The organism is Halobellus sp. GM3 (assembly GCF_052545375.1).
Map to the genome: position 1 here is coordinate 56732 of NZ_JBQWLT010000003.1, position 111023 is coordinate 167754.

The following is a 111023-nucleotide window of genomic DNA, read 5'->3' on the forward strand; positions in this document are numbered from 1 at the left end:
CTCGGTGCGGTCGAACTCGATCGAGAGCACGCCGCGGTCGTCGAGGTCGACGTTCAGGAACTGGTAGGGCCACTCGCCCGTGTAGTCGTAGAAGCCCCGCCCCGCGTCGACGCCCGTGTGGCCGTCCTCGACGAGTTCGACGAGGTAGTCCGCGGGCGCGTAGCGCGCCGCCCCGGTCTCCTCATAGAGCGTCTCGAGCTTCTCGAGGACGGTGTCGAGCCCGATCGTATCGCCGACGCGGCAGGTGCCGAGCGGGAAGCGGCCGCCGAGGCGGACGCCGAGGTCGATGTCCTCCGGCGTCGCCACGTCGTTGCCGACCAGCTTCGCGGCCTCGTTGATCATTCGGGCCTCGATGCGGAGCGTATCGAAGTCCTCGCCGTCGCCGGGACCGTAGGTCGTCCCCGGACCGTCCTCGTAGGTGTAGTAGCCCGCGCCGCTCTTTCGACCGAGCGTCTCGTCGTCGACGTGTTCGGCGATCGAGGGCGGGACCTCGTACTCGGAGGACTCGAGGAAGTCGGCGGCGATGTCGATGCCGCCGTAGTCGTTGAGCTCGAAGGGCCCCATCGGGTAGCCGCGGTTGAACACCATCCCGGCGTCGGCCGCCTCGACGGTGCACTCCCCGCTGTCGAGCATCCACGCGGCCTCGCCCATGAACGGCACGAGGACGTTGTTCACGACGAACCCGTGAACGTCCTTCTTGACGTCGATGCCGGTCTTCCCGATCGAGTCGACGTAGGCGTGCACGCGTTCGAGCGTCTCCTCGCTGGTCTGTTCGCCGTGGACGACCTCGACGAGGTCCATCCGCACGGGCGGGTTGAAGTAGTGCGTCCCGACGACCTGTTCCGGGCGGTCGGTCGCGCTCGCCATCTCGGTGATCGAGAGCCCGGAGGTGTTGCTCGCGATGATCGCGCCCTCGGGCGCGTGTTCGTCGACCTCCGCGAACGTGTCCTTTTTGATCTCCATCTTCTCGGGGACCGCCTCGACGACGAGGTCGGCGTCCTCGACGGCGGTTCCGAGGTCGGTGTACCCCTCGACGCGGTCGAAGACCTCTTCTGCTGACTCGTCGATCTGACCCTTCTCTGCCAGCTTGTTCAGACTCCACTCGATGTTGTCGAGGCCGTCCTCGACGAACTCCGCTTTGATGTCTCGAACTGAGACCGTGTACCCGGCGATCGCAGCGACCTCGGCGATACCGTGACCCATACTGCCGGCCCCGAGGACTGCGACGTGTTGGATGTTCGGTTCCTGCATCGCTTACCAAAGGGGTAACGCCGCTATTCAATCTTGTGATGATCGAATACACTGTATCAAAAAAATCCGAGTTAGAACAATAGTGGTTATGCGAGAGCGCGTTTAGATATAATTTGTAAGCGTCAGTGGCCATACAATTGTACGTACCCGGCAGGCCGAACGCCACTCGTGGGGTGCGGCTCTTGTGCTAGGCCTGTTTCCATTTATTCGGGAGCATTTGCTATATGCTGCCATAGGACATATGCGCGACGGAACTGCTAACAGCATTTTAAGTGTATCGCGGTTTCGTTTACTATCTATTCGCAAATCAGTGATAATCTTAACGAAAGTATTATAGTGTTCTACTCTAAGTTGTGGAGCGAACCATGAGTTCACCTACCAGACGGTCGGTTCTGAAGAAGGCGGGAGCGGCGTCAGTTATCGCGACAACGGGTCTTGCGGGATGTACCGGCGGCGGGGGCGACGGCGGCGACGGAAGCGGGGACGGCGACTCCGGATCGAACGGCGGATCGACGAGCCAGGACACGGGACTGGACTCTCTGCACGTCGGCGTGTTCAACCCACAGAGCGGTCCGTTCGCACCGTGGGGCTCCTCGCTGCGGACCGGTGCCGAACTCGCTGCGACGGACCTCGAAAACGAGTTCGACATCGACATCGAGATCTCCACGTACGACACCGAGGTCAACCCCAGCGCCGCGTTAGAGCGGATGAAGCGCGCGGTCACGTCCGATGGGATCGACTTTGCCCAGGGCGCGCTCTCCTCGGCGGTCTGTACGAAGATCGGAACGTGGGCCTCCGACAACGGCGTCTCCTACATCGCCGACGGCGCGTCCGACACGCTGACAGGGGAGAACTGTCTCCCCCACATGTTCAGCACGTACTCCTCGAACACGATGCTGGCCCGGTCGATCGGGGCGCAGATGGCAGACATCGCCGACAACTGGTATCTGCTGTACTCCGATTACATCTGGGGACAGAACGCCCAGGAGATCTACACCAACGAGATCGAATCCAACGGGGGAACTGTCGTGAACTCCGAGGCGACCCCGTTCCCGAACGACGACTACACGTCGTTCCTCAACAACATCCAGAACTCCGACGCGGACGGGATCGGCCTCGTGCTGCCGGCGCTGGACAAGCGGCTGGCGATGAAACAGCTCCGTAACAAGGGGATGCACGAGGAGTTCAAACTGATGGGCCACCAGGCCGAGGACATCGCGTTCTGGGGGCTGGGACAGGAGTCGGCGTCGATGATGGACATCGCCTCCGTCGGCTGGACGAACTCCCTCGAGAGCGCGACCGCCTTCAGCGAACGCGTCGCCGAAGAGGGCGAGACGGACCCGTTCGTCCGCCACGCGAACGCCTACATCGCGATGGATCAGCAGGTCCGCGCGGCGCTCCGCGCGGAGTCCACCGCAGCCGAGGCGATCCGCGGCGAACTGGAGGGCCACACCGTCGAGAGCCAGCGCTCCCTCGACATCATGCCCGGCGACCTCGAGTGGCGGGCGTGCGACCACCAGCTCGTCCACCCGACGTGGGCGATCACGGGTCGCTCGATGGAGGACATGCAGGACGAGCCCTACAAGGCGTGGTTCGATATCGCCGGGACGAGCGCCGGCGAGGACGTAATGCGTAGCTGCGAAGAGACCGGCTGCTCGTTGTGAACACGAGTATGAACGAGATTCCGATTCCCGGTACAGACCGCAGCACCACTCCCGCAGCCGCGGTTATCTGGGGCGGCCTGCTGCTTTTGACGGTGCTGAGCGCACTCTCCCGTCCGGGCCTGTTCGTCGATCAGGCGGTCGGCGGGCTCGTCTACGGACTCGTGTTGGTGCTGATCGCGCTGGGGCTGTCCATCGTCCTCGGGTTACTCGGGATCGTGAACTTCGCCCACGGGGCGCTGTTTATGCTCGGGGCGTACTTCACCTTTCAGTTTATGGAGGTGTGGGGGTTTTCCTTCTGGGCGACCCTGTTTCTGGCGCCGCTGGCGGTCGGTCTCGTGGGCGTCGTCATCGAACGGACCGTGCTTCGCTACCTCTACGACAAGAATCCGCTGAACGGGCTGCTGGCGACGTTCGGTGTCGCGATGATGATCGGCGAAGCGACCCGGGCGTCCTGGGGGGGCTCACCCCTGAGCGTGACGACGCCGCAGGTTCTCGAACTCGGATTAAACCTCGGGGTCACGACCGTCTCGCGGATCAGGCTGTTCACCGTCGTCGTCTCGGTCATCGTCATCGCGGCCGTCTACCTGCTCATCGAGCGCACGGACTTCGGCCTGTCCGTCCGCGCCGGGGTGCTCGACCGCGAGATGGCCGAGTTCCTCGGGGTGAACATGAACGTCCGGTTCATCTCGATGTTCGTCCTCGGCGCGGCCATCGCCGGCCTCGGCGGCGTCCTCCGCGGAACGGCCGTCGGGATGGACGTGGGGATGGCGAATCAGTTCATTATCCTCGCGTTCGTCGTCGTCGTCGTCGGCGGCATCGGAAGCCTGTTCGGCAGCGTCGTCGCCGGGCTCCTCATCGGTGAGGCCTCCTACCTGACGCCGCTGTATCTGGAAACGCTCGCGGGCGTGACGAGCATCGAAGCGCTCAACATCTCCGGCATCAGCGGTCTGGTCCCGTATCTGGTGATGATCGTGGTGCTTCTCGCGCGGCCGCGCGGGCTGTTCGGGCAGGAGGGATTCCTCGAATGAGCCACGAATCGGCAAGCGACGGACTCGCCTCGAGTCTCCCGCTGGACACGCTGCGTCGGTATCAGGTACCGATCGGCGCGCTGTTGATGGTCGTGCTCGTCCGCCCGATCATCTCGATGGACATGTTCTTGGGGTACGGCGCGGTCGCGAACACCATCCTCATCTGGATGCTGTTCGCGGCGTCGTTCAACCTGCTCCTCGGGTACACCGGCCTGCTCTCGTTCGGGCACGCGATGTTCCTCGGGATCGGCGCGTACGTCACGGCGATCGGCCTCTCGCGGTTCGATTCCTCGTTCGTGCTGGCCGCCGTCGTCGCCCTCGGGCTCGCGGGGGTCGTCGCCTATCTCATCGCGCGGATCACCGTTCAGAAGGGCGAGATCTACTTCGCGATGCTCACGCTCGCGTTCGGAACGACCGCGCATTTCATCGCCAACTACAACCCGGCGGATCTGACCGGCGGGACGACCGGCATCGCCGGCGGCGCCGTCCCCGCGTGGATCGAGGCCGAGCGCGGCCTCAAGTACGTGAACTTCGGCGGCTTCCAGTTCGACTGGCACTACCTCGTCGCTGCGGCGGTGTTCGTCGGACTGCTGCTTCTGTGGCAACTCGTCCGGTCGCCGTTCGGCCGGACCCTCATCGCCGTCCGCGAGAACGAGGAACTCGCCCGCGCGATGGGTATCAACACCTACCGGTACAAGGTCTGGGCGTTCACGCTGAGCGCGCTGGTCGCGACCTACGCCGGCACCATCCTCGAAGTGAACGAGCAGGGGGCGACCCTCTCGCTTCTGACTGTCGAGACCAGCGGCGACGTCATCCTGATGACCGTGCTGGGCGGGGCGAACTACTTCTTCGGCCCGGTCGCCGGCGCGTTCATCTGGCTGTTCGCCGAGGACTACCTCACAGACTTCGAGATGCTCGTCTTGCCGCTGAGTGAGTTCCCGCTCGTCAGCCTCGAGCTTGCGGGCGTGCTGGCGTACTGGCAGTTCTTCCTCGGACTGCTGTTCGTCATCGCCGTCCTGATCGCCCCGCGCGAAGGGGTCTGGGGGCTCATCAGAAGCGGTGTCGAACGCGCCTACGAACGAATCCAATCCGAGGGATAACCATGTCTGAGACAGATATTTCCACGACAGAATCCGGGGGCGACGGAGTGGACCCACAGAGCGCCGCTCTCGGCGCGACCGGGCTCACGAAGCGGTTCGGCGGCATCGTCGCCGTCGACCACGTCGAACTGGCCGTTCCCGAAGGGGAGCTCAGAGCCATCATCGGTCCGAACGGCGCCGGGAAGACGACGCTCTTCAACGTCCTCACCCACGCGCTGGAGCCGAGCGACGGGACGGTCTATCTCCACGGAGAGGCCATCACCGACATGTCACAGGAGCAGCGCCCACACAACGGGCTCGCTCGGTCGTTCCAGTCGAATCAGCTGTTCAACGAGCTCAGCGTCCTCGAGAACGTTCGAGTCGTGGTACAAACGATGGAGTCGGGGCCGTTCTCGTTCGACCTCCTCGGCGAAGGGCAGGCCCAATACGTCGAACAGGCCACCGACATCCTCGAGTCGGTCGGGTTGGACGACAAACGCGACGTCACCGCGAAGAACCTCTCGCACGGCGACCAGCGCCGGCTCGGAATCGCGATGGCGCTGGCGACGGATCCGTCGGTGCTGCTTCTCGACGAGCCAACGAGCGGCCTCGGATCCAGCGAAACGGGGCTCGCCACGGACCTCATCGAGTCGATTCACGACGATATGGGGCTGACGCTGCTGTTGATCGAACACGACATGGAGATCGTCCTCTCGATCAGCGACCGGATCACGGTGCTCGATCAGGGGCAGGTCCTCGCGACCGGCACCCCCGAGGAGATCCGAAACAACGACGACGTACAGGAGGCGTACCTCGGCGGTATGCGGGAGGAACTATGAGCCTGCTCGAAGTCTCCGACCTCGAGGCGGGCTATGAGACCGGACAGGTCCTGTTCGGCGTCGACCTCGCCGTCGACGAGAACGAGGTCGTCTCGCTTTTGGGCCGCAACGGAGCCGGAAAGACGACAACGATGCACGCGCTCGTGGGTGCGGACGTACCCAACGTCTTCGGCGGGTCGATGGTCTTCGACGGCCACGACCTCCGGGAACGGCGGAACTACCGGATCTCGGAGTTGGGGTTGAGCCTCGTCCCCGAGGGCCGACGGTGCTTCCGCGACCTGACGGTCGAGGAGAACCTGCGGCTGGCGGCCAACCACGCCACCGACCCGCTCCCGGTCGCGGAGATGCTCGAGCAGTTCCCCGAACTCGAGGAGATGCGTAACCGCCCCTCGAAGAATATGAGCGGCGGGGAGCAACAGATGCTCGCGATCGCGCGGAGCCTCGTCACCAACCCGAAGCTCATCCTGTTGGACGAGCCCTGCGAGGGACTGGCACCGTACATCGTTCGCCGGATCGAGTCGATCATCGAGTCGATCAACGAGGAACGCGGCGTCAGCGTGCTTCTCGTCGAGCAGAACGTCGCCGTGGCGATGGCGGTCGCCGAGCGGCACTACGTCCTCGACGAGGGCGAGATCGTCGAGGAGGTCTCGACAGCGGAACTACAGGAGAACGAGGCGCTCCGACAGGAGTACCTCGGAGTCTGACGTCCCCTGTTCGATCCGCCCTACTCCCCCTCGGAATCGAGGTGATCGAACAGGCCCGGCGTCGTGCCGAACTTCAGGACGTTCGTCATCGTCGAACTGCGGACGTTGTTGACGGCTTTGCCGTGTTCTTTGTAGAACTGATGGAGCCACCGGGACTCGGCCTCTTGGCTCGGGAACATCATCACGGCTTTCCACTGGTACTCGCCGTCCGCGAGGAAGTAGAAGATGGAGTACCGACTGTCCCGGATGTGCTCCATCGCCTCCCGCCAGTGCTCTGCGAAGTGCTCGGGGTTGAACTTGAACTCCATCAGCGCGAAGACGAAATACGACTCGTGGGGGATGAGCGCCTCCCGGAAGACCCCCTCTTTCCGCATGTTCCGGATCGCCTTACTCACGGTCACGTGACTCACGTCGATGTCGTACTCCTCGGCCAGAACGTCGGTGAGCTCGCGTGCGGACCGCTGGGGGTCGCGTGCCAGCTCTCGAAGGATAATGACGTCGCGGGGTTTGAAGTCCCAATCCGGGGTTTTCTCGCTCATTAGTTGTTCAGTACTCAACTCGGCCGCCTCCGAGAGTGTTTCGGTCGCAAAGAGCGCCGCAGCGACACTGTCGTCGTCGATGTGGCCCGTAGACGAATCGTCCATTTACCGACGTCCCCGAACGCGGTTCGACTTCCGACGTTCGTCTGCCCCCACATCACCGGCGCCCGAGGGCGCCGTGCTCACGTCGGGCGCCGCGACCCCCCGGTGCGGTCGAGCGACCCGCGCTCCCGCCGCCGGTATGCGGCGACGAATGGGGTGTCGAACGGTGGTACGGAACCATCGGCATAATAGCGAGGGTCGGAAACTCATATACGGTATACTCAGATTGTCTGGTAAATAATTTTCGCAGAACGTTATTTATTGTAAACGCCCGTGGACCACACAGATGCGTTACTACGAGGATTTCGAGGTGGGCGAGTCGCGGACGTTCGGGAGCCACACGGTCACCGAACGCGAGATCGTCGAGTTCGGTGAGCAGTTCGACCCGCAGCCCTATCACACCGATCCCGAGGCCGCCGAAGACAGTATATACGGCGGCTTGATCGCGAGCGGGTGGCACACGACGGCCCTGACGATGCGGATGCTGACCGAGCACTTCACCGCCGGAACCGACTTCGTCGGCGGCTCCGCCGTCGACGACCTCCGGTGGATCGAGCCGGTCCGCCCCGGCGATACGCTCTCTGTGACCGCCGAAATCGTCGAGAAGGACCCGTGGAAGGACCGGTTCGGTCGCGTCCGAACCCGACTCCGCGTGCACACCGATTCGGGATCGACCGTCGTGACGATGGACGCGGCGATGCTGTTCGGCTATCGCGACGCCTGATTCGGTCGACTGTCGTCTCTCCCGCTGCGGGCTCGTTTGAGATCCCTTACCGCTGCGGGTTCGTTCGGGACCGGTTTTCCGCGTCGCCGAAGACGGACTCGATCTCGGCTTCGAGGTCGTCGACCTCCCAGCCGCCGTCGTTGAACGCGACGCGCTCCAGTTCCGGGTTCGACAGCAGGCCGACGCTGTCGCCGGCGGCCCGGACCGTACAGCCGGAGACGCCCGCGGATTTCTCGCTCGCGAGGAACGCCGCGACGGGCGCGACCTTCTCGGGCGGGTACTCCTCGGGGTCGAGAAACGACTCCGTCATCGCCGTGTACGCGATGGGTAACAGCGCGTTGACGCGGACGCCGAACTGATCGAGTTCGGCCGCCGCCGTCCGCGTGAGCCCGAGGACTCCGGCCTTCGCGGTGGCGTAGTTGGCCTGGCCGACGTTTCCGAGCGCGGCCGGACTCGTCACGCAGACGAACGCCCTCTCGCCAGTTCGGTCCTCGGCGTTCCGCTGCCAGTGGGTCGCGGCGCTACGCAGGAGACCGAAGTGGCCGCGGAGGTGGACGTCTGTGACCTGTTGCCACTCGTCCTCGCTCATATCCGTGAGGTAGCCGTCCCGGATCACCCCGGCGTAGTTGACGACGCTGTCGAGCCGCCCGTGCTCGTCGACGACCGAATCGACCAGCGATTCCGCGTACGCGACGTCGGTGACGTCCCCGAGGTTCGTCGCGGCCGTCCCGCCGCCTTCTCGGATCTCACGCGCGAGGGACGCGGCCTCCGAGTCCTTCGCCGGCAGGTCGTTGATCACGACCGTCGCGCCGTTGTCCGCCAGTTCGCGCGCCGTCGCGCCGCCCAGTCCGCCGGTGCCGCCGGTGACGATGTGCACAGTTCCGTCCATGGTGTTGAATCAGCGTCGCTACCCCCAGTGTGAGGGCGGATGTGTCGACAGTCCCCGTGCGCGCCCTTATCTCATTGGATTCGACTGCGCCCCCGACGGTTCGACGAGCGACAGGTGCGCAAGGCGAGTTCCCCGGGGTCCTCAGAGGCGCCCTCACCTGATCACGCTCACGACGCCGACCGTCTCGGCGACGACCCACGAGACGAAGAGCAGATAGCTGACGAGCAAAAACGCCGACTCCGCGGACGTGAGACGCAGGTCAGTGCGGAGCACCGCGAAGAGTAAGACGGTCGCGAGCGTGAGCACGCCGAACATCGGGACCGCGGTGGCGAAATCGATCACGACGCTGCCGACGATGAGGACGCCGATCGGGATCGCCACGAGCAGGTCGAACGTGTTCGATCCGAGGACGTTGCCGAGGCTCGTGACGCTCCGTCCGTCGCGGGCGGCGCGAACGCTCACGAGGAGGTCGGGCAGACTCGTCGCGGCGGCGAGGATAGTCACGCCGGCGAGGAACTCGGGGATCCCGAACGCGCCCGAGAGCGACTCGACGCTCCCGACCAGCTGCTCGACCGCCACCAGAATGACGAGCAGGCTGGCGCCGAGCATCAGCCAGCGGCGACCGATCGGCGTGTCGTCCGCGTCGGCGGCGGCGTCGTGGTCGCTCACGTCCTGCCACTGGATGAAGAGATAGAGGCCGTAGAGAGCGAGCGGGAGCAGCGCGAGCGGCCGGGTGATCACCCCGGACAGCGCCCCCCCGTCGGTGGGGAAGTAAATGACGGCGAGCGCGAACGTGATGACGAGCGCGGAGACCGCGATCATGTAGAACTGGGCTTCCTTGTAGACGACGGCCCGGTTCGTCTCCAGCGTGTCGTCGGCGACGAGCCCCGACAGGGCGGGAATCGCGAGAACGTTGAAGATGGCAGAGCCGACGATGGCTCCGACACCCATATCGAAGACGCCGGCGAGCGCGGCGAAGACCACGCTCGATAGCTCCGGAAAGCTCGATCCCACCGCGACGACGATCGATCCCTGGACGACCGCCGGCAGCCCGTAGTACGACGAGAGCTGTTCGGCGGCCCGTTCGAGCCACCCGCTGCCGAGCCAGATAGCCCCGGTCGCAGCGAGGACGACGCCGACGTCGACGACCGGCGTGTGCGGGAGCAATCCGAATACTGCCATATCGTCGACAACGTTTCGCGGACGGGGACCTGAACGTATCGGTTAACACGGCGGTCAGCCGGTTGGACCGCCTCGATCAGTAGCCCGACTCTCGAGACTCTGTGGACGGACGGATCCGGAAGTCGATCCCGTCGGGGCAGCGACTGCGAGGCCTCGGTCGCGCCCGTCGACCGCGACGCCTGACACCGTCATCCGGTCGCGGCGTTCGTCGACCGCGCCGTCGCCCGGACGAGAAATCCGATCCACGCCAGCTCCCCGTCCCCCCGGTCCAGCGCGGTCCGTATGGGCTCAGAGCCCTCACAGGACGTCGAGCACGACGACCGAGAGGTAGAGCTGTCCGACTCCCGCCGCCACGAGAAGGACGCCGGCGGCCTGCTTCACACGCCCGGCGTACGCGCCCAGTGACCGCCACGTGGTCATCCCCGCATCGGAGAGCAGCGTCACACCGATCAGCGGCACCGCGACGGCTCCAGCGTAGGCACCGAGGACGGCGAGCCCGCGTTCGGGCGGTAGCGCCGACGCCTGCGCAACGACGCCGAGAAACAGCGGGACGACACAGCCCGCGGCCGCGAGGGCGTACACCGCCCCGAAGAGCCCGAATCCGAGAAGCGACTCCGGGCGCCGCGGGAGCGGAAGCGTCGGCGCCGACCACCCCGAGAGCACCAACAGGCCGAAGACCACCAGTGCGCCGCCGACGATCGGCTCGAAGAGGGGCAGTATCGAGGTGAGCCGCTGCCCGACGGCGAACGCCAACACGGCGATCCCGCCGAGGGCGACGAGCGCGCCGAGGGCGGCGACGACCCCGGAGACGAGCCCCGGCGTGTCGTCGTTCTCCTTGATGTAATACCCGACGTAGCCCGGCAGGAGCGGAAACGCACACGGCGCGAAGAACGTCGTGACCCCCGCACCGGCGGCCCATCCGACGGTTCCGAGGAAGGCAGCCGAAATCACGACTCCGCCAACACCCGGTCGAGCTCCGTCCGAAGCGTCTCCGCCTTCGTGAGTCCCGCGTGTTGCCAGCGAATCGCTCCCGACGCGTCCGCGATGGCGTGGTAGGGAATCTCGCTCGCACCGAGCGCGGCCATCACATCGCTCTCGGGGTCGAGGCCGACGGTCCACTCGCCGTGGTGACGACGCCACCACGACCGAATGTCGCCGGCGGTGAGCGTGCCGCCGAGGCGCTCGTTCGTGATCGAGACGAACGCGACGCGGTCGCCGTACGCCTCGTAGACCGTCGAGAGCGCCTCCATCTGCTCTTTACAGGGCGCACACCACGTGGCGAACAGATCGATCAGCGTCGGCGTCTCCGAGCGCGGGACCGCGACCTCGCCCGCGTCCGACCCGCGGGCGTCGATCGTCCGGACGCGGTGCGGGAGCCCGGTCGAATCTCCGACCGACAGCCCCGGGACGTCACCGCGGAGCGCCAGTACGCTTCCCCCGGTGAGACCGACGCCGCCGAGCGCGGTGAGCAGTTGTCGACGGTTCAGTCCGCCGTTTGGCTCTGAAGTCACTGGCCTCTGACAGTCGCGAGGTCGTCGATGAGCCGCTCTGGGTCCGGGGAATCGGTCCGATAGGCCCGTTCTACGTACCCATCGGCGTTCACGAGGTACGTGAGCGCCGAGTGGATGAACATGTACATATCCATGTCTTCGGGGTGGGATCGCTCGAAGGTGACGCCGAACTCCCCTTGGACGACGGCCTTCGCCCGCTCTCTGGACTCGGGCCGGAGGAAGTCCCAGTTGCCGGCGTCGAGCGCGACGTTCATCTCCTCTGCGTACGTCTGCAGGCGCTCCGCGTCGTCGCGCTCGGGGTCGAAGGTCACGGGGAAGAACGCGACGTCGTCGGCGTACCCCTCCTCGATCGAGTGCGTCTGGACGTTCCGCATCGACTGGATCAGGACCGGGCAGACGGTGTTACAGTGGCTGTAAAAGAACGTATATACCGCCGGTTTCCCGACCGAGCGGGTCGATACCTCCCCGCCGTCGATCGCGTTCGGGAGCGTCGCGTCCGGCACCCGCTGTCCCCACGCGGGGTACGGGAGGTCCTCGCTCGCGTGTTCGCGGTCCGGTTCGGCGAGCGCAACGTCGGGGTTCGAATCACCGAATCCGAGACAGCCGGCCGTCGTGAGCGCGCCCGCCGCCGCCGCCCCGCGGAGGTAAGTCCGTCGCTGCATACGAGTACCACAGAATCGGCATCACACGATCATAAGGTGCGCGGTCGGTTCCCGACCGATGAGAAACCATCGTGATGGCCCGAACGTCGGCTGTGCGGGCCCGACCGGCACTGCCCGAGAAGACCCTCAGCGGGTCCTACCGCTGAGCGCGACACCGACGAAGACTGCGAGCCCCCCGAGAAAGAAGAGCAGTCCCGGTTCCGCGAGTAAGAGCACGCCGCGGACGAGGCTTCCGTCCGCGACCCCGAGGCTCGCGGGCTCGAAGAGCGACAGCGACGAGTCGGGACCGCCGAGGAGCCGTTCGGCCCCGGCCTGCACCGCGAGGCTCGTGAGCGCGAGGACTGCCACGCCGCCGGCCCAGTCGCTGAGGGACCGCATAAGGCCCTCGCGTCGGTCGGGTTCCGACGCGCCAACGAACACGATCGGATCGGCCGCCGGGCCGTAGACGGTCATTTCGTTGCCCTTCTCCGAGAGGCGCGTCCCCACCGACTCGACGACGCCGGCGGACTGGAGCTTCGAGAGGTGGTAGTGGACGTTCTGGACGGAGGTGTCGAGCTCCCGAGCCAGCTCGGAGGGCGGGGCAGGCTCCTCGTGCAGCGCGCCGCAGAGCTGTCGCGCGGTCTCGGAACCCAGCGCGTCGACCAGTTCGCCCGCGTCCTCGTCGGCGACCGCAACGACCGCCGGGGTCGAATCGGGCGCTCGCGTCCGGTTCCCGAGTCGAGCGATGGGGGAGGACATCGTTGTCCCACAGTACGTGCACCGGTCCTTTCAATGTGTGCGTAACTTAAACGGCCATTTGATCGGGGCGACGCCCCACCTAACCAGGGCGACGCTCACATCTGACCGGAGCGACGCTCATCGCCGACTAGCGAGCGCGTGCGCGCTGTACCGCGGCGACCACGTCGAGCCGTCCCGACCCGCTCGCGAGGTCGCGACCCGGTCGGCCGACGTCGCCGGCGGACGCCCGCAGGACTTCGGCGACACCCTCGGGGCCGAGCCTCGGGGCCGCATCGAGGACGAGCGCGGCCGCTCCGGCGGTTCGCGCCGCGGCGGCGGAGGTGCCGGGCTCGCCGTCCCCGACCCACGGGGAGGGCGGAGCGACGACGTCGACGCCGACGTCGCCCCGCGGTGTCGGGCCGCGACCGCTGTACGGAGCGACGGCGCCCGGACTGTCCCCGTCGGGCGGGGCAGTGACGCCGACGCCGACGACGCCGGGAACGGTCGCCGGCGCGGCGATACTGCCGAGCGAGCGCGACGGTGAGAGCGCGTGAGTGGGTGTCACCACCTCCACGCGGCGGGTGTCGTCGGCTCCGTTTCGTCCCCCAATCGGACCCTGCCCCGGGGACCCGCGCCCGGCGGGCCTGACGACGAGCGCGTACTCGTCGTCGGCGAGATCCGCCACCAGCCGCTGTCCGACGCGGGAGTCGACCGACTGCGAGAGCGCGACGAGGTTCCAGCGGCTGCCCGAATCGACCGCGCGCAAGAGTGCGAGCGTCAGTTCGGTCTCGATCGCGGGGTCGGCGACCAGCCACGCGACGAGCCGGCCCGCGACTGCGTCCGATCCCGGGAGCGGCCGGACTCGGAGCCGCCGTCGCGTGCCCGGGCTATCACCGACGAGAGCGGCGCGCGGCCCCTCCCAGTGCCCGAGCGCGGCGTTTCCGGTCGGGCTGACGAAGGCGCAGCCTGCCTCGACGGCGCGGCGTACTGACTCGAACACGTCCGATCGAGGCGTCGCGGCGGTCCCGTGCGCCGCGACGGGAGCGAGAATCACGTCGGCGCCCCCGCGTCGAGCCCACTCGATGGCCGCGAGGAACCCGTCGGTCCGCTGGAACGAGGCGAGAGACAGGCGCGCGTCGGGCGCGAGCCGGACCACGGACGCCGCGGCCGCGGTCCCGTGACTGGTCCCGTCGACGACCGCGGCCTCGGGGCCGAACTGTCTGATATCCTCGATAGCGCCGTCGAGCGCGGTGTGGCTCGGGTCGAAACCAGTCGGATCGATGACGGCGGTCCGAACGCCGTCCCCGGTGATTCCGGCCTCGTGGACGCGACTGATCGGCTCTGTCCCGTCTGCAGTCCGGTCGGCGTCTCTGGTCGGGGTCGAACCGCCGATTTTCGGGACCCCGCTCGTAGAAACGACGCTCACGGCCGCCGTACCGCCGATGGCGAGCGCTCGACGCCGGCTGATTCGGAACTCGGCGCGATCACGTCGACCGGGTGTCACGTCTGGCGGGTACTTCGCCGCACCGCTTGAATCCCTCGGAAGCGCGCTTCGGCGGGCGAACGGCCGCGGCGTGACCGTTCGCCGACGCCGCCGGGGAATAGCGTAAATCGCTCTCGAAGCATTCGGGTGTTCTTAGTCGGCCCCGTCCGTTCTCTGACGTGTATGCCCTCCAGATGCAGACGTCGACGCGGGCCGTCGCGAGCGAACGAGCGTACTCGAACCCGAGTGGTAAGCGGTCCCGCTCGGGATCGCTCCCGGGAGGTGACGGATGCGTAGCCGCCTCTCCCGGCTGCTGCTCGCCGCTGCCGTCCTGACGGCGGCGCTGGCGCCGGCGGTTCTCGCGACCCCGGCTGCGGCTGATCAGAGTGTCGATATCGACTACGACGGAGAGCGCGTCACCGTCGCTAACGGATCCTCGCAGGTCGTGCGCGGCACGGCCGACGCACGGGTCGGAACCGAGATCGTCCTTCGCGTGCGCTCGGCGGGCGATACCGAGCCGGTGTTCCTCAAGACGGCGACCGGCGTCGTGACCGAGAACGGGACGTGGGCGGCCTCGTTCGACTTCTCGTCGCAGTCGGCCGGCGACACGTTCACGCTGAGGGCGCGGACGGAGAACGGCTCCGCGGAAGCGAACGCGGAGGGCGAGGTCGTCGCCTGCGGCGGAGACTGCGCCGATGCGACCCCGAGCGGCACGCCGACGCCGATTCCCGAACAGACGCCGACGCCGACGCGGACCGACGAATCGACCGCGCCCGTCGCGTTCGGCGAGAACATCTTCCTCGTCGACCGCGGCGGCGTCGCGGCGATCCCGATCGCCTTCGAGGGCGGCGGAGACGACGACGGCACCGACGCCGCGGTCGTCGTCATCGGCAACGAGAGCACGTCGAACTACGAACTCGAGGCGGTCGTCCGCGACGACGACGGCGACGGCGAGGCGGTGCTCTACGTCGACACCTCGATCGCCGGCCGCGGGGACGACCCGCTCAGTGTCTCCGGCGGCGACAGCGTCCGCGTCGAGGCGGAGACGTCGCTCGACGCGATGCTCGATCCGGCCGACTACGACGTCTCGCTGTACGCCGGCGACGAGCGGAGCGGCGCTCCCGTGGACGTCGGGAGCCTTGTCATTCAGACGGCCAACACCCGGACGGTCACCGAAACCGGAACGGGAACGACACCCGCCGGATCCGGCACTGGAGCGAGCGACGGTGGATTAGGCTCACTCGCGATCGGCGGCGTCGTCAGCGGCGTCTTCCTCGTCGGCGGCGCGGCCTTGGCGGCGCTGTTGCTCAAGGACTGAGTCGCGGCTGGCAGCCGGCATACCGTCTGTCGCGGTCGGTCCCGATGCCCCCGACCACGTTTCGGCCCGCAGTGCCCGCGTCGACGTGCCGGACAACCGCGGCCCGACGCGGGGCAGGTGTTACGTCACACGGGCGCTGGCCCCGTCATCGTATATAAACTCGTGCCGAGATATCCGAGTCGGGGCCGAATCTCGGCTCGGTGGTGGGAGACGGTTCCGGTGCTACTCGTGGGCGTGCGCGTCGGCCGGGAAGTCGCGCTCGCCGGCTTCGATCGGCACGTCGAGCCAGTTCGAGGCCGGAACGAGCGGGCACTCGTACGCCGGATTGTACGCGCAGGTCGGGTTGTACGCCCGGTTGAGATCCAGCAGCCACGCGCCGTCGTCGCGGCGGTCCTCCTCGGGGTCGAGGTCGACGTACCGCCCCGCGCCGTACGTCTCGTCCCCGCTCGTGGCGTCTCGGAAGGGGACCCACAGCCGGTCGCTCCCGTCCGCCGGCTCGAACGCGTCGAGCGACACGTCCGTTTCGCCGACCTCGAATCGGAACCGACCGACGCGCCGGTAGGTCTGTTCGCCGTCGGCGGTCGTCTCTACGGTGACCGTCTCGGGGTCGTCGTACGGTTCGAGTTCGAGCACGAACCGGTAGTCGGGATCGACGTCGTAGTAGTCGAGTCCGGGGAACGACTCCCCGCGCGTCGCGGGCGGAATCGGGGAGCGCTGGTTCTCCCGGAAGTACCGCTCCTTCCGCTTTCGGTTCCGTTCGATCGCCCGCCGCCAGTCTGAGTCGTCGGATTGGGAGGTCATCGGTGAGAGGTGAACTGCAGTCCGGTCATCGTCTCGATACCCGCAGTTGCGGTGTGGCTCGAGATTGTGTACTGCGGCCAATAACACTTGTGCGGTCGGCGCCGTCGAGCGCACGAACGCCGCGGCCGTCTGTTCCGGTGGCCGCGACGAGCGTCCCGCCGCGAACCGGCGGTCGTCTCGATCTGTCGTCATCGGGCACGCGCGTGCGGAACCGGCGGCAATTCCGACAAGCGCTACAATAATACGTTCCTGACCTGTAGGTCGCCTATGGAGTATCGATACGCCGGCGACGCCCACGAACGACTGTTCGCCTCGTATCAGGACGACGAGGAGCCGTTTCCGACCAGCGTGACGGCGTGTTTCCCCGACCGGGAGCACCGCCGCGAGGAGGCCACGCTGCTACAGGAGCTGTTCTTTCCGACCTGTTGGAACGCGCCCGACCTCGTCCGCGACGAACTGGCGGTGCTCGATCGCCTCGACGAGCTCGGCAGCCTGTTCAAAGCCGGGATCTGCCCGTACTCGGAGAGCCGGCCGGACGAGACCGTCGGGGCCGTGATCGACAGCCTCCCCCGGGTACGAGACCTCCTCAAGCGGGACGTCGAGGCCGCGTACAAGGGCGACCCGGCGGCGAAGACGTATATGGAGATCATTCGGTCGTACCCCGGCTTTCTGGCGATCGCGATCCAGCGCGTCGCGCACGTCCTCTACGATATGGGGGCGGGAGAGTACGCCCGGGAGCTGACCGAGTACGCGAAGACGCAGACGGGAATCGACATCCACCCCGGCGCCGAGATCGGCGAGTACTTCTTCATCGACCACGGCACGAGCGTCGTGATCGGGGAGACGGCGACCGTCGGCGAGTGGGTCCGCCTCTATCAGGACGTCACCCTCGGCGCGCTCCACTTCGAGGAGGAGGAGGGCGACGAGCACGCGCTGAAGAAGGGATACAAGCGACACCCGGACATCGGAGACCACGTCGTCATCGGCGCGGGGACGAAAGTGCTCGGCGCGGTCACGGTCGGAGACCACGTCAGTATCGGCGCGAACTCGTGGATCACCGAGGACGTCCCGGACCACACGAAGGTGTACATCAAGAACCACCCGACCCAAGAGCGCAAGCGCTACGATTGACACTGATTGTTCTCGTCTCTTCTCGGTGAGCGCCGTCAACGGGGCGGGCATTCACCGGGAAACAGTGAGAATAAACAGTATGAGCCGTACGACGCCGCACCCGTGTACGACTCTCGACGGCCGCTCGCGTTCGGAGCCTCGCGGTCGCCGCCGCACTCGTCGGCGATATTCCATAAACTTAGGTAATCCCAATCTGAATCTCGGACTATGGACTTCGAGATACCGTCAGCGCAGCAGACGATGCTCAACGAGATACGGAAGTTCGGGGAGAACGAGATCCGTCCCGTCGCGAGCGAGTACGACCGCGAGGAGAAGTACCCCCGAGAGGTGGTCGAACAGTCCGCGGAACTCGGTCTCTTGGGCGCGCAGTTCCCCTTCGAGTACGGCGGCGTCGACGCCTCTCCCGTCGAGCTGTCGTTGATCACCGAGGAGCTGTTCTCGCACGATCCCGGCATCGCGCTGTGTATCACGTCGACGGACTTCGGTAGCGAGGTCCTCCTCGAATTCGGCACCGAGGAGCAGCGGGAGAAATACCTCCCGCCGATCACCGAGGGCGAGACGATTATGGGCGCGGCGATCTCCGAGCCGCAGGCCGGATCCGACGTCTCCTCGGTCGCCACCCGCGCGGAGAAAGACGGCGACGAGTGGGTGATCAACGGCAACAAGATGTGGATCACGAACGGCACCGTCGGCGACTACTTCGTCGTCCTCTGTAAGACCGATCCGGACGCGGAGAGCCGCCACGCGGGGTTCTCACAGATCATCGTCGAGGCGGACCGAGACGGCTTCAAGGCCGACAAGATCACCGGCAAGATGGGTGTGCGAGCCAGCGACACCGCCGAACTCGTCCTCGACGACGTCCGCGTCCCCGAGGAGAACCTCGTTGGGACCCGCGGCGAGGGGTTCTACCAGCAGATGCGGTTCTTCGACGAGACGCGAATCATCGTCGCAAGCCAGGGCGTCGGCATCGCCCGCGGCGCGGCCGAACGCGCGAGGGAGTACGCACTGGAACGCGAGCAGTTCGGCCAGCCGATCAGCGACTTCCAGTCGATCCAGCACAAGTTCGCGGAGATGTTCACGGACATCGAGGCGGCCCGCCAACTCACCCGCAAAGCCGCGTGGGCCGTCGAGAACGACCACGAGGACTCGACGAAACTCGCCTCGATGGCGAAAGAGTACGGCTCCCGCGTCGCCGTGGAGACGACCCAGGAAGCGGTCCAGATACTGGGCGGCTCGGGGTACGTCGACGACTTCGACGTCGAGCGATTCTACCGCGACGCGAAGATCACCCAGATCTACGAGGGGACCACGGAGATCCAGAAGAACATCATCGCCAGAGAGCTGCTTTCCTGAGCCTGCCGGAACCGCGGGCGGGCCCGTCTGCGTATCGGGCGACGACCTCCGCGCCGGGTCGGTGACTCACCGATGACGAAAAGACGAAGCCGCTCGACCGCGTCGGGACGCCTATGACGAACGATCAGACGCGTGTCAGAGACGTAATGTCGACGCCGCTCGTGACGATTTCACCGGATGCGACCCTCGTTTCGGCGGCCAAGCGGATGCGCGAAGAGGACATCAACGCGCTCCTCGTTCCGGCGACCGAGACGGGGATTGTCACGAGCACCGACGTGCTCGACGCGGTCGCCCGCGAGCTCGATCCGGCCGAAACGACGGTGGCGGACGTGATGACCGAGTCCGTCGAGACGGTCCCGCCGGACCTGCGGCTCTCGGAGGCCGCGGCGATGATGGAGAACTTCGGCATCAGCCACCTCCCGGTCGTCGACGACGACTTCGTCGGGATGGTCTCCTCGACCGACATCACCGCACAGCTGTCCTGAAGCGGACGATTAAACTCCCTGCGGCCGTTCGTTCCCGTATGGATCTCGTCGACGCGCTCGAAGCCGACCGGGGGACGACCTGCGTCGTCGGCGCGGGCGGCAAGAAAACGACGCTGGCGGCGCTCGCCTCGCGGCTCGATCGAGCGGTCGTGACCACGACCGTCCGGATCCCCATCTTCGACGAGTGGGTCGGTCGTGTCGTCGTCGCGGACGACCCCGTCGCGGCGGTCGGATCCGCGGGCGACGCCGACTGGCCGCTCGGTGTCGTCCCGGAGCGGGAGCGAGCGGACCGCTACCGCGGATATGACCCCGCGGTCGTCGACCGGCTCTCGGAGCTCGACGCGCCGGTGCTCGTCAAGGCCGACGGGGCGCGGATGCGACGGTTCAAAGCCCCGTCGGACCACGAGCCCCGGCTGCCGCAGACGGCGGACACGGTCGTTTCGATCGCGAGCGTCCACGCCGTCGGTCGGCCACTGTCTGACGATCTCGTCCACCGCGTCGAGGAGGTGTCGGCGCTGACCGGGCTCGCGCCCGGCGAGGAGATTCGCCCCCGGGACGTCGCGGCGGTTCTCGCGAGCGAGCGGGGTGGGAGAAAGGACGTGCCGGCGGCGGCGACGACGATACCGCTCCTCAATATGGTCGACGACGACGACCTCGAATCGACCGCTCGGGAGGTCGCCGCCGAGATCCGCGACCGGGTCGACGTGCCTCGGGTCGTGCTCGCGGAGATGCGCGCGGACGACCCCGTCGTCGACGTCGTGTGAGCGGTCTGAGCGCGTCGACGTCGTGGTTATGACGCGAACGAACGGCTCTTTTCCCTCACTGGGCGCGGAGTCGCTCGTCGGCCGCCTCGAATTCCTCTCGCGTGTTGACGTTCTCGAACGTGTCGAGCGAGGAGACGCGCTCGATCTCCTCGCGATCGACGACGACGGTGTCGAGTTCCGAGAGCGGGACGACGATCCGTCGCTCGCCGGCGTCGAGCGCGCGCCGACAGGCGGCGGCCATCGGTTCGGCCCGGAAGACCGCCTGCGTCGTCTGGTACCACTCCTCGGGGCGCGGAACGGCGGCGTCCCGGCCCGCGGCGCGCTCGAAGAGGTGATCGATGAACCGGGGGTCGACGAACGGCATATCGCAGGCGACCGCGGCGGCGTACTCGGCGGTGACCGCTTCGAGGCCGCGCGCGATACCGGCCATCGGACCCTCGTCGGAGCGGCGGTCGACGGCGAACGTCGGGTCGAACGCGCCCGTGGAGAGCGCCGCGTCGATGTCGTCGACCTGGTCTCCGCGGCAGTTGATCACGAGTTCGTCGACGACCGCCGCGAGCCGGTCCGCGACGCGCCGGATCATCGGCGTCCCGGCGAGTTCGGCGACCGCCTTGTCGCGGTCGCCGAAGCGGGTCGACCGCCCGCCCGCGATGATGAGGCCTGCGCGCATACGCCCGATTGTCGCGAGACGGTGATGAATCTGACGAGCGGCCCGACCGCGGCCGCCGCGACGCAGTCAGTGCTCGGGTGCGGTCAGTTCCCACAGCAGTCAGCGGTCCCCCACACCAGTCAGTAGTCCCCCACACCAGTCAGTAGTCCCCCACACCAGTCAGTATTTATCCCGGCCGGGAGTCCTCACAGACGATGCGGGAGGACGAACTGGCGTCGGCGGTGGTAGAGCACTTCGAGGCGGCGTACGAGCGCCCGGAGGTCCGACTCGAAGAGCCCTACGACCACTACGGAAACCGGGGCGTCGCCGACGTCTACGTCAGAACGAGGCCCCCAGAGCGCGTCGACTATCTCGCGGAACTGAAGGCCGACCCCGCCGTCAGGGTGGCCTCGGGGGCCAACGAGATCCTCCGGCAGTACCGTCGGATGGAGCGGTACTTCTACGAGGACGACGCGCACGCCCTCCGGCCGCGACTCGGCCGCGACGGCCCCGCCCTCCACCTGCTCTTGCTCTTCGCGCCGACGCCGAACTGCGTCGAGCACGTCTTCGAGAACCGGCGGCTCTACGGCTCGATCGACCCGGAACTGTCCGTCGACGGCGTCCCGGCCGTCCGCAAGGTCGCCTTCCTCGTGAACCTCGAAGCGGCGTCGACGGGGACCCTCGGCTTCCTCTCTGTGAACGACGACGTCGAGATCGACTCCGAGGCGTTTCGGCGGGCCGTGCCGCCGGCCTCGCGGCTCGCCGACGCCTTCGAGGCGGCGGACCTCGATCCGTAGCGACGCACTCGGTGGCGACTACGCGCGAGGGCTCACCACGCGCGTTCGAGGATATCGACGATCTCCGCGACGCTCGGATCGACGCCCGCCGGCGCGGCGTCGAGGAGGTCGTCCGCGCGGATCGCCTCGGCGATCGACGGGAAGTGGTCCCGTTCGACGCCGTCGATCTCTCGGAGGCAGCGCGGGAGGCCGAGCTCGTCGCGGACGTCCGCGACGGCGCCGACGACCCCCTCGGCCACCGCGGCCGCGGTCCGCCCGTCGGTCTCGACGCCGAGCGCTTCAGCGAGCAGGTCCCGGCGACCGTCGACTGCGCCGAAGACGTACTCGAGGACGTGGGGGGCGACGACGCCGTGGACCGTTCCTTGGTGGACGTCGTAGCCGTGCGAGAAACCGTGTCCGAACGCGTGGATGATCGACGCCCGGTAGGCGTCCGCGCCGGCGAGGCCGTACTGGACGCAGACGATCCCCGAGAGGACGTCCACGAGCCGCGATTCGTCCATCGGCGACTCGGTCACCGTTCCGAGCCCGGACCGGAGGAGCCGAACCCCCCGCGCGGCCGTGCCGTCGGTGATCGGCGTCGCGTGCGGAGAGTAGAGCATCTCGATTCCCTTGTCGAAGCCGTTCATCGCCGACGCGGCGAGGACCGACGCGGGCGTCGTCCGGTACAGGTCGGGGTCGTAACACAGCGCCTCGGGCATCAGTCGGGGGTCGCCCACGCCGCCGCTCGGGACGTCCGAGGCGTGCCCCGACACGTCGCGCTCCAGCGTGAGCGTCACGCCGGCGATGTCCGACAGGTCCGCGCCGGCGAGCGTCGTGGGCACGCCCACGAGCGGGAGCGGATCGGCGCCGCTCGCGACCGGCAGTTCGCCCGTGTCGACGGCGCGGCGAGCCACCGACTCGCGCTCATCGCCGTGGGCGGCCACGGCACAGAGGACTTTCGCCGTATCGAGGCTGCTCCCGCCGCCGACGGCGACGACGACGTCGACGTCTCGCTCGTCGGCGAGCCGGGCCCCGGCGAGCGCCGCCCCCAGTGTCTTCGCTGACGTCGTCTCCGGGAACTCCGCGACCAGGCGGTCGCCCAGCCCCTCGCGAATCGGATCGACGACCGCCGGCGTCGTGCCGACGGTCCGGCCGGCCACGAGCATCGCTCGGTCGTATCCGCGGCGATCGAGCTCCGCGCCGAGGCCGGCGACACAGCCGGCTCCAACGGTGATCGTTCCGGGGTGGAAGTCGAACCGAAACCCCTCGGTAGCGCTCATTGTCCGCCCGTACGCGCGGCGCGGTGAAAGTACTACCCGTCCTGACGTCCCGCGTCGGCGTCCCGACGTGTCGCATCCTGACTTGTCGGCGTCCTCCTTCTTGGCGTCCCACAGTGGCGTCCTCCTTCTTGGCGTCCCGCGGTGGCGACCTACCTCCCGGCGTCCCGCGGTGGCGTCCTACCTCCCGGCGTCCCGCGTCGCTTCGAGTTCCGCGATCGCGTCGTCGAAGGCCTGCCGCGTCGCTTCGTCCCCCGACTCGCCGGGATGGGCCGCGCGGAGCGCGGAAAGCGCGTCGGGTTCGCCGAGCGCTCCGAGTGTGTCCGCTGCCCACGACGGATAGCCGTTGCCTCGCCCGCGGTCCAGCAGCCCGGTGAGCTCATCGAGCAGCCACTGTCGCGACACCGACCCGGGAGCGGCCGCCTCGGCGTAGCCGACGGCGAACAGGAGGTACCGCGGCGCGTTGCGGTCGCCGTCGAGGACTTGGCGCAGCCGATCCACGCGGGGGACGAAGAGCTCCGGGCGCTCCTGTGCGACCCGTGCGAGCGAGTCGGCGACGTACACGACCGCTCTGAGGTCCGGATCTCCCATCCACTCGATCGGCGCGGGGATGCCCTCGACGCCGTCGGGGTACGCCTCGGCGACCCCGAGCAGGTCGTCGACGAACGGCTCGAAAAGCGCCGGGCGATCGCGGAGGTGCTGTATCGCCTCTGCCGCGGCGACCCGTGTGTCAGCGTCCACGTCTGCGGTGGTCAAGATGTCGACGACCGAGCCCATCTCGTCTCCGGTGATCGCGTCGGGATCGTCCTCGGCCCGTTCGGCGAGCCGTGTCGCGAGCGCCTGCCGGTCGGACGGGTCGCCGACGGTTCGCGGATCTTCGGCCTCCCTCGCGGGGTCGGACGACCCGTCGTTCGTCTCTCCCGTCACGGTCCCGACTCGACACCCCGGTTGCGTAGTCGCGCATTCATGCGTACGCTCACACCGTTCGGTGCTGTGGCCCGCGACTAAAAGTTCACCGCCGACCGCGTTCCGACCCCCGCGCGGCCGCGAGTCGAACCGCGTAAGTCCCGGCGTCGACACCGAGGCGGTATGGAGGTCCTGGCCCGGCTCCTCGGGTTGCTCGCGCTCCTCTTCGTCGGGACCGGGCTGCGGTTCTCGGGCGTGCTCGACGCGCGGCGGACACAGCGCCTCAACGACGTCGCGTACTACGCCGCGCTGCCGGCGCTCATCTTCGTTTCGACGTACGACCGAGCGATCGACGAACTGCTCACGCCAGTGCTCCTGATCGGGCTCCCCTCGGTGGTGTTGGCGACGGCCGGCGTCGCGTGGCTGCTCCACAGGCGCCGGTCGGAGCGCCGCCGCCGGAGCGTCGCCATCATCCAATCGTATCACTCGAACCTCGGCTACCTCGGGCTGCCGCTCGTGGCGGCGACGTTCGACGACCACGTGACCGCGGTCGCGAGCGTCGTCCTCGGCGTCGTCTCGCTGACGCAGGTGCCGCTCACCGTCGTCGTTCTCACCGCGATCAACGAGGCGGACGCCGACGCGCGAACAGAGATCGGTCGACTCGCTCGCAACCCCGTGTTACTGGCGCTCGTGGCCGGCCTCACGATCGGATCACTGGGGCTTCCCGTGCCGGATGCGGCCGCGCGCGGCTTCGAGGTACTCGGTGCGGCGGCGCTGCCGATTGCGCTCCTGTGCGTCGGGGCGTCGTTACAAATCGACCTCCCGAGCGTCGATATCGGCGCGAGCGGTTCGGTCGTCGCGCTAAAAATCGTCTTGATGCCCGCCCTCGGGTGGCTCACGTTCTCGCTGCTGGCCGTCGACGCCGCGACGTTCACGGCCGCGATCGTGATGCTCGGAACGCCGACCGCGGTGTCGACGTACGTGTTCGCACACGAGCTCGGCGGCGACGAGGAGTTCGCCTCCCTGAACGTGTTTCTCACGACGCTCGTCTCGGCCGGCACGCTGTTCGTCCTCATCCGCGCGGTCGGCTAACCGAACCGCCTCGTAGCGAACCGCGTCGTGGCGCCGCGGCGTAGCCACTTGCTTATTGTCGTCACTCTCCAGCCGAGAATAGCGGAGATCGTCGCTCCGACCGTACAGCCGTACTGACCGCTCGCACAACCGAGCGAAATTACTCGATGTGGCCTTCTTCGCGGAGCTGCTCTGCGTCCTGCTCGGAGTAGCGCCACTCGATGTTCGCTTTCTCGTCCTGCCAGTCCCACGGTTCGACGAGAACGACGTCGCCCTCGTTGATCCATGTGCGGTACTTCATCCGACCGGGGATGCGCCCCATTCGGTTTTTACCGTCGTTGCAGCGGACGCGAACGTGGTTGCCACCGTTGTGTTCGGTCACCACGGCGAACAGCTCCTCGTCGTTGGGCATTCGAAGGTTCCGACGCCCAGTTTCTTCAGTCACAGGTCAGATACGTCGGGAGGACTGATAAATGATTGGTTCTGGTGGCTGCCCACAGACAACTCGTGACTGAGTGATCGAATCTCATACGTTCGTATCCGTCCCTCATCCGTTCCTTATCCGTTCCTCATCCGTTCGTATCCGCTCCCATACGCTCGTATCTGTTCGAACTCCCCACAACAGCATTGGTTTTGACTAGTCTAAATATTAGTTTAGAGACGAAAGTATAATGTATTAGGTGAGCACATACTCAAACAGTTATGGACGAGACGGGACAGGCGACTGGACGACCGACTCTCTCCCGAAGGCGGGCGATCTTGGCCGGATCGAGCGCTCTTGCCGGCGCTCTCGCCGGCTGTGCGGCTCGCGGCGGGGACGGAGGGTACGGAAACGACGGTGGCGAGACTGGATACGGCGGAAGCGGCGGCGAAAACGCGGGACAGACCACGTCGGCCGGCGGTGACGACACCGCGGACGGTCCGGTCGTCGTCGCCTCGTTTTTCAGTTTCTACGACTTCGCCCGCACGGTCGCCCGCGAGACGCCGATCGAGGTCCGCAACCTCGTCCCGACGGGGCTGCACGGTCACGGCTGGGAACCGAACGCCCAGATCACTCGGGAGATCATCGACGCCGACGCGTTCATCCACGTCGGCGAGGACTTCCAGCCGTGGGCGGACCGGGCGATCGCGACGATCCAAGGCGACGAGATCGACACCGAGCTGATCGACGCCCGCGCGGGCATCGAACTCGTCGATCTCGCCGCCAGCCTCGATCGCGACGAGGAGGGCGTCGGCGCAGACCGCGCGAAGGACCCCCACTTCTGGCTCGATCCGCAGCGGGCGAAGCAGTCCGTCGACAACATCACAGACGGGCTCGTCGCGCTCGCGCCGCGGCACGAATCGACCCTCCGAGCGAACGCGGCGGCCTACCGCGGCGACGTCCTCGACCGGATCGACGCCGACTACCGGTCGATATTCGACGCCGCCGAGCGCGACGTCGTGCAACTGGCCGCGCACAACGCTTTTCAGTACCTCGGCGTCGCCTACGACGTCCAGATGCGCCCGTTGGTCACGAACTTGGCCGCGAGCGACGACATCAAACCCTCCGACATCACCGACGCCAAGGACGTCATCGACGAGCACGACATCAGGTACATCGCCGCGGCGGTGTTCGAGACGCGGCGGCCGGCACAGCAGCTGATCCGGGAGACCGCCGTCGAGGCGTACTTCCCCGTCACTCCCTACGCGGGCGTCCGCGAGGAGTGGGTCGCGGAGGGCTGGGGCTACGAGGAGATCGCGTACAACATCAATATGCCGACGTTCGAGGTCGTGCTCGGGAACGAACCCCCCGAAGCGGTCGGTCCCGACGGGTGGGCCGAGGAGTGGAGGAACTTCGAATGAGCGACGCGGAACGGCTGTCGAGCGTGGAACGAACCTCGGGTGAGAGCGAGCGCCCGAGCGGCCTCTCGGAACGAGACCATCCTCCGGACGCGGATAGCGCAGTCGTCGAACTCCTCGACGTCGAGTTCGGGTACACGGCCGCCCCGGTCATCGAGGGCGTCTCCGTCCGGATTGATCCCGGCGAGTACGTCGCGATCGTCGGCCCCAACGGCTCGGGGAAGTCGACGCTGATGAGGCTGCTTCTCGGGCTCGTCCGGCCGGATGCCGGCGAGGCCCGACTGTTCGATGAGCCGGCGCACCGGTTCGACGACGGCTCGCGGATCGGCTACGTCGCACAGCACGCCAGCGCGTCGAAGGAGATGCCGATCACCGTCCGCGAGGTGGTGAAGATGGGGCGGTTCCCGCACGTCGGCTTCGGTCGGCTCTCCGCGGCGGACTGGGCGATCGTCGACGAGGCGATCGAGACGGTCGGAATGAGCGCCTTCGCCGAGCGGCGCGTGACGCAGCTCTCCGGCGGCCAGCGGCAGCGAGCGTTCATCGCCCGTGCGCTCGCGGGCGAGGCCGAGCTGCTCGTCCTCGACGAGCCGACTGTCGGCGTCGACGCCGAATCGGTCGACGCGTTCTACGACCTGTTGGAGGCGCTGAACGACTCGGGGATCACGATCCTCCTCATCGAACACGACCTCGGCGCGGTCACCGAACACGCCGAGCGCGTCGTCTGTCTCAACCGCGAGATCTACTTCGACGGCCCGACGGCGGCGTTCGTCGAGAGCGACGCCTTAGCACGCGCCTTCGGTACCGCCGCCAGGCGCGCGGGTGATCAGCCGTGACCACGGCCGGTGTTCTGTTGCTGCAGGCGGGCCCGCTGGATCCGCTTCTCGCGCCGCTGTATTGGGTGCTCGAACTCTGGTACTGGCTGTTGACGCAGGCGTATCACCTGACGGGTCTCGAGATGATCCAGCCGACGTATCGATTCATGCACAGAGCGATCCTCGTCGGGCTCTGCATCGGGATTCTCGCCCCGCTCGTCGGGACGTTCCTCGTCCACCGCCAGCTCGCGCTCATCGGCGACGCGCTCGCGCACACGGCGTTCGCCGGCGTCGCGGTCGGGCTGTTTCTCAACGCAGTCATCGACCTCGGCGTCTCGCCGTACCTGACGGCCGTCGTCGTCGCCGTGATCGCCGCGCTCCTGATCGAGCTCATCTCCGAGACGACCGACGCCTACAACGACGTCTCGATGGCGATCGTCCTCTCGACGGGGTTCGCGCTCGGCTCGACGCTCATCAGCATCAACGCCGGCGGGCTCTCGGTCGGGATCGACCAGTACCTGTTCGGCAACCTCTCGACGGTCTCGCCCGGAAACGCCGCGATCCTCCTCGCGCTGTTCGGGGTGATCGTCGCGACGGTCGCGCTCACCCGGAACCAACTCCTCTACGTGACGTTCGATGAGACCGCCGCGGCCGTCTCGGGGCTGTCGGTACACTGGTACAATCGGGTGATGGTGATGCTCACCGCGCTCGTCGTCGTCGGCGCGATGCAGATCATGGGCGTGATCCTCGTCGCCGCGATGCTCGTCGTGCCCGTCGCCGCCGCGACGCAGGTCGCTCGGAGCTTCACGGAGTCCATCTTCGTATCGATGGCGCTCGCAGAGATCGCGGTCCTCCTCGGCATCGGGTTCGCCTACTACGGCGGCGCGACCGGCGGGCCGATGATCGTGCTCGTCGCCGTCGGTATCTACGTCGTGGCCGTCGCATTCGGGAAGGTACAGGACGCCATCGGCGAGGATCCGATGCAGGAGGTAACGCGTATCGACACGGGAGAGTAGAGCACACAACGTGCAAACTCCGACAAGAGATTCTGAAGTAACTGTCTCGCACATCTCGATCATAACCGTCCGAGAGTGTTTTATCGGCCATATTAAGGACTTTTGAGAAGATGTTCTGTAGTTCTCCACTGATAACGCGGTTCTCCCGGCGAATCTATATTGTGCAGTTGGTGGATTATTATACAAACCTTTTTGTTCGTCTACCCAGTACGCAGAGTTGCACGACATGAATCCCGAAGACTTCCCGACTCCGGACGCGACCGTCGAGGCGGTCGCCCCGGAGACGCTGAAGGCGCAGATCGACGGCGGCGAGGACGTCACCGTCCTCGACGCCCGGATGAGTTCCGAGTACGACGAGTGGCACATCGACGCCGAGAACGTCACTTCGATCAACGTCCCCTACTTCGAGTTCCTCGAGGACGACATCGACGCGGACGTCCTCGAGCAGATCCCCACGGACCGCGAAGTGACCGTTCTCTGCGCAAAGGGCGGCGCCAGCGAGTTCGTCGCGGGCACGCTCAAAGACCGCGGGTACGACGTGGTCCACCTCGAAGACGGGATGAACGGCTGGGCGCGCATCTACGAGCGCGTGGCCGTCTCCGAGTACGAGGGCGCGGGCGACCTCTACCAGTACCAGCGGCCCTCCTCGGGCTGTCTGGGCTACCTGCTCGTCGACGGCGACGAGGCCGCCGTCGTCGACCCCCTGCGCGCGTTCACCGACCGCTACCTCGACGACGCCGCGGACCTCAGCGTTGAGTTGACGTACGCGTTCGACACGCACATCCACGCGGACCACATCTCGGGCGTCCGGGATCTGGATGCTGAAGGCGTCGAGGGGGTCATTCCCGCGGCCGCGGTCGACCGCGGGGTCACGTACGCGGACGAACTCACGACGGCGGGCGACGGCGACACCTTCGCCGTGGGCGAGGCGACCGTCGAGACGGTGTTCACGCCGGGCCATACGACGGGCATGACTTCGTATCTCCTCGACGAGAGCCTCCTGGCGACGGGCGACGGGCTGTTCATCGAGAGCGTCGCGCGCCCGGACCTCGAAGACGGCGACGAGGGCGCGCCCGACGCCGCGCGGATGCTCTATGAGTCCCTGCAAGAGCGCGTGCTCTCGCTGCCCGAGGACACACTCATCGGCGGCGCGCACTTCAGCGACGCGGCCGAACCCGCCGACGACGGCACGTACACGGCTCAGATCGGTGACTTGAAGGAGCGTATGGACGCGCTCTCGATGGATGAGGACGAGTTCGTGGAACTGATCCTGTCGGACATGCCGCCGCGGCCGGCGAACTACGAGGACATCATCGCGACGAACCTCGGGCAGAACGCCGTCGACGACGAGGAGGCGTTCACCCTCGAACTCGGCCCCAACAACTGCGCCGCCAGCCAGGAATCGCTCGCCGGTGACTGATCCCGCTCGCCAGAGCGACTGAACTGGCCCTCCCAATTCCCCCCATTCTGACCCCTTCCCCACTCACACGATGGACGTAACTGTCCTCCTGCTTTTCGGCGTCGCGAGCGTCGCCAGCCTGTTTATGGCGTGGGTCGTCGGCGCCGGCTCGAGCGGCGCGACGCCGTTCGCCCCGGCGGTCGGCGCCAACGCGATCTCGACGATGCGCGCGGCGTTCGTCGTCGGCGTCTTCAGTTTCGTCGGCGCCGTCACGCAGGGGGCGAACGTGTCGAAAGCCGTCGGAAGCGGCCTCGTCGAGGGCGTGACGCTCCCCGCGACGGGCGTTATTCTCGTCCTGTTGATCGGCGCCGGCCTGATGGCGATCGGGATCTACACGGGCTATCCGATCGCGACGGCGTTCACCGTCACGGGCGCGGTGATCGGCGTCGGCCTCGCGCTCGGCGGCGCCCCCGCGTGGGCGAAGTACCAACAGATCGGCCTCGTGTGGGTCGCGACGCCGTTCGTCGGCGGTGGGATCGCCTACGCCATCGCGAGCGTTCTCCCGCGCGCGGACGTTCCGGAGCGCTACAGCGTCGCGGCGTTGGCCGCGCTCGTCGGCGCGGTGGTGACGAACCTCGAATTCCCGCGCCTCGGCGCGAACGGGGAGCCCGGAACGGTCGCCGACACAGCGGCGCGCTCGCTCCCGATCGACGCGTCTCTCGCAGTTATCGGTGCCACCGCGTTCGTCGCGCTCGCGACGGCGGCCGCCGTTCACTGGGACGTCACACGCGACAAAGCGGGCGGGCTCCGACGGGTCCTCCTCGCGCTCGGGTCGCTCGTCGCGTTCTCGGCGGGCGGCAGCCAGGTCGGTCTCGCGGTCGGCCCGCTGCTCCCGCTGGCCGATCAGATCGATCTCGTCTCGACGTTCGCCGTGTTAGTCGGCGGCGGCTTCGGGATGCTGGTCGGCTCGTGGACCGGCGCGCCGCGGATGATCAAATCGATCTCGCAGGATTACTCCTCGCTCGGCCCGCGCCGCTCGATCGCGACGCTGGTGCCGTCGTTTCTCATCGCACAGACCGCGGTGCTGCTCGGCGTCCCCGTGTCGTTCAACGAGGTCGTCGTCAGCGGCATCGTCGGGAGCGGCGCGGCCGTCGGCGGCCGCGACGTCGTCGACGCGCGGAAGATACTCGTCACGATCGGGGCGTGGATCGGCTCGCTGCTGCTGGCGTTTGCCCTCGCCTACGCATTGACGGTTGCGCTGTTCTGACTCGCGCGGGGGACGCCGTGCCACCACTCGAAGGCGTTTCGGTGACCACCGGACGCGATACAGACCACCGACCGTGAGGGTCGTGTTCGGTTATGGGAGCTCTACAGACTCCTCTCGGCCGACAACACGTTCTGTGGGCCGGATCCGACGGAGCGATACCCGACGTGTCTGATCTCGGGTGAGCAATTCCACAGCAGTCGGCGACTTCTCTCATTAGATCGTCGCACCGAATCACTGCGCCGCGCGCACACTCTCTGGCACCGGTTGAGTGACTAAAATCCGTCCGGAAACGGCCGCTTGGTATCACCGACGACGACCGATAACGATGGATGCGTTTCTCATAACTTATCGATGAAACCCCGAGATAGTATTGTGCGATAATCCCAAAAGCGTTATTAAGCACAAGCTGGTACGACGCACTGAGTAGAATAGTATGATCGGTGCACAACCAAAGACCTCAGAAGGAACACACAGATGGCAGATATCGGAGCACTGTTAGGCGCGTCGGGTGCGGGAGCGACTGAAGCGGTCAGTCTGGTCGGAGTCGTCCTCGTAGAGGCGATCATCCTCTACGTCGGGTACGGGGCCCTGACCAATGCACTCGAACCGACCGTCCGTCGGCTACTCGGGGTGGAACTGGGCGAATGATGGAGATAATGGGAGTCAGCGCCGCGATCCTGGCGATGTTCGTCGGATTCGGCCTGCTCATCGGGATCCTCTTCGGATTCTTCGGAATGGGGGGCTCGTTCCTCGTCACGCCGGCACTGCTCGTGATGGGGTACCCCTCGCGGGTCGCCGTCGGGAGCGGTCTCGCGTTCGTCTTCGGGACGTCCGTCATCGCGACGCTGAAACACCGCGATCTCGGACAGGTGGACTACAAACTCGGCGTGTTGATGATCGCCGGGACCACCGTCGGGATCGAAGTCGGCAAGGAGATCGTGCTGCACCTCGAGGAACTTGGACTCGCCGGGAGCATCATCAGCGTCACCTACGTGGTGCTACTGGGCGGTATCGGTCTCTTCGTGACGTACGAGGCGATGAAGGGCGACGGCGAAGGCGGCGTCGACCACGAGGCCGAGGCCGACGCGGAGATCGACGCCGACGACATCCCGGAAATCGCGAAGAAGATCCAGTCCTACCGCGTTCCGCCGATGATCGAACTCCGCGGCGGGATACAGGTCTCGCTGTGGATGATCCTCGGCGTCGCGTTCGCGACCGGGCTCCTGTCGGGGTTCCTCGGCGTGGGCGGCGGCTTCATCCGGATGCCCGCGCTGTTCTACCTGATCGGGGTGCCCGTGCCGATCGCCGTCGGGACCGACCTGTTCGAGATCGTCTTCTCGGGCGGGATCGGGAGCTTCCTCTACGCGATGGACGGCGGCGTCGACCTCTCGATCGTGATCCCGCTCCTCGCCGGGAGTGCGTTCGGCGCTCGACTCGGATCGGCCGCGACGAGCATCGTCGACGAGAGCGAGATCAAGGTCTACTTCGGCCTGATGCTCCTCGGCGGCTCGGTCGCCGTCGCGGTGCGTGAGGTCGGCAACTACCTGAATATGCCCGTCCTCGACATGGTCAGCTTGGTGCTGATCCTCGGGTCGGCGCTCCTAGTCAGCGGGATGGTCGTCTACAGCAGCCTCGTCGAACTGCGGAGCCAGTCGTCGGGGAGGTCGACGGCCGTCGAATAGCGCCGAGGCGCTTCGATTCCCGTTCGCTGGTTCGTTTCTCGCTGGTTTCCGTCTCGTTTCCCGTCTCGTTTCTCGTTCGTTTCTCGTCTCCCCTCTCCGGTTCGCGATTCGCGTTCGCTCGACTGCCCTCCGTTCCCCGATCGTCGCTCGCCGAGCGGCTCTTTCACCGACCCCGCCACGCAAAGCGCGGGCCTCTCGGCGTCGACGACGATGGTGCGAGATTGTACGAATCCCACACAAGCCTTTTAATCGGTCGGCACCAACCTCCGATCGATAAAATGCCCGATTCGATGTCCGAACAACTGCAGCAGGATATGGTCTGCGAAGGGCTCCTCGAGTGCTTCCACGGCCTCAAACAACTCGACAAGCAGTGCTTTCAGGTCTTGGTGCGGGCCGAAGAGCCGCTGACGGTCGATGAGATCGCAGAGATCGTCGACCGCGAGCGATCGACCGCGTACCGTTCGATCCAGCGCCTGCTCCAGTCGGGGTTCATCCAGAAAGAGCAGGTCAACTACGAACAGGGCGGGTACTACCACGTCTACTCGCCGACGGACCCCGAAAAGATCTCCGACGATATGCAGCGGATGCTCAACGACTGGTACGCGAAGATGGGACAGCTCATTCAGGAGTTCGAGGACAAATACGCGCGCCAAGACACCGAAATCGCCGTCGAGGGCTGAGGAACCGAGACGCGAGAGCTATTCGGTACGCGGTCTGTCTCTTCTTTCTCTGGGTGCGAACACCCGCTGTCGGCTCAGTCGAACCGGAACGTCTCGAGGTTCCGCGGCGCGTACGTCCGGACGTTGAACTTCTGATAGAGCCCCGAGGAGAGTTGATCCGTCGACGCCTCGTCGCCGTGGACACAGAGGATCCGCTCGGGCCGCGGGTTCATCGTGCCGACGAAGTTCTCCAAGCCGTTCCGGTCCGCGTGACCCGAAAAGCCGCTCACGGACGCGACGTCGAAGCGGAGCGTCAACTGCTCGCTTCGGCTCCCGCGGTCGCTGAACGGGATCTCTCTGCGGCCGCTCTGGATGCGTCGGCCGAGCGTCCCCTGCGCCTGATAGCCGACGAAGATGAGTTGATTCTCCTCGTCGCCCCCCAGCAGTTCGAGCCAGGACATAATCGGGCCCCCGGTGACCATCCCCGACGTCGAGAGGACGATACACGGGTCGCCGTCGGCTATCTCCTCGCGCATCTCCTGGCCGCCGTCGACCTGCTGGAACTGTTCTGCGAGGAAGGGGTTTTCGTCCTCGTGGAGGATCCGATCCCGGAGGCCGTCGCGGAGGAACTCGGGGTACGCCGTGTGGATCGCCGTCGCCTCGCGAATCATCCCGTCGAGGTACACCGGCATTGTCGGGAGTTGCCCCTTCCGCATCGCCTCCTCGAGGACGAGCATCAGCTCCTGTGAGCGCCCGACGGCGAACGCGGGAATGACGACCTTCCCGTCGCGTTCGTACGTCTCGTTGATGATTTCGAGGAGCTTTCGCTCGGAGTCCTCCTGATCGGTCTGGTAGTCGTCGCGCCGGCCGTACGTCGACTCCATCATCAGCGTCTCGACGCGCGGGAAGTCGTTCGACGCGCCGTTGAACAGGCGCGTGTCGTCGTAGTGGATGTCGCCGGAGAAGACGATGTTGTGGAAGCCGTCGCCGACGTGGAAGTGCGCCACGGCGCTGCCGAGGATGTGACCGGCGTTGTGGAACGTGAGTTTGATGTCGGGCGCGATATCGGTGACGTCGCCGTAATCGAGCGTGATCGTGTGTTTGAGCTCTTCGCGTACCATCTCCGACTCGTACGGCGGCGTTCGGCCCTCCTTGGCGGCGACGTCGAGGTAATCCAACTGGAGCAGCCCCATCAGGTCGCGGGTCGGTTCGGTCGTGTAGACCGGGCCGTCGTAGCCGTACTTAAACAGCAGCGGCAGGAGAGCGCTGTGGTCGAGGTGCGCGTGCGTCAGGACGACCGCGTCGAGGTCGGCGATCGGGTTCGCCTCGGGGACCTGCAGGTACGGCACCTCGCCCTCCGCGCCGGGCTTGTCGCCGCAGTCGACGAGGATACGCGTGTTGGGCGTGCTGAGGACGAAGCTCGCGCGGCCGACCTCCCGGCAGCAGCCGAGCGTCGTCACGCGCACCCACTCGGTCTCGTCGGCCCCCTCGCGGTGGATTCGGTTGCCGACGCGTTCGAGGAAGTCCCGGCGGTCGTCGCGCTCTTGCATCAGGAAGTTCCTGACGTTGTCGACCGTCGAGGACTCCATCGGCGGCGTCCGAAGCACGTCGGGCGTCCAGCCGACCTCCTGGGTGATCTCGCGGAGCGTGCTCGCGCGACGGCCGATCACGAGACCGGGCTTTTCGGCCTCGATCAGCACCTCGCCCGTCGCCGGGTAGAACTGTAGATTCGTGATCCCCGCCTCGTCGGGAATCATATCGAGGATCTTCGGCTTCGCCTCCGCCGGATCGAGTTGCGTTCCGGCGGCCGGACGGACGGTGATCCGCTTTCGGAGCGTGCTGGCGAGTCGGCGAATCAGGCCGTCCCGTTCGGCGAACTTTCGCGGGGTCTCCGTGTAGATGACCAGTTCCGGGCCCTCGTAGGCGACGCGCGAGACGACGAGGTCGTCGGGAATCTCGTCTTCGAGTCGTGATCTGACCGCTTCGAGCGGATCCGTGGTATCGTTAGTGCTCATACGTAGCTGAAACGTCGTAGGCGGGAGGACGGAGTTCGGCGTCGAACACGCTGGATCGGCGGATGAGAGTACGTGCGCCGACGCCACCGGGCGGATGCGGCCGTTCCGGCGGACCGGGTCGATCCACGGCCAGAACGCCTCCCGCGCGAACGGACGAAATCGTTCAATTGTGGTTATCCGGTGGCGTATATATACGCTTTTCGTGTGGGGCGGGCGGGGGCCCGGAGTTCGACATCGTCCTCGATCTCACGGAGGTTTATATCCGATAGCGAGGCCAGAGCGCGTATCACGTAGCAACAACCCCGTGTCGGGTCGCGGTTGTTCGGCACGTCGACGCGGGAACCGGAGTGTGCCGACTGTTCGCCAACCGGATCCCGAGAGTCGCGGTCAACGCCACCTTCACCGGGTCCACCCACCAGCGCCGTCTCCGCCTACTAGCACCGAATCTGCGACCAGCGCCGTATCCGCCCGCAGCACTGGATTCGCCTACGGTTCGCTCACGCGCAGGACCGGTTTGATGGCGCTCCCGTTCTCCGAGTCCTCGACGGCCTGTTCGATCTCATCGAAGTCGTAGTAGGTTACGAGTTCATCGAACGGGAACTTGCCCTGTCGGTACAGTTCGATCAGGTCCGGGATGAACTCCTTGGGGTTGCTGTCGCCCTCGACGACGCCCGTGATCGACCGGCCGTTGAGAATGAGGTCGTTGACGTCGTAGCTCGCCCGGGTTCCGAGCGCCGGCGCGCCGACGACCCCCAGCGTCCCCCGCTGGGTGAGCGTGTCGACCGCCTGCTCTGCGACCTCGGGGACGCCGGTCGACTCGACCGCGTAGTCGGCGCCGCCGCCGGTCGCGTCGCCGACGGCCTCGACGACGTCCTCGACGCTCCCGGGGTTGACCGTCTCGGTCGCGCCGAGTGCCGCGGCCTTCTCCAGTCGGTTCTCCTTCAGGTCGACTGAGACGATCTCCGTACAGCCCTTGAGATCAGCGGCGAGGACCGCAGAGAGGCCGACAGAGCCGGCGCCGAAGATCGCGATCGAGGAGCCGGCCTGCGGGTTCAGCGTGTTGATCACCGCGCCCGCGCCCGTCTGGATCCCGCATCCGAGCGGCCCGAGCAGTTCGAGCGGAACGTCGTCGTCGACCGCGACGACGTTCCGCTCCGTCGCGATCGCGTGCGTCGCAAAGGAGGACTGCCCGAAGAAGCGGCCGCTGAGTTCCTCGCCGTCGCGAGAGAGCGGCGAGGTGCCGTCTTCGGGCCGCCGCCCGCCGAAGTTGTGGGCGAAGAAGTCCTCGCAGTACGCCGGGTGGCCGGCGTGACAGCTGGGACAGTCGTCGTCGTAGTCGAAGCTCAAGACGACGCGGTCACCCGGCTCGACGGCCGCGACGTTCTCGCCGACGGACTCGACGACGCCGGACCCCTCGTGACCCAGCACGGCGGGAAGCGGCGTCGGATACAGCTGATCGCGGACGATCATGTCGGTGTGACAGACGCCCGCGCCGACGATCCGAACGAGCACCTCGTTGTCCTGCGGATCCTCCAGTTCGACGGTCTCGATGCTGAACGGTCCCGCCTCCTCGTTTACGACGGCTGCTTGAATCTCCATAGCGGGCGGAAGAACGCACCAATACGTGCTAAATATAGTGGCCACTTATCATCGCGTTTGTAACTGATTGCTCATCCGATCGCACGCCGTCGGGCGATCGAGTGTGCAATGACTTGCAAACGCTACTATACGATACTGCTCGTGTCGGACGTCGATCAGTCCGCCGGCGAATCGCTTCCGTCCGCTGCCGGTCCGAGGCGCTCGCGCGAGGTCAGGTAACACTGCGGGTCGGGGGCGAACACGTCGCCGTCGGCCGCAGTCGCTCGGAGGCGGGAGCCGCCGCGACAGATGTCTCGGTGCCGGCACGCCGCGCACCGGCCGGTGAGGTGCGCCTCGCGGTTCCGTAGTGCCCCGAGCAGTGGGTTCGACTCGTCCTCCCAGATCGCACCGAAGGGTCGGTCGCGGACGTTGCCGAGGCTGTATCCCTGCCAGAACTGCGTCAGGTGGACGTTGCCTTGGTAGTCGACGTCGGCGACGCGCTCGCCGGTCGGATCGCCGCCGTTGACCTCCAGATAGCGCCGGACGGCGGCGGCGCGCTCCTCGCCGAAGCGCTCGCGGGCGTACTCGAGGAGGAACGCGGCGTCGCAGTAGTTGCCGACGAGCAGCGTCTCGATCTCCTCGCCCGCGTCGTGATAGTCGAGCGTCGTATCGCAGAGCCGTTCGACGGCCGTCCGACGGGCCGCGGGCGTGAGATCGGCGTCGGCGATGTCACCCCCGCGACCGCCGTAATCGAGGTGATAAAAGCAGAACCGGTCGACGCCGACGTCCGAGAGGAGGTCGACCACCGACTCCATGTCCGCGGCGTTCTTTTCGGTGATCGTGTATCGGAGCCCTGTCTTCAGCCCGGCGTCGAGGAAGTTCTCGATGCCGCGGACGGCGGCGTCGAACGCGCCCTCTTCGCCCCGGAAGGCGTCGTTTCGCTCGGGCATCCCGTCGACGGAGACGCCCGCGTACTTCAGCCCCGCCTCGCGGAGCGCCGCCGCGCGCTCGGCCGTCGCGAGCGTCCCGTTCGTCGAGAGAACGGGACGGATTCCGACACTGGCGGCGTGGGCGACCAGTTCTTCGAGGTCGTCGCGGACGAGCGGCTCGCCCCCCGAAAAGAGCACGACCGGCACGCCGTAGTCAGCGAGTTCGTCGAGCAACTGTGTCCCCTCGGCGGTCGAAAGCTCCCCCGGCGCGGCGTCGAGATCGGCACCGGCGTAGCAGTGCTCACAGTAGAGGTTACAGCGCCGGGTCAGGTTCCAGACGACGACCGGCTTGGTCGTTCGGTCCTCGGTGATCTGCTCCCGCGACGAGCCGCGGCCGTCGTCGTAGCGGAGGCCGTCGCCCTCTGCGTCGAGGTCGCACAGGAGCTTACTGATCGAGATCACGGGGCGTCACCCCCGTCGACAGTGGCCGCGGCGGCGACGTCGTCGGTGTCGCCCCCGACGGCGTCTGAGCCGAGATCCCGGTTCGTAAAGCGGTCGACGTCGTCGGCCCGACAGAGCCACAGCGTCCGCGCGGTCCACCCGAAGAGCGTCGACGCCTGCTCGCGGGCGACAGACGCGCTGGGCGCCGTGACGCTCCCGACGTGTCGCAGCGGCTCGCTCTCGTCCGTTCGGAGGAACACTTCCCACTCCGGCGTCGCGTCGCTTCGCGGTTCGGTCACGCGCATCTCGTATGGTCCCGTCATCGTTCGCGGCGTATCGGTGAACCCCCGAACGAGTTCCGCCCGTTTTCGCGGAGTGAGAACGAGTATGGTATCCTTATCAGGGCCGAACCAACACCGAGTGATGACACGAACGAATCTCACGCGACGGACGTTCGTCGGGGGCGCTGCGGCAGTCACCGCGGGACTCGCCGGGTGCTCCGGCGGTGGCGGCGGCGACGGGGGTTCCGACTCCGACGGCGGGTCAAGCGGGGACGGGTCGAACGGCGGCGGGTCGACGCCCTCCTTCGACGGCTACCTCTCGGAGACGTCGAACTACGACGGCGTCGCCGATCGGACCGACAGCGACGAGGTGTCCGTCACCGTCGGCGTCGAGGGCAACGGCGGCAACTTCGGGTACGGGCCGGCGGCGGTTCGTATCACGGCGGGGACGACCGTCGTCTGGGAGTGGAACGGGCGCGGCGGACTGCACAACGTCGCCGCCGAGGACGGCGCCTTCGAGTCCGAACAGGTCGGCGACTCCGGGCACACGTTCTCGCACACGTTCGAGGAGGCGGGGACGACGAAGTACTACTGCACGCCACACGAGACGATCGGAATGAAGGGCGTCGTGGTCGTCGAGGAGTAGGGAGTAACTGTCTCATACTGGCGGTTCTCGTCCGGGCGATTGCCCACCTCGTTGGTGGCAATCGCCGGGACGTAACGAGAACGGTCAGTATCAGAGCCGTACAGAACGGGCGAACCGCGGACCGCGGGACGTTCCGGCCTACCGGCGGATCGAAATCAGCCCGTCTCGGTCGCCGCTTTTGGTCTCGACGTAGGATAGGACCTCCTCGTACGCAGCGATCTTATGCGTCGCCTCGACCGCCGTCTCACGACGGTCGCACTCAATGGCGGCGATTCGCTCGGCCTCGGCGTCTCGCTTCCGTTCCCGAACGAACGCTTCGAGGCGGTCGGCTCTGATGCGGGCGATGTCGTGATCCAGCATACGAACTCGTTCGGCCGGTGGTTTCTTGAAAATATCTCCCGAACGAGCGGTCCGATAGCCGGTCTCTACGGCGCGCTATCGATCGCTGCGCGCCGAGTCGGGGTCCCACGCCTCCAACAGCTCTTGGTACCGGTTCCGGATCGTGACCTCAGAGATATCGGTCACGTCGCTCACCTCCGCCTGCGTCAGCTCCACGTTGGTCAACTGGGCGGCGGCGTAGAGCGCCGCGGCGGCGAGACCCACCGGCGACTTCCCCGAGTGGACGTTCGCCTCCTTGGCGTTCTCGAGCAGTTCCCGCGCCGTCCGCTCGGCCTCCTTCGGAAGTTCGAGATCCGAGGCGAACCGCGGGACGTACTCCGCGGGGTCCGCCGGCTGTATCTCCAGAGAGAGCTCGCGGACGACGTAGCGATACGCCCGCTCGAACTCGTCCTCGTCGACGCGCGAGACCCGAGCGACCTCGTCGATGCTCCGGGGGACCTGCGCCATCCGGGCGGCGGCGTGCAGCGCGGCCGTCGAGATCCCCTCGATGGAGCGGCCGGGCAGGAGGTCCTCGTCGAGCGCGCGGCGGTAGATGACCGAGGCGGTCTCGCGGACGTTCTCTGGGAGGCCGAGCGCGGAGGCCATCCGGTCGATCTCGCCGAGTGCCTGCTTGAGGTTGCGCTCCTTCGAGTCCCGGGTCCGGAAGCGCTCGTTCCACGTGCGGAGCCGCTGCATCTTCTGTCGCTGCGTCGACGACAGGGAGTTGCCGTAGGCGTCTTTGTTCTGCCAGCCGATGTTGGTCGACAGCCCCTTGTCGTGCATCAGGTTCGTCGTGGGCGCGCCCACGCGGGACTTCTGATCGCGCTCGGCGCTGTCGAAGGCGCGCCACTCGGGCCCGCGGTCGATCGAGTCCTCGTCGACGACGAGCCCGCAGTCCGCACAGACCGTCTCGCCGCGCTCGTCGTCCGTCACGAGCTCCGAGGAACCGCACTCGGGGCACCGAAGCGATTCCGACTCTGTCTGTTCGTTCTCTTCGGTTGCTGTTCGCTCCGTCGACTCGACGCGTGCCGCCTCCTCTGAATCGGCGGTGTGGTCGCGCCACTGTCGCTCCGTGCTATCGCGCGTGCGCGCGTGAAGGGCATCACTCATTTTGTCTCACGGGATGACGGCGAGAACCGAACCACCGCCTCGCTTTCACCCGTATTTGGCAGCCGAGCGTGAAAAATCTGTCGGCCGTGTGCAAACACAATACCGATCCGATATGTTAGTCGATGACAAACACGGTCCGGCGGTCAGACACGGCCTGAACGAAGTCTGTGAGACCAGGGTTAGCGCCTCGCTACGTCAGAACGTCGGATCGCCAGCGGCTCGTCGGCGACGGCGTCGGCGACGGCGGCCGGCACGTCGCCGGGGGCGACGACGCGGGCGCGATTGCGCAACCGCTCGTACACCCGGTCGGCCGCGGCTCCGACGTAGTTCCGCTCCGCGAACGGCCGCTCCTCGACGAGGACGAGCCGGTCTGCGGCCGCCGCCGCGCGGAGGTTCGGGAGGTTGCCGGTCCCGACCTCCGCGTCGGCGACGACGACGCAGTCGGCGGCGTCGATCAGTCGTTCGACCGCCGCTCTCGCCTCCTCGTCGACGCCGGCGAAGGGGTCGACGGTCACGACGTCGAGCCCGAGGCTCCTCGCGGCTTCCGTGTCGGTGTCGCCCTCGTTCAGCGCGCCCGCAGTGACTTCGAATCCGGCCGCATCGAGCACGTAGAGATGTCTGGCGGCCGTGCCCCCGCCGCCGACGACGTGGACGCGCCCCAGCGGGTGACTCGAATCAGCGTCTCGTCGACGCTGCGGGAGCGCGGTCACGTACACCGACCCCGTGACCGGGTGGCGGGAGACGACCGCGTTGGCGTCGAAGGCGCCTTCCAGCGCCGTTTCAGTCAGTACTGACTCCGGTGAGCCGGCGGCGTCGACGACGCCCCCAGAGAGGAGAATCAGCTCCTCGCAGTAGTGCGCGGCGAGGTTGAGATCGTGGATCGCCGCGATGGCCGTCTTACCGGACGAGACGAGCTCTCGGACGAGTTCCAGCGTCCGGACCTGGTGGTTGATGTCGAGGCTCGCGGTCGGTTCGTCGAGGAGCAAAAGCGGCGTCTCCTGTGCCAGCGCCCGCGCGAGGAGGACGCGCTGTCGCTCTCCGCCCGAGAGCGTCGTCACCGTCCGGTCGGCGAACCGGCGCGCGTCGGTCCGATCGAGCGCGCGCTCGACGGCGTCTGCGTCCGCCTCGGACCAGCCGTCGAAGCGCGAGCGGTGGGGGTTTCGCCCCATCTCGACCAAGTGCCGGGCGTCGAAGTTGAACGCGACAGTCGTGTCCTGCGGGACTGTCGCGACCAGTCGGCTCACGCCCTTCGCCGTGAGGTCGTGGACGCGGCGGCCATCGATGGAGACGGTCCCCGAATCGGGGGTGAGCGCGCCGTTGAGCGTCCGGAGCAGCGTCGTTTTCCCCGCGCCGTTCGGCCCGATGAGCCCGACGAAGCGCCCGCGGTCGACGGAGGCGTCGATCCCGTCGAGGACGGTCGTCCCGCCGAGTCGGACGCGGAGGTCGTCGATCTCGACGAGCGGGTCCGACGCGCCGTCGCTTCCGCCGCTCACAGCCGCGTCACCTCGTGTGAGCGGAGCAGGTACAGAAAGAAGGGCGCGCCGAGTGCCGCCGTCACGATGCCGACGGGGATCTCCGCCGACCCTGACCGGGCGAGCGTGTCGGTGGCGACGAGGAACGACGCCCCCGCCAGCGCGCTCGTCGGCAGGAGGATGCGGTGGTCGGGGCCGACGACCAGCCGCATCGCGTGCGGGACGATGAGGCCGACGAAGCCGATCACCCCGGTGACGGCGACGGCGGCGGCGGTGACGACGCTCGAGGCCGCGAGCAGCAGCCGCTTCGTCCGCTCCACGTCGATGCCGAGCGTGTGGGCGTCTTCCTCGCCGAGCAGGAGGACGTTCAGATCCCGCGCGTACAGGAGCAGCAGGACGAAAAGCGGCGGGAGGACGAGCGCGATCACTCGCACCTCCGCCCACGTGGTGCCGCCGAGGTGGCCCATCAGCCAGTAGACGACGCGCCGGATGCTCTGCCCGCTGTAGAGAAGTAAAAGCGAGATGACCGCGCCGAGGAACGTCTGCACGGCGACGCCGGCGAGCAGCAGCGTCGCGGTCGGCGTCCGGCCGCCCTGCGTGGCGATGAGGTAGACGCCGAAGGCGGTGAGAACCGCCGACGCGAACGCCGCGCCCTGCAGTTCGAGGCCGAACGGGAACGCGACGGGGAGGACGATGGTCGCGACGGCGCCGACGGCCGCGCCCGAGGAGACGCCGATGATCGAGGGGTCGGCCATCGGGTTCCGGAAGAACCCCTGCATCACGACGCCGGCGGTCGCGAGCGCGAAGCCGACGAACGCCGCGAGCGCGATCCGCGGGAGACGGACGTCGAGGACGATCACGCGCTCGGTCCGCGCGGCGTCGAACACGAACGGGAGCGGGTCCGCCGACAGCAGCACCTTCGCGACCGTCGCCGGCGGTATCGACACCGGGCCGATACCGGCGCTGACGACGACGACGGCGGCGAGCGCGCCCGTCAGCGCACTCGACCACGCGATGGTCCGCGTTCGAACAGTCACGGTATCTCAACCTCAGTTGGATTAGCCAAATACTTGTTGCAATAGCGCGCAGGACGCGGTATGCAACGCAGCGCACTCGTGATTTCGGCACTGCTCGTCCTCGCCGCCGTCGGCCCGCTCGTCGGCGGCGTCGGGGCCGCGGCGACCGCGGACGGACCGATCACCGCTGACCCGATCGCGCACGACCACGACCACGACTCGCCGTCGACGACCTGTGAGTTCCCATACGAGACGACCGACGCCACCGGGGCCGAGGTGACGCTCGATTCCGATCCCGAGCGGATCGTGACGCTCAATCCGAGCGCCGCACAGACGATGTGGGAGATCGGCGCGCGCGATGAGGTTGTCGGCGTCTCCCAGTACGCGTCCTATCTCGAGGGCGCAGACGAGAAGGAGAACGTCTCCGGGCCGAGCGGGCCGAGCGTCGAGCGGGTGCTCGCCGCGGAGCCGGACCTGATTCTGGTCCCGAATAGCTCCCACGGCGCGGCCGCCGACCGCGTCGACCAGCTGCGCGCGCAGGGCGTCCCGGTGTTCGTGTTCGGCCAGCCGACGTCGCTCTCGTTCGTCGCAGAGAAGACCGAAACGATCGGTCGGCTGAGCGGTAACTGCGAGGCGGGGACGGAGCGCGCGGACGAGATCCGCCGCTCGATCGAACTGATGGAGCGAGCGCTCGAAAACGCCGAGCGTCCCGTCGGCCTCAACGTCTTCTACGGGTACACGTCCGGTGGGGACACCTTCATCGGCGACGTGATGGAGACGGGCGGCCTGCGGAACGGCGCGGCCGAGGCGGGAATCACGGGATTCCAGCCGATCAACGACGAGACGGTCGTCGAGATGAACCCCGAGTGGATGGTCGCTCCCGAGGAGAGCCCGATCCCCGAGAACGAGGCGTACAACAGCACGACCGCGGTTCGGGAGGACAACGTCGTCTGGGTGGACACGAACTACCTCCAGCAGCCCGCGCCGCGGTCAGTCTACGCGGCGGAGACGATCCTCGAGAACGTCCATCCCGACGCGTACGAGGAGTACCGGGCGATGCAGGCCGATGAGCCGACCTCGACGACCGCTGCCGACTCGCCGTCGCCGACCGCGACCGAGGCGGACGGACAGGCCACGACCGAGACAACGGCCGACTCGCCCGGGTTCGGCCTCGGGGCGGCGCTCGCGGCGCTCGCGGCCGCGGCGCTGCTCGCGAGACGGCAGTAACGAGCCGGAGGCGGAATCGGGAGCAGTCGACCAAGCGGTGCGGTCCCCGCGTGGTATCAGAACGGCAGCAGCTCCCGGGTGTTCATCTCCCGAACCGGCCGGTTTCGGTACCACTGGTAGGCGAGATACAGGAGCACGAGCCCGATCGGCGCGATGACGATCGATCCGAGAAGGCCGAGCCCCGGTCCCTCGCCGGCGGGAAGCAGCGCCATCAGCAGGAAGGAGAGCCCGAAGAACGTGCCGAGCCGCCGACCGCCCTGCCCGCGCTTCGTGTACAGGTCCGCGGTGCAGTTCGGACACGTGGTCGCGTTTTCCGCCACGGGCGTCCGACAGCCCCCACAGACCGCGTTACCCTCCGGATCGCGCGCGGCGAGCGCCCGCTTTTCGGAGCCCCGAAGCGCCTGTATGAGGAAGATATCGCGGATGATCCCCATCTAGCGACCCCCCTCCAACGATCGAAGCCCGACGATCAGTGCACGGCGCCGCCCCACCCCGCTGTGTGTTTCGATCTGTCGCATCGGAAGAGAGTCTCTAGTATTGAGTAATAGGTTTTCCCCCGGCCGCGAGGCGCCTCGGGGACCTCGCCACCCCGTCGGGCGGCGCCGCGGACAGCAAGTATCATACCGCCGCCGCCGCCTACGACCAGTATGGACGCCATCATCCGGCAGTCGCGCGTCGCGGGGCGGGTCCGCGCGCCGCCCTCGAAGAGCTACACGCACCGGGCCATCCTCGCGGCGGGCTATGGCGGCGAGGCGGTCGTCACCGACCCGCTCGTGAGCGCGGACACGCTCGCGACGATGCGCGCCGTCGAGGCCTTCGGCGGGACCGTCGAACGCGCCGAAGACGACTCGTCGCTCTCGGTCGCGGGCTTCGACGGCCGCCCGGACGTCCCCGACGACGTGATCGACTGCACGAACTCGGGCACGACGACGCGGCTCGTGACGGCCTGCGGAGCGCTCGCCGACGGCCTCTGCGTCTTCACCGGAGACAACTCGCTCCGCTCGCGTCCACAGGGCCCGCTGCTCGACGCGATCGACCAGCTCGGTGGGCGCGCGGAGTCGACGCGAGGCAACGGGCAGGCGCCGCTCGTCGTCGGCGGTCACACCGGCGGCGGTCGGGTGTCGATTCCGGGCGACGTCTCCTCGCAGTACATCACCGCGCTCCTGATGGCCGGCGCGGTGACGGCGGAGGGCATCGAGATCGACCTCGAGACCGAACTGAAGTCCGCGCCGTACGTCGATATCACGCTCGAGGTCCTCGCCGACTTCGGCGTCGAGGCCGAGCGGACCGACGCGGGCTTTTCGGTTCCGGGCGGGCAGTCTTACGCGGCCGCGGGCGGCGAGTACGCCGTCCCCGGCGACTTCTCCTCGATGTCGTATCTGCTCGCCGCGGGTGCGGTCGCCGCAGGCGAGGGGGCGGCCGTCGTCGTCGAGGGCGCGCGGCCGAGCGCGCAGGGCGACAGCGCGATCGTCGGGGTTCTGGAATCGATGGGCGCGTCGATCGAGTGGGACCGCGAGGCGGGCGAGATCACGGTCCCGCGCGCGTCGCTGTCGGGGACGACTGTCGACGTCGGCGACACGCCCGACCTCCTCCCGACGATCGCCGCGCTGGGGGCGATTGCCGACGGAGAGACGGTGATCGAGAACTGCGAGCACGTCCGCTACAAGGAGACCGACCGCGTGAGCGCCATGGCCGAGGAACTGGAAAAGATGGGCGCGACGGTGACCGAGGAACAGGACCGGCTGACCGTCAACGGCGGCGAGAGCGACCTCGTCGGCACGCGCGTCGACGGCCGCGGCGACCACCGGATCGTGATGTCGCTGGCGGTCGCGGCCCTCGTCGCCGACGGGGAGACGACGATCGAGGGCGGCGAACACGTCGACGTCTCGTTCCCCGGGTTCTTCGATGCGATGGCGTCTCTCGGCGTCGACGTGGGGCGATCCGAGTAGCCGCGGTACACCTCGGTCCGCGATCGCTACTCCTCCGGCGTCTTTCTCCCGGTGACGCTGTCGATTTCGAGTTCGTAGATGACAATCTCGATCTCGTCGATGGCCTCGTCGAACACGCGGATGGGCGAGAACCGGCTGTTTATCTCGGCCGTATCGAACCGGTCACGCTCTGAGGCCGGGAGTTCGACGAGCCGGCCGGTAACGAGGACGCTCCACGTGTCGATCTCTTGGGGATCGCTCGTCGCTTCGGCCTCGTAGAGCACGTACGTGGCCGTTCCGGTCGATCGGAGGAACTCCCGCTTACGACTCCCCTCGGTGACTCCGAGGCGGAAATAAAGGCTCTCGCCGTCGTAGTAATGCGCCAGCGGAATCGCGTAGCTCTCGCCGTCGCGAGCGAGCGCGAGCACTCCCGTTTCTACCCCCCGCAGTCGCTCTTCGACGTCGTCGTCGTCCATTCCGAGGGTGTACGCGTAGTCGACGTGTTTCATAACGGGTCCCGTGAAGGGGTAAGAACTTCGCGGCCACGGCGTATATCCGTTCTCCCTATGTGGCGGGTCGCCGGCGTTTGCCGGTGTGGAGAGTAGTCGGCGGTTTCCGATCTGTTGCGCCCGGCTGCGTCGCGGCGGCGCCGTTCGGCTACGTACCGCGGTTGCGTCTTTCTGCAACGTATATATGCCCGGAACCACGACGGCGAGGTAATGAACGGGAACCGATTCGGCCGGCTCTTCCAGGTCACCACCTACGGCGAGAGCCACGGCGACGCGATGGGCGTGACCGTCTCGGGCTGTCCGGCAGGCCTCGAACTCGACGAGGACGACGTCCAAGCCGAGCTCGACCGGCGCAAGCCGGGACAGTCGATGATCACCACCTCCCGGGGCGAACCTGACGCCGTCTCGATCAACTCCGGCGTGCAGGACGGCTACACCACGGGGACGCCGATCGGGATGGTCATCGAGAACAAGGACGCCCGCTCGGGGAAGTACGAGCCGTACGTCACGGCCCCGCGCCCGAGCCACGGCGACTTCACCTACTCGGCGAAGTTCGGCACGCGCAACTGGGGCGGCGGCGGTCGCTCCTCGGCGCGCGAGACGGTGAACTGGGTCGCCGCGGGCGCGGTCGCGAAGAAGATCCTCGAAGCCGAGGGCGTCCGGGTGAAAGCGCACGTGAACCAGATCGGCGACATCGAAGCGCCGCCGGTGACGTTCGAGGAGATGCTCGAACACGCGGAGGAAAACGCGGTGCGCTGTGCCGACCCCGACACGGCGGCGGAGATGCGCGAGCTGATCGACGAGTACCAGAAGGCGGGCGACTCGATCGGCGGGTCGATCTACTTCGAGACGCGGGGCGTCCCGCGCGGCCTCGGCGCGCCGCGATTCGACTCGTTCCCGGCGCGTCTCGGGCAGGCGATGCTCTCCGTTCCGGCGGCGACGGCCTTCGAGTTCGGCTTGGGCCGCGAGGCGAGAGCGTGGACCGGCAAGGACCGCAACGAGGACTGGGAGTTCGACTCCGACGGCGACCCCGTCCCGGTCGGCAACACCCACGGCGGCCTGCAGGGTGGCATCACGACGGGCGAGCCGATATACGGCGAACTCACCCTCCACGCGCCGACCTCGATCCCGAAGAAACAGCGGACGGTCGACTGGGAAACGGGGGAAGAAAAGGAGATCCAAGTCGTCGGCCGCCACGACCCCGTCCTACCGCCGCGCGGCGTGCCGGTCGTCGAGGCCATGGTGAACCTCACGATCCTCGACTTCATGCTCCTCGGCGGACGGATCAACCCCGACCGTCTCGACGACGAGCCGGGGCAGTATGACACCGACTACCATCCGTCGAGCCCGGACAACGAGTAGCGGGGTTTCGGTACCCCGACGACGACAGCGCCTCGCGGTGCAACTCGTTTTCGTGGGCGTTCTGACTGTCTGCACATCACTTGCCCAAATAGTGTCCGATTGGCCACTTTATCCTAGGGATGTGCATCAATACATTCAATCACTCCACATGTAATAAAATATATGACCATATATTAGGACTATCATCATCTTTCCTTGGTAACTTATAGCAAAGGCTTTAATCGATTACTTCCGAAAGTGTTCGATAGTGGCCCACACGGGCCGTGAGCTCAGATATGACTGACGACGAACTCATCTGGCGAATCGCGGGTGGTTCCGGAGACGGGATCGCCTCGACGAGCCAGAATTTCGCGAAGGCCCTGATGCGGGCGGGCCTGCACGTATTCACGCACCGGCACTACCCGTCGCGTATTCGTGGAGGCCACACGTACACGGAGGTTCGAATCTCGTCGGACCCCGTGAAATCCCGCGGGGACGGATACAACTTCCTCCTCGCGCTGGGGGACTCCTTCGCTCGAAATCCGCAGGAGAACAGCTACTACGGCAACGAGGAGATCAAGCCGCTGTCGGAGAACCTCGACGAACTCCACGAGGGCGGCGTCATCGTCTACGACTCGGGACTGCTCGACACCGACGACATCCCGGACTTCGACGAGCGCGTCGAGGAGAACGGCTGGCACGTCTACGACATCGACCTCCGAACGATCGCTCGGGAGCACGGCCGCGAAGTGATGCGCAACACCGCCGGTGTCGCCGTCACCTGCGCCATCGCCGGCATCGAACCCGACGTCATCAAGAGCCTGATGGAGGACACGATGCCCGAGAAGGTCTTCGAGCCGAACATGTCGGTCTTCGACGACGCCTACGAGACCATCCGCGAGGAGTTCGACGCCGACGCGCCCGACATCTCGGTACCGGAGGGCGAACACGACGAGGACCAGGTCCTCATCTCCGGGTCGGACGCCATCGCCTACGGCGCCCTCGACGAGGGCTGTCGCTTCATCGCGGGCTACCCGATGACGCCGTGGACCGAGGTCTTCACCATCATGTCGCAGAACCTCCCCGAGGTCGGTGGCATCTCAGAGCAGGTCGAAGACGAGATCGCCGCGGCCGCGCTGGCGGTCGGCGCGTCCCACGCCGGCGTGAAGGCGATGTCCGGGTCCTCCGGCGGCGGCTTCGCGCTGATGTCCGAACCGCTCGGTCTCGCGGAGATGACGGAGACGCCGGTCGTCCTCGTCGAGGCGATGCGCGCCGGTCCCTCGACCGGGATGCCGACGAAGCCCGAACAGGCCGACCTCGAGCACGTCCTGTACACCTCACAGGGCGACTCTCACCGGGTCGTCTTCGCCCCCGCCGACGCCGAGGAGGCGTACAGACAGACGCGACGGGCGTTCCAGATCGCCTACGAGTACCAGGTACCGGCGATCGTGCTCTACGACCAGAAGAACGGCGGCGAACTCCGGAACGTTCCCGCGAGCGTCTTCGACGAGGAGCCGAACCCCGACCCCGGGTCGGTCATCAGCGAGAGCGAACTCGCCGACGCCCCGCACGACCCCTCCGGGAAGTACAACCGCTTCCAGTACGAGGGCGAAAACGGCGTGAGCCCGCGTTCGATCCCGGGCCAGAAGGGCGGTCGCTACCTCGCGACGGGCAACGAACACATGCCCGCCGGACACATCGCCGAGGCCCCGTCGAACCGCGTCAATCAGATGGACCGCCGCTTGGAGAAGATGACGGCGATCCGCGCGGACCTCGACGGCGACGAGGGAACGAACACCCACTACGGCCCCGAGACGGCCGACTACGGCATTATGACGTTCGGCTCCCAGCAGGGGACCGTCGAAGAATCCGTCGACCGCCTCAACGAACGGGGCCACTCGGTGAAGATGCTCGGCGTTTCCGAGATGGCGCCGTATCCGGTCGACGAAGTGACCGAATTCGTCGAGAGCGTCGACGAGGTGCTCGTCGTCGAGATGAACGCCTCCGCGCAGTTCCGCGGCCTGACGCAGAAGGAGCTCGGTCGCTACGGCGAGAAGCTCTCGAGCCTCCTGAAGTACAGCGGTAACCCCTTCGAGCCCGACGAGATCGTCGAGGGCTTCGTCACGAGTATCGTCGAGGACGGGACCCTTCCCGGCTACGAGACCAAATTCGTCCCCGCAGCGAGTGATTAACAATGAGCGCATTCAGTGCAATCGGCGAAGACGCCGAACGCGACCGTAACGAGTACACGCCCGGCCTCGAACCGCAGCCGACGTGGTGTCCGGGCTGTGGCGACTTCGGGGTCCTGAAGGCCCTGAAGGGGGCCGCAGCGGAACTGGGTCTGTCCCCCGAGGAGATGCTCGTCTGCACGGGCATCGGCTGCTCGGGCAAGTTGAACAGCTACTTCGAGAGCTACGGCTTTCACACGATCCACGGCCGATCGCTGCCGGTCGCGCGAGCCGCGAAGCTGGCGAACCCCGGTCTGACGGTCGTCGCCGCCGGCGGCGACGGCGACGGATACGGGATCGGTGGCAACCACTTCATGCACACGGCCCGCGAGAACCACGATATGACCTACATCGTGTTCAACAACGAGATCTTCGGGCTGACGAAGGGACAGACGTCCCCGACGTCGCCGAAGGGCCACAAATCGAAGACCCAGCCCCACGGCTCGGCGAAGGACCCGATCCGGCCGCTGTCGATGTCGCTGAACGCCGGCGCGTCCTACATCGCCCGGACGGCCGCGGTCAACCCCAACCAGGCGAAGGACATCATCGTCGAGGCGATCGAACACGACGGGTTCTCCCACATCGACTTCCTCACGCAGTGTCCGACGTGGAACAAAGACGCGAAGCAGTACGTCCCCTACATCGACGTCAACGAGTCCGACGACTACGAGTTCGACAACACCGACAGGTCGGAGGCCTCCGAGATGATGTTCGAGACGGAGAACGTCCTCAACGAGGGGACCGTCCTCACCGGCCGGTACTACGTGGACGAGGACCGCCCGTCCTACCAGCAGGAGAAACAGCGGATCGGCGAGATGCCCGAGGAACCCCTCGCGGAACGGTACTTCGACGAGGACTACGAGTGGGAACGCGTCTACGACACGTTCCTCGACAAGCACAAATAACGATCTGAGCGTCGGTCTTCCGATCTTTCAGGCCTTCGCAACCGCCCCGTGAGATCGCTCCGCGAGGCGACGCCAGCGCGTCGTTTCGACTCTCTTTCGTCGAGTAGTAGTTCCGTTTTCGGATTCGGAAGGTATTTTTTCCGCCAACCGAAAGTTGTGCGTATGGAAGCCACTTCGACGGAGGGTCGGATTCTCGACGTTCTGGAGCAGGACGCCCAGGCGTCGTACGCGGAGATCGCAGAGCGGGTAGACGTCTCGAAGCCCACTGTCCGGAAGTACATTCGGAAGATGGAAAACGAGGGGATCATCGTGGGCTACTCCGCCGACGTGGACCCCAAGAAGCTCTCTGAGACGTCTATCGCGCTCGTGGGACTCGACGTCGCCTCGGAGCGCTACGTCGAGGCGACGCGCGAGCTGAAGGGCCTCGAGAGCGTCGAGTCGCTGTACACCTCCTCTGGCGATCACATGCTGATGGCCGAGGTACGGGCGCCGGACGGCGACGCCCTCGGCGACGTCATCTCAGAACAGATCCTCTCGATAGAGGGCGTCACCGCTGCACACCCGTCGTTCCTGCAGGAGCGGCTCAAGTAGCCCGGACCCACGGATCGTCGAGTGGCCGCGGGGCATCCCCGCACCCTCACATTCGTTCGACCCTCCACTTTCGCTCCGCTTTGCGAACGCTATAGTGGCTGCTCCGCCTACGCATCGCTAACCTCGCGCCGCCGCTTGCCTCGCGTGGACGGCACACCGGCGAGCGCGAACACTCGTATGGCATCTGCCGACATCCCCGACGCGGCGGTCCCGAAGAGACCGCGGGCTCGTAGATGAGCGGCGAGACGCTTCCGGGCGTCGAGAAGGCGTCGCCGTCGCGGATCGTCCTCCACGTCGATATGGACTGCTTTTACGCCTCCTGCGAGCGGCTTCGGGAGCCCGGACTCCGCGGGGAGCCCGTCGTCGTCGGGATGGGGTACGAGTCCGGAGAGACGTTCGGGGCGGTCGCCACGGCGAGCTACGAGGCGCGGGCGTACGGCGTCGAGAGCGCGCAGCCGATCTCGCAGGCGCTCGAGCGGCTGCCGCGGGCTGCGGCGAGCGGCACCGCCGACGCCCCCGATGCGGACGCCGTCGGCCACTACCGGCCGGTCGATCTGGAGTTCTATCGTTCGATCGCCGCGTCGGTCAAAGAGATCCTCTATGAGTGTGCGGACGTCGTCCGCGAGGTGAGTATCGACGAGGCGTACCTCGACGTGACCGACCGGACCGCCTGGCGGCGCGCGCCCGACGGCGACCGGACGCTCGCGGAGGGCTACGCGCGTCACGTGAAACAGCGGATCGCCCGCGAGGTCGGCGTCCTGGCGAGCGTCGGCGTCGCACCGAATATGTCGGCCGCGAAGATCGCCTCCGATCACGACAAGCCCGACGGACTCGTCGTCGTCGAACCCGGCGGCGTCCGCGACTTTCTGGCCCCGTTGTCCGTCGAGGCCGTCCACGGGGTCGGCCCGGTCACGGCCGAGCGCCTCGCGGAGTTGGGAATCGAGACCGCGGGCGACCTCGCGGCGGCGACACCGAGCGTGCTTCGAGACGCCTTCGGCTCCCGGGGCGTGGAGTTGCACGACCGCGCTCGCGGCGTCGACGACCGGGAAATCACGCCGACCGGCCGACCGAAGAGCCTCTCGCGGGAGTCGGCGTTCGCCGACGCGACCGCCGATCCGACGGAGAAGCGGGTGGCTGTGTCCGCACTGGCGTCAGACGTCGCGGCCCGCGCACGCGGTCGAGACGCCACGTACCGGACGATCGGGATCAAGGTCGTCTCCCCGCCGTACGACGTCAACACGCGGGAGCGATCGCTCCCCGGGCCGGTCGACGACCCCGAGCTCCTCGAGGACGTCGCGCTCGACCTCCTCGCGGAGTTCGAAGACGAGTCGGTCCGTAAACTCGGCGTTCGCGTCTCGAATCTCTCGTTCGCGTCCGGCGAACAGTCCCGGCTCGACGGCTGGGACGACGGAGACGAGACCCCGGACACCGGACCGGCGGTCGACGTAGCGGATGGGAGAGACGACCGCGCCGGTGGCGGTCAGATCTCGCTCGACGAGTTCGACGGCGGCGAGTGATCCGTCCCCGGGAGTCGCGGGGGGAAGGAACTATGCCTCGCGAGAGAGAGCACCCGATAGATGACCGAGGACACGGAGACCATCGCCGTCGCGAACGTCAGCGAGGGGCCGGGCGGCGACGGGGACTGCGAGCCGGGGGCGGAAGTCGAACTGCCGGTCGTCGATATCCTCACCGGGAGAGGGTTCATCACGGGGAAATCCGGCTCCGGGAAGTCGAACACGGCGTCGGTGATGATCGAGAATCTGCTCTCGAAGAACTTCCCGGTGCTCATCGTCGACACCGACGGGGAGTACTACGGTCTCAAAGAGCAGTTCGAGCTGCTTCACGCGGGCGCAGACGAGGAGTGCGACATCGTCGTCAGCCCCGAGCACGCCGAGAAGCTCGCGAACCTCGCGCTCGAAGGCAACGTGCCGATCATCCTCGACGTCTCCGGCTACCTCGACGAGGACGAGGCACAGCGGCTGTTGACCGAGGTCGCGAAGAACCTCTTTGCGAAGGAGAAGAAGCTCAAAAAGCCCTTCCTGATGCTCGTAGAGGAGTGCCACGAGTACATCCCCGAGGGCGGCGGGATGACCGAGGCCGGAAAGATGCTCATCAAGATCGGCAAGCGGGGGCGAAAACACGGCCTGGGGATCGTCGGCATCTCCCAGCGCCCGGCCGACGTGAAGAAGGACTTCATCACGCAGTGTGACTGGCTCGTCTGGCACCGGCTGACGTGGAACAACGACACGAAGGTCGTCGGGCGGATTCTCGGCTCGGAGTACGCCGACGCCATCGAGGAGATGGGCGACGGGGAAGCGTTCCTCGTCACCGACTGGTCGGCGTCGCTCCGGCGGGTGCAGTTCCACAAAAAGCAGACCTTCGATGCGGGAGCGACGCCCGGTCTGGAGGACTTCGAGCGCCCGGACCTGAAATCCGTCGACGGCGACCTCGTCTCGGAGCTACGGGACATCTCAGACGAGAACGAGCGCCGCGAGAGCGAGATCGCCGACCTGAAACAGGAACTCGAACGGAAGGAGTCGAAGATACGACAGCTCGAACGCGAACTCGAGGAGGCCCAAGACCTCTCACAGATGGCCGACCAGTTCGCACAGGCGATGTTCCAGACCGCGGAATCGCCCTATCGCGGCGGCGAGGGACGGAACCTGAACCGCTCGGACGAGCGGCAGGCCGCCCTCGATCAGTACGACGAGACCGGGACCAGCGACGCGGTGCCAACGGACGCAGACGGGGGGACGGCCGCGGACGGCGCAGGTGGACCGACCGCGGACGCGGAGAACGACGGCGACGAGTCGGCCGCCGAATTCGACGAGGAGGAAGTCGTCACGGCCGCCGCCGCGGGGGCGTACCCCGGACTCGACGTCGCCGGCACCGACGGATTCGGCGCTCCCGCGACCGATATCGCGCCGGAGCGCGCCCACGAGGGCACGGACGCGCTGACCGGGCGGGCCGACGTCGTCGAGCGGCTGCGCGGCGTCGTCGCCTCCCTGCCGTCGGCATCGCGTCGGATGCTCGCGTTCTACCGCGAAATCGACGCCTGCGACCCGGTGGACGCCCACGTCGCCGCCGGCGAAGTCGGCGATAAACAGCTCGCGTACAGTCGGAACCGTCCGCTTCGCCGGGCGGGGTTCGTCGAACACGTCGGCCGCGGTCGGTACGCGTACGCGCTCCCGGGACTCGTCCGCGAGGAGTTCGCTGACCGCCTCGACGACGACGAGTTGCGCGAGGTCGTCTCGGCCGTCGAAGCCGCGTTCGCGCCGCAAGTACGCCTAAACGAGGAGCCGGAGTCCGGCGGTGTGGACGCCGACGTTGAGGCGACTGACGACTGATTCTGATCGTTCGCGTCTCGTCCCGTCGAACGCTGTCAACGGGGCGGACGCTCACCGGGGCACAGTGAGAACAATCATTCGGTGGCGATTGTTCGATCCCGCTGTTTGCGCCGGCCGACTCACATTCGCCGCATGATGTACCCCTCGATGTCCGACACCAGCGAGGGACGGTACGTCCAGAATCCGGTCCATTCGTTGGGGTTCTCTTCGAGGGCGAGAAGCGCGACGTGGCCCTCGCCGTCGTCCGGCGAGTACACGACGAACCAGGATTCGAGGAAGTCCCGGTCGTACCCGGCGTGCGCCGTGATGGTCGACGACTGCGGCGGCTCCCAGCCCGGCGCCCCGTAGACGTGGACGTCGACGGGTGATCCATCGAGCCGCTGGTACACCTGCCGGGTCCCGATCTCGTCGTCGATCCGCGGGAGCTCCTGAAACGACGCCCGGAGCGTCCCGTTCCCCCGTTCCCACGCCATCCGCTCGATGAACCGGGAGACGAGGATCAAAAGGAGCTTCTCGGAGTGCGATTCGGGGTAGCCCCGGAGGAAGAACCGGACGTCGTCGAGCGCTTGCAGCACCTCGGGGAACTCGATCTCGTCGAGTTCGCGAGCGCCGGTGATGAAGAGGTCGGAGTTGATCAACAGGATGGAATCCTGTAGCTCGGACAGCGGGGAACTGGCGACGACTGACCCGTCTTCGACGAGGAGGACCTGATCGGCCTCCCCATCGGGGAGGTCGAGCTCCTCGACGTCGATCGACTGGTTCTCGAACAGTCGATTCAACATCCGCTGGACCGGGTCTGGGGCGTCACGGTTGACGACCACGAGCGATCGGTCGCGGGTCCCGATATCGTCGAGGAACCGTCTCAGTGTCATCAGAGGCCCACCTCGAACCCACTCAGAGCGGCTCGACGAGCGCTTCGAGCGCCGCGCGCGGATCGTCGGCCTTCGCGACGCCGGACGCGAGGAGGATCCCAGTCGCGCCCAGTTCGCCGGCGGCCGCGACGTCAGCGCCCGAGGAGATTCCCGCGCCACAGTAGACGTCGACGTCCGCGTCGACGTTCGCGGCGGCGGCGACGGCGTCCTCGACGACGTCCGGGTCCGCGGTCGCCACCGACACGTCGCCGCCGATCAGCTCGGGAGGCTCGACGGCGACGCTGTCGGGAGAGAGCGCGGCGACGGCGCCGATCTGTGCGGGGTTGTTCGCGCAGACGCACGTCTTCAGGCCGGCGCGCTCGGCCGCGCGGACGGATCCGTCGATGTCGGCGAGCTTCAGCCGCCGCTCGGAGTGGTTGATCAGCGTGCCGACCGCGCCCGCCTCGGCGACCGACTCCGCGAGCGTGCTGCCGGTGTGGCTGCCGTAGCCGTTCGGATCGACGTGTTGGGCCCACGTTTCGACGCCGGTATCCGCCACGCGGGCGACGTCGGCCGCCTGCGGGGAGACGGCGATATCGACGCCCGAGGCCTCGGCGACGTCGCGCGCGGCGGCGGCGACGTCGACCGGGTCAGACGGGTACGCCTTCAGATTGACCAGGATGAACACGTCAACGCGTGCGTTCCGCGGCCCAAAATAGGTTGCTCCTCCGCGCGTTCTCCTCGGGGGTCGGCTCCGATCGGCGATCAGTCCTTTCGCTTGACGACGTCGCCGAGCGTCGTCGTCGTCGACGATCCGCCGGACCACTCGCTGTCGTCGTCGTCGACGCCCTCGACGAGCGAGATTTCGAGCTTCCGTTCGAGTTTCTTCTGGACCCCGTCGGAGGGGAGGATGTCCCCGCGTTCGAGCTTTCGGATCAGGCTCGCCTTCTCGTTGAGCGAGTCCGCGAGGTCCTCTTGGCTCAGTCCGCGGTCCTCGCGCGCCTCCCGGATCCGCTGGTCGTAGTCGGCGGCGACCTCGTCCATGTCGTCGAACATATCGCGCCGACGCCGCGATCCGCCGGAGGAGCCGCCGCTCGCCGACGAGGCGGTGCCGCCGGACGACCCGCTGGACGTCGACGTTCCCGACGAACTGGACGTCGAGTACTTCGTCGACTGAGAGGAACTCGACTCAGTGCGGACCTCGGTGCCGAACTCCTTGCAGTCGTCGCACAGTTCGAGTTCGGCCCCCTCGACCTTGACCGTCGTGAGGGACGGCCGCTCGTTGCCGCACATCTCGCACTGGGGCATACACCGTCGTAGTCGAGGGGGCGATATAAAGCACACGCCGCGGGTCGCCGGACTTCCGGGGGCGGCCGGGTCACTCTGTCCCGTCCCGTCCCGTCAGGACGGTCGCGTCCCGAGTTCGACGTCGACCGTCGTCACGGCCCCGTCGCGGCGGACCGTCAGTTCGACCGTATCGCCCGGACGCGTCTCCAACGCGAGGTAGCTGCCGAGGTCCTCGATCGTCCGGATCGTCTGCCCATCGATCGCGAGGAGCACGTCCCCGCCGACGTTCACGCGCGTGCCGCCGACGACGCGCGTCTCGGAGCCACCGCGCAGTACTCCCGCGGCGGGGGCGTCCTCGAGCACGTCAGTGACGAGGATCCCGCGCGGCTCCGACATACCGATCTCGCGGGCCAGCGCGGGCGTGACGCCCGTCAGCGTGACGCCAACGAAGGAGTGCTCGTAGGTGCCGTCCTCGATCAGTCGGGGCACGACGCGGCGCGCGAGCGCGGCGGAGATCCCGAACGCGATGTTCTCTCCGCCGCCGGAGTTGATGATTGCGACGACGCGCCCCTCGAGCGACATCAGCGGCCCGCCGCTGTTTCCGGGATTCACGGCGGCGTCGGTCTGGATGGCGTCCGGGATCTGTGACCCCGTCGGAGCCGGTGCCGATCTGTCGACGCCGCTGACCACGCCCGTCGTGACTGTTCCCCCGAGATCGAACGGATTGCCGATGGCGACGACTTCCTGGCCGACTGTCGCGTCTCCCTCGGCGAAGACGAGGGGTTCGACCGCCGGGGCCGAGTCCGGGAGCGAGACGACCGCGAGGTCGCTGTGAGGATCTGTCCCGACGACCGTCCCGGTGCTCCAGCGGCCCTCGCTGAATCTGACGTCCGCCGTCGACGCCTCTGCGACCACGTGGGCGTTCGTCACGAGATGCGTAGGCGAGTCCGCGTTCGATGCTTCGACCACGAACCCGCTCCCCTGCCCCCGGTCGGTACGGACGAGCACGACCGAGTCGACGGCCTGACGATACACGCGAGCGTACGGGCTTGCCGGCGCCTCCGAAGCAGGATGCGAGGAATCGTTCCCGCCCGAGTCGGGCGTCGTGCCGGCGTCCGCTCTCGGGGCCTCCGTGCTACAGCCCGCGAGCGCGGCGACCACCGCCGCCCCGCCGAGTTCGAGCAGCCGCCTCCGCGTCGGCGTTGGATCCGCCATTCTTGGCGGGACTTTGCAGGACGGGCTAATGATTGCTGCGCACTCGTTTCTCCGGCCTGTGATCGTTCACTCCCTCGGGTCCTTCACTCGACTGGGTGCCGAACCTCACCGGGCTCGCGGGTCGTCGCTTTGGGTATCGTCCGGGTTTCTGCGGTCGCCGTGTGACGCGCGCGTCTCTTGTGTGTCGCGTCGGGCCGCTCGTTCCGCCGACTGCCGGTCCATCGTCTCCCGCCCGTCGTGCTCGGCGCGGACGAGCGCGTAGAGCAGCAGGGGGGCAACGACGGCCAAAAGCACGACGACGAGGAGGAATCCGCCGGCGGCCATCACCCGAGGAAGACGTCGACGATGTCGCTGCTGCCGGACGTCCGATCGCGGTAGAGCTCCGAGTAGCCGCAGTTCGTACACGAGACGACCTTGAAACTGTTCGTCTGGATGTCGAACATCTTTGAGAGGCCGCCGCCGGTCGTCGAAATCGTACCGACGTCGGTTTCCGTGTGTCCGCACTTCGGACAGCCTCGATCGGAGTCCGCGGTCGTGTCTGGTTGGGGGACCATACGTAGAGCAATTCGAGACAACAGTATCAACGTTGTCCTCGTATCTCGCCGTGTCGCGTGCCGCCTGAATGAGCCTACGAGAGGTCGGACCACGCGCCCCAGAACCGCTGGAGTGCCGTGAGGTGGCCGACGACGGCGAAGAAGACGAGCAGCCAGCCCACGATCGAGAGGCCGAACGGGCGGGCGGGGACGACCTCGATCGCGAGCGCGACGGCGGCGAGAAGGCCGACGACGCCGATAATCGCCAGCCGATCCGCGCGGCCGACGAGGCCGCCGTACGCCCGGCCGAGCCCGACCGCCTGTATCTGCGTACCGAGATAGGAGGTCATCAGCACACCCGTGACGGCCGCGAGCCCGAGGGCGTACGCGTCGATGCCGGCCGCCAGTCCGACGAGCATCGCGATGTCGGCGTAGCGATCGAGGACGTGATCGAGGAGGTCGCCACCGCCGCTCTCGACGCCCTGCGCCCGCGCGAGCGCGCCGTCGACGAGGTCCAGCCACCCGTTTGCGAAGACGAACAGCGCGGCCAGCGCGTACCACAGGGGCGTCGCGAGCGCGAACGCGCCGGCGGCGGCGACGGCGAAGCCGAACGCGGCGACGCTGACGCCGTCGGGACTCAGCCCGACTCTGTCCGCGGCGGCGACGAACGGGCCGAGGAGCCGGTCCGCCAGCTCACGGTACTGGTCCAGCGTCATAGGTACTCGACGAAGTCGACGATCCCCACTCGGGGTTCCAGTTCGCCCGCGATCGCGGCCGCGACGTCGTCGGCGACGGCCTCGGGCGTCCGGTCGGTCGTGTCGATCTCCCAGACGGAACCCTCACCGCGGCGTTCGACGGCCTCCGCGAGGATCACGTCGAGCGCCTCGCTCTCGGCGTTCTCCGCGATCGACGCCTCGGACTCGCCGCCACGCTCCCGCAGTCTGGCTTTCAGCGCCTCGGGGTGACAGCGAAGCACGATCACCTGTGCAGCGTCGAGCAGGTGCGAGAGGTGAGAGTCGACGAGGACGTCTCGGTCGTCGCCGGAACCGGTTCCACCGTCGGATCCGCCGCCGCTCGACGCGTCCTCCCTGTTCCGTTCGCGCTCGCGGAGCCACGCCTCGACGGCGTCGAGGTCGGCGACGAGCGAGTCGCGCTCGACGTCGCGCTCCTCGAAGAGCGACTCCTCGCGGACGACGTCGTTGAGATGGACGACGTCGATCCCCGTTCGGTCGTCGAGGAGGTCTGAGACGGTCGTCTTCCCCGTCCCCGGCGTTCCGGTGAGCGCGATGCGCCTCACGGCTCGGACGCCTCCGGTCGGACCTCGGGGACGACCTCGTTGAGCACCTCGACCGCGCGCCGCGTCTCCTCGCGGGTGCCACAGGAGACGCGAACGCACTCCGACAGCCCGAAGCTGGAGGTGTCGCGGACGATGACGCCGCGGCGCTGGGACGCCTCGGCGACGGCGGTCGCATCGCCGACCTCGCAGAGCACGAAGTTGCCGCCGGAGGGCCACGTGGGGACGTCCAGCGCCTCGTGGTAGTACTCGCGCGCCCACTGCGCCGTCTCGATCGACCGCTCGAGGTGTTCGCGATCGTCGAGCGCGGCGAGCGCGGCTCGGCAGGCGATCTCGTTGGCCGCGAAGGGGGTGTTCACGCGGGCGTACGCGTCCGCCCAAGCAGTCGGCACGGCCGCGTAGCCGATCCGCACGCCCGCGAGGCCGTAGGCCTTCGAGAACGTTCGGAGGACCGCGATGTTCTCGTACTCCGCGAGCAGGTCGATCGACGACGGCTCGTCGGCGTACTCGGCGTACGCCTCGTCGACGACGACGAGCGTGTGATCGTCGACGGCCTCCGCGAGCGTGCGGATCTCCGCGCGGGAGAGCACCGATCCCGTCGGGTTGTGCGGTGTCGTGACGAAGACGATTCGCTCGCCGTCGTAGGCCGAGAGGACGCGGTCCGCGCTCTGTTCGAAGTCCTCGTCCTTCTCGATTCGGTAGGTCGACGCCTCGCCGTGGTGATACCGCGCGGACATCGAGTAGTACGAAAAGCCGGGCTTCGGGACGAGGATCTCGTCTCCGGGTTCCAGAAACGCCCGCGAGAGGTAATCGATCGAGCCGTCTGCGCCGGCGCTCACCCACACCTGCTCGGCGTCGAGATCCCACTTCGCGGCGAGGCGCTCGGTGAGGTCCGTGTGCGAGGCCTTCGGATAGACGTTGACGTCCGGCGCGGCCTCCTCGACGGCCGCGACGGCGGCGGGGCTCGGCCCGTGGGGGTTCTCGTTCGACGAGAGCTTCGTCAGTTCCTCGGGGTCCATCCCGAGATCGCGGGCCACTTCCTCGGCCCCCCTCCCGGGTACGTACGCCTCGTGCGCGGAGAGATCCCTCGGTTGCATACGCGTACGCAGTCGCCCGCGGGTCTTTAAGGGTACGTCTCGGGATCGATGCAGTCAGAGAGACCGGCCACGCGACGCCAGCGAGCGTTTATATACGAGGCCGGGACCAGACGCGCTATGACTTGAACGACGCCTCCGCGTCGAATGCGGTCGTTCGGCACGACGACGCGGAGAGAACGGATGAACGCCCTCGTCGCCGTCGTCGGGTGCGACAGTCCCGAAGGGCCGTGTGCCGACTGTTCGCCACAATGCCCGCTGCCGGAAACGCAGCGAGAGCGCTATAGCGACGATTCCAGCGCCTCAGCCGCGCGGAGCGACAGCGCCGCGATCGTGAGCGTTGGGTTCATCGCGCCGCCGGTGGGGAACGTCGAGGAGCCGACGACCCAGAGGTTCGAGAGGTCGTGTGTCCGAGAGTCGGCGTCGACGACGCTCTCGTTCGGATCCTCGCCCATCCGGGTGGTCCCCATCTGGTGGTACGCCGGTCCGGTAGCGTCGGGGCCGACCGTCCACTCCACGTCCGCACCGAGTTCCTCGAGGATCGCGTGTTGGATCTCGTTCGCCCGACGGATCGCGCGCTTCGTCCGGTCGGCGAGCGACCACTCGATCCGCGGGACGGGGTTGCCGTGATCGTCGCGGCGGTCCGGATCGAGCGTGATCCGGTTGTCGGCGTCGGGTATCTGCTCGACCAGTCCGCCCATCGCGACGTGCGTCCCGTAGGAGTCACGGAGGCGAGAGAGCAGGTCGTCGCCCCACGTGTCGGCGTCGAGCGCCTCTATCACCGGCGACGGCCCCGCGTAGTTGAGAAACTCCAGTTTCAGTCCTTCGACGGGGTCGGCGTCGTCGTAGAACTGGTGGCACTCGCTGGTGATGAAGCCGACGTGGTTCTGCCGCGTCGGTTCGTCGAGGCGGCCGCCGGCGCCGGCGAAGAGGTGATCCATAAAGAACCGGCCGACGGCGCCCGAGGAGTTCGCCAACCCGTCGGGGTACCGCTCGGAGTCCGAGAGCAACAGCAGCCGCGCGTTCTCGACGCCGCCGCAGGCGAGGACGAACCGCCGGGCCGTCTGCCGGTGCTCGGTCCCGTCCGGCGTCGCATAGACCGCGGCCTCGACTGTCTCGCCCGCGTCGTCGTGTTCGAGACGCTGGACGGGCGCGCGGTCGATCACTCGCGCGCCCGCCGACTCCGCTTTCGCGACGTGCGATTCGGCGGTGTACTTCGCCCCGGAGGGACAGACCGGTCGGCACGTCCCGTACCCCTGGCAGGCCGCGCGACCGTCGTAGGGCTCGGAGTTGCGCGCGTTCGGCACCGAGTGCATATCGATCTGCAGACGCTCGCAGGCCGAAGCGAAGAGCGAGTCCGAATAGGAGGGCGGAAACGCGGTCAGCGGGAACGGCTCCTCGCGCGGTGGCGCGTATGGATTGTCCATCGCACCCGCGACGCCGAGGGACCGCTCGGCCGCGGCGTAGTAGGGGCGGAGGTCGTCGTACCCGATCGGCCAGTCCGCGCCGACGCCGAACCGCGACCGCATCTCGAAGTCGCGCTCGTGGAGCCGCATCACCATCCCCTGCCAGTGGAGCGTCGAGCCGCCGACGCCCTTCACCCGCGCGGCGTTCAGCGGGTAGTGCCGCCCGGGGCTGCTGTAGGCGTCGCGTGGACCGCCCATCTCCCACGGGTCGCCCGTTCCGGGACGGATGTGTTGCTCCTGCTGCTCGGCGCGCCGGGAGAACTCGAAGCGCGGCCCGGCCTCGAGGACGACGACGTCCGCGCCGCGCTCTGCGAGGCGGTGTGCGACGAGCGCCCCCGCCGGTCCCGAGCCGACGACGCAGACGTCCGCCCGCGGCGAGGGCGTTCGGTCACGGTCGTCGCCGACACCCCCGTCGTCAGCCATCGCTGTCACCCCCGTCCTCACCGCCGGCTTCCACGTCGTCTGTCATCGACGCCCGTCGGTAGCTCTCGGTCCCGCCGGGGTGGCCGATCGGGTTCTCGATTCCGACGAGTCGGCCGCCCGTCGGCGACGAGTAGAAGGCGAAAAGCAGGTCGTTGACGAGGTAGAAACGGATCCGTTCGGTGATCGGTCCCTCCGCGTCGGGATCGGCGGTTTCGACGCCGAGATCCCGGAGCAGCCGGTCGCGGGCGTCGGGTTCGAGCTCCGCGAACGGCGCGCCGCGCCAGTCGCGAGCGACGGCGTCGAGCTGGGCCGCAGCTTCGCGGAGCCCCTCGCGGTAAGCCGGTCGGTCCTCGGTTCGCCCCAGAACGTACGACTCGACGAACGCGCGGCGGCCCTCGACACCTGACGGGTAGACCACCTCGGCGACCGCGTCCAACAGGTCGAGGAGGTCCGTCGACAGCGACGGCGTCGCGGACGGACCCGTCTCGACGGCCGCCGTCCCGGCGTCCGCCCGCGGCGGCTCGAGTCCGCCGGCGATCACGCCCCCGCCGACCGCCGCCCCCGCGGCCGACAGCGCCGCCAGCGCGTCCCGTCGCGTCAGCTTCACGCCCGAGAATTAGGCAGGCCTAAACTTAGGGGTTGCCCTTCGGACCGGCTCGGACGGAGCCGAGTCGGGAACCGTGGATCTATCGGCCGAACAGACGCTCGCGCAGCGAGCGGGCTCTTGGTCGCTCTGCCAGCAGTACCGAGGTGTCGAGGTCCTCGAGAATCGAGAGCGCGAGGGAGCCGCGGACCACGCGAGAGAGCAGTCCCTCCTCGGTCGCACCGACAACGACGAGTGTTCGGTCGGCGGCCGCGCGTTCGATGGCGTCTTCCACCTCGCCCGTCTCGACCAGTAGTTCGGCGTCATCGAGCCCGCGCTCTGTCGCCCACTCCGAGATGAACTCCCGACCGGCGTCGACGTCCTCCTCGGCGACGTACAGGACCGCGACCTCGGCGTCGAGTCTGTCTCGAAGCGCGCGGGCGACCTCCGCCGAGAGGTCTGACGAGTAGCCGCCCGCGGTGGGGAGCAGGATCCGAGACGGATCGAACTCCCGCTCGTTGAGCACGAGGACGTCGCACGGCGGATCGCCAGCGAGCGCGCCCTCCGCGCGGCCGCCGCCCAGCCGCGCGCCGCCGTAGCCCATCACGAGCGTGCCGACGTCGTGTTCCCGCGCGGCCTCGAAGACTTCAGCGATCCCTTGATGTGAGAGGATCGTCCGCGTCTCCACGGGGACGCCGAACGACTCGGCGTCCGCACGGCCGTCCTCCAGTAGCTGTTCGGACTCCGCGGCGATCTGATCCCGCCGCTCGGCCGCGGCCGCCAGCGACGTCTGGTCCGGGACCTGCACGACGTGCGTCACGAGGACGCGCCCGTCCGTGACTTTCGCGAGTGCGCCTGCAAGCGTCACCAGTGGCCGCTCGGTCCGCGGATTCGAGAGGGCGACCATCACGGTCGGACCCGTCTGCCCCTCGCCGTTCGGAGCGACGGTTTCGGCGGCGTCGACGACCGGAGTCGGAATCTGCTCGCTCCGCGATCTGATGTACCCCGAGAGGAGTCCTTCGCTGCTGGTGTTCCCCCGTGCGTACGCGAAGTACCACACGACTGCGCCGACGACGAACACGCCCGACAGCGCGAGTTCCCGCGTGCCGACGAAGGCGAGGAGGCCGAGCGAGAGCACCATCCCGACGATCGGCGTGAAGGGGTACAGGGGAACGGTGAAGTCGGGGTCGTAGTCGGGCGCGTCCGTCTCGCGGAAGACGATGAGCGCCGCGTTCATCAGCGCGTACACGACGAGGTGAAGCACGCTGGCGGCCTTCGAGAGCACCTCGATGTCCTGACCGAGGATCGCGATGAAGACGATGATCATCGCGCCGGTGACGAGGATCGACCGGTAGGGCGTGGCGAACTGCGGGTGGATCTCGTTGAGCCAGTCGGTGACGATCCTGTCGCGGCCCATCGCGAAGTTGATCCGCGCCGACGCGAGGATCGAGGCGTTCGCACTGGAGGCCGTCGCGAGCAGCGCGCCCGCGGTCACGACCGTGACCGCCACGCCGGCAAACCCGCCGGCGAACGCCACCTCGGTCGCCTGCGTGAGGGGGGCGCTCTGACTCAGTTCTGGCCACGGCACGACGCCGAGCATAATGCTCACGAGGATGGCGTAGGTGACCGTGACGATCGCGACGCTGCCGATGATCGCGATCGGGAGGTTCCGGCCGGGGTTCTTCAACTCCTCTGCGACCGTCGCGATCTTCGCGTACCCGAGGAAGGACACGAACACGAGCGCCGTTCCCGGGAGTATCGCTCCGTATCCCATCGGCGCCAGTCCGCCGTCGCCGGTGAGCGTGCCGAAGTCGAACGAGAGCCAGCCTTGGATCGCAAAGAGGGTGAGAATCACGAGCAGCGCGGAGACGATCACCGTCTGGACGCCGCCGGTCTCCTTCGCGCCGACGTAGTTGACGAATACGAACGCCGCGCCGGCGACCAGTGCCCCGACTTGGACGTCGGTGAGGATGAACGCGCCGGGGACGGGCGCGAGCGTCGCGAGGTACTGCCCGAAGCCGATGCTGTAGAACGCCGACGCGAACGCGAGCCCCATCCAGTCACCGAGCCCGGCGATCGAGCCGAAGAGCGGCCCCAGCGCCCGGTTCACGAAGTAGTACCCGCCGCCGGCTTTCGGCATCGCCGTCCCGAGCTCAGAGATCGAAAGCGCGTTGACCATCGCGATCACGCCGCCGACGACGAACGAGACGACGACGACTGGCCCGGCCGCTCTCGCTGCGACGCCCGGGAGGACGAAGATCCCGGCGCCGATCATCGTCCCGATGCCGATCGTCATCGCCGAGACCAGCCCGAGGTCCTTCGCGAGCTCCTCGTCGCTCACAGCGTTGCCCCCCGAACCGCGAATTCGACGTCACACCGGCGAGCGAGCGCCGTCGGATCACGCCCCGGCGCGGACATCTACGACTCCTCCGGGTCCGGCAGCGCGACGACCGGAACGCCCGGATCGAGCACCAGCCGCGTCGCAGTGTCACCCGACAGCAGACGGACGATGCGGCTGCCACCGCGCGGTCGGAACGCGACGGCCGTCGCCCCCGCGTCCGTGGCCTCGTCGAATATCGTCTCGACGACGCTCGTGCCGAATCCCGTTCGCGTGTCGACGGCGACGTCGCCGCCGAGACGCGAATCGACGATCGCGAGGAACTCCGCCGCATCCTCCCGCCGTTTCCCGATCGGCGCTTTGTCGACGGTGCCGCCGCCCTTTTCGATGACGTGCAGTGCGGTGACGCGCTCGATCTCCACCAGGTACGGACGCAGCGCCTCGCTGGTAGCGACGGCGTCCTCCTCGCTCGCGATCGGGACGAGCACGTGATCGAAGATCGCCATCACTTTCTCCCGTGGTGGTCGGCCGAAGCAATCGTCGGACGGTTCCGGGAGTCGCTCGTGAGTCGGTTCATACTCGTCGGTCCCCAGCCCGTACAGATAATATTTCCGGTAGCTTTGCGGATACCGTAATTAATGGCTACAAAAAATGGGGATTCGTTATCCATAGTTGGGATCAGCCGCGTCCGCGAGCGATCACATATAAACCGTGACCGTGACCTATGCCTCGTATGGAGTACCGACTCGACGAGATTGATCGCCGCATCATCTACGAACTGATGCGCGACGCGCGGAACACGTCCGCCCCGACGATCGCAGACGCGGTGAACGTCTCTCCGGGGACGATCCGGAACCGTATCGCCCAACTGGAAGACCGCGACGTCATCCGCGGGTACACCGCCGGGGTCGACTTCGAGCAGGCGGAGGGACATCTGACGAATCTCTACGTGTGCAACGCGCCGGTCTCCGAGCGGAAGGCCCTCGCGCGGGATGCCGGGGCCATCCCCGGCGTGATCAACGTCCGTGAGCTGATGACCGGCCGCCGGAACCTCCACATTATGGCCGTCGGCGCGGATACCGAGGCCCTCCGGCGGATTACGCGAGCGCTGTCGAAACTGGGTATCGAGATCGAAGACGAGACACTCGTCGAGGCCGAAAGCGATCACCCGTACGGCTCGTTCGGTCCCGACGAACAGCCGCCGGCGAGCGAGCCCACGGACTTCATCAGCCTCGCCGGCGACGCCAACGTCGTCGACGTCACCGTGCAGGCGGACGCGCCCATCGTCGACCAGACGCTCGAAGCGGCCGTGCGGAACGGCGTCCTCGACGATGACTCGCTCGTCATCGCGATCGAACGCGGCGATCAGGTGCTGACGCCGCACGGGACGACCGTGATCCGATCGGACGACATCGTGACTGTGCTGTCCCGCAGCGGCGAGACCGAACGCGTCCTCGAGGCGTTCGTCGCCGACGACGTGCCGTCGGAACAGCGGTAGCCCGTCTGCCGAACCTCGGCCGCTACGGGATCCGCACGTCGTGTTCGAGGACGCCGACGCCCTCGAGTTCGACCTCGATGTGATCGCCGTCTTCGAGCGGTGAGACCCCCGCGGGCGTCCCCGTCGCGATGACGTCGCCGGGTTCGAGCGTCAGGTACGTCGTGATCTCCTCGATGAGGTCCGGGACGCTGAACGCCAAGTGCTCGCGCGAGGAGGACTGTCGCGTCTCGCCGTTCACGCGGAGTTCGATGGCGGCGTCCTCAGGGACCTCGTCGGGCGTCGCGAGCACCGGGCCGATCGGCGCGGCGTTGTCGAAGGCCTTCCCGCGGACCCAGTTGGTCTCCTTTCGCTGGTCGTCGCGGTTCGAGAGGTCGTTCAGGCAGGTGAAGCCAGCGACGTAGTCCATCGCGTCCTCGGCGTCGACGTTCCGCGCCTGCGCTCCGATCACCACGGCGATCTCGGCCTCGTGGTCGATCCGCTCCTTGCCGGCGGGCAGCGTCACGGTGTCGCCGTGGCTCGCCAGCGCGTTCGGGGGCTTCAGGAAGAGCAGCGGTCGATCCGGGATCTCGTTGTCCATCTCCGCGGCGTGATCGGCGTAGTTGCGGCCGATGCAGACGATCTTCGTCGGCTCCGAGGGCGGGAGCACGTCGACCTCCTCGATGTCGTATCGCTCGCCGCCGAAGGAGACTTCGTCGCCGTGCCACTCGCCTGTTCGGACCGATCCCGCGGGATCTCTGAATCTGACAGTGTGCATATCGGTCTTCTCGTTGCCGCGGTGTTTCGTTCTTTCTATCCCGAGTTCGACTGGGTCGGCAACTGCGGGGTGAGCCACGCGACGAACGCGTCCGGGCTCCGCGACTGGAGCCAGACCGTCCCGTCGCCGGAGAACTCACAGACCAGCCCCTCGCCGCTCGTGAGCGTCGACTTCAGGCCGCCGACGCGCCGGACCGAGTACGTCAGCGACTCCTCGAATGCGACGATGTGGCCCGTGTCGACGACGAAGGGCGACTCCGCGGCGACGTCGACCGCGTGGATCGCACCGTAGCTCGACAGAAACAGCGGGCCGCTCCCGCGCACGCGGAGGAGGAACAGCCCTTCGCCGCCGAAGAACGTCTTCCCGCCGCCGAATTCGGTGTCGACGTCGAGATCGGTCGCGCCCGCGAGGTACGAGCCCGACTGGACGTACACCGTTTCCCCGCGGAGGTCGAGGTGCGTGACGTCGCCGGGCAGCGGCGGGGCGAACTGCACCTCGCCCGCCGCCGTCGCCTCGAAGGTGTTCTGAAAGAAGCTCTCGCCGCCGAGAGAGCGCTTGATCGAGGAGAGGAACCCGCCGGTGGCGGCGGTCTCGATCTCGACGGTCGCGTCGTGCGCGACCATCGCGCCCGCCTCCGCGCGGATCGACTCGCCGGCGTCGAGCGAGACGGTGAGCAGGGCGAACGACGGCTGATACTCGATGTCGTGATCCATATCGGGTCGACGTCGCCCGAGACAATATACGTGATCACTGACTAGGGGAATACAGTTGCTGTTCGGGAGTCGGCAGTACGCTTTATTGTCGATCACGCAGAACGCACACGTGGACGATGACGATGGAACTCACTTGGCACGGCCACTCCACGTGGCACGTCGACGTAGACGGCACCACTTTCCTGATCGACCCCTTCTTCGACAACCCGAAGACCTCCCTCTCGGCTTCGGACGTCGAGACGCCCGACTACCTGTTGTTGACGCACGGACACGCCGATCACGTGGCCGACGCCGGCGCGTTCACCGACGCGACGGTCGTCGGCGTCCCGGAGATGACCGCGTATATGGCGGACGAACACGGGTTCGAAGAGAGCATCGGAATGAACATGGGCGGAACCGTCGAGTGCGGCGACGCCTTCGTGACGATGCACCGCGCGGACCACACCAACGGGCTCAACACCGGCTACGAGCGGAGCCTCGGCGTTCCGATCGGCTACGTGATCAGCGACAAAAAGCCCACGCAGGAGTCCGATGCGGACGCGACGGCGTTCTACCACGCCGGCGACACCGGCCTGATGTCGGAGATGAGAGACGTCATCGGCGCGTATCTGGAACCCGACGCCGCCGCGCTCCCCGTTGGCGACCACTTCACGATGGGACCGACGCAGGCGGCCGTCGCGGCCGACTGGCTCGACGTCGATCACGTCTTCCCGATGCACTACGATTCGTTCCCCCCGATCGAGATCAACACCGACGACGTCGTCCGCGAGGTGAAAGCCACCGGTTCCGACGCGGAGGTCCACGTCCTCGACGGCGACGAGTCGTTCACGCTCGAGTGAGACGCGGCTGACGCCGTCCGGCGTCGGTCGACGAGCGCGTCGCCCGACATCGGTGCTCTCCACGTATTTTTCGGGGCTCCCTCGCCGATCGCAACGAGCGGACCGACGCCGGCGGATTTATCCGTCGAACCTCTCTGAAAGAGACTATGAGCGATCGAAAGCGGGGGCTGTCTCGTTCGCTGTCCACCGCCGATCCCGAGGACATCCTGAAACGGCTGTTTCGGAACGGCCGGAACAACGCGATCCTCGGATGGCTGCAGGTTAGCGTCCTCCTCGTCGTCTTTCTCGAGAGCGTTCTCGACACCGACTTCCAGTGGGTGGTCTTCGTCGCCGCCGTGGGAGTTGTCGTCCTCATTCCGCCGGCGGCTCACCGCGAGTGGCGCGTGATGCTGCCGTGGGAGTTGTTAGTGCTCGCGCTGTTACCGATCCTCGTCCGCGCGCTCGTCGGGGGGACCGTCGGGACGTTCGCGATGTACCTCTCGGTCGCGGGGCTCGCGCTGATCGTGACCGTCGAACTGCACACGTTCACGAAGCTTCGGGTCACCCACTGGTTCGCGGTCACCTTTGTCGTCCTCGCGACGATGGCGTCGGTCGCGGCGTGGACGATCGTTCGGTGGTACTTCGACCACCTGCTCGGCACCGACTACCTCACGACGAACGAGGCGCTGATGGTCGAGTGGCTCTGGGTGACCGCCGCCGGTCTCGCGGCCGGCCTGCTGTTCGACGCGTACTTCCGCCGGCGCGGTCGGCAGCTGCGTCGGATCGTCCGGCGGGTGATCCGCCGATGACGCTGCTCCCCCGCCCGTCGCTCAGGAACCAACGCCGAATCGCTCGCGCCATGCAGCTCGTGCTGATCGGGCTCGTCGGCTACGGGCTCCTCGCGGGGCAGCCCAAGGCGGTTATGAACGGCACTGTCGCCCTCTGTATCACCTTCTTCCCCGCCATTCTCGAGCGGAGATACGACCTCACGCTCGATCCCTGGCTCGGGCTCTGGATCACGACGGCCGTCTTCCTCCACACGCTGGGGTCGGCGGGGCTCTACGGACAGATCGGCTGGTGGGACCACCTCACCCACGCGACGTCCGCCTCGCTGATCGCCGGCGCGGGGTATACGACCGCCCGCGCGATCGACCTCCACGTCGAGGAGATCCATCTGCCGACGCGGTTTTCCTTCGCGTACATTCTCGTGGTGGTGCTGGCGTTCGGCGTCCTCTGGGAGCTGTTCGAGTTCGGCCTCGACGTCGTCGCGCTGGAGACCAACCTGACGATGCCGCTCGCACAGCACGGCCTCGACGACACGGTCCGCGATGTGATCTTCAACTCGATCGGTGCGATCGTCGTCGCGGTCGTCGGCCAAGTCCACCTCAGCGGCGTCGCCGAGACCGTCCTCGAACGGTTCACGCAGAGTGACCACTAGGCCGGCCGCAGTCCGGCGACGCTTCAGACTCCGTCTGGGGAAGGCGGCGACCCGGAACTCTCCCTCGAAGGGTTTAGAACCGTCGCGCCCGTGCATCCGGACGGAATGAGCGACATTCAGACTTCGACTGTCAGCGAGGACGGCTTCGCGAGCACCAGCCAGGTCGGCGACTTCGAGCTCACCATCGACGCGCTCGACGAGGAGGGCCCGAACCCCAACGCCGTACTCGTCGCCGATTACGCCTCCTGCTTCCTGCCCGCGTTCCGGGTCGGCGGCCAGCAGCGCGGCCACGACGACCTCGGGAAGATCCAGATCGACGCCGACGCCGACCTCGACGACGATGACGACCTCGAAGCGATCCGCTTCGACATCTACGTCGAGGCCGATCTCGACGAGGAGACGTTCGCGGAGATCCTCGAGCGAGCCGAGGGCATCTGCCACGTCCACTCCGCGCTCCGCGAGGAACTCAGAGCCGACGCGACCGTCCACGGCGACGCGTTCTAGCGACTTCGACCGCGATTTCGAATCGGCCGCGGCGTTTCACAGAACTGCAAGGCGAGGCCCACGGCCGCAGTCCGTGGGTCCCCGAGGCGTCCGGAACACCGTAACAGACCCTCTCAGCGCCGGTGGTACGCCCGATAGCTCATCGCCTGTCCGTCGGCGATGATCACGTCTCGGCCCTCCGGGTCCGGCAGGGCCGGCTCTTCGACCTCGTCGTGTGAGACGTACGGTTCGGCGGGCTCCGAAACGTCCTCGGAGTAGACGTACGGGCTGTTCGGTTGGTTCATACAAACCGAAAGGCCCCGATGCGATATAAACCTTTGTCAGACGATACCACACAACGCGGTGTTGTTCGATCGCGCGCGATTATCAGTCGTCGGCGGCGGCCGGGGGCCCCGTCTCGATCTCCGTTCCCAGCAGGTCGAGAAACGCCGCGAGCCACTCGGAGTGATCCGGCCAGGCCTGACCGGTGACGAGGTTCCTGTCGACGGTGACGCCGTCGACCCACGAACACCCGGCGGCCTCAACTTCGGGGCGAACCGCGGGGTACGCCGTCAGCTCGTAGCCGTCGAGCACGCCCGCGGCGGCGAGTATCTGCGGTCCGTGACAGACCGCCGCGACCGGCTTATCCGCCTCGAAGAAGTGGCGGACGGCGTCGAGGACCTCGTCGTACGTCCGGAGATACTCCGGTGCGCGGCCGCCGGGTACGACGAGCGCGTCGTACTCGGCGGGGTCGATCTCGTCGAACGTCGTATTGATCTCGAAGTCGTGGCCGCGTTCTTCGAGGTACGTCTGGTCGCCGCGGAAGTCGTGAATCGCGGTCTTGATCGTATCGCCGGCATCTTTCTCCGGACACACGGTGTCGACCCGGTGGCCGACCATCTCGAGCGCCTGATACGGCACCATCGTCTCGTAGTCCTCGCCGAAGTCGCCGACGATCATCAGAATGTGCTTGCTCATCGTGGATCCCCGTAAAAGGTTCCCTCGCCATATCTATAACTATTGTGTGTGAGGGACTAGAGGGCGCTCCGATAGTCCGTCTCACAGTTGAGACGGAGACCCGATCTGATACGGAAAGAACGATATACGCGAGGTCCCACGGGAAACGTGTGACGAACTCCCAGCTCACGCTCGTGCAGATCGACAACTACGGACCGTGGACGGTGACGCCGGAACCCCGCCGTGAGATGGACCTTCAGACGCTCCAATCGCGGCTCTTTGCCGACTTGGCGCAGTTTGTCGGGAGCCGAGACGGCTACGTCTTTTTCACCCGCTTCGACAACATGGTCGCGATCACCAACGGCCTCGACCGCGACGATCACGAACTCCTTCAGGCGTCGATCGGCAACCGCTATCCCGTCACGATCAGCCTCGGGACGGGGATCGACGCGTCGCCGATCGAAGCGCTCGAAACTGCGACTGCGGGGCTCCAGCGCGCTGGATCCGCCCAAGACGGCGACCGCCGCGAAGTCCTCGCGGGGGAGTACCTCTCCGGGAGCCGGCGGACCCCCGACGACGTCCAGATCGCCCACTTCGACGTCAACGACGCGACCGGGAAATACACCGACCGCCTCAACGAGTTCGACTCGTTCATCCGCATCGAACAGGGCTATGCGACGCTGATGCGCTACCTCCGCGAGGAGCACGGCGCCCTCTCGTTCTTCGTCGGCGGCGACAACATCATCTCGATCTGTCCCGCGATGGACGCAGACGACTATCACCGTTCGATCGAACACGTCGAATCCGAAGCCGGGGTCGAGCTCAAAGTCGGCGTCAGTGCCGCCGAGACGCCTCACACGGCCGGAATGGCGGCCAAACACGCCCTCGAGGAGTGTCGGCACAGCGGCACCGCCGTCGAGATGACTCTCCCGCTCGAGGACGTCGAGATCGCGACAGATTGAGGAAATGAGATGAATATTTTCAGATTGTAAAAATATTGTTTCCTGCGAGCAAATATTAAGAGCGAGGCGAGCGTATTAGAGAGTGCAATAAGTACCCAAGAGATCATTCGACAGCGCGCCGGCGACATCGAGGGAAGCGAGGCGCTTCGCTTCGATGCGTCGAAAGCCGAACAGATCGTCGACGCGCTGAACACGGACCTCGCGTCGACGTACGTCCTCTATCACCAGCTGAAAAAGCACCACTGGAACGTCGCGGGAGCGGAGTTCCGGGATCTGCACCTCTTCCTCGGCGATGCCGCCGCCGAGGCCGAGGAGTTCGCAGACGAACTCGCCGAACGCGCGCAGGCGCTCGGCGGCGTCCCGGTTTCGGGGATGGACGCACTCGCCGAGCGCGCGGTCGTCGAATCCGAGGGCCAAGACGTCTACGACATCCGGACCTCCCTCCGGAACGATATGGAGATGTACGGAGACATCATCGAGCAGCTCCGCGATCACGTCGAACTCGCCGAGAACCTCGGCGATCCGACGACTGCACACATCCTCCGCGAGAACCTCGTTGACGTCGAGGAGGCCGCCCACCACCTCGACCACTACCTCGAAGACGACACGCTCGCGCTCGAATCGGCGACGAAGTAGTCGCTCTTTCGCGAAACGGTACGCGGGCTCTCAGCGGCGGAGCGGGATCGCCGAGTCGGCGTCCAGTGCGATCCACCCATCGCTGTTTCCCTCCTCCGTGAAGACGACCCGATCCGGCGTGGAGTGATGCGCCGAGATCCCAGTCGTCGAATCTGCGTTCCGCTCGGGGCCAGTCGTTCCGTCGACGTCGACGGCGTCGGTTCCGTCCATTATCGGAACGTGGCGCTCGGTCGGATATAACGGTTTTGGTTGGCCTAAAATAGGACCGTCGGTCGGACCTCGCGCGGGGAGCCACGCCCCGTTGAGGCGCACGCTTTTGTGTCAGCGCTGCGACCCGACCCGTATGGCCCTCACGCGGTCTGCCCTCAGACGACTCCCTCGCGACCGGCCGCTTCTCGCGCTCGCAGTGGCCGTTCTGACCGTCGAGATCGTCGGCGCGTCGGGTGCGGTGTTCACCGCTGGGGGACTCGAAGCGTGGTACGGGACGCTGCGGCGCCCCGCGCTCGCGCCGCCGAACTGGGTGTTCGGTCCCGTCTGGACGCTCCTCTTTGCGTCGCTCGGGGCCGCGCTGTGGCTGGTGTGGCGTCGCGCGGACGCCGCTCCCCGCGCCGTCCGTCTGGCTCTCGGGGTGTTCGCCGTTCACTTCGCTTTCAACGTGGGGTGGTCCGCGGTGTTCTTCGGAATGCGACGACTCGGTGCAGGCCTCGCCGTGATTCTCATCCTCTGGGCGCTCATCGTCGCGACGATGTGGGCGTTCGATCGCGTCGACCGTCGCGCCGGGCTCTTGCTCGTGCCCTATCTGCTGTGGGTCTCGTTCGCGACGTATCTCAACTACCGGTTCTGGGTGCTGAACTAGCGTCGTGACCGCTCGTCCGGCCGCGAGGGATCTGGGCGATCTGACGAGCGATCAGTCGCGAACGCCACCCGGGTTCGGACCCGATCTATATATCCCTCGAACGACACGGTGTGCGTGTCTCTCAGATGCCCTCCACCACGACGAGACGCCGTTTCCTCGCCGGCCTGGCGACGACCTGCGGCGTCGCCGGCGCCGGGACCGCGATGACCGGTCCGGCGACGGCCGCCGAAGAGCCGCCACACGCGCGGGACCAACGCCCAGAACTCGGCGCAACCGTCCGCGAGGCGATCGACCGGGCGATGGGCGAATACGACGCCGACGGCGCGACGGTCGCCGTCGTTGCGGACGGTGAGGCCGTTCTCACCGAGGGTTTCGGCCACGCGTATCGAAACCCCGAGGCGCCGGTGGAATCGGACCGGACGCTGTTTCGCGTCGGTTCGGTCTCGAAGGTCATCCCCTTCGTCGCCGCGATGGGACTCGTCGACGCCGGCGAGATCGATCCGCACGGTCCGGTCGCCGAACGCCTCGAATCCGTTTCGGTTCCGGACGCGGACGCGTACGACGCGCCGGTAACGCTCGCGCACCTCGCGACGCACACCGCGGGGTTCGAACAGCGCTTTCCGGGTCAGGTCGCCGTCGATCCCGAGGCCATCCGTCCCCTCCCCGAGGCCCTCCGCGCGAACGACCCGGCGCGCGTCCAGCCGCCGGGGGACCGTCCTCTGTACACGAACTACAACGCCGGGCTCGCCGGACAGCTCGTCGCGGACGTCCTCGGGACCGACTTCGCGTCCGCCGCCGACCGACTGGTCTTCGACCCGCTCGGGATGGACGAGAGCACGTTCGAGCCGCTACCGACGGGGCTCGTCGGGGGGCGGACCGACGCCGCGGCGGAGGTGGGCTGGTACTCCGAGATGTCCCCGGCGTCGGGAATGTCGGCCACCGCGGCCGATATGGCGAAACTCCTGCGTGCGCTCGCGGGCGACGGCGCGGCCGGCGACGGCCGAATCCTCTCCCCCGAGGCAGTCGCGGAACTGCACCGGCAGTGGCACACCCCCCACGAGCGACTCGCCGGGGCCGCCTTCGGAATGGAGCGGCAGCGACGCGACGGGACGCTCGTCGTCGGCCACCACGGCGGGGTTCCGGACTTCAGCACGGATCTCCGAATCCTCCCCGAGGGGGGACTCGGGCTGTTCGTGTCGGCCCACGGTGCGGAGGCAGACGAGGTGCAGGCGGCCGCCACCGACGCCTTCCTCCGGCACGCCGCACCGGTGAGCGAACCGGAGGCAACGCGGGGGAGGCGGCCCACTCGGGCCGACTCGCTCACCGGCCGCTACCGGTCGCGCCTCGTGACCGACACCGAGTCGTTCGAGAAAGCGCTCTACGGGATCACGCGACCGGCCACCAGCGTTCGGATTGCCGGAGACGGGACACTGCTCACCGAACGCGCCGGGACGGTTCACCGGTGGGTCGAAACCGACCCGCTCGTGTTTCGGCGGGCCGACGGCGCCGACACGCTCGTGGTCGAGACGACCGAGCGCGGCGAGCGGTACCTCTTCTTCGCCAGCGACCCGCGGTCGCCGCTGGAATCGGTGCCGTGGTACGCGCAGGGTCGTTTCCACGGCCCGCTCGGGCTTCTCTCGGGGGTGCTCTCCCTCTCGGGTGCGATCGGCTGGCCGCTCGCCGCTGGCCGGCGACGCTACCGCGACGAGGGATCGCCCGACGAAGCGCTCACGCGCTGGCGGTGGGTCGCCGGAGCGACAGCGGTGCTGCTGCTCTCGTTCGGCTTCATCGGGCTGTACGGCGTCACGGAGCGGTGGCTCTACAGCCCTCCGCCGGGGTTCGATCTCCTGTTCTCGCTTCCGGGTGTCGCCGCCGCGCTGTCGGTCGCGGCCGCCGGCGCCGTTCTCGATTCGTGGTACCGGGGGCGATGGCGACTCCGCGCACGCGCCCACCTCACGCTGGTCACCGCGGGGACCGCTGTTCTCTGCGGTCTCTGCTGGTTCTGGAACCTCCTCGCCGTCCCGCTCTGAGGTGGGCATCTCCCCGCCCGCGATAGTGGCGTGGCCTCGGGCCCCTCGATACGGTCCTCTCCAAAAGTATACGAAATAATTTATGTTTTCTTATTTTATTATTTAAAATATGCGGGTGGCTTTCCTACACATCTATCCCCACTATTTCACGGACCTACGAAAAACAGGTATGATGAATATAAAACAATTTTCTGTCTCCAAGATTGTGAGATAGCATATTTCTATCTAGTTTTAGTATATGTGCCACTACTTGTGAGTATTCATATAGTAAACGTATCGTACACGAACAGATGGTCCCCGCCAGAAGGGCGTCGGCTCCGAGGAGGAACACCAAGAGTACGGCGGTGGCTGCAACGCCGCCGCCGATGCTGCTCCGTGCCGGATCCATACGTCGGCTTGGGCGAAGCCGGTGAAAAGTATGCACTGGTTCCCGAAATACGGAACCGGTGCTGTTCTGTCAACCCATCCAAACGTATTTGTACACACGACGGGATAGTGATATTGTATGTCACAGTCAGCAGACACGGACGCCGGCCCCGCGACGGAACCCGATTCGACCCCCGCTGACACAAACGCCGAAGCCGCCGATCCAGACATCGACGAGGACCTCTTCGAGGAGGAACTGCGGATCGACGGCATCTGCGGCGTTTACTGAGATGACCGCGACCGTCTCGAAGCCCGCACACGTCAAGTACCGACGGGAGGCGGACGGCGGACTCGTCTACGACCACGAGAACTACGGCTACGAGGACGCCTCGCTGTACGCCGTCAGTGACACCGTCCTCGAGGTACTCGAGTTCGTCGACGGCGGCAGACCGCGCGAGGCGGTCGAGGCCGAGTTCTCGCCCGCCGTCGTCGAGTCGCTGCTCGAACGCGGGGTGCTCGTCGATGGCGAGTGACCCGCTCTCGGCACCCGTCACGATCACGTGGGAGGTGACGCTCGGCTGTAACCTCCACTGCGATCACTGCCTCTCGGGCAGCGGCCCCGGCCACCAGCTCCCGAACGAGCTGAGTACGACAGAGGCGAAGTCGTTCATCGACGAACTCGACGAGATGGACGTCTTCCAGGTGAACATCGGCGGCGGCGAGCCGTTCGTCCGCCCGGATATGCTGGAACTGCTCGAGGAGCTCACCGAACGGGACATCTCGACGTGCGTGAGCACGAACGGGACCCAACTCGACGAGGCGACGCTCGATCGCGTCGAGGCGATGGACCCGCTGTTCCTCCAAGTGAGTATGGACGGGCTGCGCGCTGAGAACGACGCCATCCGAGGCGAGGGCGTCTACGAGCAGGTCGTCGACGCGCTCGGCCGCCTCGAGGACCGGGACATCGGCACGACAGTCAACACGGTCGTCACCCGCCAGAACGTCTATGACCTCCCGAAGATCTACGACCTCGCCGAGTCGCACGGCGCCGGCCTGCGATTGAACCGGTTCCGACCGAGCGGTCGCGGGGAGGACGCATGGGAGGAGTTCCGCCTCGAAGCCGACCAGATCCGGTACCTCCACGGGTGGCTCGAGGACCGCCCGGACGTCCGGACGGGGGATTCGTTCTTCTACCTGAACGCGCTCGGCGAGGTCCGAAACGACACGCTCAAGCAGTGCGGCGCGGGCTCGATGACGTGTCTGGTGGACCCCGCCGGCGACGTGTTCCCCTGCGCGTTCACGCAGTGGGATCACCTCGCCTCGGGCAACGTCGTCGAGGACGGCTTCCAGACGGCGTGGGACGAGATTGCGAACCTGCGGAGCCGGATCGACGACCACGAGGGCTGTCCGGCCGTCGCGATGGGGAGCTCGGACCCGAACGGCGAGGACCCGCAGCTCCGCGCGATCCTCTCGGGTGACTGATCGCCCCCCGTCGGAGCCGACCGGATCGGACGTCGCCGCCACAGTGCCGGCCGGAACCGATGTCGACGCCACAGAGCCGACCGGCTCGGACGTCGCCGCCCCGAAGCTGCAGTCCGAGCCGGCCGATCGCTACCGACTGCGCGAGGGCGTCAGACTCCTCGGGGACGTCCTCATCTCGACGCGGCCGCTGACGGCGACGCGAGTCAACGACGCCGCCGTCGCCGTCGTCGACGCGCTCGACGACTACCGGGGGGCGTTCCGCGATGTCTCGTCGCTCTCCCGAGCGACCGGCGCGAAGCCGACGGCCGTGGCGACACTCTGTGAGCGGTTGCACGACCGGGGGCTTCTGGCGTGGCGGCCCGGCCGCGACCCCGCGTTCCGCCCGCCGGTGTCCGTCGTCGTCACCGTCTGCGACGACCGCGAGAACCTCGTGGCGTGTCTGGACGCGCTGGCGGCGCTTCGGTACTCGAGCGTCGAGGTGGTCCTCGTCGACGACGGGTCGACCGACGGCACGCCCGAGGCGGCCGCACGGCACCGACTCGCGAGGGAGGGGCGCCTGCGCGTCGTCTCCGTCGGCTCGCCGTCGGAGCCGCTGGGGATCGGCGCGTCCCGGAACCGCGGCGTCGAGGCGGCGAGCAACGAGATCGTCGCCTTCACCGACGCCGACTGCCGACCGCGTCCCCGGTGGCTCGCGGACCTCATACCGTACCTCGCCGGCGCCCACGTCGTGGGGGGTCGCATCCGACCCGCGGGATCGGACGCGGCGAGCGCGTACGAGGCGGAGAACTCCTCGCTCGATATGGGTCCGTACGCCTCGCGGGTCGATCCCGCGGGCGCGACGCCGTATCTCGCCACCGCGAACGTGGTCGGCCGGCGGGGCGTCTTCGAGGCCGTGCCCTTCCCCGATCGTAACGTGGCCGAGGACGTCGACGTGTGCTGGCGGGCGATCGACGCCGGCTACGACGTCGTCTACGTTCCGACCGGGACCGTCGAGCACGCGTATCGGACGGGACTCGGGTCGTTCGCCGCGCGGCGCACCGCGTACGGCGCATCGGAGGCGCTGCTCGCGCGGACGTACGGGCCCGACGGAGGGGTGGGCGGGGGGAAACAGCGATCCGACCGGAGTCAGGGATCCGAGAAGGGGCCGGGATCCGACCGGAGACAGCCGGACCGCGTCGGCGTTTCGACCGCCCTCGTCGCTGTCGTCGCGCTCGCGGTCGTCGGCGCGGCGACGTCGGCGTGGACTCCGATACTCGGCTCCGTCGTCGCGGTGCTCGGCGTCGCCGCGGTTGTCGGCGGCCGCCGGCGCTGGCGACAGTACCGTCGACTCGCTCCCGCAGTGACCGCGGGTGACGTCGCCCGTAGCTGGGCTCGAGAACGGCTTTCGTCGGCTTACTCCCTCTCTCGAGAGATCACCCGCTACTACGCTCTCCCGCTCGCGCTCCTCGGTGCGCTGGGCGTCGCTTCCGGGCGTCTCCAGTCGATCGAGGGGGCGGACGCCGTCGGTGCGGCCCTCCTCGCGGCCCTCGCCGTCGCGGCCGCGCTCCCGCTCGCCGTCGAGTACCGGATCTCAGCCCCCGACACGTCGTTCGTCGCCTACGCGGCCTACTACCTCGCAGACCACGTCGGCTACCAGCGCGGCGTCTACCGCGGCGCCCTCGCTCACCGGACGGTCGCACACCTCCGTCCGGACTCCCGGTTCCGGCTCGTCGGGTTCGGAGCGGCGGCGGTCACGGGGGCGCTCGCGGCGACGGCGAACGCGGTGTCCGCGGCCGCGAACGCACTCACAGCAGTTCGTTCGCCCTGAGGAACTCGACGACGCGGTCCGCGGCATCCTCCGGCGGCGCGTCGATCCGCTCGCCGGCGCTTCTCGTCTCTCCCTCGCCCCGTCCGAGCATCCGGTAGATGCGCTCTTCGACGGTCCCGGTCCGCGGCGGCCGGCCGCGACCCCAGCGCTCGTTTGGGGTCACGTGCTCGACGGTGGCGCCGCCGATGCTCATCGAAAAGCGCGTCTCCCCGGGGACGAGATCGGCGAGGTCGTTCGATTCGATCTCGGCGCGGCGGCCGGCGATGACGGTGTCCATCGACGCGCGGTCGGGGTCGGCGAACCCGGCGTCGACGCCGATGACGACCGGCAGCGACGCGACGACGACCTCCTGTCTTCCGATCGCGAGCTTTCGCTGGACGGCGAGGTCGGTGTCGGAGGTGCGGTCGTCGATGGCGTCGGGATCGGCCGCGTCGGCGTCGAGGTTCTCCGCGCCGAGTTCCGTGACGCGCGTCACGCTCGGCCAGTCGAGTCGGGCCGCCGCGAGGCCGGCGATCTCGGGCCCCGAGAACGACGACGACTCGCCGACGAACACCGCGTCCGGCGACTCCCGCGCGGCGACGCGGGCGAGGGCCGTCGCGAACTTCTCGCCGGCGATCGACTCGATCGGATCGAACCGCACGTGGATGCCGCGATCCGCGCCGCGTTCGAGCGCGGACCGGACGCACGCCCGCGCGTCGTCGCCGCCGACGCCGACGGCGACGACCTCCTCGGCGGCGTCGAGCGCGGCTTCCAGCGCCACGCGGTCGTCGATACTGAGCTGCATCCGGTACGGCTCGGCGGTGCCGTCGTCGTCGAGGACGCGGTGCGGCTCGGACCGCGCGGTGACGAGCGCCCTCATTTCGCCGTGTACCCCCCGTCGACCGGAACCGTCGCGCCCGTGATCGCCGCCGCGTCGTCGGACGCGAGGAACGCGACCGTGCGCCCGACGTCCTCGGGGGCGGCCATCCCGAGCGGCGTCTCGGCGACCATCCGTTCGAGCGTCCCCTCTCCCGGCGTTTCTCCGGCTTCCGCGTCGATCGCCTCCTCGAGCATCGGCGTCTCGACGACGCCCGGACAGACGGTGTTCGCCCGGATCTCCGGCGCGTACTCGACGGCGATCGACCGCGTGAGCGACACCAGCGCGCCCTTCGTCGCGGTGTAGATGTCCATCCCCGGTTCGGCCACGAGCGCCGCGACCGACGCGTTGTTGACGACGACCCCGGTCCCGTCGCCCGTCTCCCGCATCGCGGGGATCGCGTGTTTGCACGCGTACATCGGTCCGCGGAGGTTCACGCCCGTGAGGAAGTCGTAGGCGTCGTCGGCGAACTCGGTGACCGGCCCGTCTGCCTCACGGGAGGCGACGGCGGCGTTGTTGACGAGCACGTCGAGCCGTCCGTACTCGACCTCGGCGTGGTCGACCATCGCTTTGATCGCCTCCTCGTCGCTCACGTCGGTCTCGACGAACGATGCGTTCCCTGCGTCTCCATCGGCCTCGATGGCCTCGACGACGTCCGCGGCGCGCTCCGCGTCGAGATCGGCGACGACCACGTCCGCCCCGCGTCCCCCGAGCACGCGGCAGGTGGCCGCGCCGATCCCGCTCGCGCCGCCCGTGACGATCGCCGTTCGGTTATCGAGACGCATCGTCACCCGAAGTCGAACTCGACACCTTTGCCACCCGACGCCTTCGACCAGGAGACGGCCCCCTTCTCGGGGTCGTTCGCGCAGAAGACCATACACGCGCCGCACTCGACGCAGGGCTCGTACGCGAAGTAGATGCCGCCCTTCTGATCCTCCTGGTAGTCGAAACACTGCGCGGGACAGAGGTGCAGGCAGGGCTTGTCCTCGCAAGTGACGCAGTAGTCGTTGTCGACGGTGATGTGGGCGTCCTCGCTGACGTCCCAGTTCACCGTCTCCAGATCGTCCTGCACGCTCATCGGTCGGTTCCTCCGCTGCTCGCCGTCTGCCGTTGTGTGGTATGTGAATACATAGCTCTGGGTTCGTCTGCACTGTCGGTGCGAACGCGCATTGCTCTTTGGGTCATCGACTCGGGGGTCGGGGGCCGCATCCGGATCATAGCGACCGGAACCCCCGGTACCCGTCCTTGAGGAGGTCGAGGACGCCGGCGTCGCTCCGGCGGAAGGCGCGGTAAGCCTGCTTCCACGTTAGGCCCTCGGCGTCGCTACGGGCGGAGTACATCCCCCGCAGCGTCTCGGCCGCGATACCGGGATATGCGCCGTACATCCGCTCGTTCTTCAGGAACTCCGGCAGGTGCCGGTGCTGTTTCATGTCCTGCAGGACGTACGAGTCCTCCAGTCGGTCGTCGTACCGGCGGCCGAAGGCGTCCCAGTCGCCGTCCCGCGCGCAGTCGATGGCGGCGTCGGCCGCGACGAGGCCGCTCTTGATGCCGTAATCCAGTCCGCGGAAGGTGTACCCCTTGTTGAGGACGAGTCCCGCGGCGTCGCCGACGAGCGCCACGCGGCGGCTGTACCGCTCCGGCAGCGTGTCGTAGGAGTGTTCGGGGATCAAGATCCCCTGGTACTCCTCGACCGCGTCGCCCTCGACGTAGGGGCGGACCGTGTCGAGTTCCATGAACTCCTCTAAGAGCGCGTACAGCGGCGTTCCCGATTCGCCGTAGCCCTGATCGCCGAGCCACCGGAGCGTCTCCAAGCCGCCGACCGCGCCGACGGAGATGTACTCCTCGAACGTGTAGATGAAGTACCCGATGGTCGGCGCGCCCTCGGGGAAGCCGGTGTAGATGTACGCCGCGCCCTCGCCGCTGTCGAGGGTGAACCGCTCGTTGATCCGCTCGCGGCCGACGTCGACGACCTTCTTCACCGAGAGCGCCATATCCTCGTTTCGCATCGTCCGTTGGATGCCGGTCTCTCGGCCGACCGTCGTGTTCACGCCGTCGGCGCCGACGACCGCGTGGCAGGTCAGGTCGCCGTCGCGCCGATCGGTGTGAACGACGGCGTGATCCGGCTGCTGAGAGACGTTCTGTACGGTGGTCTCCGGGAGGAAAACGACTCCCTCCTCGACCGCGCGATCGACGAACCACCGATCGAACTTCCCGAGCAGCAGGGTGTGGTTCGGCTCCTCGCGGAGTGCGAGGTCGCGATAGCCCACGGAGACCTCCGCGTCCCCGTGCAGGAGCTTGATGTTGTGTTCGACGACGTGCCGCTCCAGCGGCGCCTCGTCGGGGAACTCCGGAACGAGGTCGTCGAGGATGCTCCCGTAGAGCACGCCGCCGGTGACGTTCTTCATCCCCGGCTGCTTGGCGCGTTCGAGTAGCGCGACGTCCATCCCCTCTGTCGCCAGTCTGTACGCCGCGGCGGTGCCGGCGCGTCCCGCGCCGACGACGACCACGTCGAAGTCCGTATCGGTCATTCTGTCACCTCGGTCTCGTCTGCCGCTTCACTCGTCTCGTCTGCGACCTCCTCAGTCTCTTCGTTCGTCTCATTTGTCTCTTCGCCAGTCTCGTCACCCGTGTCTGACGCGTCCGCCTCGTCTGTCTCACCGACCGCCGCGCGGACGGCGTCGGCGAGCGCCGGCGCGTACTCGTAGGCGTCGCCGACGATCCCGACGTCCGCGAAGTTGAAGATGCGCGCGTCGGGGTCGCTGTTGATCGGGATCAGGTACTCGGCGTTCACCGACCGCATGTGGTAAGAGTCCCCCGAGATGGCCAGCGGGACGTACAGTTCCACGTCGATCTCCTTGCCGGTGACGCCGATCTGTCGGTCGTAGGGGACCCACTCCTCGTCGGCGGGCGGCCGCGAGGCCCCGACCGCCGCGCCGAGAGACTCCGCGAGGTTCTCGACGAGACCGAACCCGTCGGGGCCGCCGAGCCCGAAGCCGCCGGCGACGATGCGCCGCGCCTTCGCGAGGTCGGACTCGGGCACGTCGACCGTCTCGACGTGACGGACCCGGTCGTCGCGTTCGACGGCGACCTCGACGGTTCGGACGGTCGGCGATCCGGTCGCCGGCGCCGACGGCGTCCCGAGCGCCTCCCGGTTCAGCGTCGCGACCGGCGGCTCGCGCTCGAAGTCGATCTCCGCGTAGGCTCGCCCCCCGTACGCCGCCCGCCCGGCCGAGAGTTCACCGTCTCGGACCCGGAGCAGGCAGTCGGTGACACAGCCGCTCCGGAGGCGGCTCGCGGTCGCCGCCGCGAGGTCGGCGCCGTCCGGGGTGTCCGGGAGGAGCACCGCCCGGACGCGGCCGCCGTCGTCACCGCCGCTGCCGCCGTCCTCGACATCCCGAGCCACCGCGGCGAGCGCCGCCGCGCGCGATCGGACGCCGGCGGCACCGGCCTCGAAGGCGGATCCGCCCCCGTCCGCGGCGTCCCCCTCGGGGACCGCGTGGACGATCTCGTCGGGGCTCCCGGCGGCCAACTCCTCGGGGTCGACGAGGCCCTCGAACGCGACGGCGACGACCGACGGGCGGCCGGCGCCGTCGCGAGTGCCGCCGTCGTCGCCCCCGAGGGCCTCCGCGATGCGGTGGGCCTCTTCGAGCAGCGCGACGTCGTCGGCCTCGGGGACGACGAGTATCTCGCTCATCACGCCGACAGCTCCCGTGCGAGCATCTCGCCGTCGTAGATCGCCTTGTCGATCAGCCGCGGCGCGACGCAGTCGCCGATGCGGTGGACCGCCGCCGAATCGGCGCTCTCGGCGCGGATCGCGTCTGCGAGCCCGGTTCGCGCCTCGCGGCGCTCTGCGACCACGAGCGAGTCGGTCTCCACGCTGCGCATCTCCTCGGAGTAGACGTTCAAAAGCTGGGCGGTCCCCTCCTCGAAGCCGACGATCGTCGTGTGCGTCTCGATGTCGACGTCGTTCTCGTACAGCGCTTCGAGGAACGGCGGCACGTTCGTCCCCTCCAGCTGATCTCCGGGGTGATAGGAGGTCGTGACGAAGGTCACGTCGTGCCCGCCGTCGAGGAGGTACTGCGCGACGCTGACGCCGGCCGCGTGCTTGTTGTTGTCGAAGACGACGACGCTGTCGCCGACCGACTCCCCGCGGAGGACGTCCCACGAGCGGTGGACGTCGGGGCCGGCGAGCGCCGGCTGTTTCTCCTCGGCGCCGATGGCGACGACGATTTCGTCCCAAGACTCGTCCGCGACGGTCTCGGGCGTGACCTCGGTGCCGGTCTCGACGACCACGTCGCGGTTGTCAAGCTGATTGCGGAGGTTGCGGACGGCGTCGCCGAACTCCTGTCTCGAGTCCACCTGCGTGGCGATGTTCGACTGGCCGCCGAGCTCGTCCTCGCGCTCGCGGATCGTCACGTCGTGGCCCAACTCCGCCGCCGTGACCGCGAAGGAGAGCCCCGCGGGACCGCCGCCGACGACGAGGACCTGGCGGGCGTCGGGCGCGCTCTCGACGTCTTCGACGTGCGGGATCTTCGTCTCGCGTCCCGAGCGCGGCGTCTGGATGCAGCCGACGTGGCCCTTGGTGTGGATGCCGCCCAGGCAGTTCTGGTTGCACGCGATGCAGTGAGTGACCTCCTCGTCCTCGCCGCGGCGGACCTTCCGCACCGTGTCGGCGTCGCAGATCAGCTGTCGGCACATCCCGATGAAGTCCGCGCGGCCCTCCTCGAGGATGTCGTTGCCCTTCGTGAGGTCGTTGATCCGCCCGGCCGCGATGACGGGGATATCGAGGAGTTCGCGCGCCGCGCCGTAGTACTCGGAAGTGTACCCGAGCGGCGCGTGCATCGGCGCGTCGGTGATGTGGAGCTTCGAGATGGTGGCGATGTCCGAGTCGATGAAGTCGACGCTCGGGTGGAACCGCCGCATCACCTCGACGGCGTAGTCGTAGTCGTAGCCGCCGTCCTCCATCTCATCGAGCGTGAAGCGGATCCCCACCGGGAAGTCGTCGCCGACGCGGTCGCGGATCGCCTCGACGACCTCGTTTATCAGCCGCACGCGGTTCTCGGTCGATCCGCCGTAGCGGTCGGTACGCCGGTTGTACTTCGGGGAGATGAACTGCCGGAGGACGCCGTCGTGGCCGGCTTTCAGTTCGATACCGTCGAGGCCGCCGCGCTTTACGTGTTCGGCCGTCTTCGCGAACCCGAGTTTCACCTCCTCGATGTCCCCGCGCTCCATCCGCTTTGGCATCTCGTAGCCGAACTCCGAGGGGACCGCCGAGGGGGCCCACGTCTCCCGCATCGCGTGTTCGCCGGTGTCCTCCCCGCCGGTGTGTTGGAGCTGTGCGAACACCTTCGTTCCGTGCCGGTGGCAGGCGTCGGCGATCCGTTCGAGCCGCGGTACCACCTCGGGATCGTATCCCGCGGCGTACATCGGATTCGACGCGCTCGGATGGACGAGCATACTCGAGGGTCCGATGATGAGTCCGACGCCGCCCCGCGCTCGCGCCTCGTAGTAGGCGGCGTCGCGCGCCGTCGGGAGACCGTCCTCGGCGAACCCGGTCTCGTGAGCGAGGAACACCGTCCGGTTCGGGACGGTGACCGAGCCGATCCGCCTCGGTGTGAAGAGCATGTCTGGCATAAGTTGTGTGTCGTTGCCTGTCATTGTACTGGGCGGGCGGAAATAAAGATGTACCTCCGGTGACACCGGTGCCGGTGGTGGTGCCGGCGATACTTGTATAAGACTCCCCGTCATCTGTGTGATACTGTCATGGACGCGTCGTATCCGTTCGCCGCAATCGTCGATCAGGCCGCGATGAAGCGAGCGCTGCTCGTCAACGCGGTCAACCCGAAGGTCAGCGGGCTCCTCCTCCGGGGAGAGCGGGGGACCGGGAAATCGACCGCCGTCCGGGCGCTCGCGGACGTGCTCCCGACGCGGGAAGTCGTCACCGACTGCCCGTACGGCTGTCCGCCGGACGACCGCGACCGGATGTGCGAGGAGTGTCGCGAGCGCGCCGACGCCGGCGAGGACCTGCCGACCGAGAGCCGGCAGATGCGGGTCGTCGACCTGCCGCTGAACGCCTCGGTGGACCGCGTCGTCGGAAGCATCGACTTCCAGAGCGCGGTCCGGTCGGGAAGTCAGCGGTTCGACCCCGGCATCCTCGCGGCGGCCAACCGAAACATCCTGTACGTCGACGAGGTGAACCTCCTCGACGACCACATCGTCGACGTCCTCTTGGACGCCGCCGCGATGGGCGAGAACGTCGTCGAGCGCGAGGGCGTCTCCGTCAGGCATCCGGCGGAGTTCGTCCTCGTGGGAACGATGAACCCCGAGGAGGGGGACCTCCGCCCCCAGCTGCTCGACCGGTTCGACGTGGTGGTCGACGTCGCCGCGAGCGACGACGTCGACGAGCGCGTCGAGATCGCCGCCCGCCGCGAGCGGTTCGACGCGGACCCCGCGGCGTTCCGGGCGGCCTACAGCGACGAGCAGCGCGCGGTCGAGTCGCGCCTTCGACGCGCCAGACGCCGCGTCGACGGAGTCCGCGTAGACGAGGACCTGCTCCGAGACGCCTCCTACGAGGCGCTCAGACAGCGGGCACACGGGATGCGAGCCGACATCGCCGTCGAGCGGATCGCGCGGACCCTCACCGCGCTCGACGGCGACGACGAGGCGACGAAAGCGCACGTGGCGGAGGCGCAGTACTTCGCGTTCCCGCACCGCGTCGAGGGCGTCGCCGAGATGAACTTCGGCGAGGGCGTGCTCTCGAGCAGCGACGACGAAGAGCCCGAGGCCGGAGACGAAGACGACGAGAGCGACCCCGACGGCGACGACTCCGTCGACACGGGGGCCGGCGGGATCCCGATCGCCGAGGGCGAGGAGTCCTACACCGTCGACTCGACGGCGATCGAACCGAACCGGGACCGGACGATGCGCGAGGCGCTCGCGCGGCGGACCCCGTCCCGGGTCGACGTCCGGAGCGGCCGATACGTCCGCTCGCGCATCCGCGAGGACGTCGACGACGTCGCCATCGACGCGACCGTTCGGGCGGCCGCGCCCCACCAGAAGCGTCGCCGCGAGGGCGACGTGAACGGAGGCACGTCCGAGGGGCGCCAGGGCGGCCTCGTCATCGAGCCGCGGGACCTCCGGCAGAAGATCCGCGAGCGGACCGCGCGGGCGCTCGTCGTGTTCGTTGTCGACGCGAGCGGGAGCGTGATGAGCGGCCGGCAGATGATGGAGACAAAGCGCGGCCTGCTCTCGCTCGTCGAGGACGCCTACCGTGCGCGCGACCGCGTCGCGGTCGTCGTCTTCCGCGGCGAGGACGCGTTCACGCTCGTCGAACCGACGCGGAACCACCGGATGGCGCGCGACGCCGTCTCGCGGTTGACCGTCGGCGGCAACACGCCGCTGGCGCACGGACTCGTCGAGGCGTACCGGCTCGTCCAGCGCGAGCGACGCCGCGATCAGGACCTCTACCCGCTGGTCGTAGTGCTCTCTGACGGCCAGTCGAACGTCGAGTACCGCGAGGACGGCGACGCGAGAGAGGACGCGTTCCGCGCGGCCGCGCTGTTCGCCGAGGACGACATCCCGTCGGTGTTCGTCGACACGGGCTACGAACTCGACACGACGCCCGACGAGATCTGGACCGACCAGAAGGCCCGGCGGATCAAGCGGAAGCGCTTCGAGCGGAACCTCACGTTCGCGGAGACGCTGGGGGCGGACTACCTGCCGCTCGTGGAGCTCCCGCGCGACGCCGACTTGCCGACCGAGACGGAATCGGAGGGGCAGTCGGCGTGACTCGGCGCCGACCGGCGACGCGAGGGCGGGCGGGCAGGAGACAGACGAGAACGGAGCGGCTGGACGACGACCGACGGGACCGAACACGGACGACCGCGGGACGCGAAACCCCCGAAGGAGACACCCTATGACAGACCACAACACACACGCTGAGACCACACCGCGCGATGCACAGTCGAGTGACGCCCACGGACACGAGGAGGAGTCCACGGGCCAGACGTTCCCCTTCACCGCCGTCGTCGATCAGGAGGCGATGAAGCGCGCGCTCGTCCTCAACGCGATCAACCCCGCCATCGGGGGCGTCCTCATCAGGGGCGAGCGCGGGACGGCCAAGTCCACGGCCGTCCGGGCGCTCGCGGACGTGCTCCCGACGCGGGAAGTCGTCACCGACTGCCCGTACGGCTGTCCGCCGGACGACCGCGACCGGATGTGCGAGGAGTGTCGCGAGCGCGTCGACGCCGGCGAGGACCTGCCGACCGAGAGCCGGAAGATGCGGGTCGTCGACCTCCCGCTGAACGCCTCCGAGGACCGCGTCGTCGGCAGCATCGACCTCGAACGCGCCGTTAGGGAGGGCGAACGCGAGTTCGAGCCGGGGATCCTCGCGGACGCCAACCGGAACATCCTGTACGTCGACGAGGTGAACCTCCTCGACGACCACATCGTCGACGTCCTCTTGGACGCCGCCGCGATGGACGAGAACATCGTCGAGCGCGAGGGCGTCTCGTTCCGCCACCCGGCGGAGTTCATCCTCGTCGGGACGATGAATCCCGAGGAGGGCGACCTCCGCCCGCAGCTGCTCGACCGGTTCGGACTGGTCGTCGACGTCGAGGGCGTCAACGAGGTGGACGACCGCGTGGAGATCAGCCAGCGGCGGTCGGCGTTCGACGCCGACCCCGAGGGCTTCCGCGCGGAATACGAGTCCCGGCAGGCGGACCTCCGCGACGACATCGTCGCGGCTACCCGGCGGCTCCCGGACGTGTCCCTCGGCGACGACGTCGCGCGGTTGATCGCGGGCGTGAACATCGAACTCGACGTCGACGGTCACCGCGGCGACATCACGCTCCGACGCGCGGCCCGCACCCTCGCGGCGTTCGAGGGCGAGTCGGACGTGTCGGTCCGGACGGTCCGGCGTGTCGCCCGAATGGCGCTGGAGCACCGCCTCCAGCGCCTCCCGTTCGAGGAGGAAGAACAGGACGTGATGAGCGCGTTCCACGACGTGCGGCGCGAACTCGGACTCGAGGACTGATTGTTCTCGTCTCGTTTTGGTGGGCGCTCACCCCGTTGACGACGCTCGCCGGGACACAGTGAGAACAGTCAGTGTGACGCGACGCGGTCGATTCTCGGTCGTCCCCACGTAACCGCGGTCTGACCGATCACTCGATGTCGGCGGCGTCCCTCCGCTCGTCCGGCACCGAGCGGCAGCCATCCGTCATACATCACGGTCTATAGTTGTCCATCCCACATTCTTATGGTAGGTGAGAATCATCTTCATACGGGGACAGATAGCACGGATCACGTAGGCGCTGTCCCCGGAGGAACACCCATGGTAGAATACGATTTCGACGGGACGGTCGCGTTCGTCACCGGCGCCGGACGCGCGCAGGGACGGTCGCACGCACAGCACTACGCCAGACACGGGGCAGACGTCGTGGTCACCGACATCTGCGAGAACATCGAGTCGAACCCCTACGACCTCAGCAGCGAGGACGACCTCGCGGAGACCGCGCGGCTCGTCGAGGACGAGGGGCAGGAAGCGCTCCAGATCCAGATGGACGTCCGCGAGGAGAGCCAGGTCGAGGCCGCCGTCGGGGAGGCGATCGAGGAGTTCGGTAAGATCGACGTCCTCGCGAACAACGCCGGGATCTTCAACGCGGCCGATATGACCGAGATGCCCGAGCAGCAGTGGGACGAGATGATCGACACGAACCTCAAGGGCGTCTGGCTCTGCTCGAAGCACGTCGGTCAGCACTTCGTCGAGCGCGGCGACGGCGGCAAGATCGTTTCTACCTCGTCGGCGGCGGGGCTCGTCGGCTCGCCCGGCGCGGGCCACTACGTCGCGACGAAACACGGCGTACTGGGGCTGACGAAGACGCTCGCGCTGGAGCTGGCGGAGTACGACGTCAACGTCAACGCCGTCTGCCCGACCGGCGTCGACACCCCGATGATCGCGGGGTTCGCCGAGGCCTACGGCGAGGAGATGATGGACGAGATGGGGGCGTTCAGCGGCCCCTGGAGCCTCTTCGAGGGCGTCGATATGATCGAGGCCGAGGACATCAGCGAGGCGTACATGTGGCTCTCCAGCGACGCCGCCCGCTACGTCACCGGCATCGCCCTCCCGGTCGACGCCGGAATGACGATCAAGTAACCACTCGACAGCGACTGAAATGGTAAGCTACGACTTCAGCGGCAAGGTGGCGTTCGTCACCGGCGCCGCACACGGACAGGGTGAATCGCACGCGATCAACTACGCCAAGAACGGCGCGGACGTCGTCGCCGTCGACCTCAACCGGAACAAGGAGACGGTCCCGTACGACCTCGGTACCGCGGACGAGCTCGAAGCGACCGCCGAGGCGGTCCGAGAGCACGGACAGGAGGCGCTGACCGTCGAAGCCGACGTCTCCGACGAGGCCCAAGTCGAAGCGGCGGTCGAGGCGGCGATCGACGAGTTCGGCAAGATCGACGTCCTCGCGAACAACGCCGGCATCGAGTCGTTCGCCGAGGCCGTCGAGATGGACGAGGCGATGTGGGATGAACTCCTCGAGACGAACCTCAAGGGGATCTGGCTGTGTGCGAAACACGTCGGCCAGCACTTCATCGAGCGCGGCGACGGCGGCAAGATCGTCAACACCGCGTCGGTGTCGGGGATGACGGGCATCCCGCTCGGCAACGCGCACTACGTCGCCGCCAAGCACGGCGTGGTCGGCCTCACGAAGACGCTCGCGCTCGAACTCGCCGAGTACGACGTCAACGTCAACGCGGTCGCGCCGGGCGGGATCGACACGCCGATGGTCACCGGGCTGATCGAGGCCTACGGCGAGGAGATACTGGGCGAGTCCCAAGAGCTCTCGGGCCCGTGGAACATCTTCGACGAGGAGGGGATGCAGGACTCACAGTCGATTACCGACGCGTATCTGTGGCTCTCCAGCGACGCCGCCCGCTACGTCACCGGCATCACGCTCCCGGTCGACGCCGGCTTCACGGCGAAATGAACCGCGACAGGACACGAAGACGATGGTAGAATACGACTTCAGCGGCAAGGTGGCGTTCGTCACCGGCGCCGCACACGGACAGGGGCGATCGCACGCACAGCACTACGCGAAACACGGCGCCGACGTCGTCGTCACTGACATCGCCGGGAATATGGACACGGTCCCGTACGACCTCGGGACGAGCGACGAACTCGACGAGACCGTGAGCATCGTCGAGGACGAGGGACAGGAGGCCCTCGCGGTCCAGATGGACGTCCGCGACGAGAGCCAGGTCGAAGCCGCCGTCGGGGAGGCCCTCGACGAGTTCGGCAAGATCGACATCCTCGCGAACAACGCCGGGATCGCGCACTTCGGCGACCTCGTCGAGATGGACGAGGCGATGTGGGACGAGATGCTCGATACGAACCTCAAGGGCGTCTGGCTCTGCTCGAAGCACGTCGGCAAGCACTTCGTCGAGCGCGGCGACGGCGGCAAGATCGTCTCCACCTCGTCGATCTACGGGCTCTCGGCCGGGCCTGGATCCGGCCACTACATCGCCGCCAAGCACGGCGTCGTCGGGCTGACGAAGACGCTGGCGCTCGAACTCGCCGAGTACGACGTCAACGTCAACGCGATCTGTCCGACCGGCGTCGACACCCCGATGATCTCCGGCGTGATGGAGGCCTACGGCGAGGACGTCCTCGACGACGTGATCGCGACGACCGGCCCGTGGAACCTCTTCGAGGAGGGGATGATCGAGGCGAGAGACATCAGCGAGGCGTACATGTGGCTCTCCAGCGACGCCGCCCGTTACGTCACCGGCATCGCGCTCCCCGTTGACGCCGGGATGCTCGCGAAGTAAACAGGCGGCACAGCGAAACACAGATGGTAAGCTACGACTTCAGCGGCCAGGTGGCGTTCGTCACCGGCGCCGCGCACGGACAGGGACGATCGCACGCACAGCACTACGCGAAACACGGCGCGGACGTCGTCGTCACCGACATCGCCGGGAATATGGGCACGGTCCCCTACGACCTCGGGACGAGCGACGAACTCGAGGAGACGGCCTCGCTCGTCGAGGACGAGGGCCAAGAGGCCCTTTCGATCCAGATGGACGTCCGCGACGAGAGCCAGGTCGAAGCCGCCGTCGGGGAGGCTCTCAACGAGTTCGGCCGCATCGACATCCTCGCGAACAACGCCGGCATCGTGACGGTCTCGGATGCGACCGAACTGGACGAGGCGATGTGGGACGAGGTCATCGACACGAACCTGAAGGGCGTCTGGCTCTGTTCGAAACACGTCGGCAAGCACTTCATCGAGCGCGGTGACGGCGGCAAGATCGTCACCACGACCTCGCAGGCGGGGATGACCGGGAACCCCGGAATCGTTCACTACGTCGCCTCGAAGTGGGGCGTCGTCGGGATAACAAAGACGCTGGCGCTCGAGTTGGCCGAGTACGACGTCAACGTCAACGCAGTCGCCCCGTCGGTCGTGAACACGCCGATGGTCCCGGGAATGGTCGAGGCCTACGGCGAGGAAGCGTTGGGGGCGATCGGTGAGATGGCCGGGCCGATGAACATCTTCTCCCCGGAGGATCCCGGCATCGATCCGAGTTACATCAGCGAGGCGTACATGTGGCTCTCCAGCGACGCCGCCCGCTACGTCACCGGTATCGTGCTGCCAGTAGACACCGGACACACCGCGAAATAGACAGAATATGGTAGAATACGACTTCAGCGGCAAGGTGGCGTTCGTCACCGGCGCCGCGCACGGACAGGGACGATCGCACGCACAGCACTACGCGAAACACGGCGCGGACGTCGTCGTCACCGACATCGCCGGGAATATGGACTCGGTCCCGTACGATCTCGGGACGGGCGACGAACTCGACGAGACGGCGTCGCTCGTCGAGGACGAGGGCCAAGAGGCCCTCACGGTCCAGATGGACGTTCGCGACGAGAGCCAAGTCGAGGCCGCCGTCGGGGAGGCCCTCGACGAGTTCGGCCGCATCGACATCCTCGCGAACAACGCCGGCATCGTGACGGTCTCCGACCTCGTCGAGATGGACGAGGCGCTGTGGGACGAGATGATCGACACGAACCTGAAAGGCGTCTGGCTCGCCGCAAAACACGTCGGCAAGCACTTCGTCGAGCGCGGCGACGGCGGCAAGATCGTCTCCACCTCCTCGACGGCGGGACTCGTCGGCTCGCCCGGCGCGGGCCACTACACGGCCGCGAAACACGGCGTGCTGGGGATGACCAAGACGCTGGCGCTCGAGCTCGCCGAGTACGACGTCAACGTCAACGCGGTCTGTCCGACGGTCGTGAACACGCCGATGATCACCGGGATGACGGAGGCCTACGGCGAGGAGGTGCTCGGGTCGATGGGTGAACTGTCGGGGCCGTTCAACCTCTTCGACACCGAGGACCCCGGCATCGAGCCGAGTGACATCAGCGAGGCGTACATGTGGCTCTCCAGCGACGCCGCACGCTACGTGACCGGCATCGGACTCCCGGTCGACGCCGGCTTCTCGATCAAATAGCGCGATTCCCGCTCGCGGGAATCGTATCCCGCATCTCGGCGCCCACCAGTCACTCCCACGGTAACGTCGGGTTCTCCGCGCTCCAGAACGACGCCAGTCCCACAGCGAGCGCGACGCCCGCGACGAACGAGACGGCGAGCGTCTCGAACGCGACCGCGTCCCGGTACAGCCACCCGAGCACGCCGGCGACGGCGGCGTTCGCGCTCCCCCACAGCACGTTCGTGACGGCGCTGGACTCGGAGCCGAACGGGGTCATATGCCGCTTTCCGGTGATCCCCTGAACGAAGTGCGGGACCGCGTTCGTTCCGAACAGACCGATGACGACGTAGGCGAGCAGTTCTTCGAGGGTTGCCATCGGTGTCACCAGTGGGATATCTCGCGGGGCCGTCGCTACAGTTCGACCTCCACCGCCTCGCTGACCTCGTACCGCATCACTTCGGGGTCGCCGCCGAGGAGGTCCGGGAGCTGCGCCTCCAGTTTCTGGAAGTGCTCCGTCCCCGTGTGCGCCGCGAACGCGTCCTCGTCCTCGTATCGTTCGATGAATCGGATCACGTTCTCGTCGACGACGTCCGTCGTCGCACGGTACTCGATGACTCCCGGTTCTCGGTTCGACGCTTCGACGAGCATCTCGGCGAGTTCGAGCGCGTCTTCGCGCCGGTCGGGAGCGATCGGGAAGTTCGCGTGAACGACGATCATACCCGGATGATCTCTTGGCGCGTTGAAATAAATTGGGGTCAGAACCCGAGTTGGCGGCCGCAAGCCGAATGGGCCACCGCAAGCTAATTGCGACGGCGCGCCCGATACGCGGCCGTGCCGATCTACGATTTCGACGGCCAGGTCGCGTTCGTCACCGGGGCCGGCCGCGGGCAGGGCCGTTCCCACGCCGTCGCGTACGCCGAGCACGGCGCGGATGTCGTCGTCACGGACGTCAGCCGGGGGATTGAGACGTCGCAGTATCCGCTGGCGACCGAGGGCGACCTCGCCGAGACGGTCCGTCTCGTGGAGGATACGGGTCAACGGGCGCTCGCGCGCCGCGTCGACGTCCGCGAGGAGAGCCAAGTCGAGGCCGCCGTCGAGGCCGCCGTCGACGAGTTCGGGCGGATCGACATTCTCGCGAACAACGCCGGCATCTGGAACGTCACGGATCTCGTCGAGATGGACGAGCGGCGCTGGGACGAACTCGTCGACTCGAACCTCAAAGGCGCGTGGTTGTGTGCGAAACACGTCGGGAAACACTTCCGAGAGCACGGCGAGGGCGGACGGATCGTGAGCACCGCGTCGACCTCCGCCCTCGTCGGCGCGAAGGGATCGGGCCACTACGCGGCCGCGAAACACGGCCTCGTCGGCCTGACGAAGTCGCTCGCACTCGAACTCGCCGCGTACGACGTCACCGTCAACGCGGTCGCCCCGACTGGCGTCGACACGCCGATGATCGACGGTATCCTGGAGACGGAAGGCGAGAGGGCGCTCGCCTCTGTCTCCGACCTCAGCGGGTCGATGAACGTCCTCGACGAACAGCTCGTCGATCCGCGGGACGTGACCGAGGCGTTCCTGTGGCTCTCCAGCGACGCCGCCCGCTACGTCACCGGCGCCGTCCTCCCGGTCGACGCCGGAATGACGGCGAAGTGAGCGGAGCGACTGGGACAGCCGAGCGGAACGGCCGCCGAGAGAGTCACAGGCGGCGAGCGAGCAGTTCGCCGTCGTAGTACGCCCGATCGAGCTTCCGCGGCGAGACGGCGTCTCCGACGCGGTAGACGTCGTCGCGCCGCTCGTCGAGTTCGAGATAGAGGCCCTCGTCGGCCCGGCGGCGCCCGGCGACCACCACCGTGTCCGGCGTCCGCGTCTCGGTCTCGCCGGTCAGCGTGTTCCGGAGCGTCGCGGTGCCGTCCGCGTCGACCGCATCGAGCGCGCGGTTCCCCGTGAACGTGGCCCCGCCGGCCTGTAGCGCCGCGACGAACCCCGGCAGGTTCGGCTGCTCGGTCCGGAACGCGGGGTAGTGGTCCCGCGAGACCATCTCGACCGATTCCGCGCGGTCGAGCAGCGCGAGCCCCGCTTGGACCGTGATCACCCAGCGGTTGTCGTCGTACAGGAGCACGTCGTCGCCGACGTCGACCGCGAGACCATCGCCGTTGCCCGCGGTGTCACCGCCGTCCCCACCGGCGTCGAGGAGCTCGAACGCGTTCACGACCTCGCCCTCGAAGTCGTCCAGTTCCTCGCCGGGACGGCTCGCCCCCGTCGCGACGACGACGGCGTCCCAGTCCGGTCCGACGTCGGCGGCGGCCACCGGCGTGCCCGTCTCCACGGACACTCCGGCGTCGCGAACGGCGGCTTCGAGATCTTCGATCGCGCGACCGAGGGGTTCCAGCGGTCCCTGCGCGGCGGTCGTGAGCTGTCCGCCGAGGCTGTCGCTCGCCTCCCTGAGCGTGACGTCGTGGCCGCGCTCGGCCGCGACGGCGGCGAACCGGAGACCGGCGGGGCCGCCGCCCACGACGAGGACGCGCTGTGAGAGCGCCGCGGGCTCGACCTCCGACAGCGCCGCAAGCTCCGATTCGCGGCCCGTCCGCGGGGCGACGACGCACTCGACGTGGCCGCCGTGCGCGTGCCCGTAGACGGCTTCCAAGCACTTCTGGTTGCACTGGATGCAGCGGTCGTAGCGCGCCCCCGAGTCGGCCTTCGACAGCGTCTCGGCGTCCGCGAGGAGCTGCCGCGTGAAGCTCACGAAGTCGACGCCGGCGTCGAGGAGGTCGTCGGCGTCGTCGAGGGCGGTGAACGGCAGCCTCCCGACCACGGGGGCGTCGACCCGTTCGACGACCGTCTCGATGGGGTCGAGAAGCGCCGGTGCCGACGCGGAGACGCCCGCGTGCGTCTGATTGTAGGTCGCTCGCGATCCAACGGTACAGGAGAGGTAATCGAAGCCGTCGAGCGCGTCGAGGAGGTCGGGGAGGTCGCCGAACTCGTAGCCGCCGTACTCCAGCTCCGCAAGCGAGAGGTGCAGGCCGACCGGCCCGTCGATGGATCCACTGACACGTTCGAGCGCCTCGTTGACGAAGCGCGCCCGCCCGCCCCAGTCGCCGCCGTACTCGTCCTCGCGGGCGTTGTACCGCGGCGAGAGGAACTGCCGGAGCACCGAGAACGGGCCGGCGGCGAGCTCCGCGCCGTCGAAGCCGGCGTCAGCGAGGTTCTCCGCGGCGGCGGCGAACCCCGCGAGCACCGCGTCGATGTCCGCCTCCGTCATCGTCTTCGGCATCTCGTAGGCGGCGTCGGAGGGGGACGCGGAGGGCGCGAGTTGGGCCTGCATCTCCCAGTCGCCTCGGTCCTCCGCTCCCGTGTGCGTCAGCTGTCCGATGATCTTCGACCCGTTGGCGTGGACCGCCTCGGAGACGGATTCCAGTCCGGGTACCGCGGCTTCGTCGTACGCATCGAGGAACGCCGGCCCGCTCGCGGACGAGTGAACGAGCATCTGTGCCGGGCCGATCACGAGACCGGCACCGCCGGCGGCGCGAGCGCCGAGGTGGGCGGCGAGTTCGTCCGTCGGTCGGCCGTCGTCGACGAATCGCGTCCGTACCGGCCGGAAGACGCCGCGGTTCGGGATCTGGAGGGCACCGATCGTCCCCGGATCGAAGAGAGACATGCCAATACGTAGCAAGTAATGTCACTTGAAGATAGCGCACGTCGGGGCGACATCCGGGCGACCCCGGCGAGGCGTGGCCCTGAGCGGGCCGTCCGCCACCGGGTACGCGCACGATATCCCGGACCGAATTTCGGTGGCCCGGTTCGGCGGCCGGCTGCTGGGGAGCAGTGTACCTGCCCCGTCGATTCTCGCCGCCTCGTCCAGCGAGAACCCCTACGCACGGTGAGTCCCTGAGTAGTCGGAGGCTACCCGTGCAATCGACGTGTCGGCGCCGCCGAGACTGACATATTTAAAACGAGCGACGGGCAAACTGCAGGTATGGCCGAAACCCCGGATCCCACGCGAAGCAAGGTCGGACGGCTCATCGAGGAGTACGAGATGACGGACGTCGGCCAGGAGCTCGAGGACCGGTGGCTGGGACGAGGTCGCGAGAGCCAGAGCCTCCGCTCGCTGGCTGACTGGTTCAATCGGAACATCTTAGACGAGCGGCTCAAGGCGGCCGGCGAGGACCCCCTCGACGGCGAGGTCGCGAACCTCTATCGACTACTCTCACAGGAGGACGTCACCGCGGGGATGCGCGTCGACGCGGAGGCGACCCTCGAACACCACGGGATCGACCCCGAGGAGCTCCGGTCCGAGTTCGTCTCCCATCAGGCGATCCACACGTATCTGACCGACTTCCGTGGAGCCTCGAAAGAGCGGACCCCGGCGGATCGAATAGAGTCGGTACGGACGACGGTCCAGCGGCTCCAGAGCCGCCTCGTCGCCGTCGCCGAGAACAACCTCGATCAGCTGCGTAACGCCGGCGAGCTCTCGCTCGGGGAGTTCACGGTTATCTTGGACCTGCAGGTGCTCTGTGAGGACTGCGGCGAGAGCTACTCGGTCACGGAACTGCTCGACCGCGGCGGATGCGAGTGCGAATCGGTCGCTTCGGAGTGATCAGAAATGAACATATACTATTATATATAATCCGTTAGGAATTCTATCCGAACTCTACTCACTAATTCTTTGAACGGACCGGATACGAATAGCATAGCACCGCCTCATTCTTAACCATTTTCGGGACGATAGTTCGCATTCCATCTGAGAAAAGAGATCAACTCACAAACAATTACCCGCGATCGCCGTCCGTTTCGGCCGTCCGTCGCTGCACAACTGATATGCCAGTCCTCCGCCTACGGTAGGCAATGTCGAACACCGGATCCGTCGAAGTCAAATCGGTCTCGCGGGCCTTCGCGATCGTGTCCGCGCTGCAGGAGCTCGACGGTGCCAGCCTTCGTGAGGTCTCGAATTACACGGACCTTCCGCAGAGCACGGCGTACGATTACCTGTCGAGTCTGGAGGCGCTGGGCTACGTCACCCGCGTCGGCGGGGCCTACGAGCCGGGTCTGAAATTCCTCGATCACGGGATGTACGCGCGCAACAACCAGCAACTCGTCCAGAAGGGCGCCTCAGCGCTCGAAACGCTCGCCGAAGAGACCAAAGAGGCCACGTGGCTCGTCACTGAAGACCAGGGAATGGCGGTCGTCCTCGACAGACAGATGGGGGAGAACGCGGTCCCGACGCTCGCGCGCGTCGGATCGTACCGCCACCTCCATTATATGGCGTCCGGTCGCGCGATTCTCGCACACCTCCCCAAAGAGCGGGTCCGAGAGATCATCGAGCGACACGGCCTGCCGAGTCGGACGGAAGCCAGCATCACCGACAGCGAAGAGCTGTTCGCAGAACTCGAGGCGATCCGAGACCGGGGATACGCCGTAAACACGAACGACGCCACGAAGGGCGTCCGCGCGGTCGGCGGACCGATATTTCACGAGGGATCGGTCGTCGGCGCGATCAGTGTCTCGGGACCGGGCGAACGGGTGAACGACCCGCGACTCGACGAGGACGTCGTGTCGCCGCTCCGCAGCGCGATCAACGAGATCGAACTCAAACTCGGCACTGAAATCGAATAGCGTCGACGCAGTCGATCACCAGTGCTGCGCCGGTGGCGACGACCGATCGCGGCTGAGGCCGGTGGTATTCGTTGTTCTCGTTTCTCCCGCGCCGAGCGACGCAGAAGCGGTCGGCAGTCGGGATCCTATTGCTCCGGTATTGCCGGACACTGTCCCATATCTTGATAATTATTCACTGGGAACGTACCGGTTTCGCGGACATCGGTCGATATCACTGCCTCGGTCGCGAGTGGATGCGGTCCGCGTCGACTCGGATATTCAACTATACTTACCACACGCACATCCGATAACAAATGTACGGATGTTATGACTTATGTATGCTCCTCCCTCTCGCTTCTCCCTGTTACTCCGGTATTGCCGGATTCATCGAGATGAATGTGGGACTCTGACACAAGTTCTCGCACACCTCCCGTAGATACCGATAGCATCGTCCGGGAGAGAAAGGATATTATATGTGGGTTCCCTCCGGCAACGTATGTCAGACACGACCGCAGACGACACGACGCTTCACCGAGTCGCCGACGTAGACGAGATCGAGGAGGGCGATTCGCTGATCGTCGAGGTCGACGACGAGCAGATCGCGCTGTTCGTCGTCGACGGCGAGTACTACGCGCTCAGCAACGTCTGCCCGCATCAGGGCGGGCCGTTGGGCAACGGGCGCGTCGAAGAGAACTGCGTGTACTGTCCGTGGCACGGCTGGCAGTTCGACATCGAGTCCGGCGAGCACGTGCAGGGCGACGACGTGGTCCCGACGTACGAGGTCGTCGTCGAGGGGACCGACGTCAGCCTCAAACTGTAGCGGCGCCGCTCCCGTAACCTATAGTAGCGTTTGCAAGTCTTGACACACTCGACCGCACGACGGCGTGCGGTCGGCTGTGCAATCAGTTGCAAACGATACTATAGTCGACGCGTCGCCTCGCCGGAACCGCACGTATTAAGTTCCGGTCCTTCGAGTGAGCCAATATGGACCACACGGTAATCGATGGCGAGTGGCACAGTGGCGAGTCCGGGGCGGACATCCGCGAGTACATCGCGGACGACGAGACCCGAGAAAACGAGAAGGCGGGCTACCTCGCGGGCCCCGAAGACTGGGGGCCGGTCCAGTGGGACGGCTGGGACCGCAGCGCCGGCGGACGAACCGAGATTAACATCCACTCGCCCGGGATCGAGTCGGCCGAGGACGTCGACTCGATCCGCGAGCAGTTGGGCATCGACACCGTCGTCTTCTCCCCCGGCCAGTTCCGGATGACGACGATCCCCGCCCAGGACAAGCAGGTGCCGTACATGCAGGCGTTCAACGACCTCACGGTCGACCGGTTCGCCCGCGGCGACGGGACGTACTACGCGAAGCTCTACATCGCCGGGAACCACCCCGAGGCGAGCGCCGCGGAGATCGAACGCTACGGCGACGAGGACGGCGTCGTCGGCGCGATGATCACCGACGTGGGACCGACGTTCCCGATGGGTCACAGGAGCTACGAGCCGATCTACGAGGCCGCCGAGAAACACGACCTTCCGATCATCCTGCACTCGACGACCGGCATCGTCGCCGGGTTCCCCATCGCGGGCATGCAGCCCACGAACTTCGCGGAGTTCCACACGCTGGCGCACACGATCCCGAAGATGTGGCACGCCAACAGCCTGATCCAGCGGGGGATCCCCGAGCGGTACGACGTCGACTTCGGCTTCTGGGAGGGCGGCCTCTCGTGGGTCCCGGCGCTGGCCGAACGGCTCGACCGGGAGTACCTCGAGCGCTCCAGCGAGTTCGCCGACCTCTCGAAGCTCCCCAGCGAGTACCTCTCTGAGTTCTACTACGGAACCCAGCCGCTCCCTGAAGAGGCGACGAGCATGATCGACGTGGTCGACCTCATCGAGCGAGCGGATCTCGAAGACCAGCTCATCTACTGCTCCGACCGCCCCCACCAGGACTTCGACGCCCCCGCGGCCGTCGATAACGTCGAAGGGCTGACCGACGAGCAGAAGGATAAGATCTTCGAGCAGAACGCCCGAGAGCTCTTCGGGATCTAACGAGGCGTTCCACCGGCGATTCACGGTTTCGAACTGGTACGATATCCATACCTCTCGCAGCAGCGGAATACCGTCTCGTTTGTGTGTCTCCCCGCACGCGACCGTTCACCGGTGGGCTGAGAAGTCGGTTGCAAACGCTGCGATATCTTGTGTCTATTCTCGACACGCGGCGAGAGGGAAGCCGCGGTTCCGTCTCGCCTCGCGCCGAACCTACCCACGCTTAAATCAACGCGGGAGAGATAGCCCGGTATGAGTGGTCGAATCCGACTCGGGGCCGACGTCGGCGGGACGTTCACCGACGTGGTTCTCGCGACCGACGGCGGGCTCGTGACGGCGAAAGTCCCGAGTACCGACGAGCAGAGCGTGGGGGTGCTGAACGGCGTCCGCAAAGCGTGTTCGGAGGCGGGGATCGATCCGGCCGACGTCGGGGAGTTCACGCACGCGATGACCGTCTCCGTCAACGCGCTGTTGGAACGGGCGGGCGCGAAGACCGCCCTCGTCACGACCGAGGGGTTCCGGGACGTGCTGGAACTCGGTCGACAGGACCGACCCGACCTCTACGACCTCGACGCCGAACGGCCGGAGCCGCTGGTCCCCCGTCGGCGCCGCTTCGAGATCGCAGAGCGGACGACCCCTGCGGGTGTCGAGGACGCCGTCGACGACGCGGCGGTCCGCGACGTCGCGGGAGAGATCCGCGAGTCCGGCGCCGAAAGCGTCGCCGTGTCCTTGCTTCACGCCTACGCGGACCCGAAAAACGAGAAGCGGATCGCCGAAATCCTCGAACGCGAACTCGAGATTCCCGTTTCCGCCTCTCACGAGGTGCTCGCCGAGTTCCGCGAGTACGAGCGGACGTCGACGACGGTCGTCGACGCGTACGTCACTCCCAAGATCGACCGTTACCTCGGCCAGCTCGCTCGACGCGCCGCGGACGCGGAGGTACCGAAGCCGCTCGTGATGCAGTCGAACGGCGGCGTCGCGGACGTCGAGACGGTCCGTCGGCACGCCGTCACGACCGCGATGTCGGGGCCGGCCGCGGGCGTCGTCGGCGCGAGCGCCGCTGCCGGCGGGCTGACGGACGAGCGCGACCTCGAAGGCCTCGTGACCTTCGATATGGGCGGGACGTCGAGCGACGTGAGCCTCGTTCGCGACGGCGAGGCCGAGCGGACGACCGACGCCGAGATCGACGGGCTGCCGGTCCGGACGCCGATGGTCGACGTGACGACAGTCGGCGCCGGCGGCGGCTCCGTGGCTTGGGTGGACGCCGGCGGCGCGCTCAGAGTCGGGCCGCGATCGGCCGGTGCCGATCCGGGCCCCGCCTGTTACGGTAACGGGGGGACTGAACCGACCGTCACCGATGCGAACCTCGTCCTCGGGTACATCGGCGAGGACACGCGACTCGGCGGCGAACTTGCGCTCGACGCCGGTGCGGCGCACGACGCCCTCGCCGCCCTCGCCGACGAGGCGGGGCTTTCGAGCCCGGTGGCGGCGGCTCGCGGCGTCTATCGCGTCGCGAACGCGACGATGGCGCGGGCGATCCGCTCTGCGACCGTCGAGCGCGGACACGACCCCCGAGCGTTCGGCCTCGTCGCGTTCGGCGGGGCCGGCCCGATGCACGCCTGCGCGCTCGCGACCGGTCTCGGCATCGAGACGGTCGTGATCCCGCCGGCCAGCGGCGTGCTCTCGGCGTTCGGACTCCTCGCAGCCGACGAGAAACACGACGCGGTCCGAACGCACCGCGCCGCGCTCGGCGACGCCAACCCGGAGCGCGTCGAGAAGCGGTACCGCGATCTCGAAGCCGACGTGCGGTCGAACGCCCGTGATCCCGACTCGGCCGTGATCCGGCGACGGGCCGACCTCCGGTACGTCGGGCAGAGCTTCGAGCTTCCTGTCGAGGTCGGCGACCCGTTCGACCCCGAACGCGTCGAAGCGCGCTTCCACGCGGCGCACGCGCAGACGTACGGGTACCGGATGGACGACCCCGTGGATCTGGTGAACCTCCGCGTGTCCGCCACGACGCCGCGGCGTGCGCCGGATCTCGATCGCGACGCCCACGGCCCGGCGCGGACGGGGACGCGGCGCGCGTTTTTCGAGGACGGACAGAGCGCCGACATCCCCGTCTTCGAGCGCTCGGGGCTCGCGGTCGGCAGGTCGATCGACGGCCCCGCCGTGATCGAAGGAGCCGAGAGCACGGCCGTGGTACCTCCGGAGTGGAGCGCGGCCGTGCGCTCCGATGGAGCGCTCGTCCTCACGGGAGGGGCGCGATGACGGGGCCGACCGGTGGCGCCGGGATCGACCCGGTCACGCTCGAGATCCTGCGAAATCAGCTCGAAGGCGTCGCCGAGGAGATGGGTGACGTGCTCATTCGCGGCGCGTACTCGCCGAACATCAAGGAGCGACAGGACTGTTCGACGGCGCTTTTCGACGCCGACGGGCGGATGATCGCTCAAGCCGAACACATCCCCGTGCACCTCGGGGCGATGCCGGAGGCGGTCGACGCGATCCGGGAGCGCGGTCCCCGACCCGGCGACGTGTGGGCGCTGAACGACCCCTTTGAGGGCGGAACGCACCTCCCTGACGTCACGCTCGTCTCGCCGCTCGCGCCGGCCGCCGACGCCGACGCGTCCGGGTATGACGGCGCGACGGGCGACGACATCGTCGGCTACGCCGTCTCGCGCGCCCACCACGCCGACGTCGGCGGCTCCACGCCGGGGAGTATGCCAGCCGGCGCGCGCGAGATCTACGAGGAGGGCGTTCGCCTGCCGGGCGTGCGCCTCGTCCGCGGCGGCGACATCGTCGAGGACGTGTTCGCGCTCTTTCTCGCCAACGTCAGAACGCCGGCTGAACGGCGCGCCGACGTCCGCGCCCAGCTCGCAGCGCACGAGCGCGCGGCACAACGGCTCGGCGACGTCTTCGAGCGCTGGGGGGACACCGTCTACGACGCCTTCGACGCGGTCATCGAATACTCGCGCGACCGCATCAAGGCGGAGCTCTCGACGATCCCGGACGGGACGTACGCGGCCCGAGACGTCCTCGAAGGCGACGGCGTGGCCGACGCGGCCGACGACGCGGAGATCCCGATCGCCGTGGCGGTCACCGTCGACGGCGCTCGGGTCGACGTCGATTTCTCGGGGACGGCCGAGCAGGTCCCGGGGAACCTCAACGCGCCGCTCGCGGTCGCTAAGAGCGCGGTCTACTTCGTCGTCCGGTGTCTGACTGACCCCGATATCCCCCCGAATCAGGGGTGTTACGATCCGATCTCCGTATCTGCACCCGCGGGATCGATCCTGAACCCCGACCCGCCCGCCGCGGTCGTCGGCGGGAACGTCGAGACGAGCCAGCGCGTCACGGACGTCGTGTTCGCGGCGCTCGCCGACGCGGTGCCGGAGCGCGTCCCCGCGCAGGGACAGGGCACGATGAACAACCTCATCGTCGGTTCACGCGAGGGCGAGTTCGCGTACTACGAGACGATCGGCGGCGGCGCCGGGGCCACGGCGAACACCGACGGGATCGACGGCGCGCAGGTCGGGATGACCAACACGCTGAACACGCCGGTCGAGGTGCTGGAAGCGACGTACCCGCTCACGGTCGAGCGCTACGCGTTCCGTCCCGGGACCGGGGGCGACGGCGCACACCGCGGCGGTCTCGGAGTCGAGCGGTCGCTGACAGTCGCGCGCGACGCGACGGTGTCGCTTCTCACCGAGCGGCGCCGCAACCGACCGCGCGGGATCTCCGGGGGCGAAGACGGATCCCGCGGCGAGAATCTCCTCGACGGCGTCCCGGTCGGCGCGAAGACGACCACCGATGTCGCCGCCGGGACCACGATCACCGTCCGAACCCCGGGCGGCGGCGGCCACGGTCCGCCGAGCGACCGCGACCCGGGCGCGCGCGAGACCGACCGACGAGACGGGAAACTGTAGGAGTGACCCGCGACCGACCGGGGACGTTGCGTCCGGGATGTTGCGTCCGGGACGTCGCGACCGACCGGGAACGCGCGGCCGCTGTACGCCCCAGGGGACAGCGCTGAAACCGTCCGCCGACGTCGGCGTGCGTGCCGATAGCACTTGACTACCCGCACGTTTTCGTGAGCGGATCGGCGGCGGACTCATAACTGTCTTTTCGTAAATAGCTACTACATTTAATATATAAAATAATACTACTCGAATGACAAAATATAATTCTGACAAAATGTCTTTTATAGCATAAAATCGAATCTACGATAGTGGATCAGTATGTGGACGAATTTACTTAAATGGAATCTACCCTGATATCTCAATTATTATCTGGCGGTGATTGATTAGCGTCACCGGGCCACACGAAGGAACGCCACTCGCACGGAGGGGTACTGACTTGGTGCTCCGCTGTCAACTATCCAACGTATGGTAGGAAACTGTCCGTCCCACGAGGAGGAGACAACGCCCGTCAGCAGCGGCGAGCCACAGGACCGCTCCGGAGTCGCCACCGGACTGAATCTGCCCCGTCTGCGAGAAGATCCTCGGGATCACCGAGCGGATGGCCTGAGATGAGACGCCCCGTACTGTCCGCGATACCGCTCGAACCGCGAAACCACGTAGAAACCACGGATCCGTGACTTATATGTCAGACACACAGCCGTCCGTTCGGTTCGACAGGGTGACCGAACTCGACGCCGACGCCCCGACGCTTATCGAGGGACTGCCGGGACACGGCTTGGTCGCCGCGATCGCGACCGACGTGATCACCAGACAGCTCGCGCTCGAACACCACGGGAACATCGTCTCACGGGACTTTCCGCCGGTCACCTCGTTCAAAGACGGCCGCGTACGGGACCTCGTGCGCGTCTACGCCGGGGACGATCCCGCGGTACTGACGCTGCAGAGCGACGTGGCGCTGCCGGGAAGCTCCTTTCGGGCGCTCAGCCGCTGCATCCACGACGACCTCGCTCGGGAGTTCGAGCGGGCCGTCTTTCTGGCGGGCGCACCGGCCGAGTCCGAGGCGCAGATCGGCGACGTCGTCGGCATCGGGACCACGGAGGCGATCGAGTCACAGCTCCGCGACGCGGGTATCGAGCCCGCCGCGGGTCCCGGGTTGGTCGGCGGGATCACCGGTGCGCTCGTCTCGGAGTGTAACCACGAGCGCGTCCCGGCGGCGGTGCTGATCGTCAAGGCGAACCCGTACCTCCCCGACCCGGCCGCCGCCCGATCGGTCATCGAGAACGCGCTCGAACCGCTCGTCGACTTCGACATCGACACGACCGAGCTCGAAGCCCAAGCCGACCAGATCCGAAACGAGATGGAACAGATCGCCCAGCACTACCGGCAGATGACGGAGGGCGCGGAATCAGATGCGGACGAGAGGCCGGTGACGACGATGTATCAGTAACCGCTCTCGGGTAGGCGGTCGCCATTGGGGGTTTGCCGGCCACCACCGTGGGTTCCCCGGCCGCAATCGTGGGTCAGCCGGCCGCCACGTGAGTCAGCTCGCAATCATAGGTCGCGATCGCCATCGTGGGTCAACCGATCGCAATCACGATCCGGGATCCACCCGCAACGCCGCCGGCGGGTCCGACCCAAGCATATTTGCTGCTGGTCGGCGTAGTGTCACTGGGGAATCCACTATGAGCGCACGAAGTAACCCATTCGAGGAACTGGAGCGGATCTTCGAGCGGATGAGCAGGCAGTTCGAGGACGCGCCACAGATCTTGGAGTCCGGGGGGCCGCTCGAACGGTGGGCCACCGAGTACGACACGATGCCGATCGACCTCCTCGAGCACGACGACGAGTACGTCGTGACCGTCGACCTCCCGGGATTCGAGCGCGACGACGTGTCGATTCGAGTGACCGACCACACGCTCGTCGTCGAAGCCGAACGCGAGTCCACCGTCGACGAGGACGAAGAGCGGTACCTCAGACGCGAGCGACGGCACGAGTCGATGCAGCGGTCGGTCCGTCTCCCCAACGAGGTGGAGAAAGAGGACGTGTCGGCGAAGATGACACACGGCGTCCTCACCGTCTCGCTTCCGAAACTCGAGGTCGCGGAGGCGCGAACGATCGAGATCGAGGACGAGTAGGACGAACTGTCGAGTCTCGTATGTTCGAGAACCGAACCGACGCCGGCGACCGGCTCGCGGACGTCCTCGAGGCGCGGGGCGTCGAGGCAGACATCGTGCTCGCGATCCCGCGGGGCGGCCTTCCCGTCGGACGCGTCGTCGCTGACCGCCTCGGTGTCCCGCTCGACATCGTCGCGGCGCGAAAGCTCGGCGCACCCGGGAATCCGGAGCTCGCGATCGGGGCCGTCGCCAGCGACGGGACGGTCTGGCTGAATGAGCCGCTGATCGACGACCTCGGGGTCGAGGACTCGTACGTCGAGACACAGATCGAGCGCGAGCGAGCGGCCGCGGCCGAGAAGATCGACCGATACCGAGCGGGTCGGTCGGACCCCGATCTCGGCGGGAAGACCGTCCTCGTCGTCGACGACGGCATCGCGACGGGCGCGACGACGACCGCGTGCGTTCGCCAAGTCTCGAATTCGGGCGCCGAACGCGTGATTCTCGCCGTCCCGGTCGCGCCTCCGAGGACGGTTGATCGGCTCCGATCGGAGGTGGACGACGTCGTCGTCGTCGACTTGCCGTCGCACTTCGGCGCCGTCGGGCAGTTCTACGACGTGTTCGAGCAGGTGTCCGACGAGCGGGCCGAGGCGTATCTCGAGTGAGGGGGGCTCCCGTCACTTGGTCTCGCCTTCGAGTTCGTAATCGCCGCCGTACTTCAGGAAGAAGTACGCGAGACCGCCGACGGCCAGTAACGCCCCCGTCGCGGCGACGAGAATCGTCTTCGCGACGTCCGGAACGGCGGGCGCGACCTGTCCGCCGCCGTCGTCCGACGCACCGCCCGCCGCGACCTCGACGGTTCCGAGCATCCCCGCGCTCTCGTGGGGGATACAGAAGTACTCGTAGGTGCCTTCGACCTCGAACGTGTGCTCGTACGACGCACCACCGACGACGTCGCCGCTCTCGGGATCCCCGGCGGAATAGGCGCTTCGGGCCGGCTGTTCGGCCTCGAATCCACCGGACGCGAAGTAGTCGGCCTCCTCGGGGATGTCGTCCTCGTAGGCCGTGACGGAGTGTCCGATCGCCCCGACGTTCTCCCAGACGATCGTATCGCCGGGGGCGACCGCGATCTCGTCGGGGTCGAACACCAGTTCATCCGTCATCTCGACGGTGTGTGTCTGGCCCGCTTGGGCCGTCGCAGTCCCACTCACAGCGGCCGCAGCGCTCGCGCCGGCGGCCGTTCGCAGGAGACTGCGACGAGTGAGGCGATTCGGCGTGCGGGCCATACCCGCGGTACGTCCACCCGTATAATAGTAAGTCGGCGATTTCCCGGGCGACGACGTCACCGAGGCGTTCGAGCTACGCTCCCTCCTGCAAGAACCGCCCCTCCTGTTCGTAGATCGAGACCAGTTCCTCGAGGAACTCCGGAACGGTCTCGTCGTCCATCAGGTGACCGTCGATGCGCTCGGCTAGTTCGTCGCTGATCTCGATGGTCCGTGTCATCGTGTGTACTGTCGTCGTTCGTCGCGATAAATCCTCGTCTCCGAAGGATGAGTTGATCATTTCTCTCGCTGTCTCTGTCCGTGTGTCTGCCCCGGGGAAAGTACC

Annotated in this window: 113 protein-coding genes (1 of these 113 cut by a window edge); 60 read left to right on the forward strand and 53 right to left on the reverse strand. The window is 67.3% G+C overall.

Annotation, left to right across the window (positions count from 1 at the left end; translation table 11 throughout):
- Nucleotides 1–1251: the 5' portion of a 3-hydroxyacyl-CoA dehydrogenase NAD-binding domain-containing protein gene (locus ACT3HL_RS05690; protein ID WP_445085846.1), read on the reverse strand. The gene continues 696 nt to the left of window position 1, outside the view; the window shows 1251 of its 1947 coding nt (coding positions 1–1251); the start codon lies at nt 1249–1251; its stop codon lies off the left edge, out of view.
- A gap of 365 nt (nt 1252–1616) precedes the next feature.
- Between ACT3HL_RS05690 and ACT3HL_RS05695 the strand changes: the two genes are divergently transcribed.
- The 5 genes from ACT3HL_RS05695 to ACT3HL_RS05715 are packed head-to-tail and all read left to right on the forward strand — an operon-like array spanning nt 1617 to nt 6565.
- Complete coding sequence (locus ACT3HL_RS05695) at nt 1617–2915, forward strand: ABC transporter substrate-binding protein (RefSeq protein ID WP_445085847.1); 1299 nt, start codon at nt 1617–1619, stop codon at nt 2913–2915.
- A gap of 8 nt (nt 2916–2923) precedes the next feature.
- A complete protein-coding gene (locus tag ACT3HL_RS05700) occupies nt 2924–3943 on the forward strand; it encodes an ABC transporter permease subunit (RefSeq protein ID WP_445085848.1) in 1020 nt (339 codons plus the stop codon).
- Complete coding sequence (locus tag ACT3HL_RS05705; RefSeq protein WP_445085849.1) at nt 3940–5043, forward strand: ABC transporter permease subunit; 1104 nt, start codon at nt 3940–3942, stop codon at nt 5041–5043. The genes ACT3HL_RS05700 and ACT3HL_RS05705 overlap by 4 nt, the downstream gene beginning before the upstream one ends.
- A gap of 2 nt (nt 5044–5045) precedes the next feature.
- Nucleotides 5046–5861 (forward strand): ATP-binding cassette domain-containing protein, encoded by an 816-nt coding sequence (locus ACT3HL_RS05710; protein WP_445085850.1) that lies wholly within the window; start codon nt 5046–5048, stop codon nt 5859–5861.
- Entirely contained in the window at nt 5858–6565 is a 708-nt protein-coding gene (locus ACT3HL_RS05715; RefSeq protein ID WP_445085851.1) for an ATP-binding cassette domain-containing protein, read from the forward strand. The genes ACT3HL_RS05710 and ACT3HL_RS05715 overlap by 4 nt, the downstream gene beginning before the upstream one ends.
- Before the next feature lie 20 nt (nt 6566–6585).
- Here ACT3HL_RS05715 and ACT3HL_RS05720 read toward each other — a convergent pair whose 3' ends face one another.
- On the reverse strand, nt 6586–7104 hold the full coding sequence (locus ACT3HL_RS05720) for a winged helix-turn-helix domain-containing protein (RefSeq protein ID WP_445086177.1): 519 nt from the start codon (nt 7102–7104) through the stop codon (nt 6586–6588).
- A gap of 388 nt (nt 7105–7492) precedes the next feature.
- On the opposite strand from ACT3HL_RS05720, the gene ACT3HL_RS05725 reads away from it, so the two are divergent.
- Complete coding sequence (locus ACT3HL_RS05725; protein ID WP_445085852.1) at nt 7493–7930, forward strand: MaoC/PaaZ C-terminal domain-containing protein; 438 nt, start codon at nt 7493–7495, stop codon at nt 7928–7930.
- A gap of 46 nt (nt 7931–7976) precedes the next feature.
- On the opposite strand, the gene ACT3HL_RS05730 is transcribed toward ACT3HL_RS05725, so the two are convergent.
- The 7 genes from ACT3HL_RS05730 to ACT3HL_RS05760 form a co-directional block, all read right to left on the reverse strand.
- On the reverse strand, nt 7977–8819 hold the full coding sequence (locus ACT3HL_RS05730) for an SDR family NAD(P)-dependent oxidoreductase (protein ID WP_445085853.1): 843 nt from the start codon (nt 8817–8819) through the stop codon (nt 7977–7979).
- Between the two features lie 153 nt (nt 8820–8972).
- On the reverse strand, nt 8973–10001 hold the full coding sequence (locus tag ACT3HL_RS05735) for a sodium:calcium antiporter (protein ID WP_445085854.1): 1029 nt from the start codon (nt 9999–10001) through the stop codon (nt 8973–8975).
- A gap of 297 nt (nt 10002–10298) precedes the next feature.
- Nucleotides 10299–10952 carry a cytochrome c biogenesis CcdA family protein gene (locus ACT3HL_RS05740; RefSeq protein WP_445085855.1) on the reverse strand — a complete coding sequence of 218 codons (654 nt, stop codon included), beginning with the start codon at nt 10950–10952 and terminating at the stop codon, nt 10299–10301.
- Nucleotides 10949–11488 carry a redoxin family protein gene (locus ACT3HL_RS05745; protein WP_445086178.1) on the reverse strand — a complete coding sequence of 180 codons (540 nt, stop codon included), beginning with the start codon at nt 11486–11488 and terminating at the stop codon, nt 10949–10951. Before ACT3HL_RS05745 ends, ACT3HL_RS05740 begins: the two co-directional genes overlap by 4 nt.
- Before the next feature lie 20 nt (nt 11489–11508).
- Nucleotides 11509–12174, reverse strand: a complete 666-nt coding sequence (locus tag ACT3HL_RS05750; RefSeq protein WP_445085856.1) for an SCO family protein — start codon at nt 12172–12174, stop codon at nt 11509–11511.
- Nucleotides 12175–12300: 126 nt separating this feature from the next.
- Nucleotides 12301–12912, reverse strand: a complete 612-nt coding sequence (locus ACT3HL_RS05755; RefSeq protein WP_445085857.1) for a helix-turn-helix domain-containing protein — start codon at nt 12910–12912, stop codon at nt 12301–12303.
- A gap of 127 nt (nt 12913–13039) precedes the next feature.
- On the reverse strand, nt 13040–14395 hold the full coding sequence (locus ACT3HL_RS05760) for a S8 family serine peptidase (protein WP_445085858.1): 1356 nt from the start codon (nt 14393–14395) through the stop codon (nt 13040–13042).
- A 268-nt stretch (nt 14396–14663) separates the two neighbouring features.
- Between ACT3HL_RS05760 and ACT3HL_RS05765 the strand changes: the two genes are divergently transcribed.
- Nucleotides 14664–15692 carry a BGTF surface domain-containing protein gene (locus ACT3HL_RS05765; RefSeq protein WP_445085859.1) on the forward strand — a complete coding sequence of 343 codons (1029 nt, stop codon included), beginning with the start codon at nt 14664–14666 and terminating at the stop codon, nt 15690–15692.
- Between the two features lie 222 nt (nt 15693–15914).
- Here the strand turns inward: ACT3HL_RS05765 and ACT3HL_RS05770 are convergent, their stop codons facing one another.
- Nucleotides 15915–16493: a DUF1684 domain-containing protein gene (locus ACT3HL_RS05770; protein ID WP_445085860.1), complete on the reverse strand. Its 579-nt coding sequence runs from the start codon at nt 16491–16493 to the stop codon at nt 15915–15917.
- 267 nt (nt 16494–16760) lie between these two features.
- On the opposite strand from ACT3HL_RS05770, the gene epsC reads away from it, so the two are divergent.
- From epsC to yqeC, 4 genes are all read left to right on the forward strand, one after another.
- Nucleotides 16761–17624 carry a serine O-acetyltransferase EpsC gene (gene epsC / locus ACT3HL_RS05775; protein ID WP_445085861.1) on the forward strand — a complete coding sequence of 288 codons (864 nt, stop codon included), beginning with the start codon at nt 16761–16763 and terminating at the stop codon, nt 17622–17624.
- Nucleotides 17625–17831: 207 nt separating this feature from the next.
- Nucleotides 17832–18977, forward strand: coding sequence for an acyl-CoA dehydrogenase family protein (locus tag ACT3HL_RS05780; protein WP_445085862.1), 1146 nt, complete (start codon nt 17832–17834; stop codon nt 18975–18977).
- A gap of 113 nt (nt 18978–19090) precedes the next feature.
- Nucleotides 19091–19462, forward strand: a complete 372-nt coding sequence (locus ACT3HL_RS05785) for a CBS domain-containing protein (protein WP_445085863.1) — start codon at nt 19091–19093, stop codon at nt 19460–19462.
- A 38-nt stretch (nt 19463–19500) separates the two neighbouring features.
- A complete protein-coding gene (gene yqeC, locus ACT3HL_RS05790) occupies nt 19501–20226 on the forward strand; it encodes a selenium cofactor biosynthesis protein YqeC (protein WP_445085864.1) in 726 nt (241 codons plus the stop codon).
- A gap of 55 nt (nt 20227–20281) precedes the next feature.
- On the opposite strand, the gene ACT3HL_RS05795 is transcribed toward yqeC, so the two are convergent.
- On the reverse strand, nt 20282–20896 hold the full coding sequence (locus ACT3HL_RS05795; protein WP_445085865.1) for an NTP transferase domain-containing protein: 615 nt from the start codon (nt 20894–20896) through the stop codon (nt 20282–20284).
- A gap of 194 nt (nt 20897–21090) precedes the next feature.
- Here ACT3HL_RS05795 and ACT3HL_RS05800 point away from each other — a divergent pair, with 194 nt between their 5' ends.
- Complete coding sequence (locus ACT3HL_RS05800; protein WP_445085866.1) at nt 21091–21672, forward strand: hypothetical protein; 582 nt, start codon at nt 21091–21093, stop codon at nt 21670–21672.
- A gap of 32 nt (nt 21673–21704) precedes the next feature.
- Here ACT3HL_RS05800 and ACT3HL_RS05805 read toward each other — a convergent pair whose 3' ends face one another.
- Together ACT3HL_RS05805 and ACT3HL_RS05810 are read right to left on the reverse strand one after the other, a co-directional pair.
- Nucleotides 21705–22931 carry an iron-containing alcohol dehydrogenase gene (locus ACT3HL_RS05805; RefSeq protein WP_445085867.1) on the reverse strand — a complete coding sequence of 409 codons (1227 nt, stop codon included), beginning with the start codon at nt 22929–22931 and terminating at the stop codon, nt 21705–21707.
- Between the two features lie 177 nt (nt 22932–23108).
- The gene (locus ACT3HL_RS05810; RefSeq protein WP_445085868.1) at nt 23109–23855 is read right to left on the reverse strand and encodes a hypothetical protein; all 747 of its coding nucleotides are present in this window, start codon (nt 23853–23855) and stop codon (nt 23109–23111) included.
- A 162-nt stretch (nt 23856–24017) separates the two neighbouring features.
- Here ACT3HL_RS05810 and ACT3HL_RS05815 point away from each other — a divergent pair, with 162 nt between their 5' ends.
- The gene (locus ACT3HL_RS05815) at nt 24018–24926 is read left to right on the forward strand and encodes an AEC family transporter (RefSeq protein WP_445085869.1); all 909 of its coding nucleotides are present in this window, start codon (nt 24018–24020) and stop codon (nt 24924–24926) included.
- A gap of 139 nt (nt 24927–25065) precedes the next feature.
- Here ACT3HL_RS05815 and eif1A read toward each other — a convergent pair whose 3' ends face one another.
- Nucleotides 25066–25350 carry a translation initiation factor eIF-1A gene (eif1A, locus tag ACT3HL_RS05820; protein WP_445085870.1) on the reverse strand — a complete coding sequence of 95 codons (285 nt, stop codon included), beginning with the start codon at nt 25348–25350 and terminating at the stop codon, nt 25066–25068.
- A gap of 257 nt (nt 25351–25607) precedes the next feature.
- On the opposite strand from eif1A, the gene ACT3HL_RS05825 reads away from it, so the two are divergent.
- The 8 genes from ACT3HL_RS05825 (at nt 25608) to ACT3HL_RS05860 (ending at nt 33600) form a co-directional block, all read left to right on the forward strand.
- The gene (locus tag ACT3HL_RS05825; RefSeq protein WP_445085871.1) at nt 25608–26747 is read left to right on the forward strand and encodes a metal ABC transporter solute-binding protein, Zn/Mn family; all 1140 of its coding nucleotides are present in this window, start codon (nt 25608–25610) and stop codon (nt 26745–26747) included.
- A complete protein-coding gene (locus ACT3HL_RS05830) occupies nt 26744–27577 on the forward strand; it encodes an ATP-binding cassette domain-containing protein (protein ID WP_445085872.1) in 834 nt (277 codons plus the stop codon). The genes ACT3HL_RS05825 and ACT3HL_RS05830 overlap by 4 nt, the downstream gene beginning before the upstream one ends.
- Nucleotides 27574–28572, forward strand: a complete 999-nt coding sequence (locus tag ACT3HL_RS05835) for a metal ABC transporter permease (RefSeq protein ID WP_445085873.1) — start codon at nt 27574–27576, stop codon at nt 28570–28572. The genes ACT3HL_RS05830 and ACT3HL_RS05835 overlap by 4 nt, the downstream gene beginning before the upstream one ends.
- Nucleotides 28573–28798: 226 nt before the next feature.
- Nucleotides 28799–29992 carry a rhodanese-like domain-containing protein gene (locus ACT3HL_RS05840; RefSeq protein ID WP_445085874.1) on the forward strand — a complete coding sequence of 398 codons (1194 nt, stop codon included), beginning with the start codon at nt 28799–28801 and terminating at the stop codon, nt 29990–29992.
- 70 nt (nt 29993–30062) lie between these two features.
- Nucleotides 30063–31238, forward strand: coding sequence for an inorganic phosphate transporter (locus tag ACT3HL_RS05845; RefSeq protein ID WP_445085875.1), 1176 nt, complete (start codon nt 30063–30065; stop codon nt 31236–31238).
- A 474-nt stretch (nt 31239–31712) separates the two neighbouring features.
- A complete protein-coding gene (locus ACT3HL_RS05850) occupies nt 31713–31886 on the forward strand; it encodes a DUF7512 family protein (RefSeq protein ID WP_445085876.1) in 174 nt (57 codons plus the stop codon).
- Nucleotides 31886–32920 (forward strand): TSUP family transporter, encoded by a 1035-nt coding sequence (locus ACT3HL_RS05855; RefSeq protein ID WP_445086179.1) that lies wholly within the window; start codon nt 31886–31888, stop codon nt 32918–32920. The genes ACT3HL_RS05850 and ACT3HL_RS05855 overlap by 1 nt, the downstream gene beginning before the upstream one ends.
- A 278-nt stretch (nt 32921–33198) precedes the next feature.
- Complete coding sequence (locus ACT3HL_RS05860; RefSeq protein ID WP_445085877.1) at nt 33199–33600, forward strand: helix-turn-helix domain-containing protein; 402 nt, start codon at nt 33199–33201, stop codon at nt 33598–33600.
- Nucleotides 33601–33674: 74 nt separating this feature from the next.
- Here ACT3HL_RS05860 and ACT3HL_RS05865 read toward each other — a convergent pair whose 3' ends face one another.
- The 4 genes from ACT3HL_RS05865 to ACT3HL_RS05880 all read right to left on the reverse strand — a co-directional run bounded on the left by ACT3HL_RS05865 (nt 33675) and on the right by ACT3HL_RS05880 (nt 38865).
- The gene (locus tag ACT3HL_RS05865) at nt 33675–35594 is read right to left on the reverse strand and encodes a beta-CASP ribonuclease aCPSF1 (RefSeq protein ID WP_445085878.1); all 1920 of its coding nucleotides are present in this window, start codon (nt 35592–35594) and stop codon (nt 33675–33677) included.
- A 486-nt stretch (nt 35595–36080) separates the two neighbouring features.
- Nucleotides 36081–37193: a zinc-binding dehydrogenase gene (locus ACT3HL_RS05870; protein ID WP_445085879.1), complete on the reverse strand. Its 1113-nt coding sequence runs from the start codon at nt 37191–37193 to the stop codon at nt 36081–36083.
- Nucleotides 37194–37348: 155 nt separating this feature from the next.
- Entirely contained in the window at nt 37349–38563 is a 1215-nt protein-coding gene (locus ACT3HL_RS05875; RefSeq protein WP_445085880.1) for a TIGR04347 family pseudo-SAM/SPASM protein, read from the reverse strand.
- A complete protein-coding gene (locus ACT3HL_RS05880; protein WP_445085881.1) occupies nt 38560–38865 on the reverse strand; it encodes an Htur_1727 family rSAM-partnered candidate RiPP in 306 nt (101 codons plus the stop codon). Before ACT3HL_RS05880 ends, ACT3HL_RS05875 begins: the two co-directional genes overlap by 4 nt.
- Before the next feature lie 100 nt (nt 38866–38965).
- On the opposite strand from ACT3HL_RS05880, the gene ACT3HL_RS05885 reads away from it, so the two are divergent.
- A complete protein-coding gene (locus tag ACT3HL_RS05885) occupies nt 38966–39469 on the forward strand; it encodes a halocyanin domain-containing protein (RefSeq protein ID WP_445085882.1) in 504 nt (167 codons plus the stop codon).
- A 138-nt stretch (nt 39470–39607) separates the two neighbouring features.
- Here ACT3HL_RS05885 and ACT3HL_RS05890 read toward each other — a convergent pair whose 3' ends face one another.
- The 4 genes from ACT3HL_RS05890 to btuC all read right to left on the reverse strand — a co-directional run bounded on the left by ACT3HL_RS05890 (nt 39608) and on the right by btuC (nt 43466).
- Nucleotides 39608–39829: a hypothetical protein gene (locus ACT3HL_RS05890; protein ID WP_445085883.1), complete on the reverse strand. Its 222-nt coding sequence runs from the start codon at nt 39827–39829 to the stop codon at nt 39608–39610.
- A gap of 75 nt (nt 39830–39904) precedes the next feature.
- Nucleotides 39905–40957, reverse strand: coding sequence for a transcription initiation factor IIB (locus tag ACT3HL_RS05895; RefSeq protein WP_445085884.1), 1053 nt, complete (start codon nt 40955–40957; stop codon nt 39905–39907).
- A gap of 179 nt (nt 40958–41136) precedes the next feature.
- Nucleotides 41137–42450, reverse strand: coding sequence for an ATP-binding cassette domain-containing protein (locus tag ACT3HL_RS05900; protein ID WP_445085885.1), 1314 nt, complete (start codon nt 42448–42450; stop codon nt 41137–41139).
- On the reverse strand, nt 42447–43466 hold the full coding sequence (gene btuC, locus ACT3HL_RS05905) for a vitamin B12 ABC transporter permease BtuC (RefSeq protein ID WP_445085886.1): 1020 nt from the start codon (nt 43464–43466) through the stop codon (nt 42447–42449). The genes ACT3HL_RS05900 and btuC overlap by 4 nt, the downstream gene beginning before the upstream one ends.
- Nucleotides 43467–43526: 60 nt before the next feature.
- Here btuC and ACT3HL_RS05910 point away from each other — a divergent pair, with 60 nt between their 5' ends.
- Nucleotides 43527–44672 (forward strand): PGF-CTERM-anchored ABC transporter substrate-binding protein, encoded by a 1146-nt coding sequence (locus ACT3HL_RS05910; RefSeq protein ID WP_445085887.1) that lies wholly within the window; start codon nt 43527–43529, stop codon nt 44670–44672.
- A gap of 56 nt (nt 44673–44728) precedes the next feature.
- Here the strand turns inward: ACT3HL_RS05910 and ACT3HL_RS05915 are convergent, their stop codons facing one another.
- Nucleotides 44729–45106 (reverse strand): hypothetical protein, encoded by a 378-nt coding sequence (locus tag ACT3HL_RS05915; RefSeq protein WP_445085888.1) that lies wholly within the window; start codon nt 45104–45106, stop codon nt 44729–44731.
- Nucleotides 45107–45319: 213 nt separating this feature from the next.
- Here ACT3HL_RS05915 and aroA point away from each other — a divergent pair, with 213 nt between their 5' ends.
- Nucleotides 45320–46621 carry a 3-phosphoshikimate 1-carboxyvinyltransferase gene (gene aroA / locus ACT3HL_RS05920; RefSeq protein ID WP_445085889.1) on the forward strand — a complete coding sequence of 434 codons (1302 nt, stop codon included), beginning with the start codon at nt 45320–45322 and terminating at the stop codon, nt 46619–46621.
- 26 nt (nt 46622–46647) lie between these two features.
- Here aroA and ACT3HL_RS05925 read toward each other — a convergent pair whose 3' ends face one another.
- Entirely contained in the window at nt 46648–47109 is a 462-nt protein-coding gene (locus ACT3HL_RS05925) for a pyridoxamine 5'-phosphate oxidase family protein (protein WP_445085890.1), read from the reverse strand.
- A 210-nt stretch (nt 47110–47319) separates the two neighbouring features.
- On the opposite strand from ACT3HL_RS05925, the gene aroC reads away from it, so the two are divergent.
- The 6 genes from aroC (at nt 47320) to ACT3HL_RS05955 (ending at nt 55521) form a co-directional block, all read left to right on the forward strand.
- Nucleotides 47320–48471, forward strand: a complete 1152-nt coding sequence (aroC, locus tag ACT3HL_RS05930; protein ID WP_445085891.1) for a chorismate synthase — start codon at nt 47320–47322, stop codon at nt 48469–48471.
- 275 nt (nt 48472–48746) lie between these two features.
- Entirely contained in the window at nt 48747–50642 is a 1896-nt protein-coding gene (locus tag ACT3HL_RS05935) for a 2-oxoacid:acceptor oxidoreductase subunit alpha (protein WP_445085892.1), read from the forward strand.
- Nucleotides 50643–50644: 2 nt separating this feature from the next.
- A complete protein-coding gene (locus ACT3HL_RS05940) occupies nt 50645–51583 on the forward strand; it encodes a thiamine pyrophosphate-dependent enzyme (RefSeq protein ID WP_445085893.1) in 939 nt (312 codons plus the stop codon).
- Nucleotides 51584–51745: 162 nt separating this feature from the next.
- Entirely contained in the window at nt 51746–52174 is a 429-nt protein-coding gene (gene lrpA1, locus ACT3HL_RS05945; RefSeq protein ID WP_445085894.1) for an HTH-type transcriptional regulator LrpA1, read from the forward strand.
- A gap of 233 nt (nt 52175–52407) precedes the next feature.
- Complete coding sequence (dinB, locus tag ACT3HL_RS05950; protein ID WP_445085895.1) at nt 52408–53691, forward strand: DNA polymerase IV; 1284 nt, start codon at nt 52408–52410, stop codon at nt 53689–53691.
- Between the two features lie 60 nt (nt 53692–53751).
- On the forward strand, nt 53752–55521 hold the full coding sequence (locus ACT3HL_RS05955; RefSeq protein WP_445085896.1) for a helicase HerA domain-containing protein: 1770 nt from the start codon (nt 53752–53754) through the stop codon (nt 55519–55521).
- Between the two features lie 119 nt (nt 55522–55640).
- Here the strand turns inward: ACT3HL_RS05955 and ACT3HL_RS05960 are convergent, their stop codons facing one another.
- From ACT3HL_RS05960 to ACT3HL_RS06020, 13 genes are all read right to left on the reverse strand, one after another.
- Nucleotides 55641–56393 (reverse strand): DICT sensory domain-containing protein, encoded by a 753-nt coding sequence (locus tag ACT3HL_RS05960; RefSeq protein WP_445085897.1) that lies wholly within the window; start codon nt 56391–56393, stop codon nt 55641–55643.
- 22 nt (nt 56394–56415) lie between these two features.
- Nucleotides 56416–57060 (reverse strand): triose-phosphate isomerase, encoded by a 645-nt coding sequence (gene tpiA / locus ACT3HL_RS05965; protein WP_445085898.1) that lies wholly within the window; start codon nt 57058–57060, stop codon nt 56416–56418.
- Between the two features lie 77 nt (nt 57061–57137).
- Nucleotides 57138–57680: a multiprotein bridging factor aMBF1 gene (locus ACT3HL_RS05970; protein WP_445085899.1), complete on the reverse strand. Its 543-nt coding sequence runs from the start codon at nt 57678–57680 to the stop codon at nt 57138–57140.
- Nucleotides 57681–57773: 93 nt separating this feature from the next.
- Nucleotides 57774–58874 (reverse strand): trypsin-like peptidase domain-containing protein, encoded by a 1101-nt coding sequence (locus tag ACT3HL_RS05975; RefSeq protein WP_445085900.1) that lies wholly within the window; start codon nt 58872–58874, stop codon nt 57774–57776.
- A gap of 105 nt (nt 58875–58979) precedes the next feature.
- Nucleotides 58980–59198 (reverse strand): hypothetical protein, encoded by a 219-nt coding sequence (locus tag ACT3HL_RS05980; protein ID WP_445085901.1) that lies wholly within the window; start codon nt 59196–59198, stop codon nt 58980–58982.
- The gene (locus ACT3HL_RS05985) at nt 59198–59428 is read right to left on the reverse strand and encodes a zinc ribbon domain-containing protein (protein WP_445085902.1); all 231 of its coding nucleotides are present in this window, start codon (nt 59426–59428) and stop codon (nt 59198–59200) included. The genes ACT3HL_RS05980 and ACT3HL_RS05985 overlap by 1 nt, the downstream gene beginning before the upstream one ends.
- Nucleotides 59429–59502: 74 nt before the next feature.
- Nucleotides 59503–60123, reverse strand: a complete 621-nt coding sequence (locus ACT3HL_RS05990) for a CDP-alcohol phosphatidyltransferase family protein (RefSeq protein ID WP_445085903.1) — start codon at nt 60121–60123, stop codon at nt 59503–59505.
- Complete coding sequence (locus ACT3HL_RS05995; protein WP_445085904.1) at nt 60120–60704, reverse strand: AAA family ATPase; 585 nt, start codon at nt 60702–60704, stop codon at nt 60120–60122. Before ACT3HL_RS05995 ends, ACT3HL_RS05990 begins: the two co-directional genes overlap by 4 nt.
- Nucleotides 60701–61798, reverse strand: a complete 1098-nt coding sequence (hisC, locus tag ACT3HL_RS06000; protein ID WP_445085905.1) for a histidinol-phosphate transaminase — start codon at nt 61796–61798, stop codon at nt 60701–60703. The genes ACT3HL_RS05995 and hisC overlap by 4 nt, the downstream gene beginning before the upstream one ends.
- A 278-nt stretch (nt 61799–62076) precedes the next feature.
- Entirely contained in the window at nt 62077–63684 is a 1608-nt protein-coding gene (locus ACT3HL_RS06005) for an FAD-dependent oxidoreductase (RefSeq protein ID WP_445085906.1), read from the reverse strand.
- Nucleotides 63677–64291, reverse strand: a complete 615-nt coding sequence (locus ACT3HL_RS06010) for a gluconate 2-dehydrogenase subunit 3 family protein (protein WP_445085907.1) — start codon at nt 64289–64291, stop codon at nt 63677–63679. Before ACT3HL_RS06010 ends, ACT3HL_RS06005 begins: the two co-directional genes overlap by 8 nt.
- A gap of 79 nt (nt 64292–64370) precedes the next feature.
- A complete protein-coding gene (locus tag ACT3HL_RS06015) occupies nt 64371–66608 on the reverse strand; it encodes an amino acid permease (protein ID WP_445085908.1) in 2238 nt (745 codons plus the stop codon).
- A 77-nt stretch (nt 66609–66685) separates the two neighbouring features.
- Entirely contained in the window at nt 66686–67111 is a 426-nt protein-coding gene (locus ACT3HL_RS06020) for a universal stress protein (protein ID WP_445085909.1), read from the reverse strand.
- Nucleotides 67112–67338: 227 nt separating this feature from the next.
- Between ACT3HL_RS06020 and ACT3HL_RS06025 the strand changes: the two genes are divergently transcribed.
- Nucleotides 67339–68103 carry a winged helix-turn-helix transcriptional regulator gene (locus ACT3HL_RS06025; RefSeq protein WP_445085910.1) on the forward strand — a complete coding sequence of 255 codons (765 nt, stop codon included), beginning with the start codon at nt 67339–67341 and terminating at the stop codon, nt 68101–68103.
- A 22-nt stretch (nt 68104–68125) separates the two neighbouring features.
- On the opposite strand, the gene ACT3HL_RS06030 is transcribed toward ACT3HL_RS06025, so the two are convergent.
- Together ACT3HL_RS06030 and ACT3HL_RS06035 are read right to left on the reverse strand one after the other, a co-directional pair.
- Nucleotides 68126–68857, reverse strand: a complete 732-nt coding sequence (locus ACT3HL_RS06030; protein ID WP_445085911.1) for a fumarylacetoacetate hydrolase family protein — start codon at nt 68855–68857, stop codon at nt 68126–68128.
- Nucleotides 68858–68892: 35 nt separating this feature from the next.
- Nucleotides 68893–69570 carry a TIGR00266 family protein gene (locus ACT3HL_RS06035; protein WP_445085912.1) on the reverse strand — a complete coding sequence of 226 codons (678 nt, stop codon included), beginning with the start codon at nt 69568–69570 and terminating at the stop codon, nt 68893–68895.
- Nucleotides 69571–69692: 122 nt separating this feature from the next.
- On the opposite strand from ACT3HL_RS06035, the gene ACT3HL_RS06040 reads away from it, so the two are divergent.
- From ACT3HL_RS06040 to ACT3HL_RS06055, 4 genes are all read left to right on the forward strand, one after another.
- Nucleotides 69693–70409 (forward strand): metal-dependent hydrolase, encoded by a 717-nt coding sequence (locus ACT3HL_RS06040; RefSeq protein ID WP_445086180.1) that lies wholly within the window; start codon nt 69693–69695, stop codon nt 70407–70409.
- A gap of 146 nt (nt 70410–70555) precedes the next feature.
- Entirely contained in the window at nt 70556–71197 is a 642-nt protein-coding gene (locus tag ACT3HL_RS06045) for a hypothetical protein (protein WP_445085913.1), read from the forward strand.
- Nucleotides 71194–71826, forward strand: a complete 633-nt coding sequence (locus ACT3HL_RS06050) for a hypothetical protein (protein WP_445085914.1) — start codon at nt 71194–71196, stop codon at nt 71824–71826. The genes ACT3HL_RS06045 and ACT3HL_RS06050 overlap by 4 nt, the downstream gene beginning before the upstream one ends.
- 105 nt (nt 71827–71931) lie before the next feature.
- A complete protein-coding gene (locus ACT3HL_RS06055) occupies nt 71932–72330 on the forward strand; it encodes an OsmC family protein (RefSeq protein WP_445085915.1) in 399 nt (132 codons plus the stop codon).
- A 113-nt stretch (nt 72331–72443) separates the two neighbouring features.
- On the opposite strand, the gene ACT3HL_RS06060 is transcribed toward ACT3HL_RS06055, so the two are convergent.
- On the reverse strand, nt 72444–72614 hold the full coding sequence (locus tag ACT3HL_RS06060) for a hypothetical protein (protein WP_445085916.1): 171 nt from the start codon (nt 72612–72614) through the stop codon (nt 72444–72446).
- A gap of 82 nt (nt 72615–72696) precedes the next feature.
- Nucleotides 72697–73287, reverse strand: coding sequence for a DJ-1/PfpI/YhbO family deglycase/protease (locus tag ACT3HL_RS06065; RefSeq protein WP_445085917.1), 591 nt, complete (start codon nt 73285–73287; stop codon nt 72697–72699).
- A gap of 149 nt (nt 73288–73436) precedes the next feature.
- On the opposite strand from ACT3HL_RS06065, the gene ACT3HL_RS06070 reads away from it, so the two are divergent.
- Together ACT3HL_RS06070 and dpsA are read left to right on the forward strand one after the other, a co-directional pair.
- Nucleotides 73437–74228, forward strand: a complete 792-nt coding sequence (locus ACT3HL_RS06070) for a GTP cyclohydrolase IIa (protein WP_445085918.1) — start codon at nt 73437–73439, stop codon at nt 74226–74228.
- A gap of 87 nt (nt 74229–74315) precedes the next feature.
- Nucleotides 74316–74864 carry a DNA starvation/stationary phase protection protein DpsA gene (dpsA, locus tag ACT3HL_RS06075; protein WP_445086181.1) on the forward strand — a complete coding sequence of 183 codons (549 nt, stop codon included), beginning with the start codon at nt 74316–74318 and terminating at the stop codon, nt 74862–74864.
- Between the two features lie 30 nt (nt 74865–74894).
- Here the strand turns inward: dpsA and ACT3HL_RS06080 are convergent, their stop codons facing one another.
- A complete protein-coding gene (locus ACT3HL_RS06080; protein ID WP_445085919.1) occupies nt 74895–75074 on the reverse strand; it encodes a hypothetical protein in 180 nt (59 codons plus the stop codon).
- Between the two features lie 133 nt (nt 75075–75207).
- Here ACT3HL_RS06080 and ACT3HL_RS06085 point away from each other — a divergent pair, with 133 nt between their 5' ends.
- From ACT3HL_RS06085 to ACT3HL_RS06110, 6 genes are all read left to right on the forward strand, one after another.
- Entirely contained in the window at nt 75208–75720 is a 513-nt protein-coding gene (locus ACT3HL_RS06085; RefSeq protein WP_445085920.1) for a tryptophan-rich sensory protein, read from the forward strand.
- 125 nt (nt 75721–75845) lie between these two features.
- Entirely contained in the window at nt 75846–77750 is a 1905-nt protein-coding gene (locus tag ACT3HL_RS06090; protein ID WP_445085921.1) for a serine hydrolase, read from the forward strand.
- Nucleotides 77751–78255: 505 nt separating this feature from the next.
- A complete protein-coding gene (gene mftA, locus ACT3HL_RS06095; protein WP_445085922.1) occupies nt 78256–78405 on the forward strand; it encodes a mycofactocin precursor MftA in 150 nt (49 codons plus the stop codon).
- 1 nt (nt 78406) lies between these two features.
- Nucleotides 78407–78649, forward strand: coding sequence for a mycofactocin biosynthesis chaperone MftB2 (gene mftB2, locus ACT3HL_RS06100; RefSeq protein ID WP_445085923.1), 243 nt, complete (start codon nt 78407–78409; stop codon nt 78647–78649).
- Nucleotides 78639–79598, forward strand: coding sequence for a mycofactocin radical SAM maturase (mftC, locus tag ACT3HL_RS06105; protein ID WP_445085924.1), 960 nt, complete (start codon nt 78639–78641; stop codon nt 79596–79598). The genes mftB2 and mftC overlap by 11 nt, the downstream gene beginning before the upstream one ends.
- Nucleotides 79591–81405 carry a glycosyltransferase gene (locus ACT3HL_RS06110; protein ID WP_445085925.1) on the forward strand — a complete coding sequence of 605 codons (1815 nt, stop codon included), beginning with the start codon at nt 79591–79593 and terminating at the stop codon, nt 81403–81405. Before mftC ends, ACT3HL_RS06110 begins: the two co-directional genes overlap by 8 nt.
- On the opposite strand, the gene ACT3HL_RS06115 is transcribed toward ACT3HL_RS06110, so the two are convergent.
- The 6 genes from ACT3HL_RS06115 to ACT3HL_RS06140 form a co-directional block, all read right to left on the reverse strand.
- Nucleotides 81383–82264: an electron transfer flavoprotein subunit beta/FixA family protein gene (locus tag ACT3HL_RS06115; RefSeq protein WP_445085926.1), complete on the reverse strand. Its 882-nt coding sequence runs from the start codon at nt 82262–82264 to the stop codon at nt 81383–81385. The two genes, ACT3HL_RS06110 and ACT3HL_RS06115, sit on opposite strands and share 23 nt — an antisense overlap.
- Nucleotides 82261–83046, reverse strand: coding sequence for a glucose 1-dehydrogenase (locus ACT3HL_RS06120; RefSeq protein WP_445085927.1), 786 nt, complete (start codon nt 83044–83046; stop codon nt 82261–82263). Before ACT3HL_RS06120 ends, ACT3HL_RS06115 begins: the two co-directional genes overlap by 4 nt.
- Before the next feature lie 2 nt (nt 83047–83048).
- The gene (locus ACT3HL_RS06125) at nt 83049–83339 is read right to left on the reverse strand and encodes a ferredoxin family protein (protein ID WP_445085928.1); all 291 of its coding nucleotides are present in this window, start codon (nt 83337–83339) and stop codon (nt 83049–83051) included.
- A gap of 136 nt (nt 83340–83475) precedes the next feature.
- Complete coding sequence (locus tag ACT3HL_RS06130; RefSeq protein ID WP_445085929.1) at nt 83476–84789, reverse strand: FAD-dependent oxidoreductase; 1314 nt, start codon at nt 84787–84789, stop codon at nt 83476–83478.
- A complete protein-coding gene (locus tag ACT3HL_RS06135; RefSeq protein ID WP_445085930.1) occupies nt 84786–85955 on the reverse strand; it encodes an FAD-binding protein in 1170 nt (389 codons plus the stop codon). The genes ACT3HL_RS06130 and ACT3HL_RS06135 overlap by 4 nt, the downstream gene beginning before the upstream one ends.
- A complete protein-coding gene (locus ACT3HL_RS06140) occupies nt 85955–87919 on the reverse strand; it encodes an oxidoreductase (RefSeq protein ID WP_445085931.1) in 1965 nt (654 codons plus the stop codon). The genes ACT3HL_RS06135 and ACT3HL_RS06140 overlap by 1 nt, the downstream gene beginning before the upstream one ends.
- Nucleotides 87920–88024: 105 nt before the next feature.
- Here ACT3HL_RS06140 and ACT3HL_RS06145 point away from each other — a divergent pair, with 105 nt between their 5' ends.
- From ACT3HL_RS06145 to ACT3HL_RS06175, 7 genes are all read left to right on the forward strand, one after another.
- Nucleotides 88025–90049: a VWA domain-containing protein gene (locus tag ACT3HL_RS06145; RefSeq protein ID WP_445085932.1), complete on the forward strand. Its 2025-nt coding sequence runs from the start codon at nt 88025–88027 to the stop codon at nt 90047–90049.
- A gap of 127 nt (nt 90050–90176) precedes the next feature.
- Nucleotides 90177–91295 (forward strand): AAA family ATPase, encoded by a 1119-nt coding sequence (locus tag ACT3HL_RS06150; protein ID WP_445085933.1) that lies wholly within the window; start codon nt 90177–90179, stop codon nt 91293–91295.
- Between the two features lie 297 nt (nt 91296–91592).
- On the forward strand, nt 91593–92414 hold the full coding sequence (locus ACT3HL_RS06155; protein WP_445085934.1) for a mycofactocin-coupled SDR family oxidoreductase: 822 nt from the start codon (nt 91593–91595) through the stop codon (nt 92412–92414).
- Nucleotides 92415–92433: 19 nt separating this feature from the next.
- Nucleotides 92434–93258, forward strand: coding sequence for a mycofactocin-coupled SDR family oxidoreductase (locus tag ACT3HL_RS06160; protein ID WP_445085935.1), 825 nt, complete (start codon nt 92434–92436; stop codon nt 93256–93258).
- 22 nt (nt 93259–93280) lie between these two features.
- Nucleotides 93281–94099, forward strand: coding sequence for a mycofactocin-coupled SDR family oxidoreductase (locus tag ACT3HL_RS06165; RefSeq protein ID WP_445085936.1), 819 nt, complete (start codon nt 93281–93283; stop codon nt 94097–94099).
- A gap of 23 nt (nt 94100–94122) precedes the next feature.
- Nucleotides 94123–94947: a mycofactocin-coupled SDR family oxidoreductase gene (locus ACT3HL_RS06170; RefSeq protein WP_445085937.1), complete on the forward strand. Its 825-nt coding sequence runs from the start codon at nt 94123–94125 to the stop codon at nt 94945–94947.
- Between the two features lie 7 nt (nt 94948–94954).
- Nucleotides 94955–95779: a mycofactocin-coupled SDR family oxidoreductase gene (locus ACT3HL_RS06175; protein WP_445085938.1), complete on the forward strand. Its 825-nt coding sequence runs from the start codon at nt 94955–94957 to the stop codon at nt 95777–95779.
- 49 nt (nt 95780–95828) lie between these two features.
- Here the strand turns inward: ACT3HL_RS06175 and ACT3HL_RS06180 are convergent, their stop codons facing one another.
- Together ACT3HL_RS06180 and ACT3HL_RS06185 are read right to left on the reverse strand one after the other, a co-directional pair.
- Nucleotides 95829–96134: a hypothetical protein gene (locus ACT3HL_RS06180; protein ID WP_445085939.1), complete on the reverse strand. Its 306-nt coding sequence runs from the start codon at nt 96132–96134 to the stop codon at nt 95829–95831.
- Between the two features lie 35 nt (nt 96135–96169).
- The gene (locus ACT3HL_RS06185; protein ID WP_445085940.1) at nt 96170–96475 is read right to left on the reverse strand and encodes an antibiotic biosynthesis monooxygenase; all 306 of its coding nucleotides are present in this window, start codon (nt 96473–96475) and stop codon (nt 96170–96172) included.
- A 114-nt stretch (nt 96476–96589) separates the two neighbouring features.
- Here ACT3HL_RS06185 and ACT3HL_RS06190 point away from each other — a divergent pair, with 114 nt between their 5' ends.
- Nucleotides 96590–97408 carry a mycofactocin-coupled SDR family oxidoreductase gene (locus ACT3HL_RS06190; protein WP_445085941.1) on the forward strand — a complete coding sequence of 273 codons (819 nt, stop codon included), beginning with the start codon at nt 96590–96592 and terminating at the stop codon, nt 97406–97408.
- A 43-nt stretch (nt 97409–97451) separates the two neighbouring features.
- Here the strand turns inward: ACT3HL_RS06190 and ACT3HL_RS06195 are convergent, their stop codons facing one another.
- Nucleotides 97452–99410, reverse strand: coding sequence for an oxidoreductase (locus ACT3HL_RS06195; RefSeq protein WP_445085942.1), 1959 nt, complete (start codon nt 99408–99410; stop codon nt 97452–97454).
- A 318-nt stretch (nt 99411–99728) separates the two neighbouring features.
- Between ACT3HL_RS06195 and rdfA the strand changes: the two genes are divergently transcribed.
- The 9 genes from rdfA to ACT3HL_RS06240 all read left to right on the forward strand — a co-directional run bounded on the left by rdfA (nt 99729) and on the right by ACT3HL_RS06240 (nt 110080).
- The gene (rdfA, locus tag ACT3HL_RS06200; protein ID WP_445085943.1) at nt 99729–100349 is read left to right on the forward strand and encodes a rod-determining factor RdfA; all 621 of its coding nucleotides are present in this window, start codon (nt 99729–99731) and stop codon (nt 100347–100349) included.
- A gap of 248 nt (nt 100350–100597) precedes the next feature.
- The gene (locus tag ACT3HL_RS06205) at nt 100598–101365 is read left to right on the forward strand and encodes an IclR family transcriptional regulator domain-containing protein (protein ID WP_445085944.1); all 768 of its coding nucleotides are present in this window, start codon (nt 100598–100600) and stop codon (nt 101363–101365) included.
- A gap of 475 nt (nt 101366–101840) precedes the next feature.
- Complete coding sequence (locus ACT3HL_RS06210; protein WP_445085945.1) at nt 101841–102164, forward strand: Rieske 2Fe-2S domain-containing protein; 324 nt, start codon at nt 101841–101843, stop codon at nt 102162–102164.
- A 164-nt stretch (nt 102165–102328) separates the two neighbouring features.
- A complete protein-coding gene (locus tag ACT3HL_RS06215) occupies nt 102329–103393 on the forward strand; it encodes an amidohydrolase family protein (protein WP_445085946.1) in 1065 nt (354 codons plus the stop codon).
- Nucleotides 103394–103642: 249 nt separating this feature from the next.
- On the forward strand, nt 103643–105658 hold the full coding sequence (locus ACT3HL_RS06220) for a hydantoinase/oxoprolinase family protein (protein WP_445085947.1): 2016 nt from the start codon (nt 103643–103645) through the stop codon (nt 105656–105658).
- Complete coding sequence (locus tag ACT3HL_RS06225) at nt 105655–107310, forward strand: hydantoinase B/oxoprolinase family protein (protein WP_445085948.1); 1656 nt, start codon at nt 105655–105657, stop codon at nt 107308–107310. Before ACT3HL_RS06220 ends, ACT3HL_RS06225 begins: the two co-directional genes overlap by 4 nt.
- A gap of 676 nt (nt 107311–107986) precedes the next feature.
- Nucleotides 107987–108751 (forward strand): PAC2 family protein, encoded by a 765-nt coding sequence (locus ACT3HL_RS06230; RefSeq protein WP_445085949.1) that lies wholly within the window; start codon nt 107987–107989, stop codon nt 108749–108751.
- A gap of 235 nt (nt 108752–108986) precedes the next feature.
- Nucleotides 108987–109439 (forward strand): Hsp20 family protein, encoded by a 453-nt coding sequence (locus ACT3HL_RS06235; protein WP_445085950.1) that lies wholly within the window; start codon nt 108987–108989, stop codon nt 109437–109439.
- Nucleotides 109440–109459: 20 nt separating this feature from the next.
- The gene (locus ACT3HL_RS06240) at nt 109460–110080 is read left to right on the forward strand and encodes a phosphoribosyltransferase family protein (protein ID WP_445085951.1); all 621 of its coding nucleotides are present in this window, start codon (nt 109460–109462) and stop codon (nt 110078–110080) included.
- A gap of 12 nt (nt 110081–110092) precedes the next feature.
- Here the strand turns inward: ACT3HL_RS06240 and ACT3HL_RS06245 are convergent, their stop codons facing one another.
- Both ACT3HL_RS06245 and ACT3HL_RS06250 read right to left on the reverse strand, forming a co-directional pair.
- Nucleotides 110093–110701 carry a plastocyanin/azurin family copper-binding protein gene (locus ACT3HL_RS06245; RefSeq protein ID WP_445085952.1) on the reverse strand — a complete coding sequence of 203 codons (609 nt, stop codon included), beginning with the start codon at nt 110699–110701 and terminating at the stop codon, nt 110093–110095.
- Nucleotides 110702–110774: 73 nt separating this feature from the next.
- Entirely contained in the window at nt 110775–110918 is a 144-nt protein-coding gene (locus ACT3HL_RS06250) for a DUF7557 family protein (RefSeq protein ID WP_445085953.1), read from the reverse strand.
- Nucleotides 110919–111023 lie beyond the last annotated feature (105 nt).

What these genes read in the sequence shown, in the direction of transcription:
- ACT3HL_RS05800 (WP_445085866.1), top strand. Translation starts at nt 21,091, where the DNA reads ATGCGGGAGGACGAACTGGCGTCGGCGGTGGTAGAGCACTTCGAGGCG.
- ACT3HL_RS06170 (WP_445085937.1), top strand. Translation starts at nt 94,123, where the DNA reads ATGGTAAGCTACGACTTCAGCGGCCAGGTGGCGTTCGTCACCGGCGCC.
- aroA (WP_445085889.1), top strand. Translation starts at nt 45,320, where the DNA reads ATGGACGCCATCATCCGGCAGTCGCGCGTCGCGGGGCGGGTCCGCGCG.
- ACT3HL_RS05925 (WP_445085890.1), bottom strand. Translation starts at nt 47,109, where the DNA reads ATGAAACACGTCGACTACGCGTACACCCTCGGAATGGACGACGACGAC.
- ACT3HL_RS06245 (WP_445085952.1), bottom strand. Translation starts at nt 110,701, where the DNA reads ATGGCCCGCACGCCGAATCGCCTCACTCGTCGCAGTCTCCTGCGAACG.
- ACT3HL_RS06090 (WP_445085921.1), top strand. Translation starts at nt 75,846, where the DNA reads ATGCCCTCCACCACGACGAGACGCCGTTTCCTCGCCGGCCTGGCGACG.
- ACT3HL_RS05980 (WP_445085901.1), bottom strand. Translation starts at nt 59,198, where the DNA reads ATGGCCGCCGGCGGATTCCTCCTCGTCGTCGTGCTTTTGGCCGTCGTT.
- epsC (WP_445085861.1), top strand. Translation starts at nt 16,761, where the DNA reads ATGGAGTATCGATACGCCGGCGACGCCCACGAACGACTGTTCGCCTCG.
- ACT3HL_RS05940 (WP_445085893.1), top strand. Translation starts at nt 50,645, where the DNA reads ATGAGCGCATTCAGTGCAATCGGCGAAGACGCCGAACGCGACCGTAAC.
- ACT3HL_RS06145 (WP_445085932.1), top strand. Translation starts at nt 88,025, where the DNA reads ATGGACGCGTCGTATCCGTTCGCCGCAATCGTCGATCAGGCCGCGATG.
- ACT3HL_RS06175 (WP_445085938.1), top strand. Translation starts at nt 94,955, where the DNA reads ATGGTAGAATACGACTTCAGCGGCAAGGTGGCGTTCGTCACCGGCGCC.
- ACT3HL_RS06120 (WP_445085927.1), bottom strand. Translation starts at nt 83,046, where the DNA reads ATGCGTCTCGATAACCGAACGGCGATCGTCACGGGCGGCGCGAGCGGG.
- ACT3HL_RS05705 (WP_445085849.1), top strand. Translation starts at nt 3,940, where the DNA reads ATGAGCCACGAATCGGCAAGCGACGGACTCGCCTCGAGTCTCCCGCTG.
- ACT3HL_RS06055 (WP_445085915.1), top strand. Translation starts at nt 71,932, where the DNA reads ATGAGCGACATTCAGACTTCGACTGTCAGCGAGGACGGCTTCGCGAGC.
- yqeC (WP_445085864.1), top strand. Translation starts at nt 19,501, where the DNA reads ATGGATCTCGTCGACGCGCTCGAAGCCGACCGGGGGACGACCTGCGTC.
- ACT3HL_RS05890 (WP_445085883.1), bottom strand. Translation starts at nt 39,829, where the DNA reads ATGCTGGATCACGACATCGCCCGCATCAGAGCCGACCGCCTCGAAGCG.
- lrpA1 (WP_445085894.1), top strand. Translation starts at nt 51,746, where the DNA reads ATGGAAGCCACTTCGACGGAGGGTCGGATTCTCGACGTTCTGGAGCAG.
- ACT3HL_RS06210 (WP_445085945.1), top strand. Translation starts at nt 101,841, where the DNA reads ATGTCAGACACGACCGCAGACGACACGACGCTTCACCGAGTCGCCGAC.
- mftC (WP_445085924.1), top strand. Translation starts at nt 78,639, where the DNA reads ATGGCGAGTGACCCGCTCTCGGCACCCGTCACGATCACGTGGGAGGTG.
- ACT3HL_RS06225 (WP_445085948.1), top strand. Translation starts at nt 105,655, where the DNA reads ATGACGGGGCCGACCGGTGGCGCCGGGATCGACCCGGTCACGCTCGAG.
- ACT3HL_RS05780 (WP_445085862.1), top strand. Translation starts at nt 17,832, where the DNA reads ATGGACTTCGAGATACCGTCAGCGCAGCAGACGATGCTCAACGAGATA.
- ACT3HL_RS05895 (WP_445085884.1), bottom strand. Translation starts at nt 40,957, where the DNA reads ATGAGTGATGCCCTTCACGCGCGCACGCGCGATAGCACGGAGCGACAG.
- ACT3HL_RS05770 (WP_445085860.1), bottom strand. Translation starts at nt 16,493, where the DNA reads ATGACCTCCCAATCCGACGACTCAGACTGGCGGCGGGCGATCGAACGG.
- ACT3HL_RS05765 (WP_445085859.1), top strand. Translation starts at nt 14,664, where the DNA reads ATGCGTAGCCGCCTCTCCCGGCTGCTGCTCGCCGCTGCCGTCCTGACG.
- ACT3HL_RS06125 (WP_445085928.1), bottom strand. Translation starts at nt 83,339, where the DNA reads ATGAGCGTGCAGGACGATCTGGAGACGGTGAACTGGGACGTCAGCGAG.
- ACT3HL_RS06060 (WP_445085916.1), bottom strand. Translation starts at nt 72,614, where the DNA reads ATGAACCAACCGAACAGCCCGTACGTCTACTCCGAGGACGTTTCGGAG.
- ACT3HL_RS06080 (WP_445085919.1), bottom strand. Translation starts at nt 75,074, where the DNA reads ATGGACGGAACCGACGCCGTCGACGTCGACGGAACGACTGGCCCCGAG.
- ACT3HL_RS05695 (WP_445085847.1), top strand. Translation starts at nt 1,617, where the DNA reads ATGAGTTCACCTACCAGACGGTCGGTTCTGAAGAAGGCGGGAGCGGCG.
- ACT3HL_RS05880 (WP_445085881.1), bottom strand. Translation starts at nt 38,865, where the DNA reads ATGACGGGACCATACGAGATGCGCGTGACCGAACCGCGAAGCGACGCG.
- ACT3HL_RS06130 (WP_445085929.1), bottom strand. Translation starts at nt 84,789, where the DNA reads ATGACCGATACGGACTTCGACGTGGTCGTCGTCGGCGCGGGACGCGCC.
- ACT3HL_RS05860 (WP_445085877.1), top strand. Translation starts at nt 33,199, where the DNA reads ATGCCCGATTCGATGTCCGAACAACTGCAGCAGGATATGGTCTGCGAA.
- ACT3HL_RS05830 (WP_445085872.1), top strand. Translation starts at nt 26,744, where the DNA reads ATGAGCGACGCGGAACGGCTGTCGAGCGTGGAACGAACCTCGGGTGAG.
- ACT3HL_RS05730 (WP_445085853.1), bottom strand. Translation starts at nt 8,819, where the DNA reads ATGGACGGAACTGTGCACATCGTCACCGGCGGCACCGGCGGACTGGGC.
- ACT3HL_RS06205 (WP_445085944.1), top strand. Translation starts at nt 100,598, where the DNA reads ATGTCGAACACCGGATCCGTCGAAGTCAAATCGGTCTCGCGGGCCTTC.
- ACT3HL_RS05915 (WP_445085888.1), bottom strand. Translation starts at nt 45,106, where the DNA reads ATGGGGATCATCCGCGATATCTTCCTCATACAGGCGCTTCGGGGCTCC.
- ACT3HL_RS05985 (WP_445085902.1), bottom strand. Translation starts at nt 59,428, where the DNA reads ATGGTCCCCCAACCAGACACGACCGCGGACTCCGATCGAGGCTGTCCG.
- ACT3HL_RS05700 (WP_445085848.1), top strand. Translation starts at nt 2,924, where the DNA reads ATGAACGAGATTCCGATTCCCGGTACAGACCGCAGCACCACTCCCGCA.
- ACT3HL_RS05720 (WP_445086177.1), bottom strand. Translation starts at nt 7,104, where the DNA reads ATGAGCGAGAAAACCCCGGATTGGGACTTCAAACCCCGCGACGTCATT.
- ACT3HL_RS06235 (WP_445085950.1), top strand. Translation starts at nt 108,987, where the DNA reads ATGAGCGCACGAAGTAACCCATTCGAGGAACTGGAGCGGATCTTCGAG.
- ACT3HL_RS06020 (WP_445085909.1), bottom strand. Translation starts at nt 67,111, where the DNA reads ATGGCGATCTTCGATCACGTGCTCGTCCCGATCGCGAGCGAGGAGGAC.
- ACT3HL_RS06230 (WP_445085949.1), top strand. Translation starts at nt 107,987, where the DNA reads ATGTCAGACACACAGCCGTCCGTTCGGTTCGACAGGGTGACCGAACTC.
- ACT3HL_RS05715 (WP_445085851.1), top strand. Translation starts at nt 5,858, where the DNA reads ATGAGCCTGCTCGAAGTCTCCGACCTCGAGGCGGGCTATGAGACCGGA.
- ACT3HL_RS05725 (WP_445085852.1), top strand. Translation starts at nt 7,493, where the DNA reads ATGCGTTACTACGAGGATTTCGAGGTGGGCGAGTCGCGGACGTTCGGG.
- ACT3HL_RS05805 (WP_445085867.1), bottom strand. Translation starts at nt 22,931, where the DNA reads ATGAGCGCTACCGAGGGGTTTCGGTTCGACTTCCACCCCGGAACGATC.
- ACT3HL_RS05735 (WP_445085854.1), bottom strand. Translation starts at nt 10,001, where the DNA reads ATGGCAGTATTCGGATTGCTCCCGCACACGCCGGTCGTCGACGTCGGC.
- ACT3HL_RS06140 (WP_445085931.1), bottom strand. Translation starts at nt 87,919, where the DNA reads ATGACAGGCAACGACACACAACTTATGCCAGACATGCTCTTCACACCG.
- ACT3HL_RS06155 (WP_445085934.1), top strand. Translation starts at nt 91,593, where the DNA reads ATGGTAGAATACGATTTCGACGGGACGGTCGCGTTCGTCACCGGCGCC.
- ACT3HL_RS06185 (WP_445085940.1), bottom strand. Translation starts at nt 96,475, where the DNA reads ATGATCGTCGTTCACGCGAACTTCCCGATCGCTCCCGACCGGCGCGAA.
- ACT3HL_RS06220 (WP_445085947.1), top strand. Translation starts at nt 103,643, where the DNA reads ATGAGTGGTCGAATCCGACTCGGGGCCGACGTCGGCGGGACGTTCACC.
- hisC (WP_445085905.1), bottom strand. Translation starts at nt 61,798, where the DNA reads ATGCAACCGAGGGATCTCTCCGCGCACGAGGCGTACGTACCCGGGAGG.
- ACT3HL_RS06250 (WP_445085953.1), bottom strand. Translation starts at nt 110,918, where the DNA reads ATGACACGGACCATCGAGATCAGCGACGAACTAGCCGAGCGCATCGAC.
- ACT3HL_RS05750 (WP_445085856.1), bottom strand. Translation starts at nt 12,174, where the DNA reads ATGCAGCGACGGACTTACCTCCGCGGGGCGGCGGCGGCGGGCGCGCTC.
- ACT3HL_RS05885 (WP_445085882.1), top strand. Translation starts at nt 38,966, where the DNA reads ATGACACGAACGAATCTCACGCGACGGACGTTCGTCGGGGGCGCTGCG.
- ACT3HL_RS05825 (WP_445085871.1), top strand. Translation starts at nt 25,608, where the DNA reads ATGGACGAGACGGGACAGGCGACTGGACGACCGACTCTCTCCCGAAGG.
- ACT3HL_RS06030 (WP_445085911.1), bottom strand. Translation starts at nt 68,857, where the DNA reads ATGCACACTGTCAGATTCAGAGATCCCGCGGGATCGGTCCGAACAGGC.
- rdfA (WP_445085943.1), top strand. Translation starts at nt 99,729, where the DNA reads ATGGCCGAAACCCCGGATCCCACGCGAAGCAAGGTCGGACGGCTCATC.
- ACT3HL_RS05870 (WP_445085879.1), bottom strand. Translation starts at nt 37,193, where the DNA reads ATGGAGATTCAAGCAGCCGTCGTAAACGAGGAGGCGGGACCGTTCAGC.
- ACT3HL_RS06085 (WP_445085920.1), top strand. Translation starts at nt 75,208, where the DNA reads ATGGCCCTCACGCGGTCTGCCCTCAGACGACTCCCTCGCGACCGGCCG.
- ACT3HL_RS05865 (WP_445085878.1), bottom strand. Translation starts at nt 35,594, where the DNA reads ATGAGCACTAACGATACCACGGATCCGCTCGAAGCGGTCAGATCACGA.
- ACT3HL_RS05755 (WP_445085857.1), bottom strand. Translation starts at nt 12,912, where the DNA reads ATGTCCTCCCCCATCGCTCGACTCGGGAACCGGACGCGAGCGCCCGAT.
- ACT3HL_RS05855 (WP_445086179.1), top strand. Translation starts at nt 31,886, where the DNA reads ATGGAGATAATGGGAGTCAGCGCCGCGATCCTGGCGATGTTCGTCGGA.
- dinB (WP_445085895.1), top strand. Translation starts at nt 52,408, where the DNA reads ATGAGCGGCGAGACGCTTCCGGGCGTCGAGAAGGCGTCGCCGTCGCGG.
- mftB2 (WP_445085923.1), top strand. Translation starts at nt 78,407, where the DNA reads ATGACCGCGACCGTCTCGAAGCCCGCACACGTCAAGTACCGACGGGAG.
- ACT3HL_RS06050 (WP_445085914.1), top strand. Translation starts at nt 71,194, where the DNA reads ATGACGCTGCTCCCCCGCCCGTCGCTCAGGAACCAACGCCGAATCGCT.
- ACT3HL_RS06240 (WP_445085951.1), top strand. Translation starts at nt 109,460, where the DNA reads ATGTTCGAGAACCGAACCGACGCCGGCGACCGGCTCGCGGACGTCCTC.
- ACT3HL_RS05710 (WP_445085850.1), top strand. Translation starts at nt 5,046, where the DNA reads ATGTCTGAGACAGATATTTCCACGACAGAATCCGGGGGCGACGGAGTG.
- ACT3HL_RS05990 (WP_445085903.1), bottom strand. Translation starts at nt 60,123, where the DNA reads ATGACGCTGGACCAGTACCGTGAGCTGGCGGACCGGCTCCTCGGCCCG.
- ACT3HL_RS06165 (WP_445085936.1), top strand. Translation starts at nt 93,281, where the DNA reads ATGGTAGAATACGACTTCAGCGGCAAGGTGGCGTTCGTCACCGGCGCC.
- ACT3HL_RS05845 (WP_445085875.1), top strand. Translation starts at nt 30,063, where the DNA reads ATGGACGTAACTGTCCTCCTGCTTTTCGGCGTCGCGAGCGTCGCCAGC.
- ACT3HL_RS06035 (WP_445085912.1), bottom strand. Translation starts at nt 69,570, where the DNA reads ATGGATCACGACATCGAGTATCAGCCGTCGTTCGCCCTGCTCACCGTC.
- ACT3HL_RS05815 (WP_445085869.1), top strand. Translation starts at nt 24,018, where the DNA reads ATGGAGGTCCTGGCCCGGCTCCTCGGGTTGCTCGCGCTCCTCTTCGTC.
- ACT3HL_RS06150 (WP_445085933.1), top strand. Translation starts at nt 90,177, where the DNA reads ATGACAGACCACAACACACACGCTGAGACCACACCGCGCGATGCACAG.
- ACT3HL_RS06025 (WP_445085910.1), top strand. Translation starts at nt 67,339, where the DNA reads ATGGAGTACCGACTCGACGAGATTGATCGCCGCATCATCTACGAACTG.
- ACT3HL_RS06135 (WP_445085930.1), bottom strand. Translation starts at nt 85,955, where the DNA reads ATGAGCGAGATACTCGTCGTCCCCGAGGCCGACGACGTCGCGCTGCTC.
- ACT3HL_RS06045 (WP_445085913.1), top strand. Translation starts at nt 70,556, where the DNA reads ATGAGCGATCGAAAGCGGGGGCTGTCTCGTTCGCTGTCCACCGCCGAT.
- ACT3HL_RS05850 (WP_445085876.1), top strand. Translation starts at nt 31,713, where the DNA reads ATGGCAGATATCGGAGCACTGTTAGGCGCGTCGGGTGCGGGAGCGACT.
- ACT3HL_RS06180 (WP_445085939.1), bottom strand. Translation starts at nt 96,134, where the DNA reads ATGGCAACCCTCGAAGAACTGCTCGCCTACGTCGTCATCGGTCTGTTC.
- ACT3HL_RS05785 (WP_445085863.1), top strand. Translation starts at nt 19,091, where the DNA reads ATGACGAACGATCAGACGCGTGTCAGAGACGTAATGTCGACGCCGCTC.
- aroC (WP_445085891.1), top strand. Translation starts at nt 47,320, where the DNA reads ATGAACGGGAACCGATTCGGCCGGCTCTTCCAGGTCACCACCTACGGC.
- ACT3HL_RS05840 (WP_445085874.1), top strand. Translation starts at nt 28,799, where the DNA reads ATGAATCCCGAAGACTTCCCGACTCCGGACGCGACCGTCGAGGCGGTC.
- ACT3HL_RS06160 (WP_445085935.1), top strand. Translation starts at nt 92,434, where the DNA reads ATGGTAAGCTACGACTTCAGCGGCAAGGTGGCGTTCGTCACCGGCGCC.
- ACT3HL_RS05910 (WP_445085887.1), top strand. Translation starts at nt 43,527, where the DNA reads ATGCAACGCAGCGCACTCGTGATTTCGGCACTGCTCGTCCTCGCCGCC.
- ACT3HL_RS06115 (WP_445085926.1), bottom strand. Translation starts at nt 82,264, where the DNA reads ATGAGGGCGCTCGTCACCGCGCGGTCCGAGCCGCACCGCGTCCTCGAC.
- ACT3HL_RS06040 (WP_445086180.1), top strand. Translation starts at nt 69,693, where the DNA reads ATGGAACTCACTTGGCACGGCCACTCCACGTGGCACGTCGACGTAGAC.
- mftA (WP_445085922.1), top strand. Translation starts at nt 78,256, where the DNA reads ATGTCACAGTCAGCAGACACGGACGCCGGCCCCGCGACGGAACCCGAT.
- ACT3HL_RS06065 (WP_445085917.1), bottom strand. Translation starts at nt 73,287, where the DNA reads ATGAGCAAGCACATTCTGATGATCGTCGGCGACTTCGGCGAGGACTAC.
- ACT3HL_RS05795 (WP_445085865.1), bottom strand. Translation starts at nt 20,896, where the DNA reads ATGCGCGCAGGCCTCATCATCGCGGGCGGGCGGTCGACCCGCTTCGGC.
- ACT3HL_RS05970 (WP_445085899.1), bottom strand. Translation starts at nt 57,680, where the DNA reads ATGCCCCAGTGCGAGATGTGCGGCAACGAGCGGCCGTCCCTCACGACG.
- ACT3HL_RS06215 (WP_445085946.1), top strand. Translation starts at nt 102,329, where the DNA reads ATGGACCACACGGTAATCGATGGCGAGTGGCACAGTGGCGAGTCCGGG.
- ACT3HL_RS06195 (WP_445085942.1), bottom strand. Translation starts at nt 99,410, where the DNA reads ATGTCTCTCTTCGATCCGGGGACGATCGGTGCCCTCCAGATCCCGAAC.
- ACT3HL_RS05975 (WP_445085900.1), bottom strand. Translation starts at nt 58,874, where the DNA reads ATGGCGGATCCAACGCCGACGCGGAGGCGGCTGCTCGAACTCGGCGGG.
- ACT3HL_RS06005 (WP_445085906.1), bottom strand. Translation starts at nt 63,684, where the DNA reads ATGGCTGACGACGGGGGTGTCGGCGACGACCGTGACCGAACGCCCTCG.
- ACT3HL_RS05960 (WP_445085897.1), bottom strand. Translation starts at nt 56,393, where the DNA reads ATGACACTGAGACGGTTCCTCGACGATATCGGGACCCGCGACCGATCG.
- ACT3HL_RS05955 (WP_445085896.1), top strand. Translation starts at nt 53,752, where the DNA reads ATGACCGAGGACACGGAGACCATCGCCGTCGCGAACGTCAGCGAGGGG.
- ACT3HL_RS05935 (WP_445085892.1), top strand. Translation starts at nt 48,747, where the DNA reads ATGACTGACGACGAACTCATCTGGCGAATCGCGGGTGGTTCCGGAGAC.